The following is a 113468-nucleotide window of genomic DNA, read 5'->3' on the forward strand; positions in this document are numbered from 1 at the left end:
ATCGCGCGAGGTGGTGGCATCGGTATAGCCCCAGCTGCCGATAGAGGAGTTGGAGTTCTTCTGTTTCTGGTAGGTGGCACCCAGCGCAACCGCGAGGTTGTCGTTGATCTGGTGCACCCAGCTGGCACCGAAGCGGCTGCCCCACGGGGAATAGCCGTCCACGTCCTTGGCGTGGTCGTAGAACACCGGGCCGGCGGTGCCGACAAAGCCCGGGCCGGTGTAGTCCAGCGGGCTGATGGTGGAGATGTCCACCGTCGCGGCAAGGCCGCCGGCGACCAGGTCCGCCGACTGGGTCTTGTAGACCTTGACGGTGGAGACGATCTCGGTGGGAAACACTTCCCAGCGCACGGCGCGATTAGGCTCGGAGGAGGCGATTTCGCGCCCGTTGACGGTGCCCATGGTCATGCGCGGGCCAAGGCCACGCACGGTCGCCAGGCTCTCGTTGCCGCGGTCGCGGGTGCCGTTGACGCCGGGCAGGCGCACCAGCGCTTCGGCGACGGTGACATTGGGCATCTGGCCCATGTTGTCGGCGGAGATCACTTCCATGACGTGATCGGACATCTGCTTGGCCTGCACCGCCTGATTCAGGCTGGCGCGCTGGCCGATCACGGTGATGTTGTCGAGCGTGACCGGCGGCGCAGCCGTGGTGGTGGCATCAGTGGCCGGCGGCGCGGCAGGCGCGCTGTCCTGTGCTTGCGCACTGAACGCGGTGGCCAGCACGCAGGCGATGGTGGTGCAGAGGACGTCGCGCACGGGCGTGCGGCGCAGGCGCCGGCTGGCCGGGTGGCCGGTGTGGTGAACGGGCATCGTTTGATCCCTCCCAGGACAAAGTTACCGAATGAAATAGTGGCCGCTGGTGCGGCGCTGTGGCGCGGCTGCGCGTTGGCGTGTCCAACGCGGGCATGGCGGTTGCTGCGGTGTGGAGCTGATTGATCGTTTGCGTGACGCTGCGACGATGGTCGATCGCCTTGACGTCCCCCTGTCCTGCATGTGTCCGCTTCAGGGTAGAAGCGCAAGTCATTCCATTCCAATGAAGCATTTTGCGGGAGCTATCTCGCGTTGGAATGCTGCAGTGCAGCGGTAGCGTCTGCCCGGTCACAGTTGCGGTGTGCGTGGCCTGTACCGCGGACCAAGGTTGCCTGGTCGGCGCGACGGACCAGGGTTCTGCACTAGCGCGGGTGGGCAGATAACCGGGGCAAGGCCGGAAAGGCGCGCTGCACGCAGTCGTTGCGTTCGCAGGTCAGGCAGCCGGGGCCGATCGGCACCGCATCGTCCACCGCGTCCAGGTCCCAGCCGCGCGCATACACCAGTTGATCGGCATGGCGCAGGTCGCAGCCCAGCGCTAACGCGAAGGTCTTGCGCGGGCGGCCGTAGCCGGGCGCGCCGCTGCTGACCTGGCGCGCCAGCCAGAAGTAGCGCCGGCCATCGGGCATGCGCGCGATCTGGGTCAGGATGCGGTCGGGCTGGTTGAAGGCCTCGTAGACGATCCACAGCGGGCAGGCGCCGCCGACATGCGAGAAGTGGAAGTCGGTGGCCGAGTGCCGCTTGGACACATTGCCGGCACGATCGACCCGCATGAAGAAGATCGGCAGCCCGGCCGCACCGCGCCGCTGCAAGGTGCTGAGCCGGTGGCAGACAGCCTCGAAGCCGACGCCGAAGCGATCGGCCAGCCATTCGATGTCGTAGCGCGAGCGCTGGGCGCTGCGCAGGAATTGGCCATACGGCATCACCAGCGCGCCGGCGAAATAGTTCGACAGCCCGATCCGCGACAACGCGATACGCTCGGCATCTTCGAAGCCGGCATCGGCGATGCGTGCGTCGAGCAAGGGCGCGCATTCCAGCAAGGCCAGTTGCGCGGCCATCTGGAAGGCCTGCTGGCCAGGGCGCAGATGCGCGGGCAGCCACAGCACGCGCGCCTGCGTATCCACACTACGCTTGTCGCTGTGCAGATCGGGCGCGTCCTGCACCAGCAGGCCGTGGCGATCGGCCAGGCGTTGGCGCAGCCGCAGCGGCAGGTTGTCCGAGGTCAGGCCGAGTTCGGCATACAGCGCCTCGGCGCGCTCATCCAGTTCCGGCAGATAGTTGTGCGCGCGATTGAAGTAATCGCGCACCTGCTCGCCCGGCGACAGCGAGGGCAGTGCGGCGTGGTCGGCGCCGATCTGTATTTCCAGTGCGGCGGTGCGCTCGAGCAGGTGCTGGTGGGCGCGGTGCAGGTCTAGCAGGGCCTGGGCCACCTGCGGCAGGTTGCCGGTGAGCACGCGCAGTTCGGCGGCCGAGAGGCTGTGGCCCAGGCTGCGCAGCGATTCGTCCAGCGGCTCGACCAGCGCGGCCGGGTCGTCCAGGTCGAGCAGGCCGTCCAGATCGCCCAGGGTGGCCTTGAGCCGCTGCTGGATTGCCAGGGTCAGGGGGCGCTGGTTGCGCTCGATCTGGTTGAGGTAGCTCGGCGACAGCCCGAGCCGGCGTGCCAGCTCCGCCTGGGTCAGGCCGTGGCGCTGGCGCAGCCGCTGCAGGCGCAGGCCGAGCTGGTGGCGGAGCGGGAGGGACGACTGCGGCATTCGCAAGATTCGCAAAATAGTGGCGGCAGCTTAGCGCGATTAAGCAGTCTCGGGCTGGGAATGCCAGGTCCCGGTGCGAACAATGCGAAGCATCCGTAGCGACCTTCTGCGAGCGACCCTGCAATGAGTGATCCCGTCCCGCGCGTTTCCCTGTTGATCGACGGCCAGTTCGTCACCTCCGCCAGCACCCACTGGCAGGACGTGGTCAACCCGGCCGATCAGTCGGTGCTGGCACAGGTGCCGTTCGCCACCAGCGGCGAAGTGGCCGCGGCGGTGGCGGCGGCCAGCCAGGCCTTCGTGAGCTGGCGCAAGACCCCGATCGGCACGCGTGCGCGCATCTTCCTCAAGTACCAGCAGCTGATCCGCGAACACATGCCCGAGCTGGCCGCGCTGCTCAGCGCCGAGCAGGGCAAGACCCTGGCCGATGCCGAAGGCGATGTGTTCCGCGGGCTGGAAGTGGTGGAACACGCCGCGGCAATCGGCAACCTGCAGTTGGGCGAGTTGGCCAACAACGTCGCCAACGGCGTGGATACCTATAGCCTGCTGCAGCCGCTGGGCGTGTGCGCGGGCATCACCCCGTTCAACTTCCCGGCGATGATTCCGTTGTGGATGTTTCCGATGGCCATCGCCACCGGCAACACCTTCGTGCTCAAGCCATCCGAGCAGGACCCGATGGTGACCATGCGGCTGGTGGAGCTGGCGCTGGAGGCGGGCATTCCCAAGGGCGTGCTCAATGTCGTGCACGGCGGCGAAGACGTGGTCAACGCGTTGTGCGACCACCCGGACATCAAGGCGCTGTCGTTTGTCGGGTCGACCAGGGTCGGCACGCACGTCTATCGACGCGCCTCGCTGGCAGGCAAGCGCGTGCAATGCATGATGGGTGCGAAAAACCATGCCGTGGTGCTGCCGGACGCCAATCAGGAGCAGACGCTCAATGCGATGGTCGGCGCCGCCTTCGGTGCGGCCGGCCAGCGCTGCATGGCGGCATCCACGCTGGTGCTGGTGGGCGAGGCGCGGCAATGGATTCCGGCGCTGGTGGCCAAGGCCAGGGGCCTGACCCTGGGCGCGGGCACTGCGCCGGGCACCGAGGTCGGGCCGCTGATCTCCTGCGCGGCGCGCAAGCGTGTGGAAGGCTTGATCGCCTCCGGCGTCGAGCAGGGCGCCACACTGGAACTGGATGGGCGCGCTCCCAGCGTGCCCGGCTTCGAGCAGGGCAACTTCGTCGGCCCGACGATCTTCTCCGGCGTGCGGCCGGGCATGCGCATCTACGACGAGGAAATCTTCGGCCCGGTGCTGGTGATCCTGGAGGCGGCCACGCTGGACGAGGCCATCGCCCTGGTCAATGCCAACCCCAATGGCAATGGCACCGCCTTGTTCACCCAGTCCGGCGCGGCGGCGCGACGTTTTCAGGAAGACATCGACGTGGGCCAGGTCGGCATCAACGTGCCGATCCCGGTGCCGGTGCCGCTGTTTTCGTTCACCGGATCGCGTGCCTCCAAGCTCGGCGACCTGGGCCCGTACGGCAAGCAGGTGGTGATGTTCTACACCCAGACCAAGACCGTGACCGCGCGCTGGTTCGACGACGAAACGCTGGGCCACGGCGTCAACACCACCATCTCCCTCAAGTGACACGATCGCCATGAATGCAGCCATCCAGCTACACGCCAATACAGCCGATTTGAATGACGAGCAGGAAGCCTTCCGCGCTGCCGCGCGCGACTTTGCCGACAAGGAACTCGCACCGCACGCCGCGCACTGGGATGCGGAAAGCCACTTCCCGCGCGAGGCGATCGCCAAGGCGGCCGAGCTGGGGTTCTGCGGGTTGTACACCGATGAGGGCGTGGGCGGCCTGGGCATGCGCCGGCTCGATGCCGCGGTGGTGTTCGAGGAACTGGCCACGGTCGATCCATCCACCTCGGCGTTCATCAGCATCCACAACATGGCCACCTGGTTGATCGCCAGCTACGGCAACGACGCGGTGCGCGCGCAGTGGGGCGAGGCGATGACCAGCGGCGCCAAGCTGGGTTCGTACTGCCTCACCGAGCCGGGTGCCGGCTCAGACGCGGCATCGCTCAAGACGCGTGCACAGCGCGACGGCGACAGCTACGTGCTCAACGGCAGCAAGGCCTTCATTTCCGGCGCGGGCGCCACCGATGTGCTGGTGGTGATGGCCCGCACCGGCGACGACGGCGCGCGCGGCATCAGCGCCTTCGTGGTGCCCGCCGATGCGCCCGGCATCAGCTACGGCCGCAAGGAAGAGAAGATGGGCTGGAACAGCCAGCCCACCCGCGGGGTGAGCTTCGAGAACGTGCGCATTCCGGCCGGCAATCTGCTGGGCAAGGAAGGCGAGGGCTTCAAGATGGCGATGAAGGCACTGGATGGCGGCCGCATCAATATCGCCGCCTGTTCGTTGGGAGCGGCGCAAGGCGCGCTGGACGCCGCCCGCCGCTACATGGGCGAGCGCCGGCAGTTCGGCAAGAAGCTGGCCGATTTCCAGGCACTGCAGTTCAAACTGGCCGACATGGCCACGCAACTGGTGGCCGCGCGGCAGATGGTGCACACCGCTGCGCGCAAGCTCGATGCCGGCAGCCACGATGCCACCGTGTGGTGCGCGATGGCCAAGCGCTTCGCCACCGACGCCGGCTTTGCGATCTGCGACGATGCCTTGCAGATCCACGGCGGCTACGGCTATATCCGCGAATATCCGATCGAGCGCCTGCTGCGCGACAGCCGCGTGCACCGCATCCTGGAAGGCACCAACGAGGTGATGCGCATGATCATTGCGCGCCACCTGCTCAACGGCGAGGAGGAACTGCGATGAGCGATTGGGTAACACGCACGCATACCGGTTTACATGTCGAACGCGACGGCCATGTTGCCATCGTCACCTTGTGCAATCCGCCGGCCAACACCTGGACCGTGCACAGCCTTGCAGCCTTGCGCGATCTGGTCCGCGCGCTGGATGCGGACCGCAGCATCTACGCGCTGGTGATCACTGGCGACGGCGAGAAGTTCTTCAGTGCCGGCGCCGATCTCAAGCAGTTTGCCGATGGCGACAAGGCTGCTGCACGGGAGGCCGCGCGTCGCTTCGGCGAAGCCTTCGAGGCCTTGAGCGCGTTTCGCGGCGTGTCGATCGCCGCCATCAACGGCTATGCGATGGGCGGTGGCCTGGAGTGCGCGCTGGCCTGCGACCTGCGCATTGCCGAGCAGCACGCGCAGCTGGCCTTGCCGGAAGCCAGCGTCGGCTTGTTGCCGTGCGCCGGCGGCACCCAGAACCTGCCGCGCCTGGTCGGCGAGGGCTGGGCCAAGCGCATGATCCTGCTCGGCGAGCGTCTGGATGCCGCCACCGCGCACCGCATCGGCCTGGTGGAAGAGGTGGTCGGCACGGGCGAGTCGCGCGCGCTGGCCATTGCCTGGGCACAGCGCGCCGGCAAGCAGAGTCCGGCCAGCGTTGCGGCGTGCAAGCGCCTGGTGCAGTCCACCCGCCACGGCACGCATGCCGCCGCGCTGGTGGCAGAGCGCGAAGCCTTCGTCGACCTGTTCGAGCAGGCGGATCAGGCCGAGGGAGTGGCGGCCTTTCTCGAGAAGCGCGCACCGCAGTGGAGCAATGGCTGATGCTGGATGTGAGCCTCCCCGAAGAAGCCCCGGTGCTGTTCGAACAACGCGATTGCGCCGACGGGCATCGCATCGGTATCGCCACCTTGAATGCGCCCAGGACGCTCAACGGCCTGTCCCTGCAGATGACGCGCCTGCTGGATGCACAGTTGCGCATCTGGGCCGACGATACCCAGATTGCCTGCGTGGTGCTGCGTGGCGCCGGCGAGAAGGCGTTGTGCGCGGGTGGCGATCTGCATGGTCTGTACCAGAGCATGCGCGCGCATCGCGAAGCGGTGCCGGATGCGCAGCAACGTCGCGCGCAACCGCAGGGCAATGCGCACGCCGCTGCGTTCTTCGAAGAGGAATATCGGCTCGACCATCGCATCCACACCTACCCGAAGCCGCTGCTGTGCTGGGGCCACGGCATCGTCATGGGCGGCGGTATCGGTTTGATGTCCGGCGCCAGCCATCGCGTGGTCACCGAGCGCTCGCGGCTGGCGATGCCGGAGATCAGTGTCGGCCTGTTTCCCGACGTGGGTGGCAGCTGGTTGTTGCGCCGCGTGCCGCACGGCGCCGGATTGTTTCTGGCACTGACCGGCGCGCCGCTGGATGCCAGCGATGCCATCTATGCCGGGCTTGCGGATGTGCGCCTGGAGCATGCGCAATACGCGGCAGTGCTGGACGCCCTGGACGCGCATGCCTGGACAGGCGATGCCAGCGAGGATCGCGCCCAGCTCGGCGCATTCCTGCACGGGATTGCGCAACCGCTGGAGCCGGGCCCGCTGCAGGTGCATGCGGCGCTGATCGCGCAATTGGTGGCAGGCCAGACGCTGCAGGAGGTAGTCGCCGCAATCCTGGCACTGCAAAGCGAAGATGCCTGGCTGCAGGCCGCGCGTGCAACGCTGGCCGCCGGCGCCCCCGGCTCGGCGCGCCTGGCCTGGGAGCTGCAACGTCACCCGGGCACCGGCACGCTGGCCGACACCTTTCGCACCGAGTACGTAGTGGCGCTGCATGCCGCCGCGCATGGAGATTTCGCCGAAGGCATTCGCGCGCTGTTGATCGACAAGGACCGCACGCCGCAGTGGCAGCCTGCCGCGCTCGAACAGGCCGATGCGCAATGGGCGGCGGCATTCCTGCAATCGCCCTGGCCGCCTGCACGGCATCCGCTTGCCGATCTTGGTGCAGGTTGAGTCGCTGACACGGGAGTGCAAACGGTCGGCGGATGCGGGCACTGAGCAGCATCCGCAGTGCAGGACCGAGGGACGCCACTGCATCCGTTTGCCGCACTGCGCTGCGGCCGGGCACACCATTCAACGGCCGCGCCAGTCGGTGATGGCCGCCCAACCCTGGAAAACCACACCATGAGCAAGATCGCTTTTATCGGCCTGGGCAATATGGGCGGGCCGATGGCCGCCAACCTGAGCAAGGCCGGGCACCAGCTGCGGGTGTTCGATCTGGTGCCCGCTGCGCTGGACGCGGCAGTCGCTGCCGGCGCGCATGCCGCCAGCTCCGCACACGACACCCTGGCCGACGCCGAGATCGTGATCTCGATGCTGCCGGCCAGCCGCCATGTGGAAGCGCTGTACCTGGGCGAGGCCGGGATTCTGTCGCAGATTCCCGAAGGTGCCCTGGTGATCGACTGCAGCACCATCGCACCCGTCAGCGCACGCAAGCTCGCCGCCGAGGCGCAGGCGCGTGGCCTGGCGGTACTGGATGCGCCGGTCTCCGGCGGCACGGCGGGTGCGGCGGCAGGCAGCCTGACGTTTATCGTCGGCGGCGCCGCGCAGGTATTGGAGCGCGCGCGGCCGGTGTTGCAGGCAATGGGCAAGAACATCTTCCACGTCGGCGACAACGGCGCCGGCCAGGTCGCCAAACTGTGCAACAACATGGCGCTGGGCGTGATCATGGCCGCCACCGGCGAGGCGCTGGCGCTCGGCGTTGCGCAGGGGCTGGACCCGGCGGTGCTGTCGCAGATGATGGCGGTCAGCACCGGGCGCAGCTGGGCCACCGAAGTGTGCAATCCGTGGCCGGGCGTGTTGCCCAACGCGCCGGCATCGCGCGGTTACAGCGGCGGCTTCGGCAACGATCTGATGCTCAAGGACCTGGGGCTGGTCGCCGAATCCGCAGTGCAGGCGGGCGTGTCGATTCCGCTCGGCGAGCTGGCACGCAATCTGTACGCGATGAACAGCCAGGCCGGTAACGGTGCGCTGGATTTCTCCAGCGTGATCAAGCTGGTGGCCAAGGTTTGAGAGCGGCTGACAGGGAGGGGTAGTCGGAGTGGCACTTCGCATCCGTCTGGAGAGTTGTCGAACTGGGGGCATCGGCGGTAGAGCGAATGATCTGCGGCTTGGCTGCAGGGCCCTTGCCCGCCCACCCTCGCAGGACACGCCGCAAGTACGTCCATGTAGGCTCTTACGCGGCATCCATGCCGCGTAAGGTCCCGCGACGGTGGGAGGGCAAGGGCCAGTCGAGTTGATCGGTGTGCATGGTTTTCAATAAGACAGCCAGCAAACTGTCTGGTGCGGTGAGGGCACCGCGCACTCGACGCTGTGGTTTTGCTGCAGGGCCCTTGCCCGCCCACCATCGCGGGACACGCCGCAAGTACGTCCCTGTAGGCTCTTACGCGGCATCCATGCCGCGTAAGGTCCCGCGACGGTGGGCGGGCAAGGACCAGTCGAGTTGATCGGTGTGCATGTTTTTTTCAATAACACAGCCAGCAAACTGTCTGATGCGGTGAGGGCCCCGCGCACTCGACGCTGTGGTTTTGTTGCAGGGCCCTTGCCCGCCCACCATCGCGGGACACGCCGCAAGTACGTCCGTGTAGGCGCTTACGCGGCATCCATGCCGCGTAAGGTCCCGCGACGGTGGGCGGGCAAGGACCAGTCACGATGGTCGGGATGCATGGTTGCAAGCAGGGGTAGGTGGTGCATGCAGCGCAGCCGTCCGGCGAGGTGCGGTCTGATCGGCTTCTTTCTATCGAGCAACGTCACTGCCAATACGACATCACTCCACCCGCTAACGACAGCGCGGGTGGCCGACGCGTTGTCGCCATCGCTGCGGCGTTTGAGAGGTTCTGTTGGCCGCTCCAAGTCGCTACCCGCCCTGGGCAACAAGGTGCGGCGCCGCGCTCGCGTGATGTGATGTCATCACGCCCGGGTGTAATAGTCTCCGCCATCGCGTGCGCCTAAGGTGCGCGCATTGCACGAGGCCACCGCATCCATGGGACACGACCACAACCACGCACCCAGCGACATCCGCCACGAGACACCGTTGTGGTGGGCGCTGGGGCTCACCGCCACGTTCTTGCTGGCGGAAGTCATCGGTGCGTTCATCACCAACAGCCTGGCGCTACTGTCCGACGCCGCACATATGGCCACCGACACCGTCGGCCTGATGATCGCCCTGCTTGCCGTGCGCCTGAGCCGTCGTCCTGCCGATGCGCGCCGCACCTATGGCTATGTGCGGCTGGAAGCGCTCGGCGCGCTGGCAAACGGCGCGCTGTTGTTCGCAGTCGGCGCCTACATTCTCTGGGAGGCCGCGCAGCGCTTCCGCGCACCGCAGGATATTTCCTCCAGCGGCATGCTGCTGATCGCCGGCTTCGGCCTGGTGATCAATCTGATCGCCATGAAGTTGCTGCACGCCGGCAGCGGCGAGAGCCTCAACGTCAAGGGGGCCTATCTGGAGGTCTGGAGCGACATGCTTGGCTCGGTGGCGGTGATCATCGGCGCGTTGCTGATCCGCTGGACCGGTTGGCAGTGGATCGACCCGGTGCTGGCCGTGCTGATCGGCCTGTGGGTGCTGCCGCGCACCTGGGTGCTGCTGCGCGAGGCGATCAACGTGCTGCTGGAAGGCGTGCCCAAAGGCATCGATCTGCCGCAGGTGCAGCAGGCGCTGACCAGCTACCCCGGCGTCGAAGACGTGCACGACCTGCATGTCTGGGCACTGGCCTCCAGCACGCCCGCACTCACCGCACACGTGGTGGTCAGCGAAACCACCGACCGCGACCGCCTGCGCGACGCCCTCGCCGAGCTGCTGCACGCGCGTTTCGAGATCACCCACGTCACCTTGCAGGTGGAGAGCGGCGACTGCGGCACCGAGCCGTGTGGTGCGGTGCCGGCCGCGCAAGGCGCCGCGCATGACGATCACCGTGGTCACGCGCACTCGCACGGCGGCCACGCGCACTGACGCGGACCACGCCGTCTGATCGGCGGTCGAATGGCGTTGCCTGGAGCAGGACCCAGCCAGGCCAGCCTGTCCGATCGAGCGAAGAGCCGTCCTGCTGCCGAGCTGCCGCCCAGGTCGTATGATCGAGCCGGGGAAGACTGCGAGGCCGGCGGCGCGATGGCGGTACAGATCGAACAACGCAACGAACGCATCGCCGCGCTGATCGCCGAGGCGGGCGCGGCAGCATCGGCCGGGCAATGGCAACAGGCCGAGCAATTGTGGACACAGGTGCGCCAGTTGGCGCCGACGCACCCGCAGGCTTTGTACAGCCTGGGCGTGCACGCCTACCAGCGCGGCGATGCAACGGCGGCGCTGGAATACCTGGCAGGCGCACGCGCAAGCAGCCCGGGCGATCCGATGATCGTGCTGACCATTGCGGTGGTGAAGCAGGCGCAAGGCGATGTGGATGGCGAATGGCAGGCCATCAGCGCGGCGCTGGCGCTGGATGCGTACTTCCTGCCCGGGCTGCTGGCAAAGGCCGCATTCCTGCAGGCACGCGGCCGTCCGCGCGCCGCCGCTAGTGTCTATCGCGATGCGCTGAAGGTCGCGCCGCCGGAGCCGCAATGGCCTGCGGTGTTGCGTCGCAAGCTGGCCCTGGCCACGCAGGCGGTGGAGCAGGACACGCTTGAGCTGGAAGCGCAATTGCGCGCCGTCCTGGACGCTCCTGGCATCGCGGTGGACGCCGCACTCGCAGGACGCTGGGAGGAAGCGGCCGCGATCGCATGCGGGCGCAGTCGCCCGTTCCATTCCCAGTCCAACCGCTTGTACATCCCGCGATTGCCGGCCCTGCCGTTTCACCCGCCGGACGCGTTCCCCTGGATCGCTGCAGTACAGCGTCAGACCGCGGCGATCGCGCAGGAACTACGCGCCGTCATGCACGAGGACAAGGGCGGCTTTGCGCCGTACATCGCCTACGCGCCGGATCAGCCGGTCAATCAGTGGAAGGAGCTCAACCATTCGCCAGCATGGAGTTCCTATCCGCTGTGGGCACATGGACAGCCGGTGGATGAACATCTGCGGCAGTGCCCGGCAACCGCCGCTGCGTTGGCATTGGTCGATGCGGCGCAGATCGACGGCGTGTGCCCCAACGCGATGTTTTCGGTGCTTGCGCCGCAGACGGTCATTCCGCCGCACCACGGCGAGACCAACGCACGTCTGGTGGCGCATCTTCCGTTGATCGTGCCCGAGGGCTGCAGCTTCCGGGTTGGTTACGACTGGCGGCAGTGGGAGGTCGGCAAGGTGCTGGTGTTCGACGACTCGATCGAGCATGAGGCGCGCAACGCGAGCGCGCAGCTGCGTGCGGTGCTGATCTTCGATGTCTGGAACCCGCTGCTGAGCCAGGAGGAGCGGCAGATGGTCAATGCCATGGAGACGGCGATCGCGCACCACCGTGCGGGGTGAGGTGGTGCCGGTAGTCGGCCGGTTCAGTCCGCAGGCATGATGCCAAACCGGGCAAGTGTGTCACGCAGCGGAGCGAGCTGGGTCGCGTAGGGTTTCCAGCGTCCGGACGCATCGCCATGCAGGGGCTGGCGCACCTGCCAGTAGCTGGCTGTCCTGACGGCTCCAGGCGCCTTGTGGAAATCCAGGCAATCCGGTTCCCAGGGCAACTGCAAAAAGTCCAGCAGTGCGCGCAGGCTGGTTTCCGGCGCGGCGACAAAGGCGTCGTAGTCGAACGTGTGGATGCTGTCCGGATACAGCGACAGCCAATGTGCCATCAGTCGCTGGTAGGCGGCATAGAAATGCCCGATGTCCTCCAGCCGGCCCGCATAGTCAAAGCGTTGTGGATTGAGCTGCTGCATGAAGATCGACAGCCCATTGTCCAGCGGGTGACGACGTGTGTGCACGATCCTGGCTGCCGGAAACAGCTGCTTGATCAGCCCGATCAGCAGAAAGTTGTCGGGGCGCTTGTCGGTGATGTAGCGCAGTTGCGCGTGATGGGGGACGGCCGCAGCCACGCGTTGACGATAGGCCGCGGCCAGCTGCGTCAACGTGTGCGAGGACAGATGCTGCGCGGCTTGCGGGAACGGCGACAGCGACTGTGCGACCAGGCGCGGCAGCGCATCCAGTTCGCCCCCGGCGGCAATGCACGAGTGGCGCGACAAGGCCTGTTCGATCAAGGTGGAGCCGGAGCGGAACATGCCGCAGATAAACAGTGCCGGCACCGCGTCGCCGACAGCATCCATGGGCGGTGGCTGGCGCGCGTCGCTTGCATCGGCAAATACGGCAGCAATGCTGTCGAACTGCTGTTGTGTGCGGATCGGGTCGTAGCGCCGCGCATGTGCATGGCCATGCCGGTTGGCGGCACTGGCCGCAGCGAATGCCTGGCTGTGCAGGCCGAGGCGGTCGTAGGCATGGGCCACTGCATGCAGCAGCGTGGCCGTGGACGCAGGATCCTGCCCCGCGACCGAGCCTGCCTGCGCAAGTGCGAGCAGGCGTGTGTCCTGCGCATGCGTGGGAGGATCCAGGTGCAGCAAGCGTGCGGTGGCTTGCAGCTGCAGCGCCCGTGTCTGGGCATCGACAGGAGGATTGGCGAGCAGCCGGCGATAGGCGGCGACCGCCTGGTCGCGTGCGCCCAGCTCTTCCTGCAGGTTGCCCAGATTGAGCAAGGCCGGGGCGTAGTTCGGCCGGCACTGCAGTGCCAGATCGAGTTCCTTCAGCGCTGCCGCCTCCTGATGTAGATGGTCGCTCAGCAACGCGGCGCGATTGAGGTGGATCTGTTCCGGCAGTGCGGCACCGCATTGCAATGCCTGCGCATAAGCGTCCAGTGCGGCGGATGCCTCGCCGGTCTGGCGCAGCAGATATCCCAGGTTGTACCAGGCATCGGCGCAGCGGGGCTGCGCTTGCAGGATGCGGCGATAAGCGGCGATCGCCTGCGCCAGATGGCCTTGTTGCAGTAAGCGTGCGGCGTGCTGCAAGGACGGGTCCAAGGCGTTTTCCAGGCATTCTTGCAGCGGGTGGGAGAGCTGCAGCTTAGGCGGCGCCAGCGGTGCGTTCAATCGCCCTGCGGCCGGACGGTGATGAGCGGTCTTTCCTGCGTTCGCCGCTTGCCTTGTATGCTCTGCTGCAATCGACGAGTGAAGATGCGCGCATGCACAAGCGAGTGGTGTGGGGGCTGACGGTGTTGAGTTGGGCCTGGGCGGCATCGGCGCAGGACGTGCCGACGCATCGCTGCGCCGCAGTACTCGATCCCTTGCCGCGGCTGGCTTGCTATGACGCCAGCTTCCCGCCAACGCAGGCGGTGCGGGCGGCGGAGGCGGACAGGGCAGTCAGGACATTCGGCCGCAGCAGCCAACAGGCCTCGGCAGCGACAGGCGCGCAGCAGTCAGCGCCTGCGCAACTCACCGCGAAGGTGCTTGCAGTGGCGTATCAGCCAGACGGCACGCGTATCGTGTCGCTGGACAGTCGCCAGCGCTGGGCGCTGACAGAAGCGACCAGCCGCGGGCCGCTGGTCGAGGGCGAGGTCGTGGTGATCCGCAAGGCCGCAATGGGAAGCTACATGCTGGTCACCGCTGCCGGTGTGGCGCTACGCGCCCGCCGTATCGACTAGCCAGACCAACGACGGCATCGCAACAAACAGAAGAGAACGAATGACTGAGAGACAGCTGCGCGCACTGTTGCACAACGGGTATCAACTGCTGCGTCAGGGACGTTATGCCGAGGCAGCTGTTTTCGCCGACCGCGCCTGCGCAGAGCAGCCTGGCAATGCGCATCTGCTGGAGCTTGCCAGCGAAGCCCGGTTGGCCAACGGCGATCCGCAGGCCGCAGCCGACCGCATCGCACAGGCAGCCGCGGTTGCAACGTCACCGCTCCCGCTGTTGATCAAGTACGGCAGCTTGCTGCTGCAGCTGCGTCGCCGACGCGAGGCCCGGCTTGTCGCCGGCCAGGCGCAGGCGTTGGCGGCCGCCGACGGCGCTGCATGGTGGCGGATCGGGGCGCTGTACAGCGGCTGCCACGAGGTGGCGGCCGCCCGTGATGCGTACCGGCATGCGATGACATTGCTGGGAGAACAGCCCGGCTTGCTGTACGACCTCGCCACCATGCAGTTCTTTGGCGGTGAATTCGATGCGGCTGAGCGCACCCTGGAGCGGCTATTGCAACTGGCGCCCGGCACGGGCGATGCCTTGTACCTGCGCGCCACGCTCCGGCGTCAGACCGGGCAGCACAACCATCTGGACGATCTGCGTCACCGCTTGACCACGCTGTCGGAACCATCCGCACGAGCGGCCGGTCTGTACGCTTTGAGCAAGGAGCTGGAGGACCTGGGCCAGCATGCGGAGTCGTTCGAGACATTGACCGCAGCAGCGGCCTGCAAGCGCAAGACTTTGCAATACGACGTTGCTGCCGAGTGTGCGCATATCGCCCAGGTGCGCGAGGCGTACGACCCGGCTGCCTTGCGCGCACTGCAGCCCGGTCATGCGGGCGAGGGGGCGATCTTCATCGTCGGTTTGCCACGCTCCGGCACCACTTTGCTGGAGCGCCTGCTGATCCAGCGCGGCGGTGCACGCTCGGCCGGGGAGCTGATGGATTTCGGTGCGCTGCTCGGCAGTGCGACCTCGGGCGTACTGTCGACCAATCCCGAACTGACCGCGGCCCAGGCATCGCTGCAGATCGATTTCGCGGCGCTTGGGCAGGAGTATCTGCGCGGTGCCCGTGAGCTGGTGCACGACCATCCGGTGTTCATCGACAAGATGCCGGTCAATTACCTGTATTGCGGCATGATTGCCGCCGCGCTGCCACGCGCACGCATCATCCATCTGGTGCGCGATCCGCTGGACACCTGTTATGCGATGTACAAGACCTTGTTCTACAACGCCTATCCGTTCTCATACGCGCTCGATGAGCTCGCGGATTACTACCTGGCCTACCAGCAGACCATGCGGCACTGGCATGCGGTGCTGCCCGGCGCCATTCTCAACGTGCACTACGAAGAGTTGGTGCGCGACACCGACCAGCAGATCACGCGGGTGCTGAGCTGGTGCGGGCTGGCGCGCAGCGACACCATCGCCGAACTGGAGCATGTGCCGTTCGTGACCGCGAGCGCGGCGCAGGTGCGCGGCGATGTCCACCAACGCTCGGTGCATAGCTCTCGCCGGCATCTGGACGGACTGCTTCCGTTGTTGAGGCGACTTCAGGCAGCTGGCGTGATCGTGCCCGGCACCGAAGTGGTGTAGCGATTGGCGCTGGCCGATCAACCGGTCCAATCCTTCGAGTGAGCGCGCCGCCGGCTCGCGAGCCACGAGCGAGCACACGTGGCGGCATCGAGCCCTACATCAGACACCGGCGGCAAAGGGCCACTTTTGCCTGACTTCCGCACTGTTTTGGGGATTCGTCGCACCGATTCGGAGCATTTCTGAATGGCGCTTTAATTCTCCTCAACGTGGTCTTAACATCGGGTTGGCAACGTTTTTTCGGGCGCTCTTTCGTCCGGCCGTTCGCCAGTGTGGAAGCGCAGTTTGATGCGCTTGCCAACAACGTCGCAGCACGTGCCGGCATTGCCTCAGATGCCGATGCAGTGCGTCGCGCTCACCCGTTCGAACTTCTCGGAGAGAGAGATGAGATTGAAGACCACCAAGCTGCGCGACGCCATCCGGGTATCGCTCACGGTTGGCGCTGCCGCATTTGCCCTGTCGGGAACCGTGATGGCGCAGGAGCAGCCCTCGACGGAACTCAAGAGCCTGGACGCGATCAGTGTCACCGGTACGCGCATCAAGAGCCAGACGATGACTGCCTCCAGTCCGGTGGCAGAGATCAACAAGGAGGAATTCCAGTACACCGGCTCGACCAAGGTCGAAGATCTGATCAACCAGTACCCGCAGCTCTCGGCGAGCTTCGACAACTTCGCCAACAATGGCTCGCAGGGGTATGCGACCGTCGATCTGCGTGGATTGGGCGCGCAGCGCACCTTGACCCTGGTCAACGGCAGGCGCATTCCCAAAGGCATCGGCGAGAGTCCGGACATCAGCATCATTCCGGCAGCGCTGGTGCGCCGCGTGGACATCCTGACCGGCGGCGCCTCGGCGGTGTACGGCTCCGATGCCGTCGCCGGCGTGGTCAATTTCGTGCTCGACGACGAGTTCGAAGGTGTCAGTGTCGACATGGGCTACAACGCCTACCAGCACGACAACGGCAACACCTTGATGCGCGGTCTGATGGACGACGCCGGTTACGATTATCCGACTGGAAACTCCGGTTTCGACGGCATCTCCCGCAATGTAGACCTGGCCATCGGCGGCAGCTTCGGCGAGGCGGGGCATGCCACCGCATGGGCCACCTGGCGCGAAAACGATCCACTGCTGCAGGGCCAGCGCGATTACTCCGCATGCGCATTGAGCAACCGCGGCACCGCCTGCGGCGGCTCTGCCACCGCAGATCCGGCCAACTTCTATGTCGTCGCTCCGTCGGCTGGCGCGTTCTACGTGCAGCCTTCAGCCGGCGGCACCTGGTCGCAGGTCGCATCCCCGAACCTCTACAACTTCGCGCCGTTGAATTACTACCAGCGTCCGGACACGCGCTACACGGCCGGCACCAACATCAAGTACGAGGTCAACGAGCACTTCAAGCCCTATCTCGAAACCTTGTTCGTCAACCGCAAGAGTTCGACCCAGATCGCGCCGTCGGGTGCGTTTTTCACCGACCTCAACGTCAACTGCGCCACCTCGGTGATCGGCAGCCTGTGCAACGATGTGGGCATCACCGACGACGAGTTCACCGTCTACGTGGCCAAGCGCAACGTCGAAGGCGGCCCGCGCATCACCGACTCGGATACCAACAGTTTCAGCATCACCACCGGCGCCCAGGGCGACATCAACGACAACTGGTCGTACGACGCCTCGTTCACCTACAACCGCAGCACCACCAAGTCGGAAAACAGGAACGACTTCGTGACCACGCGCGTCCGCGATGCACTGCTGGGCTGCCAGCCTGGTTCGTTCGATGGTTGCGTGCCCTACAGCGTGTGGACCGACAGTGTCACCGCAGCAGAGGCAGAGGCATTGCAGGGCGTGGGTATCGTCAACTACGAAACCTCGATGCGCGTGTTCAACGCCTATGTGACCGGCAATTTCGGCTACAGCCTGCCGTGGGCCGGCGATAACCCGATCAGTCTGGTCGGTGGTGTCGAGACCCGTACCGAAACCTTCAAGCGGGTGGCCGACAGCAACATGCAGACCGGCAACTTCACCGGCCTGGGTGGCCCGACCTCCAATGTGTCCGGCGACATCGGCGTCAAGGAACTGTTCCTCGAAGGCGCGGTGCCGCTGGTGGCGCAGGCCGGTAGCCTGGATCACCTCGACATGCAGCTTGGCTATCGCTATTCGGACTACGACACCTCCGGTGGCGTGAGTACCTACAAGGCCGGTCTGGGTGCAACATTCGTCGATGGCAAGTACCACCTGCGCGCCGGCTGGAACCGTGCGATCCGCGCTCCGAACGTGACCGAGCTGTATAACGAAAATACGATCGGGCTATGGAGCGGTAGTGACCCGTGCGCCGGTGCCAATCCGGTCTTCACCCAGGCCCAGTGCGCCAACACCGGCGTGACGGCAGCGCAATACGGCCGCGTTGCGGCCAACCCGGCCGGCCAGTACAACGAAATCGGCGGTGGCAATACAGCGCTGAGGCCGGAAACGGCCAACACCTGGACCGTCGGTTTTGCTGCCAGCCCGATCAAGGGGCTCGATCTGAGCGTGGATTACTACGACATCAAGATCGACGACGCGATCCGCAGCATCGGCTCGTCCAACATCCTCACCGCATGCGGCGTGACCGGTAATGCGGATATCTGCAGCCGCGTGCGCCGCAATGCCACCACGGGCGATCTGTTCCGCGGTAGCGACCCGGACGTGTCCGGTCTGATCCTCAATTCCCAGGATAATTTTGGTTCGCTGCATTTCCAGGGCGTGGATCTGACCGCATCGTATGCCTGGAGCGTTGGCCCCGGGCGCCTGACCGCCTCGATGATGGGCAGCTACGCCATCAAGCAGGAGTACGAGCCGGTTCCGGGTGTGCAGGAAGTGACCTACGACTGCGCGGGCGTGGTCAACGTGGCCTGCAACAGTGCCGAATGGCGGCATGTGCTGAGCACGCGCTACAGCTTCGATCGCTACACCGTCGGGTTGCGCTGGCGTTATATCGGTGAGCTGGATTACCAGAACACCGACGGCACCCGTGGCACAACCGACGTACGCCTGGTGAACCAGGGCAACAAGGTGTCGGCGTACAACTACTTCGACCTGTCCGGTTCGATGCAGTTGGGCGATTACGTCACCTGGACCTTGGGCATCAACAACATCGCCGACAAGGAGCCGCCGCTGGTGGGCGGCAGCCTGACCTTCAACGGCAACTCGCTCGCCGGTTACGACCAGGCGGGTCGTTACTTCTTCACCAGTGTGGGTCTGCGTTTCTGAGGCACGTTGCAAGCTGGTAAAAACAACGGCGAGCCTCGGCTCGCCGTTGTTGTTTGTTGCCTGTGACAGCGTGTGTCGATGGCTCGCCGCGCTGCAACCTGCGGATCACCCCAGTCGCCGATCGCCCCCCGCTTGCGTGTCTGATCGACGTCGAAGACAGCGTCGACGGTTCACTCCACCGGTTCACGCAGCAACGGCGACTCCCAGCCCGGGCGCGGCGCGAAACGCTCGCCATAGCGCGCCTGCAGTGCCTGCAGACGTGCCAGCAAGGCGTCGGCGCCGACACTGCGGATGTGCTGGATCGGGCCGCCGCGGAACGGGGCAAAGCCGGTGCCGAAGATCACGCCGGCATCGAGCAGGTCCGCATCGGCCACCACGCCGTCGTGCAGGCAGGCGACCGCTTCGTTGAGCAGCGGCAGGATCAGGCGATCTTCCAGGTCTGCCGGCGCCTCGTAGCCGCTGGCGACCTCGGGCCTGACCGCGCGCCCGTTCTCCCACTTGTACAGGCCCTGGCCGTCCTTCTTGCCGCGCTTGCCCGGCTCCACGGTGGCCAGCGCCGCAGGAATCGGCAGGTGCAGGAACGGGGCGAGCTCCGCGCCCACGCCGGCGGCAACGTCCAGCCCCACCGTGTCGATCAGTTCGATCGGCCCCATCGGCATGCCGAACTTCACTGCGGTCTTGTCGAGCACCGGGCCCGGTACGCCTTCGGCATAGGCGGTCGCCGCTTCGAGCAGGTATGGGAACAGCACGCGATTGACCAGGAAGCCGGGCGTGCCGGCCACCGGTACCGGGAACTTGTCCAGCGCCTTGCAGAATGCCGCCAGGCGCGCGACGTTGGCCGGATCCAGCCCGTCGTGCTGCACGATCTCCACCAGCGGCATTATCGATACCGGATTGAAGTAGTGCAGGCCGGCAAACTGCGCCGGGCGCTGGATATGCCCCCGGAGCTCGGTCAACGGAATCGACGAGGTGTTGGTGGTCAGCAAGGCATCAGGCTTGAGCTGCGGCTCGATGGACTGATACAGCTCGCGCTTGGCCTGCGGGTTCTCGATGATCGCTTCGATCACCAGGTCCGCCTGCGCCACGCCCGTGCCGGCCAGGTCGCCACGCAGGCGCGCCGCCACCGCCGGCCGCTTGGCCTCGTCCTTGACGCGCTTGGCGAACAACTCGCCGCCGCGGCCCAGCGCCGTATCGATGAAGCGCTGCTCGCGATCCTGCAGCGTCACCTCGAAGCCCTTGTACGCCGCCCAGGCCGCGATATCGCCGCCCATCACACCGGCGCCGACCACATGCACATGGCGGATCGGAGCCAGCGCCGTAGCGCCGGCATCCTTGCCGCCCAGCGCCTTCAGGCGCTCGGTGAGAAAGAAGATGCGGATCAGGTTGCGTGCGGTCGGCGTGCTGGCGAGCTTGACCACCGCCTTGCGCTCTGCCGCCAGGCGCGCCTGGATGCCGCTGCCGCCGGCACGCTCCCACACATTGATCAAGGCGTAGGGCGCTGGGTAATGCTCCTTACGCGCCTTGCGTGCGACCTGCTTGCGCATCTGTGGCGCCAGCAGCTTGCGCGCGAGCAAGGTATTGGTGGCCCACGCGGTGGCGCGCTGCTTGAATGGGCGTTTGCTGCCGGTGAGCACTAGCGCGGCGGCGACATCGACCAGCACCGCGGGTGCGGCGAGCTTGTCGACCAGGCCCATCGCGCGGGCGGCCTTGGCCGCGACGGTGCGGCCGGTCAGCATCAGGTCCATCGCCGCCGGCGCACCGATCAGGCGCGGCAAGCGGGCGCTGCCGCCCCAGCCGGGGAAGATGCCGAGCTTGGTTTCCGGCAGGCCGATGCGGGTGCCGGCATCGTCGGAGGCCACGCGATACCGGCACGCCAGCGCAATCTCGGTGCCGCCGCCCATGCAGAAGCCATGGATCGCCGCGACCGTGGGGCAGGGCAGTTCGGCCAGCTTCTGAAAGACGCTCTGGCCGCGATGGATCGCATCGTTGACGGTGCCCTTGCGGTCGAACTCCTGAAATTCCTTCAGGTCGGCGCCAGCGATGAAGCCGTTGGGCTTGCCAGAGCGCAGCACCACGCCCTTGGGCGGGTCCAGCGCCAGGCGTTCGACCAGCGCGCCCAGTTCCAGCAGCACCTCCTGCGAAAACGCGTTGACCGGTGCGCCCTGACGATCAAGGCTGAGCACGACCACGCCGTCCTCGCGCAGGTCGGCCTGCCAATGGCTGAATCGGAGCCCGTCGAAACCTGGAAGCATGCGTCTGGCCGTCCGGAGATATAAGGAAAGGTCGTTATCATCCAGAGGTTGTTTCCTTCACGTCAAATACCCATACCTGTCGGCAGGGCGGCGCGCGCCTCGTGCGAGGCGTCGCCAGTGGCGCATCGGTGCAGCTAGTCTGATGCGTGACGATCATACGGATCGGTATGAACTTTTCTTTTCAATGGTTGTCTCATTGCCCGACTTCGGTGGGCTGACAGGAGTGCGGCCCGACATGGCCGAAGTCGATACACCTCAGGAGCTGGACCTGGAACTGGTCCGGCGCGTGCAGCGCGGCGAGAGCGCAGCGTTCGATGTGCTGGTGCGCAAATACCAGCACCGCATCGTTGCGTTGATCGGGCGCTACATCGCCGACTGGAGCGAGTGCCAGGACGTGGCCCAGGATACGTTTGTACGCGCCTACCGCGCGATCAACAGTTTCCGCGGCGACTCGCAGTTCTATACCTGGTTGCACCGCATTGCCGTCAACACTGCCAAGAACCATCTGGTTGCGCACAACCGCCGCCCGCCCACCGACGATATCGAGATCAGCGATGCCGAACAGTTCGATGGTGCCACCCGCCTGCGCGATACCGACACCCCGGAGCGCGAATTGATGCGACAGGAGCTGGAACAAACGGTGATGCGTGCGGTCCAAGCCCTGCCGGAAGAACTTCGGTCGGCCATCACCCTGCGCGAGGTGGAAGGGCTGAGCTACGACGAAATCGCGCGAAAGATGGATTGCCCGATCGGAACGGTGCGCTCGCGCATCTTCCGGGCGCGCGAGGCCATCGACATCGAGCTGCGGCCTCTGTTGGAGACCGAAAGCGCTACCCGTGAGCGACACCGTGTATGAGCCATAACCCTGCCATGTCCACCACCGACAAGTTCGAGCGTCACTACCGCCAGCAGCTGTCTGCGCTGGTGGATGGCGAATTGAGCGCCGACGAGTCGCGCTTCCTGCTGCGCCGCCTGGCCCACGACGAAGACCTGGCCGGCTGCCACGAGCGTTGGCAGCTGTGCGGCGATGTGCTGCGCGGTGCGGCCAGCGCGCCGGCACCGCTGGATTTTGCCGCGCGCGTGCGCAGCGCCATCGCCGATGAGCCGGTGCCGCAGGCGCAGCCGGCCACGCGTCCGGCCACGCGCTGGCGCTGGGGTGGTGGCGCAGCGATTGCGGCATCGGTCGCGGCGATTGCCCTGTTCATGGCGCGCGAGCGCCTGCCCGAGAGCGTATCGCCGGCCGAGCAGGTCCCGGTGTTCGCCACCACAGCGCAGCTACCGGCGGCTAAGCAGGCCCTCGCCACGCCCGCAGCGCCGAAGGCTCCGGCCGAGCCCGGCCCGGCCGCTCCCGATGAGGTGGCCGCGCTGGCCGCAGCGGTGCCGGCCGCCGCGCTGGCGTCCACGCGGCGTGGCGCGGCCACACGCAACCAGCAGGTCGCCCGCAGCGTCGCTTCGCGTCAGCAGCAGGCGCCAACCCGCATGCTGGCGTCCGCTGCTCCCGCTGCGACGACGGCCACGGCCGGTGCGGCGGCGCCATCGAATCCGTTCACACATCCAGATACCACTTTGCAGGCACGCCCATGGCCGCGTGCGGCGCTGTCCGGTGCCGGCGAAAGTCCGCTCAATGCCAGCTTCCGCCAAGGCGGACAGGGCACCGCGTTCTATCCGTTCGAGCCTGCGCCGCAGGGTGTTGCCAGCCCTGCGCCCAACCGGCCGCTGCCGGTGCAGCCGCCGCAGGATTGATGCCGCCGCCGATCTTCATCCGTTCGGCGCCCTCCCTCCCGTTATCGTGCCGGACCCCTGCAGTGGCAGGGGCTTTGGCCCCTGTCGCCCTGCCATCGGAGGCAACCTGATGAACCACCGCATTCGCACCCAGATGTTCGGCCTGATCGCCATGACCCTGCCGCTGGCCGCCTGCGCGCAGCAGTCCGCGCCCGCGGCCAAGGATGTTGCCCCGATTGCCGCCAACCGCAGCGCCATCCCGGCTCCGCAGCTGGTGAGCGGCTTGCCGGACTTCACCAATCTGGTCGAGCAGGTCGGCCCGGGTGTGGTCAATATCGAAACCACCATCACCCGCAAGGACGCCATGGCGCGCCAGCGGCGTGGTGGTCCGGGTGGGCAGGACGGCGGCGCGATGCCCGGCGACGAGCAGATGCCGGAATTCTTCCGCCGCTTCTTCGGGCCGGATTTCCAGATGCCGGGCGGGCCGCGCCAGGGGCCGGGCCAGGGCGGCGATGACGATGGCGGCATCGCCGGCAAGTCGATGGGCTCGGGCTTCATCATTTCCGCCGACGGCTATGTGCTGACCAACCACCATGTGGTCGATGGCGCCAGCGAGGTCACCGTCAAGCTGACCGACCGCCGCGAGTTCAAGGCCAAGGTGGTCGGCAGCGACGAGCAGTTCGACGTGGCGCTGCTCAAGATCGAGGCCAAGGGCCTGCCGACGGTGCGCCTGGGCGATTCCAACACGCTCAAGCCGGGCCAGTGGGTGGTGGCGATCGGCTCGCCGTTCGGCCTGGACCACTCGGTCACCGCCGGCATCGTCAGTGCCACCGGGCGCAGCAATCCGTATGCGGATCAGCGCTACGTGCCGTTCATCCAGACCGACGTGGCGATCAACCAGGGCAACTCAGGCGGCCCCTTGCTCAACACGCGCGGCGAGGTGGTCGGCATCAATTCGCAGATCTTCTCCGCCTCGGGCGGCTACATGGGGATCAGTTTTGCGATCCCGATCGACCTGGCCTTCAGCGCTGCCGAGCAGATCAAGGCCACCGGCCATGTGAGCCGCGGCATGCTGGGCGTGGCGGTCGGCCCGATCGACTCGCTCAAGGCACAGGGCCTGGGCCTGCCGGATACGCGCGGCGCGCTGGTCAACGACATTCCGCCCGGCAGCCCTGCCGCCAAGGCCGGGATCGAGGTGGGCGATGTGATCCGCGCCGTCAACGGCAAGCCGATCGATGTCGCCAGCGATTTGCCGCCGATGATCGGGCTGATGGCGCCGGGCACCAAGGTCAACCTGGACGTGTTGCGCGATGGCAAGCCGCGCAAGGTGGCGGTTACCCTGACGACGCTGGACAACCCCGCCGGCAACGCCGCCCCGCGTACCGCGGCCGACGACGCCAAGCCCAGCGCCCCGGCCAGCGTGGAGCTGCTCGGCCTGCAGGTCGCCGATCTCACCGCTGCCGAGCGCAGCCGCCTGGGCCTGGAGGCCGGCGAGGGCGTGCGCATCGCCGCGGTGACCGGCGCGGCCGCACGCAGCACCCAACCGCCGCTGTCGCCGGGCCTGGTCATCGCCCGCGTCGGCCGCACCAAGGTCGGCAGCGTCGCCGACCTCAACCGCGCCCTGTCCAGCTACAAGAAGGGCGACGTGGTCATGCTGCTGGTCACCGACGGCAAGGCGACCAGCTATGTGGCCCTGAAGGCCGGCGGCTAACGGAGGGAATGGAGAATCGGGAATCGGGAATGGCAAGAGCGGCTCCGCGAGGCGATAGCCCGCCTGGCTTTTGCGATTCCCGAATCCCGATTCCCCAATCCCCGGCCCCAAAGGGGCCGACCGTGCGATAATGCTGCGTTACCCTGACGACGGCACCGCCGGCGCCCACCTCAATGTCCTCTGATTCAATGCGGAATATCCGCAACTTCTCCATCATTGCCCACGTCGACCACGGTAAATCCACCCTGGCCGACCGGATCATTCAGCTGTGCGGCGGCCTGCAGGCGCGCGAGATGGAGGCCCAGGTCCTGGACTCCAACCCGATCGAGCGCGAACGCGGCATCACCATCAAGGCGCAGTCGGTGTCCTTGCCGTATACGGCCAAGGACGGGCAGGTCTACCACCTGAACTTCATCGACACCCCCGGGCATGTGGACTTCTCCTACGAAGTCAGCCGCTCGCTGGCCGCGTGCGAAGGTGCGCTGTTGGTGGTGGATGCGGCCCAGGGCGTGGAAGCGCAGTCGGTCGCCAACTGCTACACCGCGGTGGAGCAGGGCCTGGAAGTGGTGCCGGTGCTCAACAAGATCGACCTGCCGACCGCCGACATCGAGCGGGCCAAGGCCGAGATCGAAGCGGTGATCGGCATCGACGCCGAAGACGCGGTGGCGGTCAGCGCCAAGACCGGTCTGAACATCGATCTGGTGCTGGAAGCGATCGTGCAGCGGATTCCGCCGCCCAAGCCGCGCGACACCGACAAGCTGCAGGCGCTGATCATCGACTCCTGGTTCGACAACTACCTGGGCGTGGTGTCGCTGGTGCGCGTGATGCAGGGCGAGATCAAGCCGGGCAGCAAAATCCTGGTGATGTCCACCGGCCGCACCCATCTGGTCGACAAGGTCGGCGTGTTCACGCCCAAGCGCAAGGAGCTCGCCGCGCTGGGCGCCGGCGAAGTGGGCTGGATCAACGCCTCGATCAAGGACGTGCATGGCGCACCGGTCGGCGACACGCTGACCCTGGCGGCCGACCCGGCGCCGCATGCGCTGCCCGGTTTCCAGGAAATGCAGCCGCGCGTGTTCGCCGGCCTGTTTCCGGTTGATGCCGAGGATTACCCGGATCTGCGCGAGGCGCTGGACAAGCTGCGCCTGAACGATGCGGCGCTGCGCTTCGAGCCGGAAAGCTCCGAAGCGATGGGCTTCGGCTTCCGCTGCGGCTTCCTGGGCATGCTGCACATGGAGATCGTGCAGGAGCGGCTGGAGCGCGAGTACAACCTCAACCTGATCTCGACCGCGCCGACCGTGGTCTACGAGGTGCTCAAGACCGACGGCAGCATCATCCCGATGGACAATCCATCCAAGCTGCCGCCGCTCAACAACGTGGAAGAGATCCGCGAGCCGATCATCCGCGCCAACATCCTCACCCCGCCCGATTACGTCGGCAACATCATCACCTTGTGCGAAGAAAAGCGCGGCACCCAGATCGGCATCAACTACCTGGGCAGCCAGGTGCAGATCAGCTACGAGTTGCCGATGGCCGAAGTGGTGCTGGATTTCTTCGACAAGCTCAAGTCGGTCTCGCGCGGTTACGCCTCGCTGGATTACCACTTCCTGCGTTTCGATGCCGGCCCGTTCGTGCGCGTGGATACGCTGATCAATGGCGACAAGGTCGATGCGCTGTCGATCATCGTGCACCGCAGCTACGCCGACCGGCGCGGCCGCGAACTGTGCGAAAAGATGAAGGACCTGATCCCGCGGCAGATGTTCGACGTGGCGATCCAGGCCGCCGTGGGCTCGCAAATCATCTCGCGCTCCACGGTCAAGGCGATGCGCAAGAACGTGTTGGCCAAGTGCTATGGTGGCGACGTTTCGCGCAAGAAGAAGCTGCTCGAAAAGCAAAAAGAAGGCAAGAAGCGCATGAAGCAGGTCGGCCGCGTGGAGATTCCGCAGGAAGCCTTCCTGGCTGTCTTGCAGATGGATAAGTAGCTGGGAATGGTAAATCGGGAATCGGGAATCGTAAGAGCGCAAGCGCTCCTGCTGTTCCGATTCCCCATTCTCGATTCTCGATTCCCTTTCCGAAAGGAACATCAATGAAATGGTTTGAAATCGCCCTGGTTGTGTTGACGCTGGGCACCGGCTTCATCTGGCTGCTGGACAAGCTGTTCCTGGCCAAGCGCCGCGCGGCACGCGCCGGTCTGCTGGACAGCGAGCCGGCCATCATCGACTACTCGCGCGCCTTCTTTCCGGTGCTGGCGGTGGTGTTGATCCTGCGCAGCTTCGTGGCCGAGCCGTACAAGATTCCGTCCAGTTCGATGATGCCCAATCTGCTGATCGGCGATTTCATCCTGGTCAACAAGTTCGCTTACGGGTTCCGTCTGCCGATCACCAATACCAAGTTCATCCCGACCGGCGAGCCCAAGCGTGGCGACGTGGTGGTATTCAAGCCGCCGCATGCGCCGGACCAGAACTGGATCAAGCGCGTGGTGGGTCTGCCGGGCGACAAGATCGGCTTCCACGGCGATACGCTGTACATCAACGACAAGCCGATGCGCTACACGGTCAAGGGCGAATACATCGGCAAGGGCAAGGGCGCCGAGATGACCGGCACCACCTTGCTGGTCGAGGATTTGCCGGGCCGCACCCACACGGTGCTGGAGTGGGTCGATCGCAACATGCCGGCCGGGCAGGGCGACTGGACCGTGCCGGCGGACAGCTATTTCGTGATGGGGGATAATCGCGACAACAGCGAAGACAGCCGGTTCTGGACCCAGACGCACTTCCTGCCGGAAGCCAACCTGCGCGGCAAGGCGTTCCTGATCTGGCTCAATTGCGAAGGGTGGTTCTGCAAGGGGAGTTTCGATCCTTCGCGGATCGGGACCGGAATCCAGTAATGCACGCACGGCGTGCCGGGGGAAGCACAATGAAGCGCAAGCAAGGCGGTATGACGTTGACGTCGTTCGTGGTGGTGCTGGCGGTGGTGGGGTTCGCGCTGTATATCGGAATGAAGCTGTTTCCGATGTACCAGGAATACTACGCAGTGCGTACGTCGATGAAGGGCCTGGCCAACGAAGGCGGCAGTGCCGACATGGATCCATCCAAGCTGCAGGACATGCTGTTCAAGCGTCTTGATATCAATGCATCCGAAAGCGTCAAGCGTGAGAACGTCAAGTTCGAACGCATCGAAGGTGGCTGGCGCATGAAGGTCAACTACGAAGTACGTCGTGAGCTGGTCGGCAATCTCGACGTGGTCGGCAAGTTCGATACCACACAGGATCTGACGAGGCGTGGTGGCGAATAGGACTTTCCAGCGCGGCGATCCGATCGGGCATGCGTTTGCCGATCCGGGATTGCTCGCCCAGGCGCTGCGGCACCGCAGCGCCGGGACACCGCATAACGAACGACTGGAATTTCTCGGCGACGGCATCGTCAACCTGCTGGTCGCCGAGGCGCTGTATCAGCGCTGGCCCAAGGCCGACGAAGGTGCATTGACCCGCGCGCGTGCCGAACTTGTACGCGAAGGGGCACTGGCAGTGATCGGCCGCACCCTCAATCTGGGCGAGCGGCTGACGCTGGGGCCGGGCGAGCTGAAATCCGGCGGTCATCGACGCGATTCGATCCTGGCCGACGCGGTCGAGGCCATCGTCGCGGCGATCTATCTGGACTGCGGTTTCGAACGCTGCCGCGCGGTGGTGCTGCCGTGGTTCGAGCCCTCGCTGGCGGCGCTGCCGGTGGGCAAGGCGGAAAAAGACCCCAAGACCCGGCTGCAGGAATGGCTGCAGGCGCGGCAGCTGCCATTGCCCACTTACGCGCTGATCAGCGAAAGCGGCGACGAACATGCCAAGCAGTTCCATGTCGCCTGCATCCTGGAACAGCCCGTCGCCCGCGCCGAAGGCCAGGGCAGCTCGCGTCGCCTCGCCGAGCAACAGGCGGCCACCCTTGTCATCGCACAACTGGATTCCAACACGTGAGCGAAACCTCTTCCCCCCACCGTAGCGGCAGCGTTGCGGTGATCGGCCGGCCCAATGTCGGCAAGTCCACCCTGACCAATGCCCTGGTCGGCGCCAAGGTCAGCATCGTGTCCAACCGGCCGCAGACCACGCGCCATCGGTTGCTGGGCATTGCCACCTTTCCCGAAGGGCAGCTGGTGCTGGTCGACACGCCCGGACTGCATCGCGAGCAGAAGCGCGCAATGAACCGGGTGATGAACCGCGCCGCGCGCGGCTCGCTGGAAGGCGTGGACGCGGCGGTGCTGGTGATCGAAGCCGGCCGCTGGGACGACGAAGACACCCTGGCCTTCAAGGTCCTGAGCGACGCCGGAGTGCCGGTGGTGCTGGTGGTCAACAAGGTCGATCGGCTCAAGGACAAGACCGCATTGTTTCCGTTCCTGGCCCAGGTCAGCGAGGGGCGCACGTTCGCTGCGGTGCATCCGGTGTCCGCGCTCAAGCGCAAGGGCCTGGAGGCGCTGGTCGGCGACCTGCTCAAGCTAGTGCCGGAGGCCGAAGCGATGTTCGGCGAGGACGAGATCACCGACCGCAGCCAACGTTTTCTGGCCGGGGAACTGGTGCGTGAGCAGTTGATGCGTCAGCTCGGCGAAGAACTGCCGTATGCCACCACGGTGGAGATCGAACGCTTTGCCGAAGATGGCGCGCTGCTGCGCATCGGCGCGGTGATCTGGGTCGAACGCGAAGGTCAGAAGGCGATCGTGATCGGCAAGGGCGGTACCCGCCTGAAGGACATCGGCGGCAAGGCGCGCCTGCAGATGGAGCGCCTGTTCGGTGCCAAGGTATTCCTGGAGACCTGGGTGCGCGTGCGCGAAGGCTGGTCGGACGACGAAGCGGCATTGAAGGCGTTCGGATACGAGTGAGGCCCTGGCTGGCGCCAGTGCCAGTGCCGTGCTGACAGCCTGTCGATGCGGTCGCCGGCACCGGCACGGACATGGGGCTGCGATGCAAGCGATGTCCCGATGCACCGGATCGCGCCTGGCCATTGCGGCGGCTGCCGTCGACGGCTGCGACCAGCTGCGCTGCCGGCAGCGGCTCACGGCGGTCATCGCTGCTGGCCGCTCTTGTGTCCTGCAATCGCGCCCCCTGCCGCATAACAGACCATGCTGATCGAACACGAACGCGGTTTCATCCTGCATGTGCGGGCCTGGCGCGAGACCAGCCTGCTGGTGGAAGTGCTGACCGAGCAGCATGGCCGGGTCGGGCTGTTGGCGCGTGGGGTGCACGGGCCTCGCAAGCAGGCCTTGCGGGCCGCGCTGCAGCCACTGCAGTTGATCCAGTTCACTGCGGTGCAACGCGGCGAACTGGCCCAGCTGCGTCAGGCCGAAGCGTTGGATACCGCCCCCCGCCTGGCGGGCGAATCCATGCTGGCCGGCTTCTACATCAGTGAACTGCTGCTGCGCCTGGCGCCGCGCAACGACCCGGTGCCAGAGTTGTTCGATTGCTATGCGCAGGCGCGTGCGCATCTGGCATCCGGCCTGCCGCTGGCCTGGGGGCTGCGCCAGTTCGAGCGCGATGTGCTCGAAGGCCTGGGCTTTGCGTTCGATCTGCAGCACGACCGCGACGGTCAGCCGATCGACCCGGCGGCGCGTTACCGGCTCGATCCGCAGGAGGGCGCGCTGCGCGTACTGAGCGAGGCGATGGCGCAGGACCGGCGCGACACCGTCACCGGTGCGGCGCTGCTGGCATTGGGCCAGGACGTCATGCCGGCGGCCGACGACATGCCGGGCCTGCGTCGCAGCATGCGGGGCGTGCTGCTGCATCACCTGAGTGGACGCGGGCTGAAATCCTGGGAGATGCTCGAGGATCTGGCGCGGCGGCGTTGAGGGTCGCAAGGCAGGTCTACCAGTCTTGCGAGCAGTCGCCGGATGCGCGTTGAACTCCATGCGGAACCATCGTCATGCATGGTGCTCAATGTCACCAGTTCCGATCGCCAACGCTGCGCCGGGCCCAGGGACAGCGCTGCAGTCCTCCTTCAGTGCAGCAGTGCAGCCACCGCCGCATGGAACTGGGTCTGCGCCGTGCTGGAATGCGGGTCGCCACGCAGCAGGCGCACTGCGCCGGCAAGCCGTGCCGCGCCGACAAAACCGCAGCTGGCCTGCAGCCGATGCAGATGGCTGCGCAGTGCCTGATCGTCGCTGACCTGCAAGGCCGAATCCACCGCGTCGCGGGTGCCCGGCAACTCGGCCAGGAACAATTCGCGCAGCGCGTTGAGATGGTGTTGCTGACCATTGAGCGCGCTGAGCGCGGCCGCCTCGTCCCAATCGCTGGCGGCGATGTCGACCACGCCCACCGGCGCCACGCTGTAGCGGCCGCGCGCCAGCCCACGACGCACCGCCTGCAGCAGGCGCTCGGAGGTCAGCGGCTTCACCAGCAATTCCAGAAAACCATCGGACTGCAGGCTGCGTTGCATGGCCGTGGTGGTGTCTGCGGTATGGGCCAGTGCAGGCACGTCCGGGTGCAGCAGGCGAAGTGCGCGCAGCAGGCCGCTGCCGGTGCCATCGGGAAGATTGACGTCGATCAGCCACAGGTCGTGGCGACGCGCGCGCGCACGGTCCAGTGCCGACGACAGCGAGTCTGCACAATCCACATGGGCGGGAAGACCTTCCAGCACCGCCTGCAGAAAGCCACGGCTGATCGGGTCGTCCTCTACCAGCAAGAGGCGTGGTTGGGGTTCCTGGCGTGTCGCCATGTTCATGCTGCCTCCTTGTCAGCGATGCCGCGTCCTAGCAGCCGCGTGCAGCGGAAGTGTGCCTGTGTTTGCGGGGCACGACAATTGTTCCACCGCGCGAAGCGGCCGGGATCGGTCGCATCTGCGACAATACGCACCCTTTTTGCCCGCAGCTCGTCGCCACGTGGCCAGAACCCGAAACCGCTTCGACCGTACTCCGTTCCAGACCGCGATCACCGACCTCAGCCACGACGGGCGCGGTGTGGCCCGCCGCGATGGCGAGGGCGGCAAGGTCACCTTCATCAGTGGCGCCTTGCCCGGTGAGCTGGTGCGGGCCGAACCCACCGCGCGCAGCCGGCATTTCGACGAGGCCAGGACGGTGGAGGTGCTGGAGGCATCGCCGCAGCGGGTGACCCCGCGCTGCCCGCATTTTGGCGTCTGCGCCGGCTGCGTGCTGCAGCATCTGGAAGAGTCGCAGCAGATCGTGGCCAAGCAGCGCGTGCTGATGGACAACCTGGAGCGCATCGGCCACGTCACACCACAGGCGGTGCTGCCGGCCCTGGTCGGCGATACCTGGGGCTATCGGCGCAAGGGCCGCTTTTCGGTCCGTCGCGTCGAAAAAAAGGACAAGACCCTGGTCGGCTTTCGCGAGCTGGATCCGCGCTTCGTGGCCGATCTGTCGGTCTGCTACACGGTGATCCCGCAGATCGGCGAGAAGATTCCGCAGCTGGCGGCGCTGGTCGAAGGCCTGGACGGCAAGCGCGATATCCCGCAGATCGAATTCATTGCCGGCGACGAGGCGGTGGTGTTGACCATCCGCCATCTGCAGCCGCTCAGCGAGCGCGACCTGCAGGTGCTGACCGCATTCGCGCAGGCGCACGGCTTTGCGATCTTCCTGCAGCCCGGTGGCGTGGAGAGCGTGCATCCGCTATGGCCGCAGGAGGTGCCGCTGTCGTTCCGCCTGCCGCAGTGGGATGTGGAGCTGGCGTTCCGGCCGCTGGATTTCATCCAGGTCAACGCCTCGCTCAACCAGAAGATGATCGCGCATGCGCTGGCGCTGCTCGACGCCGGGCCGGACGACCGCGTGCTGGACCTGTTCTGCGGGCTGGGCAATTTCACCCTGCCGCTGGCGCGCGGTGTGCGCGAAGTGGTCGGCGTGGAGGGCGATGCCGGGCTGGTGGCACGCGCCCGGGACAACGCGCAGCGCAACGGTCTGACCAATGCGCAGTTCCATGCGGCCGACCTGACCCAGGACCAGCGCAACGCGGCGTGGATGCGGCAGGGCTTCGACAAGCTGCTGCTGGACCCACCGCGCTCGGGCGCGCTTGAAGTGTTGCAGCAGCTGCCGCTGAAAAAATTCGAGCGCATCGTCTATGTGAGCTGCCACCCCGGCTCGCTGGCGCGCGACGCCGGCTACCTGGTCAACGAGCAGGGCTTCACGCTCAAGGCCGCTGGCGCGATGGACATGTTTCCGCATACCGCGCATGTGGAGAGCATCGCGGTGTTCGAGAGGCGGTGAATCGGCAATAGTGAATCGGGAATCGTAGAGGCGGTTCGCCGTATGCTGTTGCGATTCCCGATTCCCGATTCCCGATTCCCGATTCCCGATTCCCGATTCCCATGCCCATCGAAATCGAACGCAAATTCCTGGTCACCGGCGAGGGCTGGCGCAGTGCCGCGCATGCGGTGATCCCGATGGCGCAGGGCTATATCAACGACCAGGAGGCGCTGCGCAGCGGTGCGCAGAACGCGTCGGTACGGGTGCGCATCCAGGGCGAGGGCGCGTTTCTCAATCTGAAATCGCGTGAGGTGGGGCATACCCGGCAGGAGTTCGAATATCCGATTCCGGTGGTCGAGGCGCGTGCGCTGCTGGCGCTGTGTGTCGGCGGTCTGATCGACAAGCGCCGGCACCTGGTCCAGTACCAGGGGCATGTGTGGGAAGTGGACGAATTCCTCGGCGACAACGCCGGGCTGGTGGTGGCCGAGATCGAACTCGGCGATGCCGAGGAGGCCTTCGCCAAACCCGACTGGATCGGCGCCGAAGTCACCGACGATGTGCGCTATTACAACCTGGCCCTGGCCTCGCACCCGTTCAAGCACTGGAGCGGGGATTTGTAGGGCGGGATTCGGGATTCGGGATTCGTAAAAGCTAACGCGATGCGTCGGAGTTGGGGCTGATTGCGTTGCGCCCCCCCAGTCCCTGCCTTGGTATTGGGTTTATGCTTTGCGAGTCCCCAATGATGAATTTCCACTCCCCGCCCATGCGCATCGATATCTGGTCTGACGTGGTCTGCCCCTGGTGCTGGATCGGCAAGCGCCGTTTCGAGCAGGCGGTGGCCGCACTCGGTGCGCAGGCACCGGCGCTGGACATCCATTACCACGCCTTCCAGCTGGACCCCGATGCTGGCCTGGAGCCGACCCCGCTGCGTGATGCGCTGGCGCAAAAGTTCGGCGGTGCTGCGCGCGTGGAGCAGATGCTGGCGCAGACCCAGGCCACTGCGCGCGCCGAAGGCCTGCCGTTCGATTTCGGGCGTGGACAGGTGCAGGTCAGCACATTGCGCGCGCATCGGCTGATCTGGCTGGCCAGCCGCGAGGGCGATGTCCAGGCTGTGATCGAAGCCTTGTTCCATGCGCATTTTGCCGAAGGCCAAGACGTCGGCGCGACCGCAACACTGGTGACTGCCGGGGCCGCCGGCGGTCTGGACGAGGCCCGCGTGCGCGCGTTGCTGGACTCCGACGAAGGCGTCGTTGCCGTGCAAGCGCAACTGGCGCAGGCCGCTGCGCTGGGAATCCGTGCGGTGCCCAGTTTCGTCATCGATGGACGCAGCCTGATCCAGGGCGCGCAGCCGCCGGAGAGCTTTGCGCAGGCACTGTTGCAGCTGGCCGCCGAATCGGCGCCGATCGGCGGTCCCGATGCCTGCGGGCCGGACGGCTGCGCGGTGTGAACGGCCGGCGGCGTGTTGCAACGGCCTGCCGCTGACGAGATGACGCGGCCCACTCCATCGAGGACAGTTGCGGTGATCGGCGCCGGGCTGGCCGGGCTTGCCTGCGCGCAACGGCTGCAGGCTTCGGGATTGGCTGTGACGTTGTTCGAGCAGGGCGACCTGCCCGGCGGACGCATGCGCAGCTGTGGCGGCGCTGGCTGGCAGTGCGATCACGGCGCGCAGTATTTCACCGCCCGCGACCCGGCGTTTGCCGCAGTGGTGGATGCATGGATCGCGCGCGGCGTTGCGGCGGTCTGGCCTGCGCGCGTCGCCAGTTGGGATGGCGCCCACCTGCGTGCGTCGCAGGGCGGGTTGACGCGCTTTGTCGGGGTGCCGGACATGGGCGCACCGGCGCGTGCGCTGGCGGCGGCCCTGACTATTCGGTTGGGCGCCTCTGTGCGATCGCTGCAGCGTGATGGCGAGAGCTGGCAGCTGGAGGTGGCAGAAGACGGAACGACACGCAGCTGCTGCTTCGACACCGTATTGCTGGCGGTACCGGCACCGCTTGCAGCTGCATTGCTGGCGGACAGCGCGCCCACGCTGGCGACGACGGCCGCCAACGCACGGATGCAGCCGGCCTGGGCGGTGGTGCTGCGTTTCGACATGCCGGTCGACCCCGGGTACGACGCATTGTTCGTCAACGCCGGCCCGTTGCGCTGGGTGGCACGCAACGCCAGCAAGCCGGGCAGGGATGGTATGGAAACCTGGCTGCTGCATGCCACTGCCGACTGGAGTCGGGCGCATCTGGACGCAACGCCTGAAACGGTGATTGCCAGCGTGTTGCCCGCGTTGGCCGCGCTTGGCCTGCCCCTGCCGCAGTCCTGCGATGCGTATCGCTGGACGGTGGCCAGCACTGAGCCTGCCTTGCAGATCGGCTGTGCCTGGGATGCGCCGCTGAGCATCGGCATCTGCGGCGACTGGTTGGCCGGTGGCAAGGTCGAAGGGGCCTGGCAAAGCGGTGTGGCCTTGGCTGCGCGTGTGTGTGCCAGCGATGCCGCCTGCAGTGGGCAGGAGTGATGCAGTGGCATGCGCGGCGGGAGATATGCGCTGGCGTGTCGATGCAGAGCGCGTCTGCACGCCAGGCCGTTCGCCAACGCAAACGGGCCGCGCAGGCATGACAGACCATGTGCCGCTATGCAGTGCGCGCGCGCGTGCGACATCGATCGTTGCGACGCTTTGTGCGCGTGCACGCGCCCGGCATAGATGAGCAATCCTGACGCGACCGCAGGCGAGCGTCATCCGCAGCCAGCTGCACACACGCTGCGCCTAGTCCTGGGCGATCAGCTCAACCCGCAACACAGCTGGTTCGATGTCACCGATGCGGGCGTGGTCTACGTGCTGATGGAAGTGCGCGAGGAAACCGACTACGTGCTGCACCACGCGCAGAAGATCCTGGCGATCTTCGCGGCGATGCGCGCGTTTGCCGCGCGCCTGCGGCAGGCCGGTCATCGGGTGCGTTACGTGGCCATCGACAACCCCAGCAATCGGCAATCGATTCCCGCCAATCTGGACGCGCTGATCGCGCATTACCGCGCCAGCCAACTGGAGTATCAGGCGCCGGACGAATGGCGGCTGGACGAAGCATTGCAGCAGTGGTGCGCGCGGCAGCCGTTCGCCACGCGCATGGTCGACAGCGAACACTTCCTGACCGAGCGCGATGAGGTGGCCGGGTGTTTTCGTGCTGGCGGCCAATGGCGCATGGAAGTGTTCTATCGAAAGATGCGCCGCCGGCACCGGATCCTGCTCGATGCCGCAGGCGAGCCGGAAGGCGGGCGCTGGAATTTCGATCACGACAACCGTGCGCCATGGCCAGGCGATCCGCCCGCACCGCAGGAGTGGCGCGCCGCTCACGATCACCGCGCGCTGTGGAGTGTCATCGAGGCGGCCGGGGTGCGCAGCTTCGGTGCGCCGAATGCCGATGCGCTGCCGTGGCCGCTGGACCGCGACGAAGCCTTGCAGCACCTGAACGCCTTCATGACGCATGCGTTGCCGCACTTCGGTCGGTACGAAGATGCGATGAGCACGCGCAGCCCGCGGCTGTTCCATTCGCTGCTGTCGTTCGCGCTCAACGTCAAGCTGCTGCATCCGCGCGAGGTGATCGCGCGCGCGGAGGCGGCCCTGCATGACGGGCATGCGCCGCTGGCATCGGTGGAAGGCTTCATCCGCCAGATCCTGGGCTGGCGCGAGTACGTGCGCGGCGTGTATTGGTCGCAGATGCCCGGTTACGCGCTGTCCAATCGGCTCGACCAGCATGCGCCGCTGCCGCACTGGTTCTGGGACGGGCAGATCGGCATGCGTTGCCTGGCCGATGCGATCGGCAATTCGCTGGCCAACGCGCATGCGCACCACATCCAGCGGCTGATGGTGATCGGCAATTTCGCGCTGCTGGCAGGGCTGGACCCGCAGGCCCTGCATCGCTGGTATCTGGGCATCTACATCGATGCGTTCGAGTGGGTGGAGCTGCCCAATACGGTCGGCATGAGCCAGTTCGCCGACGGCGGTCTGCTCGGCAGCAAGCCGTACATCAGCGGCGCGGCCTATATCGACCGCATGAGCGATTACTGCGGTGGCTGCCGCTATCAGCGCAAGGTGCGGGTGGGCCCGCAGGCCTGTCCGTACAACGCGCTGTACTGGGATTTCCTGGCGCGGCAGCGCACGCTGCTGGGCGCCAACGAGCGCCTGGCGCTGCCGTACCGGCAGCTCGACGCCATGGCACCGGAGGTGCTGGAGCAGGTGCAGGCGCAGGCCGCGCATTGGCGGGCAAATCTGGAGGTGCTTTGAGCTGCAGCCGAAGGGCAGCGACCGGGCGGAGACGGCCCGAGACACGGGCCTGCCTGAATGCGCGATCTGACGCTGCAACGCGCATCTGCGACAATGCCGCGCTGCGCCAACGTGGCGCCTGGCCCGGGAGTCCCCCAACATGCTTCTGATCGGCGTTGCCGGTACCGAACTCAGCGCACAGGAACGCGACTGGCTGCAGCACGACGCGGTCGCCGGTGTGGTGCTGTTCAAGCGCAACTTCGCCTCGCGCACGCAGGTGGCCGAGCTGTCCGCGTCCATCCGCGCGGCCGCACCGCGCCCGGTGCTGATCTGCGTGGACCAGGAAGGCGGGCGCGTACAGCGCTTTCGCGACGGCTACAGCGCCCTGGCGCCGCTGCAGAGCTTCGGCGCGCAGTACGTGCAGGACCCCGAGGCCGCGCTCGCCGCCGCGCGCGCGCATGCGCAGCTGATGGCCAGCGAAGTGCGTGCCAGCGGCGTGGACCTGAGCTTCGCGCCGGTGGTGGACCTGGGCCGCGGCAACCGCGCCATCGGCGATCGTGCCTTCAGCGACGATCCGCAGATCGTGGCCAGCTTCACCCGCGCCTATGTGCAGGCGCTGCACGGCGCCGGCATGGCCGCCACGCTCAAGCATTTCCCCGGCCACGGCACCGTGCTGGAAGACACCCACGTCGACCATGCCAGCGACCCGCGCCCGCTGGAGGTCCTGCTGGCCGAAGATCTGCTGCCGTTTATGGCCGGCATCGAGGCCGGTGCCGACGCGGTGATGATGGCGCACGTGGTCTACCCGCAGGTCGCCCCGGAACCGGCCGGCTATTCGCCGCGCTGGATCGAGCAAATCCTGCGCGGGCAACTGGGCTTTCGCGGCGTGGTGTTCTCCGACGACATCGGCATGGCTGCCTCGTTCAGCGCCGGCGGCGTGGCCGGCCGGGTGCATGCGCATCTGGATGCCGGTTGCGACGTGGTGCTGGTCTGCCACCCGGAACTGGTCGACGAATCGCTGCAGGCCGTGCAAGGCCGCAGCCTCAACACCGCAGCATTGATCGGCCTGATCGGCCGCGGCGCGCTGGGCTGGGATGGCCTGCTCGCCGGCTCCGACGCCTCATTCACCACTCCCCTTTCCGCCTCTTTCGGAACAACTGCCTGATGTCCACGCTCACCATTTCCCAGGCCCTGGCCCAAGCCGATCTGCTGGTCGACCGCCCTGCCATCGATGCGGCTGTCGCCAGCATTGCCGACGCGATCGCGCGCGACTATGCCGGCGAGGTGCCGGTGTATCTCACCATCATGCACGGCGCGTTGCCGTTCTCCGGCCAGCTGGCGCTGGAGCTGGGCGCACGCGGCCAGGACCTGCAGTTCGATTACCTGCATGCCACCCGTTACCGCGGCGAAACCACCGGCGGCGAGCTGGTGTGGAAGCACCGTCCGGCCACTGCGCTGTTCGGTCGCCGGGTGATCCTGGTCGACGACATCCTCGACGAGGGCTACACGCTGCAGGGCGTGCGCCAGTGGTGCCTGGAGCAGGGCGCCACCGACGTGCGCGTGGCGGTGTTGACCGTCAAGCGTCACGACCGTTGCGTGCCTGGTGTGGCCGCCGACTACGTCGGCGTGGAAGTGGCAGACCGTTACGTGTTCGGCTTCGGCATGGACGTCAACGAGCAGCTGCGCGGCATTCCCGCCATCTACGCGATGAAGCAGTAACTGCCCCAGTTTGCCCGCGTCGCTGCGGGCAGCCCGGCGCGCAGGGCTGCGCGTCACCATTCTGTCCTTCGTTGCAGAGGTTGCTTGTGTCCTCCACTTCTATCGCATTGGCCGTCATCGGCGGCACCGGCGTCTACAAGCTCGCACAGCTGGATCAGGTGCAGACGCACGACATCGAAACACCGTATGGCGCGCCCTCCGGCCCGATCCGCGTGGGCATGTTGCTGGGCCACCGCGTGGCATTCCTGGCGCGTCATGGCGAAGGCCATTCGCTGCCGCCGCACAAGGTGAATTACCGCGCAAACATCGCTGCGCTGCAGCAAATCGGTGCTGCGCGGGTGCTGGCGCTCAATACCGTCGGCGGCATCACCGAGCAGTTCGGCCCACGCGTGCTGGCGTGCCCGGATCAGCTGATCGATTACACCTGGGGCCGCGTGTCCACCTTCTGCGAGGAGCCGGGCAGCGAGGTGCAGCACGTGGATTTCGGCCATCCGTATTCGCCGATGTTCCGCAGCAAGGTCATCGCCGCCGCCAAGGTGACCGGCGTCACGATGGTCGCCGGCGGATGTTACGGCGCAACCCAGGGACCGCGACTGGAAACGATTGCAGAGATCGCCCGCATGCGTCGCGACGGCTGCGATCTGGTCGGCATGACCGGCATGCCCGAAGCGGCTCTGGCACGCGAAAAAGGCCTGGAATATGCATGTTTGGCGATCGTGGCCAACTGGGCGGCCGGCTGTGGCGACGCGCAGGAAATCACCATGGCGGAGGTGTTGGCCAACGTCGATGCCGCCTCGTCCGGATTGCCGGAGCTGATCGGCGAACTTGCACGCGGGTGATTGTCATCGGGGCATAAGCTTTGCATACTCGGCGCGTACGCATCGCCGTACACCACCCATTAATTATTGCAAAGGTCTCGCATCACCATGCCGAACGGTACCGTCAAGTGGTTCAACGACGCCAAGGGATTTGGCTTCATCTCACCGGAGGACGGCAGCGCCGATGTCTTCGCGCACTTCTCCGCGATCAACTCCAAGGGCTTCCGCAGCCTGCAGGAAGGCCAGCGCGTCAGTTATGACGTGACCCAGGGCCCCAAGGGTGCCCAGGCTTCGAACATCACGCCGGTCGAGTGATGTGACTCGATTGTGCGGTTGAAGAACCCCGCCACGGCGGGGTTTTTTTTGCATCGGCCCATGCGGGGTCGGTGCCGTCCAGGGAGCAAAGGACATGCAGCGAGCATTGCGCATTGCGGTAGTGGGTTATGGAACGGCGGGGCAGGCACTGGCGGTGCTGCTGGGCGCCGACGGCCACCGGCTGGACGTGTTCGAACGTGCCGCCACGCCAGGGCCGGTGGGAGCGGGCTTCCTGCTGCAGCCCAGCGGGTTGCAGGTGCTGTGGAAGATGGGCTTGCTGCCACAGGCGCTCGCGCATGGCGCACCGGTGCGCCGGCTGTATGGCGAAACGCCGTGCGGACGCGCGGTGATGGACATGCAGTACCGCGATCTGGATGCGCGGCTGATGGGCCTGGGGATGCAGCGCGGCGCCTTGTTTACGCTGTTGCGCGAGGCCTGGCCGGAGCACGCGCAGCTGCATGTGGATACCCGGATCACCGCGATCGATCACGACGGCGCGCGCGTGCAGGACCAGCGCGGGCACTGGCATGGCCCCTACGATCTGATCATCGCCGCCGATGGTTCTGCGTCGAGCTTGCGCGCGCAGGCGCAGGGCACGCGGCTGGATCGGGTGTATCCGTGGGGTGCGTTGTGGTGCTTGCTGCCACGCGAGGACTGGCCGTTCGTCGATGAGTTGCGCCAGCGCTATGTCGGCGCGCGCAAGATGATCGGCCTGCTGCCGGTGGGCACGCGCCCGGGCGACGCCACCCCGCGGCTGAGTTTTTTCTGGAGCCTGCCGTGCAGCGATTTTGCCGCGTGGGAACAGCGCGGCATTGCCGCATGGCGGCAGGAGATTGCGCAGATGTGGCCGGATGCACATGCGCGTCTGGAAACCGTGCAAGTGCATGGCGCATTGGCGCGTGCAAGTTATCGCGATGCGGTGGTCACGCGCTGGCATCGCGGTCGCTTCGTGCTGGCCGGCGATGCCGCGCATGCGATGAGTCCGCAGCTGGGGCAGGGCGTCAACATGGCGCTGCTGGATGCGTTGGCGCTGCGCGATGCCTTGCGGGTCGGCGCCGATCTGGATGCGGCCTTGCAGCACTATCAGCGCGAGCGCCAGGCGCATGTGGCGATCTATCACCGCTGGAGCCGTTGGCTGACACCGCTGTTCCAGTCCGAGCGCGATCTCTGGGCGCACGGGCGCGATCTGCTGCTGCGCCCGATGGGACGCGTGCCCGGCGGACGCGGGCATATGTTGCGGGTGCTCAGCGGCACCCAGCACGGCTGGTTCGGCAAGCTGGCACTGGCGCCGGACTTTGTGGACGCGTTGGCGCAACCGGTGCCGCGTGTTGCCGTCGACAAGGCCGAAGCGGCCGCTTAGAAGAAGCGCCGGCCCAGGTAGTGTTGCGCCCGCTAACGCACCGGCAATGCCAGCGCATCGTCTTCCACGCAGGCGACCAGGCGCTCACCTTCGACCAGCGTTGGCACGATGCCCGCGGTGAAATGCGAGAACGCCGGCAGGATGGTGACGCGCTCGCGCAACCAGAACGCCGGCCAGCGGCGCGACATGCCGGGCAGCGCGGCCAGCGGATGCAGGTGCCCGCACAGCACATGCCCGGTTGGATGCGGCAGCGGATCGTGGCGCAGCACGAAGGGGCCATCTTCGACCTGTTCGCCGGCCGCTTCGATATGCAGGTCGGCGCCCGCCAATGCGCGGTCGTGATTGCCGCGGATGGCGATCACGCGCAACGCGCAATGGCGCTCGCGCCATGCGCTCCAGCGGCGATGCCAGGCCGCGCGCGGTACGGGGCCGTGCAGCAGGTCGCCGAGGATCCATAACGCGTCCACCGTGCGCTGTTGCAGCAGCGCATCCAGCCGCTCCAGATCGTGCGCGGTGCCGCCGGCCGGCATGCCGATGCCGGCGCGACGGAACACATCGGCCTTGCCCAGATGCAGGTCGGCGATCAGCAAGGCGCGTTGCGCCGGTCGATACAGCGCGCGTTCGCCCAGCAGTTCCACTGTTTCGCCAGCAAGCTGCAACTGCACGCTATCGCCCATGTTTACGCTCCAGTTGTTCGGCAGCGCGCAACACACGGGCCTTCCAGTCTTCGGTACTCAGTTGGCCGCGCACGCGTTCGGCCCATAGCGGAAACGACAATGGGGTGAGGCTGCGCGGTTTGCACAGGCGCAGTTCGCGCCGCGCGCAATCTTCCAGTGCATGCGCAAGCCGCGCCAGTTCGAGCTGGCCTTCGAACACTTCGCGCTCGGCCTGGGCAAGCAGCAGGTGATCGGGGTCGAAACGTTGCAACACGTCGTAGAGCAATCCGCTGGAGGCCTGCAGCTGACGCAGGCTGCGTGGTGCACGGCCAGGCAGCGATGGCGACAGTAAGCCGGCCACGCGCGCGATCTCGCGGAACTGGCGGCGTGCCAGTTCGCCCAGGTTGAGGCTGTCGCGCAGATCGGCAAACAAACCCTCCGGCGACAGCAGCGCCTGCAGGACGCTCGCATCGAGTTCCACATCCTGCGCCGGTGACAGTACGAATCCGTAATCGTTGGCAGCAAAACTGAAGGTATTGCGCTGACGCCTGCCCCAGCGCGCCGCCAGCAACGCGGCCAGCCCTTCGTTGACCTGGCGACCGGCGAACGGATACACGAACACGTGCCGGCCATCGCGCGCCTTGATGCTTTCCACCACCAAATGGTCCGGGCCGGGCAGCGAGGACAGCGAGGCCTGCAGGCGCAGCAACGGCGCCAGCGCCTGCATTTCCGGCGCGTCGCCGGGATCGGCAAACACCGCTTCGACCTCGCGGCCCAGGGCCGACGACAACGGCATGCGTCCACCCATCCATTTGGGCACCACGCCGCTGCCACCCTTGGCCACGCGCACGTAGGCGGTCATGTCTTCCAGCCGCACCAGCTCCAGCAAACGGCCGGCAAATTGAAAACGATCGCCACGGCGCAGGCGGCCGACGAACTGCTCCTCCACCGCGCCCAGGCGGCCGCCGCGCAGGAACTGCACGCGCACGCTGCCGTCGCTGGTGATCGTGCCGATGGACAGGCGGTGCCGCAGCGCGACGCGCCGGTCGATGACCCGGTACACGCCTTCTTCGTCGCGCACGACCTTGTGGAAATCGGGGTAATGCGCCAGCGCGCTGCCGCCCTGCACGATGAAATCCAGCACCGCCTGCCAGGTGGCGTGATCCAGTGCCGCAAACGCATCGGTGCCGCGCACCTGCTCGAACAAGGCATCGGCCTGAAAACCGCCGCCCAATGCCAGGGTCACACAGTGCTGCGCCAACACGTCCAGCGACAGGCGCGGTGGCGGCCGTGCCTCGATCTGGCCATGCATGATGGCGCGCCGCGCAGCGGCGTATTCCACCAGTTCCAGTGCATGCGAGGGCACGCACACCACATGCCCGGATTCGCCCGGACGGTGGCGCGCGCGGCCGGCACGTTGCAGCAGGCGCGCAATGCCCTTGGGGCTGCCGACCTGCAGCACCTGATCGACAGCCGGGAAGTCCACGCCCAAATCCAGGCTGGACGTGGCGACCACACAACGCAGGCTGCCGTCGCGCAGGCCTTGCTCGGCCGCCGCGCGCAAGGACGGGTCCAGCGAGCCGTGATGCAACGCGAGCGTGGCCAGATCGTCCGGCCACACCGCACTCAAGGCCTGATGCCACAACTCGGCCTGGGCGCGCGTATTGGTGAACACCAGGCTGGTGCGCTGCTGCATGATCTTCTGCAGCACACGCGCCAGCTGCGCCAGACCCAGATGCCCGGCCCACGGAAAGCGCTCGCCGCTGTCGGGCAGCAGCGTCTCCAGGGTCATCGCGCGGGGTTTGACGCCCGACACCAGCGCGGCATCGGGGCGATGCGGCAACAGCACGTCGCGTGCCTGCGCCAGGTTTCCCAACGTTGCCGACAGGCCCCAGATGCGCAGCTGCGGCGCCCAGCCGCGCAGCCGCGCAAGGCACAGCTGCAGCAGCACGCCACGCTTGTTGCCGAGCAGCTCATGCCATTCGTCGACGATCACGCAGCGCAGCGCCGACAGCTGCGGTGCGGTGTCGGGATACGACAACAGCAAGGCCAGCGATTCGGGCGTGGTGACCAGCACATCGAGCTTGCCGCTACGCGCCAGCCGCTTGTCGCGCGCGCTGGCGTCGCCGGTACGCAGGCCCACCTGCCAATCCAGCCCCAGGGCCTCCACCGGCTCGCGCAGCGCGCGTGCGGTATCGGCGGCGAGTGCGCGCAGGGGCGTGATCCACAGCACCTGCAGCGTGCGTTGCTGCTGGCGTCGCGCGGCCGTGGCGGGCTTGCTCGCCGGCTTGCGTCCACGCGTGGACAAGGCCTCCAGCAACGGCCCACCGAAGGCTGCCAGCGTCTTGCCGCTGCCGGTGGGCGTATGCAGCAAGCCGGACTCGCCCGCGAGATAGCGCTTCCACACATCGCGTTGAAACGGCAACGGCGCCCAACCGCGCTGCGCGAACCAGGCACGCCATTGCTGCAAGGGCGTGCCGCGCGTCTGCGCCGCAACACTCACCGTGCCAGCGCCTGCAGGCTGCTCAGGTGATCGGCCTCGTTCATCGGCTTGTCCTGTCGCCAGCGCAGGATGCGCGGGAAGCGCACCGCAATGCCGGACTTGTGCCGCGCGCTGCGGTTGACCGCTTCGAACCCCAGTTCGAAGACATGGTGCGCGGTGACCGCACGCACCGGGCCGAAGCGTTCGGTGGTGTTGGCGCGGATCCAGCGATCCAGCTGCAGGATCTCCTTGTCGTCCAGCCCCGAGTAGGCCTTGGCGATCGGCACCAGTTGGCCCTCGTGCCACAGCCCGAAGGTGTAGTCGGTATACAGCGTGCTGCGGCGGCCATGGCCGGCCTGCGCGTACAGCAGCACCGCATCGATGGTGAGCGGGTCGATCTTCCATTTCCACCAGTCGCCGCGCCGGCGGCCGGACTGGTAGCTGGAGCTGGCGCGCTTGAGCATCAGCCCTTCCACGCCGCGCTCGCGCGCATCCCGCCGCAACTGCGCGGCTGCCTGCCAGTCGCCGGCCTGCACCAGCGGCGAGGCGACGATGCGCGGGTCGGCGAGCGTGCTCAGCACGCCTTCCAGCAATGCGCGACGCTCCTGCAAGGGGCGCTCGCGCAAATCCTCGCCATCGAGTTCGAGCAAGTCGTAAGCGACCACGCGCGCCGGCGCCGCCGCCAATGTCTTCGGCCCGGGCTTGAGCCGCTGGATGCGCGTCTGCAAGGCGGTGAACGGCATCGGCAAGGACTGCTCCGGTTGCCAGGCCAGCAGCTCGCCATCGATGACTGTGCCGTCGGGCAACTGCAGCGCGGCCTGTTCGATCTCCGGGAAACGGCCATCCAGGCGTTCCTCGCCACGCGACCACAACGCCGCTTCGCCAGCGCGCCGGATCAGCTGCAGGCGAATGCCGTCCCATTTCCATTCCAGCAACCAGTCATCGACCGCGCCCAGCGTTTCGACCTCGGCTTCGAGTGGCGAGGCGAGAAAGAACGGGTAGGGCTGCTGGCGATCGCCGGGCAGTTCCTCGGCGGTCAGCAGGTTGGCCAGATAGCCCGGATGCGGCCGCCAGCTGCCGAGCATGCGCTGTGCAATGCGCGCGATCTCTATCCCGGACATCTCCGCCAGCGCCTGCTGCACCAGTCGCTGCGACACCCCCACGCGCAGGGCGCCGGTGAGCAGCTTGTTGAACACCAGGCGCTCATCGAAAGCCAGGCTGCGCCACGCCTGCACGATGCAGGCCTTGCGCACCTCCACATCCTGGTTGGCGATCGGCAGCAACCGCTGTTCGATCCACTCGGCCAACGGCAGATCGGCCGCCTCGGTGATCGGGTCGTCCAGCAACAAGGCCAGGGTCTCGGCCAGATCGCCGACATGGTCGTAGCTGTCGGCCACCAGCCAGTCGGCGATGCCGGCGGTGTCGGTGATCCATTCGCGCAGTTCGCCGCTGCTGGCGATGCGCATGCGCGTGCTGGCCACCTTGCCACCGGCCAGCAGATACAGCGCCCACGCCGCATCGAACGGTGGCGCACTGCGGAAATACGCGACCAAGGCTGCACGCTTGTCGAGCGTGCCGGTGCTGCGATCCAGGGTGCGGTACAACGCGGCAAATCGCTTCACGCCGGGCCCTGCAGCTTGGTGCGGTTGTCGGCAGCACGCAGTTCCAGCGCGCGCCGCGTAAATGCGCCCAGGCAGCGCGGGCGCCGGTAAGGTCGTGGCGGCCCGATCACTGCCGCCGGCAGTGTGCGGTGCACGCGAAACGCCAATGCGTGGCGACGGAATGCGAGTGCGCCGGTCAAGCGGATCCGTGGGCGCGCGCGCGCATAACGACGTGCAGGCAAAGGGTTCATTCCTCGGCTCCGAAATCGGTACGGAAGGCTTCGGCAGCGACGCCGCGTTCTAGCAGGTGCTGGATCAAAGCATCGGTGTTGCCGTGGGTGGCGATCACCCGCCGTGCGCCGGTGTCTTCGATGGTGCGCAGCAGGTCCGGCCAGTCGGCATGATCGGACACCACAAAACCGCGGTCGTAATTGCGTCGACGGCGATTGCCGCGAATGCGCATCCAGCCCGATGCGAAACCCTGTTGCGCATGCCGGAAGCGACGGATCCAGGCGCTGCCGGCCGCCGATGGCGGCGCCAGAACCAGTTGCCCGGCGTAGTCGGCGCCACGCGCATGTTCGCTGACCGGTTGGGTGTCCAGCATCGGGATGCCGGCCTGGCGATACACCTCCACGCCCACCGCGATCGCGCCATGCAGCAAGGCCGGTTGCGTATCCCAGGCGCGCAATTCCGCCAATACGCGTTGCGCCTTGCCCAAGGCATAGCAATACAGAATGGCGGCCTCGCCGCGCTCTGCACATTCGTGGCGCCAGGCGACGATGTCGGCCGCGACATCGGCGGTATCCGGCCAGCGATACACCGGCAGCCCGAAGGTCGCCTCGGTGATGAAGGTGTCGCAGGGCACCACTTCGAACGGTTTGCAGGTGGGATCGTGCTGGCGCTTGTAATCGCCCGATGCAACCCAGACCTCGCCATCCACCTCGATGCGCACCTGCGCCGAGCCGAGCACATGCCCGGCCGGATGCAACGACACCCGCGCGCGTCCCAGCTCGAAGGCTTCACCGTCGGCATGCGTGTGATAGACCTGCTCGCCCAGGCGCCACTGCAGGATCGGCAAGCTTTCGTGCGTGCAGTGGTATTCGCCCATGCCGCTGCGTGCGTGGTCGCCATGCCCATGCGTGATCACCGCACGTGGCACCGGCCGCCAGGGATCGATATGGAAGTCGCCCTGCGGGCAATACAGGCCTTCGGGGCCAAGCACCACCAGATCGCCAAGTTGTCCGTTGCCGTTGCGCATGCGGCAACTCTGGCCAAGCCGGTGTGCAGATCCTGAGAATGGGAATGGCACGCATCGACGCACCACTGCGCCAAGGCCTGCAGATCGCAATCGCTAGTCGAGCCAGTGCGCGATCAAGGCAAGGCCATCGAATCGATCAAGCGCCTGGCGTGGCATGAGCTGTCCGTCAATGCAGCACGCCCGCCGCCAGTTCGCACCATTGCGCATCGAATAATCAGTCAGCACTCTGAAATCGAACACCCACGCAGGCGCTGGCCCGCATCATCCGCCGCGATTCCCGATTCCCGATTCCCGATTCCCGACTCCCGACTCCCGACTCCCGATTCCCGAATCCCGAATCCCGAATCCCGAATCCCGATTCCCCGCCCCAAACCCTAATGCCGCGACCGCCGCCCAGGCGAACGCACCGCAGTCGCCTCCACCGCCAGCGTAAAGCCGCGCTCCTCGCCGCCCTGCATTGCGCCGACATCCACGACCTGGCGCCGAATCTCCTCGCCCTTGCCGTTACGCACCACTACCACCACGGTGTATTCCCATGGGTCGCCATCGGCGGGATGGCGAATGGTGCCGTCGACCTTGAGCGGCACGATCGGTGCCGGCTGTGCGTGCTGCGCCGCCGCCGAGTCGAAGCGCAGGTGGTGCTTGCATGCAGGGCAGACGCTGGCGCTTTCCAGGATCGTCGCCTTGCAATGCGGGCAGCTGCGCGTGGCACCGGGCGTGCCCGGGCGGGGCGCACTCATGTGCCGTCGCTGTCTCCGCTGACGACCGGCTTGGCCGCAACGACCGGTTTGCCGGTGTCCTCGCCCCAGCCAAAATCGGCCTGGCCGCGCATGCGCGCACCCGAGGCCACGGTCAGGCTGCCGGCCTTGACGTCGCCGACCAGCACGCCGGAGGTCTGCAGCTCCACCTGCGCGGCCGATTCGATATTGCCCTCCAGCTCTCCGGCGATGATCACCTTGTTGGCGCGCACGCCGCCGTTGAGCTTGGCGCCGCGCTCGATGGTGAGATCGCCCTTGACGTTGACATCACCCTTGAAGCGGCCGGCCAGACGTACGTGACCGGCGCCCTCGATCTTGCCTTCGATGCTGATGTCGGCGGCAATCAGCGATTCCTTGGCCTCGCTCTGGCGCTGCGGTGTGGCCGCTGCGGGCGCGGCGCTCGGTGGCGCGGCGGCTGGCACCGGGGGTGTCGGGCTGGCCTCGGCAGTGAACAGCCGCCCATCGGTAGCCGGGACCTCAGGGGCTGTGGAAACGCCGTCTTTCTTGTTGGGACCTTGATCGCGCCACATCGACATCGGACTGCCTCGCTCGGGGGTCAAAACCGACTATCGCCGCGCGGACCGATCTTTTGTGTGACGGGTTACGCAAACCAGCACCGATGGCGCGCGTGCTCAGTCCACTGCGGGCGTGGCGGCGCCATGCCGCTCGACCCGGTTACGACCGCCGTGCTTGGCAACATACAAGGCCGCATCGGCCTTCTGGATCAGGCTGGCTCCCAGCTCGCCATCGACCGGGAAGCTGGCCACACCGATCGAGGCCGTCACCCGCGGCAACGAACGCGGGCCGTCGCTGACTGCCAGGGCCGCGATGTGGCCGCGAATGTCCTCGGCCACGCGCAGCGCCTCGACGCCATCGGCCTCGGGAAGAATGACCGTGAACTCTTCGCCGCCGTAGCGGCAGGCGACGTCTTCGGCACGCAGCCGGGTCAGCAGCAACTCGCCCAGCGCCGCCAGCAGCAGATCGCCGCCGGCGTGGCCCTGGCTGTCGTTGAATTGCTTGAAGTGGTCCACGTCCAGCATCAGCACCGACAACGGCAGGCCGCGGCGTGCGCAGCGCGCCAGTTCGTGGCTGAGCGATTCTTCCAGATAGCGGCGGTTGTACAGCCCGGTCAGCGGGTCGCGAATCGACTGCCGGCGCAGCGATTCGCGCAGGCGCAGATTGCTCAGCGCCAGCGACAGCTGTTCGGCAGCCGCCTCGGCGATTTCCAGGCGGGGCATCGGCCCCGGACCCGGCGAAGACAGGAACAGGAAGCCGAGCTGGGTACCTTGCGCGGACATCGGCAGGCATGCGGTGGTGACGGCGCTGCCGGGCTCGGGCGTACCGATATGCGCGCACAGCGCATCCCGGCCCAGGTCGTCGACGATGTGCGGTTGTCCACGGCGCAGCGCCCAGCACTCTTCAGACAGCAGATGTGGCGCGCTGTGCACCAGCGGCTCGCCCCAATGGCTGATCGCCTCGGCGCGATCCTGCGAGGCACGCAGCAGATACACGCTTCCGGCAACGCCCGGCAGCAGGCTGGCGAGGGTGCGGCTGCTCACCATCAGCGCCTCTTCTGCGCTGATGCAGCTTTGCAACAGGCCGGTATAGCGGCTGAGCAGATTGAGATCGGCGGTACTGCGTTGCAGCGCAACGACGCTGTCGCCCAACTCGCGATTGGCCTGCGCTGCCAGTTTCTCGGCCTGCGAGCGATGCCGCAGTTCGCGCATCAGCAAGGCATAGACGGTACCGACCACCGCCAGCCCGAACGGGATGCCGGCCAGTGCCAGCACCAGCAGCAAGGCCGCACTTTGTCGGCTGCTTTCGGCGCGCTGGGTCAGCAGCTCCTGCTCGCGTTGCACCATGGTCAGCGCCTGCTCGCGGATCGCGCTGGTGGTGCGGAAGGCGGTCTGCCGGATGCCCGCGCGGGCCGGCTCCAGGCCCTGCTGCGCGTACACGTCGAGCACGTGCTGGATCTGCTGCAGGCGCGTTTCCACCAGTCGCTGCAAGGTGTCCAGGTGCTGCACCTGGTCGGGATTGTCGACAATCAGGCGACGCAGGTTATCGAGCAGGATCGGCAGGCGCTCGACGCTGGTCTGATAGTCGAGCAGATAGGCATCGTTGCCGGTGAGCAGAAAGCCGCGCTGCGCCGATTCGGCATCCAGTACGCGCGCCTGGATCTCGTCGACCCGGCCGATCACTTCATGCGTATGCGAGACGAGCGCGGCATCGGCCAACGAGCGACGGGCACCGACAAAGATGCCGATACCGATGGCGATGAAGATCAGGGCAGAGAATGCCAGCGCCAGCTGGTTGCGGCCGCGCGCAGTAAAAGAGGAGGGCATGGACGAATGCTAGCCTGCCAGCCTCGACAACACGAGGTCGCCGTTGGCGGGAAACAAGCGCGCCGGCCCAATTTGGCCGGCGCGTTCGCAAACTGCTGATACGGTCACACGGTCAGTCAATGCTGCGGATGTTCGGCGTCGTGCTTGTCGGCGTTCTGCTCGGCCTTGTTGGCCATCTCGCGGGTCTTGTCGGCAGTCGCGTCTGCGGCATTGGCGGTTGCGCGGCTCGCATCGGCGGCCAGTTCGCGTGCTGCCACGCGTGCATCGGCGGTGGCGGCCTTGGCCTGCACGGCGGCGCGATCGGCAGCTTGTTCGGTCGCAGCCGCGGCATGCTTGGCAGCGGAGGCAGCATCGCGTTGCGCCTGCTCGGCGTCAGGGCCCTGGCAAGCGGCGAGGGTGAGAGCGGCGATGGCGCTCAGCGACAGCATGCGGATCGTCTTCATGGGTGGTCCTGTTCCTGTTCCGGTGTTGGAAGAGCGAGCTTATGCACGGGCCGATGCAGCCGGCGTCAATGCGCGGCCGGCCATTCAGCCAATGGGCGGTATGCGCTGCACACGTCGCGGCAGGGGCAGGTTCGATGCAGGAACGGCAACGCTGGTCAGGCGCTTATAAATCGCGGGCAAAGAAAAAGCCGCTGGAAACCAGCGGCTTTCTCCGAACTCGCTTGGAGCTAAGAAGTGATTACTTCTTGGCTTCTTCGGCGGTGTCCTTAGCAGCTTCGGCGGTGTTTTCAGCCGTCTTGGCAGCGTCGGCAGCCTGCTCAGCAGCAGCGTCGGTGGCGGCGCCGGAAGCAGCCTGGGCAGCGTCAGCAGCGGTGTCAGCCGAAGCAGCGGCGGTGTTGGCAGCAGCCTGAGCGGCGTCAGCCGACTGCGAGCCCGAGGCAGCAGCCTGGTCAGCAGCGGTCTGAGCGTCGGCAGCAGCTTCGTTAGCCGAAGCAGCAGCGTCCTGAGCCTGTTCCGGCTTCGAGCAAGCGGTCAGGGCCAGGCCCAGAGCCATTGCGATCAGCAGCTTGTTAATGGTCATTGTTTCAATCCTCGTCGTTAGATTAGGCAACGCGCTATTGCGCGCCCCCGACATGATGACGGTCCAAAGACCAGTGTCAAGCGTGCGCGCATTCAGTTTTGCAAAATCGCCGTTAAAAACAATTAAATCAATTCGATAGCGATGGCAGTCGCCTCGCCGCCGCCGATGCACAGGGTCGCGATTCCGCGCTTGCCACCGCGCGTGCGCAACGCATTCACCAATGTCACCACCAGGCGGGCACCGGATGCGCCGATCGGATGGCCCAAAGCGCAGGCACCGCCGTTGACGTTGACCTTGTCGTGCGAAATGCCCAGCTCGGCGATCGGCGTCATCGCCACCACGGCGAATGCTTCGTTGATTTCGAACAGATCCACCTCATCCAGTTGCCAGCCGATCTTGCCGATCAACTTCTGGATGGCAGCGACTGGCGCAGTGGTGAACCACTCAGGTTCCTGCGAGTGGGTGACATGCCCCACGATGCGCGCCAACGGTGCGATGCCACGCCGCTGCGCCTCGTCTGCGCCCATCAGCACGGTGATCGCCGCGCCATCGGAGATGCTGGACGAGCTGGCGGCGGTGACGCTGCCGTCCTTCTTGAAGGCCGGCTTCAGGGTCGGGATCTTGGCGATGTCGGATTTGGCCGGTTGCTCGTCGCTGTCGACGACCACCTCGCCCTTGCGTGTGGCCACGGTGACCGGAACGATTTCATCGGCGAACGCGCCGCTGCGCTGGGCAGCCTGCGCGCGTTCGACCGAGGCGATCGCAAACGCATCCTGATCGGCGCGGCTGAAACCGAACTTCTCGGCGGTGGCCTCGCCGAACACGCCCATCGCCTGGCCGTCGTAAGGGTTGGTCAGCCCATCCCAGGCCATGTGGTCGACCGCCTGGAAGTTGCCGTAGCGGTTGCCGGTGCGCGAATTGGGCAGCAGATGCGGCGCGTTGCTCATCGACTCCATGCCGCCGGCGACCACGATGCTGGCCGAGCCTGCCTTGATCAGATCGTGTCCGAACATGATCGCCTTCATGCCCGAGCCGCACACCTTGTTGATGGTGGTGGCGCCGGTGGAGGTGGGGATGCCTGCGGCAATGGCCGCCTGACGTGCGGGCGCCTGGCCCAGGTTGGCCGGCAGGACGCAGCCAACGATGACTTCTGAAATGTCGGCCGGCGCGACGCCGGACTGCGCCAGTGCGCCGCGGATCGCAGTGGCGGCGAGCGTCGGCGCCGGCACACCGTTGAATTGACCAAGGAACGAGCCGATGGCAGTGCGTTTGGCAGCAACGATGACGATGTCGGACATGAAGGAGATACCGTTTAAAGTGAAACGATTATCTGCCTCATGCTCGGTTCGCGCCAGCACGCTCCCGGCGCTGCGACATTCGCTACGCAATCAGCTGCGACAGCCGTGTGAGGATGCAGTATAAAGACGGCGTTCGGGCCCGGGATTGGGCCCTATCCATGGAATGGGTTCGGGGAGAGCATCAAATGAACAAGACAGACGTCGCCAGGACTGTCCTGGCCTCGGCGTTGGCCGTGGCGTTGACCGCGTGTGGCGGCGGTGGTGGGGGCGGTGGTATCCGTCCGAGTACACCGACGGCACCGCCACCGACGTCGCCACCGCCGCCACCGCCGCCGACTTCACCGCCACCGCCTCCGCCGCCGGTGGTGGCACCGCCGACGACCCCGGAACCCGCATTCGACGCGCATCTGGCGCTGACCAACGCACGCGCTGCGCAGGCGTTGGGGTTCACCGGTGCGGGCTATCGCATCGGCGTGATCGATACCGGCATCAATTCCAATCATCCGGCCTTGCAGGGGCGGGTCAGCAACAGCTTCATCTATGTGGATCCGCGTACCAACAATGTCGCTGCGGGCGATGTGGTGGGCCACGGCACGGTGGTCGCGCAGCTGGCAGCCGGGCGCGCAGTGGGCCAGTGGCCGGGCGGCATCGCCAGCGGCGCCGGCCTGGTGTCGGCACGCATCATCAGCGACGAAGCGCCGGACGATGACGGCAGCGGTCAGGGCAACGAGGTCGATGGCCCGCTTGGCCTGGGGCCGGTGCATGCCGATCTGATCAGTGCCGGCGTGCGCATCATGAACAATTCCTGGGGCGGGCTGTATTGGAACGACCCGGCGGTGACCAACCAGATTGCGCAGGAATACCGGCCGTTCGTCATCGGCAACGATGGGTTGGTGGTGTTCGCGTCGGGTAACGAGTCGCGAGCGCAACCCTCCGATACCGCCGCGCTGCCCAGCCAGCTGGGCCCGAACGGCACGCTGCCGGCCGCCGATCTGGAGCGCGGCTGGCTGGTCGTCGCTGCGCTGGATACCGCCAATCCCACGCAGCTGGCCTCGTACTCCAATGCCTGTGGCGTGGCGATGCGCTATTGCCTGGTGGCACCGGGCACCTCGATGTTCCTCGACCCCGATGCGACCGCCAGCAACATCCGCTACTTCTACGGCAGCGGCACCTCGTTTGCGGCGCCATTGGTCTCCGGTGCGGCTGCGCTGGTGTGGCAGGCGTTTCCGTACTTCAGCAACGATCTGGTGCGGCAGACGCTATTGGGAACGGCCACCGATCTGGGTGCGGCCGGCGTCGACCCGACCTTCGGCTACGGCCTGCTCAATGTCGGCAAGGCAGTGTTGGGGCCGGCGCGCTTTGATTGGGGCACGGTGGATGTCACCGTCAACACCTTGCGTTCCACCTGGGCCAACGACATCAGTGGCACGGGTGGCCTGACCAAACGCGGCACCGGTACGCTGGTGTTGAGCAGTGGCGCCAATACGTTCAACGGCGACACCCAGGTGCTGGGCGGCACCTTGCAGACGGCCAGTCTGCAGAGTGCGCGCGTTGGTATCGCCAATGGTGCGACGTTGATCGGTGCGGGCAGGATCGGCGGACGGGTCGATAACGCCGGCACCCTGCAGGTCAACAGTGCGACGCTGTCGATCGCGGGCAATTACACGCAGGCCAGCAACGGTCGCCTTGCCTTGAACGTGGGCGACCGGGTGAACGTGACCGGGACCGCGACGATTGCAGGTGATCTGCAAGTGCTCGGCCGCCGCGATTACGTGGTCGACAACGCGACCTACACGCTGTTGCAAGCCAGCAGCGGGTTGCAGGGCACGTTCGACACGCTCAGCCGCGGCGCGGCCGTGACCTTCCTGGATGCCTCGCTGACGTACGACAGCAATACGGCTTACCTTGCCTTGCGCAGCTTGAATGCCACCGCCGTTGCCGCCACGCTGGGCATGACCGGCACGGCAGCGATGGATTCGGCAATCCGCGTCGAGCAGGCGTTCCAGCAAGTGGATGCGCAGCAACTGCAGGGCACTGGCGGCATCAGCAGCGGGTTTATCCGCGCCGCAGCGGCGTTGCAGCAGTCGCCGGATGCCAAGGCTGCCGCCGATTCGCTGCGCAGTCTGTCCGGGCGTGCGCATGCCGAGTCGGCAGCGATGACCTTCGACACCATCGATCTGGGGCGGCGTGCGTTGGCCTCGCATTTTGATGGATTGTCGCAGCAGCCGCGCATGCTGGGCGTCTGGCAACGCGCGCTCGGTGGGCCGGGCGAGGGTGGTGTGACCACCGCAGGATTCGCCACCTCCGGCTGGATGATGGGCAACGACCTGCGCCTGGCGTCGGGCGCAGTCACTGGCTTTGCCTTCGGCGAAACGCGCTCCAACAGCCTGGGCGATCTGGACGGTGCACGCGGGCGCGATCGGCAGGTGCAGGGGCAGTTGTACTGGGGTACCACGCTGGGGTCGGCGTACACGCTGAGCCAGTTGGGTTTCGGCAACGTCAACCGGCAGATCGAGCGCAGCCTGCAGTTGGGCGAAGACCGCAGCAGTGCCTTCAGCGACTACAGCGGCAGTTACCTCAGCGGCAACCTGGAAACCGGGTATCGCCTGGGTGGCGCGCGCGCCAGCCTGACACCCTACATGGGGCTGGATTACGTGCGTCTGCGCAGCGAGGGATTCCGCGAAAGCGGTGGCGACGGCTTCGGCTTGCGCGCCGATGCCAGCACCTCCGCGCGCACCCAGGTGCTGGCAGGTATTCGTTCGTCCTATCGCTGGCGCGGCGTGCAGCTCGGCGGTTATGCCGAATGGCAGCAGGCGTTGAGCAGCGAAGGCCTGACGCTGGATGCCAGCTTCATCGGCGTGGACGCATGGGCGCCGTTGCGCGGCATGCAGCCGGCGCGCTCGGGTGGTCTGTTCGGCATCACCGCGGCCGCGCCGTTGGGGCCGCAGAGCCAGTTGCGCTTCGGCTACGACCAGCGGGTGGGCGAGCGCGGTGACGATCGTGCGCTGAGCCTGCGTTACAGCGCCGATTTCTGATCGGCGCGTCTGATCGGTGGTTCATCTGTCCAGGCAAGATGCCTGGACAGGTGGGTCACTCACCGCGCAGCTTGTGCAGGAAGCGCGGTGCGGTGCGGCCCAGCGGCAGTTTGAGCTTGCTGATGGCCTCGATACGCGCCTCGGCAATCTGGTCGGCCGCCTGCTGCGGCGCGACGCCCAAGCGGGAGGACAGGTCGAAGACCTTTTCCAGGTTGTGATAGATGCTGCGGATCAGGCGCATCGCACGTTCGCGGTTGTAGCCGTCGATCTCCAGCGACACGTTCATTACGCCACCGGCATTGACCACGTAATCGGGCGCATACAGGATGCCGCGCTTGTGCAGCTCTTCGCCGATGGCGGCGCTGGCGAGCTGGTTGTTGGCGGTGCCGCAGATGATCTTGGCCTTCAACCGCGGCAACGTGTCTTCGTTGATCGCGCCTTCCAGTGCGCAGGGTGCGAACACATCGGCCGGCACCTGGTAGATCTCCTCGATGCTGACCGCTTCGGCACCGTATTCGGCCACCGCGCGATCCACCAGCGCCGGGTTCAGATCGGCCACATAGAGTTTGGCGCCGCGTTCCTTGAGCAGCTTCACCAGCTCCATGCCGATATGGCCCAGGCCCTGGATCGCGATGCTGGTCTTGCCGACTTCCTCGTGGCCGAGCCTGCGATTGAGCGAGGCCATTAACGCCTGCAACGCACCGTAGGCGGTGAACGGGGCCGGGTCGCCAGAGCCGCGATGCACCTGGTGCACGCCGGTGACGTACTCGCTCTCCAGATAGATCTGTTCCATGTCGTTGACGTCGGTGCCGACGTCTTCGGAGGTGATGTAGCGCCCGCCCAGGGTGTCGACAAAACGGCCGAATGCGCGGAACAGCGCCTCGCTCTTGTCGCTTTTGGGGTCGCCGATGATCACCGCCTTGCCGCCGCCGACATTCAATCCCGCCAGCGCGTTCTTGTAGGTCATGGTGCGGCTGAGCCGCAGCGCATCGTCCAGCGCCGCCTCGCTGTTGGGGTAGGGGCGCATGCGCACGCCACCCAGCGCGGGCCCGAGACGGGTGCTGTGCAACGCGATGATCGCTTTCAGGCCGGCGTCGCGGTTGTGACAGAAAATCACCTGCTCGTGGCCGGTGGTGTCGAGGGTTTCGAAAAGCATCGAAGGCTCCGCGGGGCTGCGTGATGTGCCTTCCCTGAGGCCGGGCCGGAACCCGTGCAATGGGAAACAAAAACGCGACGTCTGCAGACCCTGTCCGATCACGTCGCGCTGCAACATTTTAAACCACGTCGGCGGGGGCTAGTGTATGAATCTGTTCACCAATGCCGATAGCGCTGCTGCCGGAACCACAGCGTTCCCAGCCATTTGCTCCCTGCGCTGACCGGCAGGCCGGCGTGCAGCGAGTCGGGGTCGGGGCGGCCATCGGCATGCAGATTGTCGAAGCACACCACCGACCCGGCACGTGGACGCACGCGCACGCCCGCGACCGGGAAGTCGGTATCGCCCCCCGCGTCGACGTCGTTGAGGTAGACGCAGGCGGTGCGCAGGCGATTGCCGGCAGTGGGGCGGTCGGCGGCGATCGTGCCGGGCGGCAGGTAGTCGCGATGCGCGTGGTACTGCTCACCCGGCGCGTAGCACAGCACCGACAGCGCTTCGGCATGGGTCAGCGGCAGCTGCGCGCAGGCCGCCACGCGCGCCTGCGCCGCACGCGCGGCAAAGTCTTCGAGGATGGGGTCCAGGGTGGCGCCGCGGCTGGTGCGGATCGGCGCGCGGCGCGTGCGCGCATCGTCGGGGTCGACCACCTCGGAGGCGCGCAGATGCGGCCGCGCCAGCAACATCAACAGGCGGCACTCGTCGGTAGATAGCACGCCGCAGACTTCTTCGATCATGGGCGCGTCGTGGCGGCGCGTTGCGACATGTCGGGCAGCGAAACGGATGCGGGGATCGTCGATGAGCGGATCCGGCGGCGTGATCTGCACGGCAGGCGCCGCGGCGATACCCAGCGGCTGCAATTGCCGCAGCAGCTGCGCCGCGGCGTCGGGTTGTGGCCGGACGCCTTCGCCACGCAGCAGGCGCTCGGCCAATAGCGCGGCAGCCAGTACGTCACCGGCTGCCGCAGCGCGCTCCAGCAAGGCAACGCAGTTGCGTTGCTGCGCGGGGTGATCGATCCGGCCGTGCTGGATGGCCAGCGCGCGCAGCGCAGGCGGGTAGCTGGCTGCGGCCGCTGCATGCAAGCGGGATTGCGCCTGCGTGTCGAGCACCAACAGGGCGTCGGTGACGGCCACGGTCGCCAACAGATAGCGCGCTGCCGCAACATCCTGGCGCTCGGCGTGTTGCCAGTGCTCCTGCGCACGGGCCAGGTCCACCTCGCAACCCACACCGTAGGCCAGCATGCGGCCGGCTTCGATCTGCGCGCCGGCATCGCCTGCGGCCGCACTGCGCGTGTACCAGGCCAGCGCCTGCTCGGGCTGCCCGGTGCGCACCAATGCATGTGCCAGCGCCGTCATTGCTGCGGGGTGGGCGGTCTGTGCGGCCTGGGTGAGCTGCTGGAGGGACGGTGCCTGCATGGAGGCATTCTAGGAGAGGCCGGCAACCCTGTCGTGCCTGATCCCAGGCGGGCGCCGCTGCGGCCCGCATAGGTCGATGGCGGCCTCGCCGAGATCAGTGCAGGTCGCGCGTCCCCGGCGGAAGACCGGTCGCCATGGACGGGTGGTCGCGGCGATGGGCTGCCTCGTCCAGCCGGTGCACGATCACGCGTCCGTGGCCAGCGCCAGGTGGGTCAGATACAGGCGCAGGTCGAACTCCAGTTGGTGGTAGTCCGGGCTCATGTGGTTGCACAGCTGGTAGAAGGCCTTATTGTGATCGGCCTCCTTCAGATGCGCCAGTTCGTGGGCGACGATCATCTGCAGGAACGGTTCGGGCGCATCGCGAAAGATCGAGGCGATGCGGATCTCGCGGCTGGCCTTGAGCCGGCTGCCGTGGACGCGCGAGATCGCCGTATGCGTACCCAGCGCATGCTTCACCACCTGCAGATGGTTGTCGTAGAGCGCCTTGTGCAGCGTGGGCGAGGAGCGCATGTAGCGCTCCTTCATGGCCTTGACGTAGTCGTACAACTGCCGGTCGGTGCGGATGCTGTGGCGATCCGGGTAGCGGCGTGCCAGCACCAGGGCGAGTTTGTCCTGCGCGATCAGCTCGCGCACCTGATCCAGGACGGCGGGTGGGTAGCCGGCGAGATAGCGAAGAGTGTCCATGCCAATCGATTGCTGCGAGCTGCACATGATCGCCGATGCAGGCGCTGCTGGCGAATCTGCACGCGCGAATGTGGCGGCATGTGTCAGGCGTATTCACGAATGCGGCACATCCGGATGCGTAGCGTGCAGCGCATGTTTTGCGGCACAACTGCGCAAGCACACGACTGAACACGGCACCGTGCCGGATGAGGAGACAACAAACATGATCAAGTGGGCCATTATTTTCGCCATCATCGGACTGATTGCCGGTGCACTCGGGTTTGGCGGCATGGCGGGCGCTGCAATGGGGATTGCCAAGTTCCTGTTCTGGGCCGGCATCATCATCGCCATCGTGCTGTTCGTGCTCGGCATGACGATCGCCAAAAAGGTGACCTGACGCCCGAGGCGTGCATCGGCATGCGGTTCGCATGCCGGCTACATCGCCCGGAGTGCAAAGGAGCGGCCAGTGGCCGCTCCTTTTTTTTATTCCTGCAAGCTAATCAACCAACAAAACGACAAGCCGGCCGCGAGCGAGGTCTAGCGCAGGACACTCGCTGCGTTCTTGCGCGGATCAGACGCCAGTGTCTTCGGCAGTGGTGTGCAAGGCGATATTGAGTTGATCGATGGTCACGATCCAGTCGGCATCGTCGAGGCGCTCTTCACGCAGCAGCTGCGCCTGCGCCGGTGTCCAGAAGGGCGCTTCCTCCAGGCGCATGTCGCCCGGCAGCGGAGAGTGTTCGTCGATGAAGCTGCGGATGCTGACCTCATCCGACGGCAGGCCCAACTGGGCGAATAATTCGGAGAACGGGTGGACGTGTTGTTCCATTGCGACTTCCTCGAAGAGTGCGAATGGGCGGATGCTAAAGCACCTGATTTGAGCGCGCTGTGCACGTCCGGCTTGGATTTGCCTGGGCGCATGCCCATATTTGAGTTCTGAGCAGACAAGCCGAGGCGAACATGGCGACCGGATGGGCAGGTGATGGGGCGGTGCAGGACCAGATCGATGCGACCGTCGAGGACGCGATCAAGCGCGCGCGGAGCCAGCTGCATCGGGGCCCGAGCCTGACTCACTGCGAGGAGTGCGATGCGCCCATCCCCGAGGCGCGCCGCAAGGCAGTACCGGGCGTGCACCTGTGCGTGAACTGTCAGCAGGCGCACGACCAGGAGCAGGCGGCGCAAGGCGGCTACAACCGTCGTGGCAGCAAGGACAGCCAGCTGCGTTGATTGCCATGCGGCTTCAGCGCAACCGGCAAACGACTGCGCTTGCCGACAGGCGGCTGCGGCCTTCGCTTTGCACCTACATGCGACATTCGCACGTCGTGTCCTTGCGACGCGCCGACCGAGTCACCCGATAACGGCTCACTACGTCTTTTCAGACGCCCTGCCCTCAGTTGGCGTTGAAGTGGCTGGTCTCGCGCCAACGGCGCGTGGTGCGCTGGAAGAACAGGCTGTTGGGAACCTGCAGTACGCTGCCGGCGTGGTCGCCGGTTTCTTCCAGGGTCGTGTAAATGACGTTGATGTCGATCACCCGGCCCTTCAGGCCGGGCTTGTCGCCGCCTTCCAGCAGCTCGATGTGGTCGTGTAGGCGGAACGGGCGCGTGGTGATGATCAGGAAGGTGCAAAAGATATTGGACAGCACGCTCCATGCCGCGAAGAACGCCACGGCACCGACCGCCGCGAATCCGGTGAACGCGGTCCACAAGGTGCCGCTGGAGACGCCCAGCACGTTCAGTACCGTCAGCACCGCGGTGACGGAGATGACGAAGCTGCCCACGCGACGGATGCCGATCATCATTTCCGCCGGCAGGCTGTAGCGCGTACACAGGCGGCGTAGCACTTGCCGCAGCAGTAACCGAACCAGCGCGGCAACGGCGAGGATCAGCACGATCTGGACCGTCAGCACTGCCACGGTCAGCCACTGCGGATTCCAGTGCGGCAGCAGGCTACGGATCATGGTGGGCAAAGCGTCGGACGCGGACATCGGATCGTGCAGGTTCACAGAGAACGCCCATTGTAACGGGGGCGTCATTGCGCAGCCGGTGCGCGGGGTGAACGCGCGCCCAGCGGTGGCGGCAGAGAGATTGAGTCAAGGGCGCTGCGATGGATTGCGGCACCATAGCTGTACGTGCCCGGGACGCTCGTTGCCATGCGCATCGATGGAGGCCAACACGGCGATACAGCAGCGACCGAATCCATGATGACGCTGCAACCGGTCAACGCATAGAACTGCGGCCATGCGCGGACAATGCGACAACACGCCGCCACAGCTGCTCGGCGCGGCGTACCGGCAACCAGTGCGCCGGTGAGTTCAGCTCGACGCATGACAGCCGCATCGACGGCAGGTGCAGCAGGCAGGCCTGCAGGCGCGCAGGCGTCAGCGTGAGCTGCACTGCATCCATCGGCAGCGGGGCCGGGCACTGGGTGGAGCACAGGCTCAGCAGTATTCCGAGAACATGTGGCATGGCAACGTCCGATCAGGGGGCCTGCGCCTGGAGCGGCCAACGGCCATGCTCCCGGCAAACGATGCGGCGCAGGATTGCGCCATCGCAGGCTTGGATGCGGCGAACGGCGAAAGGGTTTAGAACGGCAAAAAAGGAAGCGAGCAGTCGTCAGGTGGGTAAGGACGGCACGCTCTGAACCGAAGTGGCACCACGGGGCCATGCCGATTCCGACCACCGGCCGCGCCCGCCGGGCGGCGGCGCAGTAGGCTGGTCGGTCGCGACCGGAACCGTGCTCGAAAAAACCTGGGCGCGGTTTAAACCTTTGTGCTGCCCGGCGCATCGAAGTGGATATGCTCGACACCTCCATGCCCATCGATGCCTCAGCTTGTGACGGTCCGGCCGGACGCGATGACGCGGCGCTGGCGCGTGCCGCTGCAGGCGGCGATCGCACCGCCTACGAGGCCATCTACCGCCGTCATGCGCCGCGCCTGTATGCGGTGGTGTGGCGGCTATGCGGGGGTAATGCGGCACGTGCCGACGATGTGCTGCAGGAGACCTTCATTGCCGCGTGGAAGGCCTTGCCGCAATTCCGCTTCCAGAGCGCGCTGGGCACCTGGCTGCACCGGCTGGCCGTCAATACGGCCCTGATGGAGCTGCGTGCGCGTTCGGCTGCGGGCGATCAGATGGTGGACGATGCCGATGGCGAGATCCTCGCCGCCATTCCAGGTGTCGCAGCCTGCCAGGCCACCCAGATGGATCTGGAGCGCGCGCTGGAGACGCTGCCGCCGCGCGCACGCGCGGTACTGGTGTTGCACGACATCGAAGGCTGGAAACATCAGGAAATTGCCGACGAACTGCAGATGGCGGTCGGCAGTTCCAAGGCGCAACTGCATCGCGCGCGCGGCCTGCTGCGCGTGCGGCTGGGAGACATTGCATGAATCACGATCCGCTTGATCCGCACGCAACCGATGACGCCGCGTTGTCCGCGCGTCTGCGTGCGTTGCCGCAACAACGTCAGCCACCGGCACAGCTCTGGGAGCGCATCGCGCCCGCACTGACGCCGCACACCAACGTGGTTGCCCTGCAGCCGCGCCGCCAGCGTGCCTGGGCCTGGCCCGCGTTCGGTGTGGCGCTTGCTGCTGCGCTGGCCGTGGTGGCGATCGTGCCAGGGCTCGATCGCTCGACCCAGGCGCCAGCGCCAGCGTCGGCGCGCCCTGGCCTGGTGGCGCAGGCGCAGGCAATGGCCGGGCAGTACCAGCAGGCCATCGATGCAGTGCCGGTGCAGCAGGTGCCGGCCGATCTGCGCCCGGCGCTGGCCGAGCTGGACCAGAGTGCGCAGGCCATCCACCACGCCATCGCGCAGAGTCCGCGCTCTGCATTCCTGTTGTCGCAGCTGCAACGCACCTATGCCAAGCGCCTGCAACTGACCCGTCTTGCCGCGCAGGGCGAGACGTCCTTTCCAAGCTGAGGAGCATGCCCATGCGTTACGCCCATCTATCCGTGTTGTTGCTGCTTGCGTTTTGCGCACTGCCGGCGGCAGCGCAGACCACCGTGAAGCAGAGCCATCCGCTGACGCGCGGCGGGCGCGTGGAGCTGGACAACATCGCCGGGCAGATCCGCGTGCGCGGCTGGGACCGTGACGACGTGGCGCTGACCGGCACCCTGGGCGAAGGGCAACGCCTGGAGGTGGATGAAAGTCCGGACCGGCTGCAGTTCGAGGTGATCTACCCGCGTAACAACCGCAACAGCAGGGGGGCCCAACTGGAGCTGCGGGTTCCGCGCGCGGCGCTGCTGGAGGTGGAGGCGGTGAGTGCCTCGGTGGATGTCGATCAGGTCGATCTGGCGCGGTTGCAGCTCAAGTCGGTCAGCGGCAACGTGGTCGCAGCCGGACGCGCCAGGGAAGCGCAACTGGAAACCGTCAGCGGCGCTCTGCGCAGCACGGTGGCCAGCGCACGGCTGAGCCTTGGCACGGTCAGCGGGCAGATCGATGCGCCGGCCGGCGCCAGCGGCGTAGTGTCGGTCGAGTCCGTTTCCGGCCAGATCCGGGTCGGCGCGGGGCAGGTGTCGCAGCTGCGCGCCGAGAGCGTGTCCGGCGCAACGGCGCTGACGGTGGCCGGTCTGGCGCCGGGCGGCAGCATCGCTGCGGAGAGCGTCAGTGGCACCATCAGCCTGGGTGTGCCGCGCAACGTGTCGGCAGCGCTGCAGGTGGAGGTGTTCAGCGGCGACATCCGTTCGGTGGCCGGGCAGGTGGAGCGGCCGGAGTACGGCCCGGGCAAGAGCCTGAGAACCCGGCTGGGGGCCGGCAATGGCGACATCAAACTCGAGTCGCATTCCGGCTCGGTGCGCATCGATTACGGCAACTGAGCGGCTGCGCCAACTGTGGCCGGAAACGAACGTGCCACCTTGCAGTGGCACGTCGGTACAACGCTTCGGCTTGCGGGGGGTGACGCTTAGGCGATCTTGTCGCCATCGTTACGCGCAGGGCCGAAGTTGGTGGTGAGCACTTCGATCCGGCCGCCGGTCTTGCGGAACGCGGCGATGTCGGCAGCGATGCGCTCACGACTGAGCGGCTGCGACTTGCCTTCGCTGCGAGCGATGCTGGGCTGGGATTTCTGCTTGGTCGCGGGACGTGCCATGTGGCCTCCTGTAGCGGGGAAGTGCGATGACACCGCGTGCGGCTAGGGTGGCGCGCGCGGAAGCGGTGTCGAGAGGTGCGGTCGCGTTCGGTGCGCAATCGCGGCGGCACGGCAAGCGTGCCTTGCTGACAAGCCGGCTAAGCGGTATGCAGCAACCGTGCATTGTAACGGATGGGCGCCCGCGTTGCCTTAACCGTCCGACGGACGGGCCTGGCGGGCCGCCGCCCAGGCCAGGCCCTGCACCACGCCGAAGGACGGATCGCCCTGCACCAGTCGCGATTCCGGGAACGCGGCAGCCACCGTGTCGCGGATATAGCCGGCACGCGACATGCCGCCGGTGAGGAACAGCGTGGCCGGCGGCGCGTCCAGGTCGGCACGGACCTGTGCAAGCAGGCCTTCCAGTTCGCCCAGGTAGCTGGAAGCGGACGCAACCAGCGCGCTTGCCTGCACCTCTACTTCCAGCCCGCGTTCGATGAAGTCCAGCCCGGCCTGGTGCCGGTCGCGCTCGCTGAGCGCGATCTTGCAGGCTTCCACGCCGCGGTACAGGCGCGCGGTGTTGCCGGTGTCCTGCAGCGCCTGCAGGCGCTTGTCGAACGGGGCGGGGACGTCCTGGTACTTGTGCAGGCGGAATTCGCGCTGGCGGGTCATGTCCTGCACCATCGCCGCTTCCACGTAATGGTGGGTGGGCACGCGGGTGATGCCGCGGCCGAACAGCGGCATGTAGGCGGCCAGACTCAGCGCCAGATCGATATCGGTACCGCCGCGCGCGATGCCCCAGGCGCGGTGCACCTGCGGCGCGGCGCTGCCGCCGACGCTGGCATGGGCGATGTCGGTGGTGCCGCCGCCGATGTCCACCACCACGGTGTCGTGACGGCTGTCGTGGCTGACGTGGTAATGCATCGCGGCCGCTGCAGGTTCTTCGAGGAAATCCACGCTGTCGAAGCCGGCCGCGATGGCGGCGGTCTGCAGAATGTCCAGCGCCTGCGCGTTGCCGGCCTCGCCGATGGAACTGCGGAACTGCACTGGGCGGCCCAGCGTGGCGCTGCGGATATTGATGTCGAACTGGCGCGAGGCGGTGAGCCGGATGTGTTCCAGCACGTGCGTGGCGATGCCGGTGATGGTCTGGCGCGCACGCGGATGCAGGTTGTAGCCCAGCATCGATTTGGGGCTCTGCACCAGGCTGCCTTCGCCTTCCAGAAAATACGCATCCAGTGCTTCGTCGCCGTAGACCGCGTTTTGCAGCAGGGCGGCGGAGCTGCGCGGCTCGCGCACCTGCTCCTCCATCCACTGGCGGCGCACGATGCGGATCGCATCGCGGCGCAGGCTGTCGGTGCTGGACGTGCGGCCGGCCGCGGCGGCGTCGCGACGGCCGGAGTCGATCAGCCGCTCGACCTCGTATTCCAGCGCCGGAGTCAGGCTGAAATCGTCCGGGTCGCGCATGGTCTCGGGGAAATACACCGTGGTGCGGAACTGCAGGGCCTCGCCGAAGCGCACCGGTACCACCTGGCCATCGACGATCGCCGCAGCGGCGGAGTTGCTGGTACCGAAGTCGATGCCGAGTTTCATGCAAGCGGGCCTGTGAGCGGGCCGCGCACTTTACTACTTCTGCTGCCGGCGACGCCCATCGCGCTGCGTTCGGACGTCGCAGCAGCCGAACTGCCGCATGCCCGCAGGCACGCGGCGCACCCGATCAGGCCGCGACGCTGGCGACCTGGCCTTCGTTCAGTTCTTCGGTGGTGGCTTCGCGCACCTCGATGACTTCGACCGCGAAATGCAGGGTCTGCCCGGCCAGCGGATGGTTGCCGTCGACGGTGACCTGCTCCGGGCCCACCTCGGTGACGGTGACCAGCACCGGGCCCTGCTGGGTGCGCGCCTCGAACTGCACACCCGGCACGACCTCGACATCGGTCGGGAATGCCTCACGTGGCACCTGCTGGATCAACTGCTCGTGGCGCGGGCCATAGCCCTGTTCGGGCACGACATCGGCAGTGAGTGTCTCGCCGACGCGCTTGCCGTCCAGTGCGTGTTCCAGGCCGGGCACGATGTTGCCGGCGCCGTGCAGGTAGCTCAATGGCGCGTCCGGCGTCGAACGGTCCAGGACCTGGCCGCTGTCGTCGGAAAGGGTGTAATGAATGGTCGCAACGCGACCCTGGCTGATTTCCATTGGAAACCTCCATGACTTGTGATCGAGTGGGATGCGTCGGCTGACTCACGACGCCAAGAGGTGGTGCCCGCCTACCGTAGGCAATCGACCCGGATGATGCAACCGCAGCCGGGGCTGCGGTTAGGGCGAGGATCAGCTTGGTGGTGACGATGTCACCGCTGAGATGCAACTGCTTCCTGCGCGATGCGTCGGTGCGAAGATGCGCCGATCGATGCGCGTCACGTGCGGCGTTTGGCCGCGTGGCGATGCACGCATTCCACGGCCTGCCGTGCGCTAATCCTTCTCGGCCCCACGTTCGATCTGGGCGCGGCGCGCGTGCCAGGTTTCCGGCGTCTGCGGCTTGATGAACAGCGCGGTGAGCTCGGGGTGCTGCCGCTTGGCGGCCGCTTCGATGCGCCCGACGCAGGCTTCGATCTGTGGCGTGGTGCGGCTGTCTTCGAACTCGGCGCTCAACGCGGCGACCACCTGGTTCGGGCCCATCTGCATGGTCAATACGCCGTTGGCGGCGCGCACATCCGCATCGCTGGCGGCAATGCGCAGCAGCGATTCGGTGACGTGCGCATGCGCGGGTTCGCCGATCAGCAGGCCCTTGGTTTCGCGCGCCAACAGGAATGCGGTAAAAGCCAGCACGCAAGCGATGCCGATCGAGGCGATGCCATCGAGTTCGGGTATGTCCAGCAGCTGCGCGCCGGCCAGGCCCAGCACCGCCATGAACAAACCGATCAAGGCGGCGCTGTCTTCGAGCAGCACGGTGAACGTGCTGGGATCCTTGCTCTGCCGGAATGCCTGGAAATAGCCCATGCGGCCCTTCTTGGCGCGGAATTCGCGCAGCGCCACCACCCAGGAAATGCCTTCGAACACGATCGACACACCGAGCACGATGTAAGCGAGCAGATGGCTCTTGGCCGGCTCGGGATTGCGCAGATGCACGATGCCCTCGTACAGCGACACGCCTGCGCCCATCGCGAAGACCAGCAGCGCGACGATGAAACTCCAGAAGTACAGCTCACGCCCGTAGCCGAACGGATGGGTCGGCGAGGGGGCCTGCGCGGCGCGGCGCAGGCCGTACAGCAGCAACACTTCGTTGACGGTGTCCACCAGCGAGTGCACGCCTTCGCTGAGCATCGCCGAGCTGCCCGAAATCCCTGCGGCGATGAATTTTGCGATCGCGATGGCAAGGTTGCCGGCCAGCGCGACATAGACGACCAGATGCGAGCCGGTTTTCTTAGCCGCGCCCGGTTCGCCAGCCGTAGGCGCGGTGGATCCTGGCGCAGCGCCGGGGGCTTGGGGAAGCGATGGGTTGGACACGTGCGACCTGCAGGGCATTCGACAAGCGCCGCACTATCGCGCCGGCGCCGTGCCGGAGACGTGATCGCGCGGCCGGGGCGCTACAATCCACGCCCGTTTTGAACCTAGGAATCGCATGTCTTCCGTTCCCGCCTGCCCGCAATGTGGCCTGGACAATACCTATGCCGATGGCGCGTTGCTGATTTGCGCAGACTGCGGCTTCGAATGGAGCGCGGGCGAGTCCGCCGCGACTGCGACGGTGGTGCGCGACAGCAACGGCAACCTGCTGCAGGCCGGCGACACGGTGACGGTGATCAAGGACCTGAAGGTCAAGGGCTCGTCGATTCCGCTCAAGCAGGGCACGCTGATCCGCAACATCCGCCTGGTCGAGGACGATGCCGAGCACATCGAAGGCAATTCGGAAAAGATCAAGGGCCTGGTGCTGAAGACCTGTTTCCTGCGCAAGGCCTGAGGCTGTTGCGGAGCCAGCAGCACAGCCTGCAGCGTGTGTAGGAGCGCGCTTGCGCGCGATGAAGCGGTATCGATACCGCCTCATCGCACGCAAGCGCGCTCCTGCGTTGCGGCGTGCTCAATCGCGCGGATACACCGCCGCCACCGTGCAACTCTGGCGCATCCGCGCGGCCAGGCCGCCACGCGTGGTGCTGAGGTCGCCCTGCTGGCCGGATCCGGCAGCCACGCCGGCAAGCGCCATTTCGTCGAGCACATCGACCTTGTCGCCGGGATTGCCGCAGATCGCATTCAGGCCCATGCCGGAGACGAAGCGGATCGGCGGCGCGCCGCTGAGTTCTCGGCAGCTGTCCATCAGTTCGACACGGTAGTGGCGATGCGTGCCGGGGTGACGTGGCGAGACTTCCACCACCAGGCCCTGGCCGTCTTCCGACCACGAACGCAGCATGCTGGGATTGAAGCAGTAGCTGGACGAACCGGCGAAATTGCGCTGGCGCGCTTCGCGCACGCTGACCCCATCCAGGGTCGGGATGCCGCTGTCGCGTTGCCGTGCCGCACTGGCGTATTCGCGCGCATTCAACGTGGCGATCTGGCTGACCGCGCAGTGCTGCTGGCCCGAGCGCACGTATGCCGGCGCACCGTTGCAGACCCAGCCGTGCGCCGCCAGCAGGCTCGCATCGGCTTGTGCGGCCAGTTGCGGGCAGTCCTGCGCCAGGCTGATGCGGAACAGCCGCCCGCCCTGTTCGGCCACTGCCAGCGTGCGCGGATCGGCTTGATGCAGCTCCGTTACCTTGCGCGCATCCAGGCACTCGGCGTTCGGTGCGGCAGGGCGCAGCGGCTCGGCCGCTGCGGTGGAGGACGCGTAACCGAATAGCGTGCTGCCGAGCAGAACCGCAGTGAGTAAACGCATCACGCACATCCTTGGCAATGAGGGATGTCCGCATCATCTGCCAAGCAGGTCGCGCTGACAATCGCAGCAACGCGCGTCGGGTCGCGGCGCTCAACAACACCGGGCGGGCCGCCAGCGCTCGGCACCGCCAGCGCATACGAGTGCATGCCGATGCCGGGCTGCACGCATGTGCGCGCGCAACCTCACGCGCGTCTTTCACTTTGCTGCCGCAATAACGCAGCGCAGCCTGCGCTCAGGGCGCCTCGGGCGGATCCGAATCCAGCACCTGCAACTTGCCGCCGGTGGTTTCGGGAAGGATGCGTTGGTCGGTGGCCACCAGCACCACACCAGGCGTCAGCAGCGGCAGCAGGCCGGCCAGGAATGCCGGCGGCACCTGCAGCCGCGCGATGGTGTCGGCATCCAGGGCCTGTCCTGCCGCGGCGCTGCTGCCGGGGATGCCGATGCGCATCCAGTTGGGCATGCGTTGACCGGGCAAGCCGGGCACTTCGCCAGGCAGGAAGCCCTGGCCGACGATGAACGCCTGAGTGCCCAGCGGCGCGGCGCCGGTCTGCGCGCGCAATGCCACTTGCGCGCGTCCGATTTCCACGCCGTTGCGATACACCACCAGTTGCTGATCGCTGCTGCTGACCAGCATCGAGATCGGGCCGGTGGGTGCCAGCGCCGGCTGCCATGCAAAGCTCTGGCCGTTGGGCAGCGGCAGCAATGCCCGCTGCGCACCGGTGGTCGGGTCGATCGGGCTGAGCGCGCGGGGATGCACCACCGCGTCCGCATCCACACCGGCTTGCGCGACCACCACCACCATGCCCATGTTGGAATTGTCGAACAGCAGCCGCGCGAATTCCGACGGCAGATGCACGCAGCCATGCGATTCCGGATAACCGGGCAGGCCGCCTGCGTGCAGGGCCACGCCGTCCCAGGTCAGGCGTTGCTGATAGGGCATGGGCGCGGCGTTGTAGAGGTTGGAGCGGTGGTCCTTGTCCTTCTGCAGGATGGTGAACACACCGGTCGGTGTCTCGTGCCCGGGCTTGCCGGAGCTGATGGTGGAAACGCCGATCAGGATGCCGTTGCGGTACGCATACGCGCGTTGCTCGGTGAGGCTGACAATCACCGCCATCGGCCCCCAGCCCTTGCTGACGCCGCCCCAGATCCATTCGCCCGGCTTGAGGTCGGCCGGCGCCGTTTCGGCAGGGCTGGACTGGCGCGCGCCCCAGAACGGCACCGCAAGCGCTGGCCCGCAGACCAGCAGCGTGCAAAAAACAATGGCAGTGAGCAGGGGCCGCATCGGCATTCCAGAGAGCAGTGTCGGCACGATCCTAGCGGGGCCGGGTGTACGCGTCATGTGGTTGCTACCGGGATGGCTACGTTGCGAAGCTCCCGGCATTGCGAGGGGGGTGCTGTGTATGCATTTGCGTATTTGCCGAGCCCAAGGCGCAACACACGCACAAGCGCCTGGGCTTGCGCGCCGGTTCAACGATTGTCTTGGTAGATGCACGAGGGCCGCCGCATTGCGACGGCGATCGGGCAAGGGATGCGTATCGCGCTTGCACGCCACATCTGGCCGGCGACGTGCTTAGGTCCAACGTGCGCGTGCGGGCCGGCCGATCCGATACGGCAGCTGCGCTCGCTTGATGCCGAGCGCTGCCGCTGTGTCGGCCCGACCTGGTGCGGCTGACAAAACGGAGCTGGCAGGCGTCAGGTGGGTGCGGACGGCGCGCAGGAACCGGAATGTACGCGTGGTACATCCCGATTCCGGGCGCCAGCCGCGCCTGCCTGGCGGTGAGCGCAGGCGTCTTGCAGCCGCGCTCAGTTCGGCAGGGCGGGGTAGTCGGTGTAGCCCTTGGCACCACCGCCGTACAGGGTGGCCTGGTCGAGCTCGGCCAGCGGGGCGTTCTCGCGCAGGCGACGCACCAGATCCGGGTTGGCGATGAACGGCCGGCCGAAGGCGATCGCATCGGCGTAACCGCTGTGGATGGCGTGGTCGGACAGCGCCTTGTCGTAGCTGTTGTTGGCGATCCATGCGCCGTCGAACTTTGCGCGCAGCGCGGCATAGTCGAAGGCGACGTTGTCGCGCGCACCGCCGGTTGCGCCTTCGATCACGTGCACGAAAGCCAGCCCGCCGATCAGGTTGAGACGCTCCACCGCACGTTCGAACAGCGGCTGCGGATCGGAGTCGTGCATGCCGTACACCGGTGTGACCGGCGACAGCCGCACACCGGTGCGCTCGGCGCCGATCTCGTCGGCGATCGCCTGCACCACCTCGGTCAGCAGGCGGGTGCGGTTTTCGATGTCGCCGCCGTACGCGTCGGTGCGCTGGTTGGAGCCGTCACGCAGGAACTGGTCGAGCAGGTAGCCGTTGGCCGCATGCACTTCCACGCCGTCGAAGCCGGCATCGATGGCGTTGCGCGCGGCGATGCGGTAGTCCTCGATCAGGGCGGGGATTTCGTCCAGCGCCAGCGCGCGCGGCTCGGAGACATCTTGGAAGCCGTCCTTGGTGTAGGTCTTGCCTTCGGCGCGGATGGCGCTGGGCGCCACCGGCGATTCGCCCGGCGGCAGCACGCTGGTGTGCGAGACGCGGCCCACATGCCACAGCTGCAGCACGATCTTGCCGCCACGGCGATGCACTTCATCGGTGACCGCACGCCAGCCCTGGACCTGCTCGGCGGTATGGATGCCGGGCGTATCCAGGTAGCCCTGACCCAGCGGGCTGATCTGCGTGCCTTCGGCAACGATCAGGCCGGCACTGGCGCGTTGGCCGTAGTACTCGGCGGCGAGCGGCGAGGGCACCTGCCCGGCGACGGCGCGATTGCGCGTCAGCGGCGCCATGATCACGCGGTTGGCAAGATCCAGTGCGCCCAGGCGCACGGCGGAAAACAACGGGGACTCGGTGGATTTGGACATCAGCAACCAATTGGGTGTGGATCACGCGCCAGGCGCGACACCGCGCCGATCGCGAGTGCCCCCTAGCGATGGTGGCGGAGCAGCGCCGATTCGAGCGATAGCGATAGGACACAGCGTCTCCTGGCGCATCGAGAGCGGCCAGACCGTGATGTGCCGGGGCTTGGCGCTGAATCGCAGCAGGCGCCGCGCTTCCGTTGATTGCTGCGTTGCACAATAATACGCTGCCCCGTCATCCTGGAGTCGGGCATGTCCGATACCGATCTTTCGACGCCGCGCGTATCACGGCGCGACTACGTGCTGATTCTGTTTGCGTTGGCGATGGGCGGCTTTGCGATCGGCATCAGTGAATTCTCCACCATGGGCCTGATGACCCAGATCGCGCAGGGCCTGCAGATCAGCGAGCCGCAGGTCGGCCACGTGATCAGCGCCTATGCGCTGGGCGTGGTGGTCGGTGCACCGTTGCTGGCGATCATTGGCGCGCGCTGGCCGCGGCGCACCTTGTTGCTGCTGTTGATGGTGTTCTACGCGCTGGGCAATCTGGCGAGCGCGTTGGCGCCGAGCTATCACACGATGTTGCTGTGCCGTTTCATCGCTGGTTTGCCGCATGGCGCGTACTTCGGCGTCGCTTCACTGGTGGCCGCGTCGATCAGCCCGCCCAACCAACGTGCCACTGCGGTGGGGCGGGTGTTGCTGGGCCTGAGCATTGCCTTGCTGGTCGGCAATCCGTTGGCGACCTGGCTGGGTCAGATCGTGAGTTGGCGGTGGGCCTACGCGGCGGTGTCGGTGCTTGCGCTGTGCACGGTTGCGGCAGTGGCGGCGCGCCTGCCGCCCGCGCCGGACGAGCCGCGGCAACAGCCGCTGCGTGAGCTGCGCGCGTTCAATCAGCCGCAGGTATGGCTGGCCCTGGCGATCGGCGCGGTGGGCTTTTCCGGCATGTTCTGCGTCTTCAGTTATCTGGCGCCCACCCTGACCGCGGTGACCGGCGTGGAGCCGGCGCGGATCCCGCTGGCGATGGTGGCGTTCGGGGTCGGCGGCGTGCTCGGCAGCATCCTGGGCGGCTGGCTGTTCGACCGCATGCAGTTCCGCGCGGTGCCGGTATTGCTGGTGTGGTCGGTGGTGGTGATGCTGACCTTTCCGTTGGCTGCGCAGTCGGGCCTGTGGGTGTTTGTGTCCATCGTGGCGGTCGGCACCATGGGCGCACTGGCACCTGCGCTGCAGACGCGCCTGATGGATGTGGCCGCGGAGGCGCAGACCCTGGCAGCGGCGTCCAACCATGCCGCATTCAATACGGCAAATGCGCTGGGCCCGTGGCTGGGCGGTATGGCGATCACCGCCGGGTGGGGCTGGACCTCGACCGGCTACGTGGGCGCGGCCACTGCGCTGGGCGGCTTGCTGGTGTATGCGCTGGCGGTCTGGCAGGAGCGCCGCCAGCGCGCGTCGCTGGCGAGCTGCTGAGGCGCTGCCGGCCTGCACTGCCTGCTGCAGTTGGAGTGATGAGTGGCAGAGCTGGCAGATGGCGTGCTGGCCGCGACGTTGGTCACTGCAGGACGCAAGGCCATATCCACGGCCAACTCACGAGCGCACGTCGAGACTGCATGCTCCACTGCAAGCGGACCGTACAGCGCCATGACCGAACACACGCCACCGCCCTGGAAGCGCGGCAAGCCCAAGGGTAAATCCGCCTCCACGCCGCTGACCGCAAGCCAAAAAGCCGCTGCCAAGCAGCGCGCCGAGGAGGCCGGTCGCCCCTATCCCAACCTGGTCGACAATATGTGGGCGAGCCGGCAGCCAAGGTAGGTTTGACCTGCTCTTGGCATCGATGAATCGCCATTCATTGCCTGCATGATCGCGTGAGGACAATCACCACATCACTCACATGTCGATTATGTGTGTCCCGCCAAGCTAAGACCGTACACAACGCCAAGGCATGCAATCAGCACATCGATTGCCTCATCCCCGAAAGCCAGCGCAGACGCATCCACCAACCGCGCAGCGCTGGCCTATCGCAACCAGGAGCGACACATGAGCATTCAGAGCAAGACCGAGCATAGCCTCAACGACCTCATCGCCATTTCCCGCGACGGCAAGGACTTCTACGAAGAAGCGGCTGCCAAGGTGGGCGATGCGGAACTTGCAACGCTGTTCCGCCGCATCGCCGGCGTGAAGTCCGACATCGTCAGCAATCTGAGCAGTGTGGTTGCATCGGTCGGTGGCAAGCCGGAAACCAGCGGCACCATGGTCGGCAGCATGCAGCAGTTCTACGGCAAGGTGCGCGCTACGCTGGGCGATACCAAGTACGGCTACGTCGCCGAGCTGGAAGAGTCCGAAGACCGTCTGCTGAAGGCGTTCGACGAAACCATCGCCGACCAGGACACCCCGGCCGCCGCACGCGACGCCGCACTGCGTCTGTTGCCGGAAGTGCGCGCATGTCACGACGTGATGCGTAACCGCAAGCATGCGATGAAGAACGCCGCGTAAGCTGCGTGCGTGACCCAGGCGCATCCAGGTGATGCAGCTTGCGGAGTGAACCGATAAAGGCGGAAACGGGCAGCGCAAGCTGCCCGTTTCTTTTTGTGTCGCGAGTGGTCAATGCTGCGCGGTTGTTGTTCCACGCATTGCACGCGTTCCACGTTTTTGCATTGGCATTGAATGCGTGTCACGCATGCATCTGGTCTGCTAGTATCCGCCGCCCTTCTTCCCGGCAGGTCCGCGTACGCGGTCGTGGAATCAGCCCATGCAACAGCAGTTCCTGTACCTGTCCTCGGCCGAGGCGCAGTTGTCGCTCGGCCTCGGTGAGGAGAAGACCACCGAGCGCCTGTTCTTTGCGGTGATGGCCGATGCGGCCACCGGTCAACGCGCTGCGGCGATCGCCGATGGGCTGCTGCACAATGGTCATGTCGATGGCAAGCCGCTGGCGCGCGAGCGCTTGCATGTGACCCTGCATCATCTGGGCGATTACGCTGGCGGCTTGCCGCCTTCGCTGGTGAGCCGCGCCAGTCAGGCAGCCGAGCGCGTGGTGTTGGACGCGTTCGAGGTGGAGTTCGATCGGGTCGGCACCTTCGGCGGCCGGCGCTCGCAGCTGCCATGCGTGTTGCGTGGCGAAGACAAGGTGCGCGGGCTGTACGAGCTGCAGGGCGCGCTGGGCCGGCAGCTGGCGCATGCGGGCATTGCCGGCGACGCGCAGTACACGCCGCATATGACGCTGCTGTATTGCAACCAGTCATTGCCGCAACGGCGCTGCGATGCGCTGGCGTGGACGGTGCGCGAGTTCGCGCTGGTGCGCAGCTTCCTGGGCCAGTCGCGTTACCAGATCGAAGGGCAGTGGGCGCTGCGCTGATGTGCAGGCAGATGCGTACAGCGGTAGCCTGCGTGCATGGATGCCACCACCACACCACTGCCACTGCAGCCCGAGCACCTGGCCGCGCTCGAACAGGCCTATGCCACGCCACCGCGCGCCTATCACCACTTCGGCCATGTGCGTGCGCTGCTGCAGCACTACGCCGAGGTCGCCGCCGGGCCGGGTTGGCAGCAGCCGGTCGAGGTCTGGCTGGCGGTACTGTTTCACGATGCGGTGTATCAGCCCGGGCGCAGCGACAACGAGGCGGAATCCGCCAACTGGGCGGTGGACTGCATCCCGCGCTGGTGGCCGCAGGCATCGGTGGATCTGCAGCGCGTGCAGCGCCTGATTCTGCTCACCGCACGCCACGGACAACTGCAGCCAGCGGATGTGGACGCCGAGGCGGCGTTGTTCCTGGACTGCGACATGGCGATCCTGGCCGCACCGGCAGCGGTGTTCGATGCGTATGACGAGGGCATTGCCGCCGAGTACCGCGGGCATGTCCCCAGCCTGCTGTTCCGGCTCAACCGCAGGCGCTTTCTGGCCGGCCTGCTCGAGCGTCCGCGCATCTTCCTGAGCGACTACTTCCATGCGCGCTGCGACGCCGCGGCGCGGGCCAATCTGCGCCGGCGACTGGGGCGCTGACCTGGCACGCTGCGCGCCGTGGTTCATCCAGGCGCAGCCACGGCGCACGCTACAATGCGCGCATGCACGACCGCGCAGCTTCCGATCACGATCCACGCCCGCAGCCACCCGAGCCGCCTGCGCCCAACGAGTGCTGCGAAAGCGGTTGCCCGTTGTGCGTGCACGATCTGTACGCGGACGACCTGGCGCGCTACCGGCAGGCCTTGGCCGCCTGGGAAGATCGCCAGCGAGCACATGCGCGATAAGCGAAGCGCCGCGCTTCGCGTGGCCGCCTGGAGCGATTATCTTTGAACCACTTTTCCCGATGGTGCGACATGCGACGACTTGAGATGTGGAGCGCGCTCTGCGGCGCGGCGGTGTTGACGCTATCGGGCATGGCGGCTGCGCAGACCACGCAGCCAGTGAGCCACGGCCGCTTCGAGCAGGTACCGGTGCTGATGCCCAAGGGCGAGCCGCAGCGCGTGGTGATCTGGCTGACCGGCACCGGCAACAACGTCAAGCGCCAGACCCAGGCGGAAAGCCTGCGCGCCGATGGCGCGATGGTGGCGATGGTCGATACCGCGCATCTGTACGCGGTGCTGCGCAAGGCCGGCGGTACCTGCGCGTTCTCGGTCGGCGATGTGGAAAATTTCTCGCGCTACGTGCAGGCCTTCTACCACATCCCCACCTACCGCCTGCCGCTGCTGGTCGGCGACGGCGAGGGGGCTGCGCTGGCCTATGCGATCGCGGCGCAAGCCAAGCCGCATGTGCTGGCCGGCGTGCTGACCGACGGGCTCTGCCCGGCGACGGTGTCCGACCAGGCGATCTGCCAGCCGGGCGTGCGCCCGGGCAGCAACACGCTGCTGCCGGTGCCGTTGCAGATTCCCTGGGTGCTTGCCGGCAGCCAGGACAAGCGTTGCCCGGCCGCGGCCGAAGACGGCTTCCTCAAGCAGGTGCCGCAGGCGCGCACGTTCACGCGTTCGGCGCGGGGCGACATTCTGCCGGGCCTGCGCGCAGCGGCACGTTCGCTGGGCGAGCAGAAGGGCGTGGCGCTGCCGCCGCCGCCGGGCGGGCTGGAAGATCTGCCGGTGGTGGAGCTGCCGGCCAAGCCCGATGGCGACAGCGACGACGACACCTTCGTGATCTTCGTCTCCGGCGACGGTGGCTGGGCGGGTCTGGACGAAGAGGTGGCCGATGCCCTGGCCGCGCAAGGCATTCCGGTGGTCGGCCTGGATTCGCTGCGTTACTTCTGGACCGAGCGCACACCGCAGGGCTTTGCCACCGATCTGGATCGCATCGCGCGTTTCTATGCGCAGCGCTGGCAACGTCGGCGGGTGGTGCTGATCGGCTTCTCGCAGGGCGCGGACGTGTTGCCGGCCGCGATCAACAAGCTGCCGGCGCAGACCAAGCAGAACCTGCGCATGACCGCGCTGTTGTCGGTGGGCAAGCTGGCCGATTACGAATTCCACGTCAGCAACTGGCTGGGCTCGGACGACGAAGGCCTGCCGATCGCGCCGGAAGTGCAGCGGCTGCCCGCCGGCACCACCGTGTGTATCTATGGCCAGGACGACCAGGACGCGCTCTGCCCGAGCCTGCCGGCACAGGCCGCCAAGCGGGTCGCGCTGCCGGGTGATCACCACTTCAAGGGCGATTACGCGACCCTGGCCAAGGTGATCATGGAGCAGCTGCACGCGCTGTCGAAGCCGTAAGCGAGCGCGGCATGTCTGACCTGGTTCGGTCCAACTCCAGGCCGAACCAGGTCAACAACCCGGTCGTCACCGTTCGGTTTGGCCCCCCTGCGGCCCTGCAGGCCCCTGCATTTCTTTCCGTAACCGACAGCAACCGGTGGTGCTTGCGCGGGTGCCGGTGTGGGACCTTGAGCGGCATGGATGCCGCGCCAGAGCCTACATGGACGTACTTGCGGCGTGTCCCATGCCGGTGCGCGTGCAAGCGCCCTCGGCTGACCGAAGTATTCGCGCGTAAAAGATAGATGTTCTGCACAGATTGATAGGTGTGCGGAGCTGGTCGGCGGCGCGGCGCCGCATCCGGTGTCGGGACACGCCGTGAATCCATCCCTGGAGGCTCGGTGGCGACATCCATGTCGCCACACGGTCCCGCCCCCGGACGCGGCACCACGCTCCCAGCGTTGCCACTGCTGATCGGCAAGCAATGCTTCAAGCACGTGTTGATGCCTGCGGACTTCGTGGCCGATGTAATCGGTAAGCCATTTACCTGCTGTCATGTCGCCAAAAAGTGGTGACGTTCCGAAGGATCTGCAGCGCCAACACGCCCTCCGCATTTCTTTCCGCAACCGACACCAACTGGTGGTGCTTGCGCGCGTGCCGGTGTGGGACCTTGAGCGGCATGGATGCCGCGCCAGAGCCTACATGGACGTACTTGGGGTGTGTCCTACGCCGGTACGCGTGCAAGCGCCCTCGGCAGACCGACGCATTCGCGTGGAGACGCCAGCTGTCGTGCGCAAGATCGATCGGTGTGCGGAGTCGGTCGGCGGCGCGGCGCCGCATCCAGTGTCGGGACACGCCGTGAATCCATCCATGCAGGCTCGGTGGCGACATCCATGTCGCCACACGGTCCCGCCCCCGGACGCGGCACCACGCGCCCAGCATTGCCACTGCTGATCGGCAAGCAATGCCTTCAGGCACACGTGCAAGCGCCCGCAGCAGAGCGGGGCATTCGCGTAAAACCGCAGGTATCGAGCGGCCTTACTCCTGCCGGCCCGGATCCGCCGAGATCAATCGGGTGACATCCAGTAGTGCCGCCGGCAGATGCATGCCGCCGGGTGCGACCAGATAGCGCGGGCGCCAGGTCGGGGCGAACTTCGACTTGAAGCGGCGCAGGCCGCTGAAGCCATAGAAGCGCTCGCCGTGACGTGCGACCAGGCTGGCGAAGCGATTCCAGCGGCCGGCCAGGCGATGCTCGGCCAGGCCCGACAACGGCGCCATGCCCAGCGAGAAGCGCGTATAGCCGTTGGCTTGCCCCCACAGGAACAGCTCGATGAACAGGAAATCCATCGTGCCCTTGGGTGCCTGTGCGCTGTGCCGCATCAGGTCCACCGACAGCTCGCCGCCGGCCGGCGCCCACCACACATTGGCGAAAGCTACGATTTCGCCTTCCGCCTCGGCCACGGCCACCGGGAAGCGGCGCAGATAGTCCGCATCGAAGCTGCCCAGCGAGAAGCCTTTTTCTTCGCCGGACTTTTCTTCCAGCCATTGCTCGGACACTTCGGACAGACGCGGCAATACCGCATCCACCTGTTCGGGCTGCAGCATGCGGAAGGTCAGGCCGCCGCGCTTGCCGCGGTTCCACGCCTGGCGCAGATCGGCGCGGTCGCGGCCCTCGAGGGTGAAGCCTTCCAGCGGCACGATCGCCTCTTCGCCCAGTTTGACCAGGGTCAGGCCCATGTCGAGGTAGGTCTGCCAGTATTTTTCGCCGACCTGGTAGAACACCGGGCGCAGGCCCATATGGTCGGCCTCCTCGCGGAAGCGCCAGATCAGGGCGCGCGCGACCTCCGGTGGGCCGACCGGGTCGCCCATCGAGATCAGCGAGCCACCGTAACGCTGCATCATCACAAACCCGCGGCGCTGCTCGTCGAGCAGGAAGGCCTTGTCGCCGGTCAGCGCCAGGCAGGCCTGGGTGTCGGTGCTGATGGCCAGGATCGGCGCCAGCGTCTGCAGGGTCTGCGCATCGGCGGACGGCATCGGGCGGCGGCCGCCACGCAGCAGGCGCGCCATGCCGAACACGATCACGCCCACGCACAGGATCAGCGCCGCGCGCAACGCACGTGGCGCGTTGGCCGAAGTGGCGAATTCCCACCACAGGTCGTTGCTGTATTCGACGTGGCTGTAGACGAAGAACAGCAGCCAGAACGTGGCCACCAGCACCAGGCCGAGGTTGCTCAGCCAGCGCCACGACCAGGCTTCGTCCAGCAGCGCGCCCTGGCGGTAGAACTCGCGGCGTGCCGCCCACAGCGCCACTGCGGCCAGTGCCGCCGACAACGACACCGAGATATGGCTGCCGCGCAACAGCGACAGCGGCGGCAGCAGGATGCACACGCCCAGCGCCAGCACCCAGGCCGCATGGCTGCGGCGTTGCAGGCCCTGGCCGATCAGCAGCAGCACCATGCCGCCCAGGCTGACCAGCAGGTGCGAGGTCTCGATCAGCGGCAGCGGCGCCACTTCCTGGCGCGCGCGGGGTGTGGGCAAGGTGCCGTCGATGACCAGCGCCGCACCCACCGCAAACACCGCCAACGCGAGGATCTGCGGCAACCACGGGCGCAAGGCCTTCCATACCGTGCGTGCGGTGCTGGCGCTGGCACGCACCGGTGCGCCCAGGCCGGAGGCTGCCGCCATCGCCACCGAGATCAGCAGCGGCACGATGTAGTAGGTGACCCGGTAGGCCAGCGCGGCGGCCAGCACCGCGGCGGGGGTGACATGCGGCAGCAGCTTGAGCAGGCTCCACTCGAACACGCCCAGGCCGGCCGGCACCGTGGAGATCAGCCCGGCGACCACCGCCACCAGCCAGATGCCGATAAACCCGAAGTAGCCTGTACCCGGGTCCGGCGGCAGCAGCACGTAGAACGCGGCGGCGGCCAGGCCCAGCTCGACCACGCTCAGCGCGGTCACGCCCAGGACCGTGGTGCGGTCGGGCAGCCAGAAGCGATGACTGCGGATCCCGAATTCGCGGCCCTGTCTGCCGACCAGCCCCAGCATCGCGACGTAGCCGACCAGCAAAGCGATGCCGGCGATGCGGATGCCTTCTGCGGTGATCGGCAAGGCACGCGCAGCCGCTTCCGGTTCCAGCAGCAGCGCCAGGCCAAGCAACACCCAGGCGCCGAAGACGAAGCCCAGCGTGCTCATCAGCACCACCTGGCCGATCTCGGCCAGGGTCAGCCCGACGCTGCCATAGCCGCGCAGGCGGACCGCGCCGCCGGTCAGGGCGGCAAAGCCCAGCGTCTGCCCCACCGCATGCGCCATGAAGGCGGTGATGCCCACGCGCGCCGGATGCAGCCGCTTGCCGGTGCGCTTGAGCCCGACCCAGTCAAAGCCCACCAGGCAGGCGTAGCTGCTCAAGCCCAGCAACAGGGTGAGCGCGATCTGGCCGGCACCCAGGGCGCGGAAGGCCTGGCGGATCTGCCGATAGCCATGGTCGGTGAATTGCCCCGACAGCGCGTGCAGCGCCATTGCCAGGATTGCCAGGCTGATGATCACCGGCAAGGCGCGGCGCCACCCGCTGGCCGGCGCTTGGGAAGACACGGAGGTATCCGTCATGAGGGAAACGGGATCTGCTGAAGGGGAAGAAGGGCACATGCACGGTGCGTGCCGCGCGGGCGGTTGCTCTGCATGGGACGGTCGGTGTCAAGGTACATGCAGGGTGATCGCACGGATGCCGAATGAGGTGAACGCAGGGTTCGGTCGCGCCGACAGGTGTCGGCTCAGGACGGCCGCGCGCATCATAGGGCATCGCCGCGCCCACGTGCCGCAGGAGACCGACATGGACACGATGACTGTTGCAACACAGACAGGCTGCTGATGGAAGATCAACACAACAGCGGCACTGCGATGCCACCCGGGTCGGCCCGCCCGCCACGCTGGGCCGGGCAGGCCGGCGCAGTCGCTGCCTGCACGGGCCTGGCCTTCATCGCCTTGATCCTGGTGCTGCAATGGCTGCGCGGCGATCTGGACTGGATCGACGCACAGCTGAGCGCGTATCTGCACGGTGCCTACGGCCTGCTGCTGCGCACGGCCTATTGCATGCTGGCTGCGGCGATGGCGTGGATGGCGCTGGGCCTGCATGCGGCACTTGCACCGCCCGCGCGCAGCCGCGCCGTGGTGGGGCTGTTCTGGGCGGCGGCGGTGGGCCTGTGCATGGTGTCGATCGGCGATAGCTGGATGCCGGAGCTGGCGCCCGACGCGGCCGTGCCGGTGCACCTGCTCTCGGCCGACATGACGTTTCTGTGCGTGATCGCGGCGGTATTGCTGCAGTCCTGGTACTTCCGCCGCGACCGGATGTGGCAACGCCACTTCGCCGCCGCGTTCGGCCTGGGGCTGTGCGCATTTGCGGTGTTACTGTTCCACGTCACGGTCACAGGCGCGCCGCTGGGCATCAGCCAGAAGAGCGCCATCGTGTTGATCGTGGCCTGGATGGTGCGGGTGGGGGCGTGGTTGGCGCAGCACGTGCGCGCCGGGGCTGCACGTTTGCCGCATTCGCGGGACAATGCCCGGGTCAATCAACCGTAGGAAGTCTGAAAATGCTGCAGCGATTCGATGCGGGTCCGCGGATGTCGGAAATGACCGTCCATGGCGGCGTGTGCTACCTGGCAGGCCAGATTGCCGAAGACACCAGCCAAGACATCACCGGGCAGACCCGTCAGGTGCTGGGCGAAATCGACCGGCTGCTCGCGCAGGCGGCCAGCGACAAGACCAAGATCCTGCGTGCGGAAATCTTCCTGGCCGACATCGCCGATTTCGACGGCATGAACAAGGCCTGGGACGAATGGGTGCCACACGGCTTCACCCCGGCGCGCGCCACGGTCGAAGCCAGACTGGCGCGGCCGGAATGGAAGGTGGAAATCGTGATCACCGCTGCGGCGAGCTGATCGCAGCGCGGCGCGCGGCTTGATCGCGCGCCGACGTCGCGTCATCTGCGCGTATGTGCTCGGACATGCAGCGCAGCGTTGGTGGACGACAGCGCCGAAGAACCGCTCACACGTTTGCTTGGCAGGACCGCCAGCGCGCTTGTCGGCGCACCCCATGAGTGGAACGCCGACATGTCGCGCTTCACTCATGCGGGCCGCCTCGTCGTTTCGATGCGCGCGCGTGCGTAATCAGCGTTTGACGAAGCGGTAATGCGCCACGCCCCATTCGCGGCCCTGGTCGTAACCGAACAGCTCGGCGCAGGCCAGCCAGAACATCCGCCAGCGCTGCCACCAGCGCTGCGCATCGTCGCCATAAGTCTGCCGCAGTAGCGGCATGATCTGCTCGCGGTGGCGGTCCTGGTTGTCCAGCCAGGCGTTGGCGGTTTTTTCGTAATGCTCGCCCGATAGCACCCAGCGCTGTTCGATGACCACGTCCTGCTGGAAATGCAGCAGGGTATCGGCCGCCGGCATCAGCCCGCCGGTGAAGAAATGCCGTCCCATCCAGTTGTCTTCGCCGGCCACTTCGAACGGGTAGGCCAGGTCGCGGTGGCAGAAGATATGCACAAATAGTTTGCCACCTGGCGCCAGCCAGCTGCCGACGCGCGCCAGCAGCTCGCGGTAATTGCGCATGTGTTCGAACATCTCCACCGACACCACGCGGTCGAAGTTGCCCGGCGGCAGCGCCAGCGCGTTGACGTCGGCGGTGATGACCTGCACGTTGCTCAATCCGCGCACCCGGCACTGCTCCAGGATGTGCGCGCGCTGCGGACGCGAGTTGGACACCGCGGTGATGGTGGCGCCGGGATAGCGCTCGGCCATCCACAAGGTCAGCGAGCCCCAACCGCAGCCCAGCTCCAGAATGCGTTGGCCATCGGCCAGTTCGGCTCGCTCACCGTACAGCGCCAGCATGCGTTCTTCGGCCGCATCCAGATCCGGCGTGGTGGCGTCCCAGTAGCAGCTGCTGTACTTGAGCCGGCGGCCCAGGCACAGGGTGAAGAACTGCGGCGGCAATTCGTAGTGCTGGCGATTGGCGGCATCGGTTTCGATCGCGATGGCGCTGGCACGCAGGCTGTCGATAAAGGCGCGTTGGCGTTCGCCGCTGGCGTCGGCACCGCCGGTACGCTCATCGCGCAGACGTTGCGCACACAGCCGGCGGATGCCGTAACGCAATGCGGCGTCGGGGAGTACGCCGGATTCGGCCAGCCGGGTGGCGAAGGATTCTTCGGGCAGCGAGGAGGGCGGGATGGTGACAGTGGACATACGACTCTCCAGGCGACTCAGGACGAAGGGGGAAGTGGGAAAAATGCGCTGGTGCTGCGCTGGTAGTGCGCGTAGTCCTCACCACGCGAGCGCAGCGCCTGCTGCTCGGTGTAGGGAATGCCGGTAAAGCGATACAGGAATACGAACATCACCACCGGCCCCAGCGCAGCCAGGGCAAGCGGCCACGGCCCGGCACCGACGGCCAGCGCCAGATAGGCGAACCAGTGCACGAACTCGAAGAAGTAGTTGGGATGGCGCGAATACCGCCACAATCCGCTACGGCAGGTGACGCCGCGATTGGCCGGGTTGGCCTTGTGCGCAGACAGCTGGCGGTCGGCCAGGGCTTCGCCACCGACCGCGATCAACCACACCGCAATCGCCAGCGTGCTCCATACACTCCAGGCCGGAGTCGGGTTGCTGGCAGCGGCCAGAAACGGCACACAGAACAGCACCACGACCACCGCCTGCGCCAGGAAGAAGCCCAGGAATTTGCGTTGGTCGCCGTTCCAGTGCTCGCGCAGGGCGCGATAACGGCCATCTTCGTGCGGGTCGCCGAACACGCGCACGCCCAGATGCAACGCCAGGCGCGCGCCCCAGACACCGCCGAGCACGCCGACCAGCACGCGCGGCAGCAGCGCGCCATCGGACATCCACGCGCAATACGGCGCCGCCACCGCCAGGCACGCGGCCCACAGCACGTCGACCGGGCCGGCATTGCCGCTGCGGCGTTGCCACAGCCAGCCGATCACCATCACCACGCTCGCAAACACGCCCACATGCAGCAGCGGCCAGGCATTCATTGCAGTTCTCCCCTCAGGTGTTCAGGCGATGGTCGCGCGAGGCGGCGTGCATACAGCGACAACAGACCGCAGGCCACGCCCCAGCCGATGCCGACCGCGACCGCCGCATGCAGCTGCGGCGGCTGGAATTGCACTGCCTGCCAGCTGCGTTGCGCCAACCAGTACGAAAACGGCCCGAAGATCGCGCCCAGCAGCACCGCCAGCCACGGCCGCTGCATCACCGACGCCAGCGAATGATTGAGCGTGAGTGCAAAGCCCAGCCACAACGCCAGGATCCAGGCCGGCGCCAGCAGGGTGCCCGGCCACGGCGCGGCATAACGCACCCAGCCTGCGGCGGCCAGCGTGGTGTCCAGCAGCAAGCCCAGCGACAGCGCGGCGACCAGCAATTGCAGATCGCCCGGCGCACGCCGCGATGGCCACAGCTGATACAGCGCGAACAGCGCCAGCACCAGCAGGGTAGGCCAGATACGCGCGTGCGCAGCGGCGCTGACGGCCACCAGCCACAGCACCTGCAGGCCCACATAGTTGCCGAGCTGCTTCATGCGTCAACGGGAAGGCCAGGCACGAACTGCGGCGGGCGTGCGCCCGGCTTGCTCAGCCATAGATGCACATCGCCGATCGAGCGTTCCAGGAAACCCGCTTCGCAATAGGCCAGATAGAACTCCCACATGCGGATGAAACGCTCGTCATAGCCGAGCGCGCGCACCTGCGGCAGCTGCGCCATGAAGCGCTGCCGCCAGGCGCGCAGCGTCAACGCATAGCTCGGCCCGATGTCTTCCAGGTTGAACAGGCGCAGGTCGCTGGCGCGTGCGATCGCACCGGTCATCGCCGCCACCGACGGAATGAAGCTGCCGGGGAAGATGTGCCGCTTGATGAAGTCCACCGAGCGCAACGCCTGCGCATAGCGATGGTCTTCGATGGTGATGGCCTGGATCAGCGCCTCGCCATCGTCGGCCAGCAGGCTGCCGACCTTGGCGAAGTAGGTGTCCAGATACTGATGGCCGATCGCCTCGATCATCTCGATCGACACCACCCGGTCGTAGCGCCCGTCCAGATCGCGGTAGTCGCGCAGCAACACGCTGACCCGGTCGCTCAGGCCGGCCGCGGCGATGCGCTGGGTCGCCAGTTCGAACTGCTCGCGCGAGATGGTGGTGGTGGTGACGCGGCAGCCATGCTCGCGTGCGGCGTGCAGCGCAAAGCCGCCCCAGCCGGTGCCGATTTCCACCACATGGTGTTGCGGGCCGAGCCGCAGCTTCTGGCAGATGCGTTCGAGCTTGCGTGTGGCTGCGCGCTCCAGGGCGGCCTCGCCCTGGGCTTCTTCGCCCTCGACGAAGATCGCCGAGGAATACATCAGGTTCTCGTCCAGGAACAGGCGGAACAACGGGTTGCCCAGATCGTAATGCGCGGCGATGTTGCGCCGGCTGCCGCTGCGGGTATTGCGTGCGAACGCATGCAGGCTGCGCATTGCCCAGCCGCCCAGCCGCGCGGTACCGGTCTCCATCGCATCCAGGCGCTCGCGATTGCGCAGCAGCAGGCGCATCAATGCGACCAGATCGTCGCACTGCCATTGCCCGTCCATGTACGACTCGCCGGCACCGACGCTGCCATTGAGCGCGGCCTGGCGATAGAAGCCGGGGTCGATGACGCGCAACTGCATCTGCAGCGCATCCGCACCACTGGCGTTGCCGAGGGTGGTGACGCCGTCGGCTTCGTGCAGCTGCAACTGTCCATCGCGCAGCTCGCCGAGCGTGGCCAGCAGGCGCTTGCGTAACAGGCGGTCCGTCCAGGAAGCCGCGCGCGGCGCAGCGGTGTCGGGCAGGGACGTGGCGTTCATCGGGGTTCTCGCACAGGCGGATGAGGGTGATCGTGGACGGGGTTGCCGCGCAGCCACAGGCGCAGGGCCTGCCAGTGGATGGCCAGCACCACCTGCACGGTCATCAAGGGGTAGGCCAGCAGCGTGCGCGCCAGGGTGCGTGCGTTGAGCGGCTGGCGTTGCAGGACCAGGGTGGCATCGAAGCGGCGCGTGCCGCACTCGCTGCCTGCGCCACCGGCGTAAGGATGAGCGGCCGGCGTATCGCCGCCGGGTGCATCCAGCACCTGCATATGCACGCGCAATTGTGCATCCGGCACGCTGAAACGCCAGTCGTACTGATGCTGCATGCCCATGAACGGCGAGACGTGAAAGCGCTTGTCGAAGCGCCAGGCATGCACGTCGCGATGCGTGCGCGCCTGCGCGACTGGCAGCACGTAGGTGTGGCGCTGCTGCCAGGGCGTATTGGTGATTTCTGCAACGATCCAGCGCAGGCCACCGTGGCGATCGAAGCAGTAGTAGAAGCTGACCGGATTGAACACATGGCCGAAGTAGCGCATATGCGTGAGCAGACGGATCGCGCCATCGGGGCGCTCGCCGGTCTGGGTCTGCACGCAATCGCGCACGGCCTGGTCCAGCGGAACCTGTGGGTCGCCGAGATAATCGCTGCGCCGGAACTGCGCCAGGTTGGCGCGCCCCACCGACCACAGCCAACGGCGGGCAAACACCGCATCGAGCTCGGACAGATCCAGGTACATCAGGAACAGCCGGTAGCGGAACGCCAGCGCTCTGGGCGCAAACCGACGGTGCCGCACCCAGCCGGTGTAGATCGCGCTGCGCAGTGTGCCCGCCACGCTGCCGGCACCGCTGTCTTCGCCCGGAGGCAGCGGTACCGCATCGGGGCTGGCTTCGCGCAGCAGCTGCATCACCAGTCCACTCCCAGGCCACGGGCCACGTCCACGCCGCTGCGCAGGCCGTCTTCGTGAAAGCCGAAGCCCCATGCCGCGCCGGCAAACCAGGTGTGCTGCAGGCCCTGGATCTCGGCCTTGCGCGTCTGCGCGGCGAGCGCGGCGGCGTTCTGCACCGGGTGGCGGTAGCGCATGCGCCGCAGCACCTTGTCCGGGGCGATGTCGTGGTCGCGATTGAGGCTGACGATGAACGGCTGCGGCGCTTTGATCGACTGCAGGGCGTTCATCCAGTAACTGACCGTGCACGGCGCCTGCGGGTCGGCCGGCACATGCGCATTCCACGCCGCCCAGGCGCGGCGGTCGCGCGGCAGCACGCTGGCGTCGGTGTGCAGGACGGTGTCGTTGTCCTGGTAGGTGATGCCGCCCAGGATCTGCTGCTCGGCCGCTGTGGCATCGCTGAGCAAGGCGAGGGCATCGTCGGCATGGCAGGCCAGCACCACGCTGTCGAAGTGCTCCTCGCCACGCAGGGAGCTGAGCACCACGCCGTTGGGCGCGCGCCGGATTGCATGCACCGGTGTGGACAGGCGCTCGAGCACCTGCCAGCGCCGACGCAGCGCGCGCACGTAGCTGTTGGAGCCGCCGCGCACCACCTGCCATTGCGGACGCCCGCTGAGCTGCAGCATGTGGTGATTGGCCATGAAGCCGATCAGCTGGCCCATCGGGAATTCTAGGATGCGTTGCGAGGGCGATGACCACAACGCCGAGGCCATCGGCACCAGATGCTGGTCGCGAAACGCGTCCGAGTACCCATGCCGCTGCAGATACGCGCCCAGCGTGCTGAAGCGCTCCTCGCTGTGCAGCACCGCCGGTGCCTGCCGGTAGAAGCGCCGCAGGTCGGCCAGCATGCCCCAGAAGCGCGGGCTGAGCAGGTTGCTGCGCTGGCAGAACAGCCCGCCCAGGCTGCCGGCGTTGTATTCGAGCCCGCTGCGCTCATCGTGCACCGAGAAGCTCATCGTGGTCGGCTGCGCGGCCACGTCCAGCTCGGCGAACATGCGCGTGAGCAGCGGATAGTGCTGCGGGTTGAACACGATGAAGCCGCTGTCCACCGCATAGCGCTGGCCGTCCAGCTGGATGTCGTGTGTATGCGTATGCCCGCCCAGATAATCGGCGGCCTCGAACAAGGTGACCTCGTAGCGGCGCGACAACAGCCACGCTGCGCCCAGGCCGGCGATTCCGCTGCCGACCACGGCAATCCTGCCCTCGCTCATCGGCTCACCCGCTCGGCACGTTGGGTGAGCGATTTCGGCATCGGCTTGAGGTCCCACACCAGGCCCACCCACGACATCGCGGTGAGCCCGTACCAGGTGACGTCGTACTCCCACCAGCGCAGACCCTGGCGCGCGGAGCCGGGAAAGAAATGGTGGTTGTTGTGCCAGCCTTCGCCGAAGGTGAGCAATGCCAGCAGCCAGTTGTTGCGGCTGTCGTCGCGGGTGTCGAAGCGCCGGCTGCCGAAGCGGTGCGCCAGCGAATTGATGGTGAAGGTGGCATGGAACAAGGCCACGGTGGAGATCACAAAGCCCCACACCAGCAGCTGCGTACCGTTGGTCTTCAACGCGGGCGCGGCAACCGCCAGCCAGTCGCCGAGCAGGTACAGCCCGGTCGCCAGCAGCACCGGCATCACGATGTCGAAGCGGTCCAAAAAGCGCAGCTCGGCAAAGCGACGCAGGTCGGGGATGACCTCCCAATCGGTGCGGAAGTTGCGCGGGGTCAGGAACCAGCCGGTGTGGCTCCACCAGAACCCGTGCTGCGCCGGCGAATGCGGGTCGCGGCCGGTGTCGGTATGGCGGTGATGGTTGCGATGATGCGCGGCCCACCACAGCGGCCCGCGTTGCACGCAGGTGGCGCCGATGGCCGCGAACAGGAACTGCAGCACGCGCGAGGTCTTGAACGCGCGGTGCGAGAAATAGCGGTGATAGAACCCGGTCAGCGCGAACATGCGTAGCGCGTACAAAGCCACCGCCATGCCGACCGCGAACCAGGACGCACCGACCCAGAACACCGCCAGGCAGGCCAGGTGCAGCGCGATGAAGGGCAGGGCACGCAGCCAGTCGATGCGGTCTGCGCGTGCCTCGTCCAGCGGCTCGTCGGTTTGCGAATCCACCCAACGACGCAGGCTGCCGGTGCGTGCTGCGAGCCACCCGAGACGGCGGGCGTCGGCAGGCTGCGGCGGCGCGGCATGTGGGTCAAAGCCAGTACTCGGCACGCGTGGTTCTCCGTGTGTAGTCGTGACCCTTTACGGACGCCGCCGGCAAACAGATGCACCAGCCCGTTTGATCGTCGCATGCGTGCGCGCGCTTGGCGTGCCGGTGCGAACGAATCGCGCAATTGCGCACACATTCAACGGCGCACGCCAGGGTCGAGGCGGATGAGGCTGTTGCTCGGAAGCCGCCGCCTGCGACGTGGTCGCAGGCGGCGTCAGGCGCGCCGGATCAGGGTGCCATTGCCAGTGTGCTGATGCCGCCCTTGGCCACCACGGTCCCGGTGGCAATGCCGCCCGGTGCGCCGCCTGGCGGCTCCAGCGTGACGGCCAGGATGGCCTCGTTGCTGAGCATGGGCATCAGCTGATCGGGAATCTGCGCGCGGCGTGCCCGCTGGTCGTCGAAGGTACCCATCGAATGGGCCTTGCCGTCCGGCGTGATCAGCCACAGCTCGGGCACCTTGTCGGCGGTGGCGGTGCGATCCAGCGGCGTCACCGTGATGGTGTGCTTGTCGGCATCCATCAAGGCGACATAGCCCGGGCGGCCGTCTTCGGTGGCCAGCGTGGAGGTCATCGCGATGCCGGTCGCCGGTGCGGTGGTGGTTGCAGGCGGCGTCACCGGTGTCTGTACCACCGGGCCGGTGCCCGGCGGCGGCTGCACCGCTGCCGGCGGCGTGCGCAGGTTCAGCAGCGCCAGCACGCAGACCGCGGCAGTGGCCAGGCCAGCGGCGCTTGCCCAACGCCAGAACCGTACGTTGTTCCACACCGCTGGCTTTGGCGTGCCTGACGGCGGCGTTGCCGATGGCGCGGAGGCCACCGCATGCAACGGCGTATCGAAGCCCAGCGTCTGGCGGATGCGTGCCCAGACCTGGCCGGGCGGCGTCACTGCGGCGATCTCGTCCAGCAACGGCGCCAGATGTTCCTGCCACTGCGTCACCGCCTGGGCGAACTGGCCGTCGGTGGCGACGCGTTGTTCGGCAGCCAGGCGCTGGTCGGCACTGAGCAGGCCCAGCACGTATTCGCCGGCCAGCACGTCGCGCGGCGGTTCCTGGTCAATGGGAAAGGGCGTGCTCATCGTTCCAGACATGCCTTGAGTTTGGCCAGGCCGCGGCGGATCCAGCTCTTGACCGTGCCGATCGGTGTGTCGGTGCGCGCGGCGAGCTCTTCATAGGTAATGCCATCGAAGAACGCGGTGCGGATCAATTCGCTGCGCGGCGGCTCCAGCTCGGCCAGGCAATGGTCGATGCGGCGACGCGTGCTGGCGCGCTCGGTGCGCTCCAGCGGCGAGGCATCGCCGGCGCGCAGTTCGCCGGCATCGTCCAGCGCCACGTTGCGGCGTTGCGGTGCATTGGCGCGCAGATGATCGATGGCCTTGTTGCGCGCGATCATCGCCAGCCAAGTGAGCCCGCGTGCACGGGCGGGATCGAACTGCCCGGCCTTGTGCCAGATCAGCGTGAACACGTCCTGCAGCACCTCTTCGGCTTCGGCACGTTGCGGGATCATGCGCAGGCAGACCCCGAACAGTTTCGGCGAGGTCTGACGGTACAGCGCTTCGAAGGCATGCCGGTCGCCGCCCGCGGTTGCGGTCAGCAGTCGTCCGGTTTCATCGTCGTCGTGGCCAGGGATGGCACTCATGCGGTCGGGCGTTGTCTGAGGTGGGAGCGATGCTACCGGACTGTGCTGACGCTGTCCTTCACTTGCGCTGAAACCACAGCAGCACTGCCGCGAGCAGCAGCAGGATCTCGACGCCTGCCAATGCCACCGTGGGTGCGGAGACCGGCCACAGGCGCGCCAGCGAGACGCTGCGGAACAGCACGATCGGCACGTAGAACGCGAGTGCGACCAGCAGGCCGGTGCGCGGTTGATCGATCCAGGCGAAGTAGCCGAACAGGAACGCCATGCCCAGCTGCAAGCCGCCATAGATGACCAGGTATTCCGATTGCCCGGCCGGCGAGAGCTGGGTGTAACCCACGGCATTGGCGGTCTTGGCCGGCGAGAGCGTGCACCAGATTGCCAGGACGACGTAGAGCACTGCGTTGATCCAGAGGTAGGCCTTGGCCATGGCGATGATCCTGTATGGGGAAGAAGTGACCGGGCCGTTGTACGCAACCGCGTGTGGTCGAACGTGAAGATGGCAGGTGTCTGGTTCACGGGGCGCTGCAGCTCTTGGCCAGCGGCTGCTCGCGCGCCTGGCGCAGTTCATCGGCGCCGACGGCACGCGCAGCGGTGTCCGGAAAAACGATGCGTACGTGCGGATAGCGGCCACGCGCGTCGCGCAGGTTGCCCACGCCACGGAACTGCAGCAGGCGCTTGTCGGCGATGGCATAACGCACTTCGAGCGAGGGCACCGCCGCGCCGTACCAGGCATCCAGGCTCAAGCGAAACCGCCGCTCGCCGCCGGTATCGCCGATACGCTCGACACGAAACGCCAACTGGCGTTGCAGGCTGGGCAGCACGAAGTCCACGCGTTGCGGCGCGCTGGCGAGCGCCTCCCAGTTGTTGCGCAGGTAGGCATCGAAGCCGGCATCGATCACGCGCGGGCCGTCGTCGGCCGGCAATGGCGTGCGCTGCTCGGCCTTGCCGGGCTCCTGCTGGAACATCTCGCGCACGCCGTTGCGTTGCCGCACGCCCTGGCGATAGCCGTCGCGGCCGTCGATCAGGCTGAAGTCGGGCGAGCTGCCGCCGCCATCGACCTGCTTGCGCGCGAACGGGCGCCCATCCGGGCAGCGATACAGCACCACGCGTCCGCCATCTTCGAGCAGCCAGTGCGACTCGCGATAGCGCAACGCGCCGCTGTCGCCATCGAAGGCATCGCCATCTACGCGGGTGACCGCAGCCGCACTCAGCGGCAGGCCGCCCAGCACCAGCAGCAACAACGGCGGAATCGGCCGGCAGACGGTGGCGAGCGCGGCAACGGCGGCGGCGAGTGGGCGCATCGGCGGATTCCTCGATGGGAGTGCCTACCAATACGAGCGCATCCGCAGCACGGATGCGCCGGACGCGTCAGGACGTTCCTGACAAACAGGGCGTCGTTGGCGGCGGGTGCCGTTGGTCAGGGATCGCGTCGCGGTGCGATGCGCGCAACGCTGGCAGGCGTTGCGTTTGACGCGGCATGCCGCCTCGCCAGCCGCTCAGCTGCCTGGGTGCAGCGCGATGCAGTCCACCGGGCAGGCCGGCAGGCACAGCTCGCAACCGGTGCACAGCGCGGCGATCACCGTATGCATGTGCTTGGCGCCGCCGACGATGGCGTCCACCGGGCAGGCCTGGATGCATTTGGTGCAGCCGATGCAGTCGGCCTCCACGATCCAGGCCACCTGCGGCGGCGTGTGGCTGCCACGGCTGCGGTCGTACGGGCGTGCAGGACGCTGCAGCACGTGCGCCAACGCGCGTGCCCCGGCGTCGCCGCCGGGCGGGCAGTGATCGACATCGGCCTGGCCGTTGGCCATGGCGTGCGCATACGGGCGACAGCCGTCGTAGCCGCACTGGCCGCATTGGGTCTGCGGCAGCAGGCGGTCGAGGCGTTCGACCAGATCGGGCGATGAGGCGGGCGTTGCGATGTGCATGTCAGTGCAGCAGGTTGCCGCGATACCAGCGCTGCTGCGCCAGCGCCAGCATCGGCTTGTCCTCGCGGCTGTCGCCGTAGGCATGCACGCATGCGTAGTGCGACAGATCGTAGCGCAGGCGGATCTGCGCAGCCTTGTGCGGGCCGCAATCGCCGTCTGCATAGCGCCCGCTCAGCACGCCGGCGTGGTGTTCCAGCTTGTTGCAGATCAACGACAGGCCATGCTGGGCGCACCACGGCTGCAGATACAGGTCCAGCGATGCCGACACCAGCACGACTTCATGCCCCTGTGCCTGGTGCCAGTCGATGCGTCGCATCATCTCGGCGCGCAACATCCCGGGCAATGCGTTGCGTGCATGGTCAGCCCCATGGGCGGCCATCTCGTCCAGCGAGCGACCACTGAAGACCAGGCGCGTGACGCGCGCACGCAAGGCGTGTGCGGAGACCAGCCCGATCCGATAGCCGAACACCCAGGGACCGGCCTGCCATTTCGCCGTCGCCAGCTGTGCAGGCGTTGCCACCTTGCGCAGGAAGCGCGCATAGCTGTCGCAGGTGGTGATGGTGTGGTCGAAGTCGAACAGGGCCAGGTGCATGGGGGGCGGGGATTTGGGAGTGGGGATTGGGGATTGGTTGGAAGCGTGGTGTCTGTTCCTTCTCCCCTCGGGAGAAGGTGCCCCGAAGGGGCGGATGAGGGGTCGGGCCAGGCACGCGTGTCAGGTCTTCCTCAACAATCAGCTGTAGCTTCTACGATTCCCGATTCCCGCCCCCAATCCCGCCTCACCGCACCGGCATCCCCGGCTGCGCACCACCATCGGCGTCCAGCAGTGCCAGCGCGCCGCCGTCGAAGCCGGCCGACAGGATCATGCCTTCGCTGATGCCGAAGCGCATCTTGCGCGGGGCCAGGTTGGCGATGAACACCACGCTGCGGCCGACCAGCGCTTCCGGTTCGCCATAGCTGGCGCGGATGCCCGAGAAGATCTGGCGCTTGCCCAATTCGCCGGCATCCAGTTCGAAGCGCAGCAGCTTGTCCGAGCCTTCCACAAATTCGCACACCAGCACCTTGCCGATGCGCAGGTCGAGCTTGGCGAAATCGTCGATGCCGATGAGGCTGGAAGTGGCGGTCGGGGATTGGGGATTGGCAACGGCCGCCGGCGTCGTCTCGGCCTTGGACGGGGCGGGCTTGGCGGTAGTGACAGCGGGTGCCGCAGGTGCGGCCATGGTGTCTTTTGAAGCGTCGGTCATGGCGTCGATCAGTTTGGGGTCGATACGGGTGAACAGGGCGGTGTAGGGCTGGATCACGTGGGTGGTCAGCGGGCGGGCGACGTCTTCCCAGCTGGTCATCGGTGCCGACAGGAAGGCTTCGGCCTCGGCACAGGTGCGCGGCAGGATCGGCTTGAGCGCGGCCACCAGGATCCGGAACAGGTTCAGGCCCTGCGTGCATACCGATTGCAGTTGCGCATCAGCGCCGTCCTGCTTGGCGATCACCCACGGCTTGGTGTCGTCGATGTACTTGTTGGCCTCGTCGGCCAGCGCCATGGTCTGGCGGATCGCGCTGGCCGCGTCGTTGCGCTCGTAGGCCTCGCGGATCGGCGCCAGCGCGGCGACGAAGCGGTCGTATTGCGCCGGGTCGGGCAGGGCGTCGGACAGCTTGCCGTCGAAGCGCTTGCCGATGAAGCCGGCGCAGCGGCTGGCCAGGTTGACGAACTTGCCGACCAGATCCGCATTGACCCGCGCGATGAAATCGCCCAGGTTGAGGTCCAGGTCGTCCACGCCGCCGGACGACTTGGCCGCGAAGTAGTAGCGCAGCGCCTCCGGTTCCAGGCCCACGTCCAGGAAGGTCCGCGCCATCACAAAGGTGCCGCGCGACTTGGACATCTTGGCGCCGTCCACGGTGAGGTAGCCGTTGACATGCAGCCGGGTCGGCGCGCGATGGCCGGTGCCGTGCAGCACCGCCGGCCAGAACAGGCCGTGGAAATTGACGATGTCCTTGCCGATGAAGTGATGCAGCTCGGTCTGCGTGCCGGCCACCAGATGCGCATCGAAGTCTTCGCCCATCTGCGCGCACAGGGTCTTGAAGCTGCACAGGTAGCCGATCGGCGCGTCCAGCCACACGTAGAAATACTTGCCCGGCTGGCCGGGAATCTGGAAGCCGAAATACGGCGCATCGCGCGAGATGTCCCAGGCGCGCAGGCCGCCTTCGGTGTCCAGCCATTCTTTGAGCTTGGCCTTGACCCCGGGCAGCGCCACATCGCCGGCCAGCCACTCGCGCAAAAATCCGTCGAAATGGCCCACTTCGAAGAAGAAATGCTCCGAGTCGCGCAGCTCCGGCGTGGCGCCGGAGATCACCGATTTGGGCTCCTTCAGCTCGGTCGGCGCGTAGGTGGCGCCGCAGACCTCGCAGTTGTCGCCGTACTGGTCGGCGCTGCCGCAGTTGGGGCAGATGCCCTTGATGTAGCGATCCGGCAGGAACATGCCCTTGGCCGGGTCGTAGAACTGCGCCACCGAGCGCCGGCTGATGTGACCGGCGGCCTCGAGCTTTGTGTAGAAGGCTTCGGTGAGCGCGCGATTGACCGGCGAATTGGTCGAATCGTAATGATCGAAGGTCACCCCGAATGCGGCGAAATCGCGCTCATGGCTGGCCTGGATGTTGGCGATGAAGGCTTCCGGGGTGACCCCGGCCTTTTCGGCGGCGAGCATGATCGGCGTGCCGTGGGTGTCGTCGGCGCAGACGAACCAGGTCTTGTCGCCGCGCAGCCGGCGCGCGCGCACCCAGATGTCGGCCTGGATATAGCCGACCAGATGGCCAAGATGCAGCGGCCCGTTGGCGTAGGGCAGGGCGGTGGTGACGAGTGCGGTGCGGGTCATGGCAGGCGTAATGCGGGGGACGGCCGATTATCGCATTAGTCGGGAGCAGGGATTGGAGCTGGGAATCGGGAATCGGGATTGGGGAATCGGTCAAAGCAGGGTCATGCGGCCGTGTTGTCAAGGCGCGCCGGTGTTTGGCCACGCATGTAGCGTCAGGATGGAGGCGCACAAAAAAGGCGCCCTCACGGGCGCCTGCTCTTACCGATTCCCCAATCCCGATTCCCGATTCCCGGCTATTCGCGAATCCAGGTCTGGGTCCGGCCCAACGCCTCGATGCCGACATAGCCGCGCATCTGCAGCTTCTTGCCGCCATCGGTCAGGGTGACCTTGGCCTTGTAGGTCTTGCCCTTGGCCGGGTCGAGCACCGAGCCGCCGCTCCACACCGCGGTGCCGTCCGGCTTGAGGCCCCACAGGATGGTCATGCCCTTGATCGGCTTGCCCTTGAGCGCGCCATCGCACTTGTCGCAGGTCGGGTTGGGCCCGTGGTTGGACTGCAGGATGTCGACCACCTTGCCGCTCAGCGTGCCGTTGCCGAGCTGTTCGATCTGCACCACCGACTTGGGCTTGCCGGTCTCGTCGTCGATGGTCTTCCAGCGGCCCACCGGCGAATCGGCGGCCTGGGCCAGCAGCGAGGCGGCGGCCAGCGGCAGGGCCAGCATCAGGGTCTTGAAGGTCTTGCGCATGTGTCCCCTCCCAGGGATTGCTATGGCCGCCGTCGACGGCCTGACCGGAATGTATACCGTGGAGTATGGTGGCGGAAAGGCGCGCTGCGGAATGCGTTCATTCGGCTACTGCAGCGTCACCTGCCTGCGGTTGTCCGCCGGCACGCGGTCGATCAGCTTGTTGTCCGGATCGAAGCCGGCTTCGACCGGCAGGCGGTCCACGGTCATGCTGAAACTGGGCGCGGCGCTGGTGACGTGCTGCCGTTGCAAGGCCAGCACCGGCGCTTGCGCATCCTTGCCGGCCGGAGCGCCGTAGATCGCCACTTCGATCCAGTCGTCCAGCGGCACTGCATGCTCCTTGCCCTTGCCATCGGCCTGCAGCTTGGCCGCCTGCGCTTGCACGGTCACCTCGAAGCGGCCATCGGGGCGCTTGCGTGCCTGCGCGCTGACCACGCGGTTGTCGTAGAAGGTGATCTTCTCGAACAGGTCGGTGATCAGCCCTTGCTGGTCCGGGCGTGCCTCGGCCCGAATGGCCTGCAGCAACTCGGCCGAGGTGGTGTAAGGCGGTTGTTGAAACGCCTTGGCCGCCAGAAAGCGCTGCAATGCGCGATTGAGCGCCTGCTCACCGATGTCCTCGCGCAGCCGATAGAACGCCAGCGAGCCCTTGCGGTAGTGGATGTATTGCTGATCCTCCACCCGATACAGCGGCAACTCCTCGATGGTTTCGCCACCACGGCCTTCCAGGTAGCGATCCAGCTCGTAGCGGAGGAAACGGCGCATATGCGCGCGTCCGTACTCGCGCTCCATCACCATCAACGCCGAATACTGCGCCAGCGATTCGGACAGCAGGGTGGCGCCCTGCACGTTCGCACCGATCACCTGGTGCGCCCACCACTGGTGCGCCACTTCGTGCGCGGTGACATAGAACACGTAGTTGATGTCGTTCTTGTCGCGCAGGTCGGCGATGAAGCCGATCGACTCGGAGTAGGGAATGGTATTGGCGAACGACTGCGCAAACCGCGCGTAGCCGGGGAACTCGATGATGCGCACCTGATGATGCTGATACGGGCTGAAGTTGGCTTCGTAATAGGCCAGCGATTTCTGCACGCTCTCGATCATGCGCTGCACGTTGTACGGATGATTGGGGTCGTAATAGATCTCGATCGGGATGTTCTTGTAACGCGCCTTGCGCACTTCCCAGCGTGCCGACAGGTAGGCATAGAAATTGAGCATGGGGCGATCCATCACATAGCGAAAGCAGCGCCTGCCATTGCGTTGGAATTCCTGTTGCAGATAGCCCGGCGCCAGCGCGATCTGGTCCGGCGCAGTGCAGACGGTGCTGGCAAAAGCGAGCCAGTCGGCATCGTTGCTGACGTAGGTGTTGGCGCGCGCGGCCTGGTCTTCGAGCTTGGGCATGCGGGTGGGTTCGCCCAGGCCGCGCTTGCGGCGCTCGTTGCGGTCGCTGATCTCGGCCTGCGTGTTGTAGCCGAACCAGGGCAGAAGGGTGGTGTTGAAGAAGCTGCCGTTGGCGACCAGTTCGGTTTGCGCCTGCTCGGCGGTGAGGCCGTGCGGGTGCTGGTCCACGCGGAAGCGGAACACGCGCTCCTGCCCGGGTTGCAGCGGTGTCTGCAGGCGGTAGATGCGATAGCCGGCCGGGATATCGTGCGTGGTCAGCGTCTGCCCACCCAGATCCACCTTGACCAGGCTGCGGTCGCCAGTGCGGCCCTGCATGCCGATGTGCACTTCGCTGATCGGTGTGGGGTGGGTGTTGCGCACCGTCCAGGTGGCATCGACCACGACCGACTGGGTTTCCGGATGCAGGTCGACGTGGTTGTTGACGGCGACGATGCGCGGCTGCGGCAGATCCTTGTACTTGCGGTAATCGCGCTCGTAGCGTGCCTGCAGGTCCAGCTGTTGTTCCGGCGACAGGAAGCTGTTGTAGACGTTGGTGTTCCAGTACAGCCAGCCGCCGATCGCCGCGAAGCCGAGCAGGGTGATCGCCAGGGCCGCACCGGTCGGGCTGTGCAGGCGCCGTAACGCCAGCCGCACGCGCTGGTGCAGGCCATGGCCCACGCCGCGCGGCCAGAACGCCGAGGACAGCAGGAGCAGTGCCAGCAGGAACACGCCCCAATAGCCCTGGAACCACAACTGGCCGGGCAGGAAGTGCCCGTAGCCGTTCATGTCCGAATACGGCGCGTTGGGCCAGCCGCCAAAGGTGTAGAGGTTCTGGGTGTAGTCGAGCATCGACAGCACCGATTGCCCGATCAACACCAGCATCAGCAGCGCATAGCCGACGAACTTGTTGTTGCTCAGCACCTGCAGCGCCAGCGCCATGCCGCCCATCAGCACGTACAGCACCGAGCCCAGCGCCAGCGTCTTGAGATACAGCAGCGGCTCGATGCTGGTATAGCCACGGCCCAGCTGCAGCGCGATCGAGGTCAACGCACCGGCGGCCTGGAAGCTGGCGATCACCGCCAGCAAGGCGACGAACTTGCCGAGCAGTGGCACCCAATCGGGGACCGGCATCGCGTCGGTGATGCCGTCGATGCGGTTGCTGCGCTCCTTCCACACCAGCTCGCCGGCATAGAACAGCACCACGATGATCAGCAGAAAGCTGTAGCTGTTCTGCAGCGCCTCCAGCATCAACGAGGTCACCGGCAGCACGGCAGTGCCGTAATAGCGCGCTTTGAACAGCGCGGTCGGAATGAAGTTGGCCAGGCCCAGCATCAGCAGCACCACGAACGGCGCGCTGCGCAGCACGCCCAGCGTGTCGAAGCGGATCTGGCGCAGCAGTTGCCGCCATGCAGTGGCCGCGCCGAAGCGCGGGGTGACCGTCAGGCGTGTCGTGCTGACGCGCGCGCTGGCGGGAGGTGCATCAGCGGGCGTAACCGACGCCACACCACGGCGCCGCCGCGTCCCGCTGCGCTCGGTACGGAACAGCGCGAAGGTGGCGGCAAACAACACACCGCTCATGCCCAGCCACACCGCGCGATTGGCGAGCAGGTAGCCGGTCAGCGGCGGTAGCTGGTGGTTGCGCTGTTCCACCGACCAGTAGCGCAGCGTCTGCGATAGCGCGCGAATGCCGAGCGGGTCGGCCAGCGTGGCAATCCACACATTGTCCAGGTCGGCCATCAGCGCACGGCTCACGCCGTACAGCACGAAGAACACGATCACGCCGATGTAGACCCACAGGATGTTGCGCGTGGTCACCGCCAGCACCGACAGTAGCGCGGTGGTAAACAGCAGGTTGGGCAGCACCAGCACCAGCAGCGACCACAGATAGGGCAGCACCGCGACCGGCCCGAGCCGCGCCTGATCGATCCACGGCATGAACTGCGCGGCGAACATGCCCAGCGCGATCACCACATACATCAGCATGCCGGCGATCAGTGCAGCACCGATGCGGCCGAGCAGGTAGTCGCGCCGCCGTATCGGTGTGGAAAACACCAGCTCGGCAGTGCCCAGGTCAAAGTCGCGCAGCAGGGCATTGCTGACGAACAGGGTGATCACCAGCAGGCCAAGCAGGCTGAAAAGCCCCAGTAGCGTGGCGATCACCGTAGGCGCATTGCGCAGCACGTTGCCGATGCCGCCGCCGATCTGCACCGCATCGCTGGACAGCGCGGCAAACGCCAGCAACGCGTACAGCGCGGCCAGCAGCCACAGCAAGGGCGAGCGCAGTTGTTCGCGCAGCTCGAAGCGCAGGAACGCCATGATCATCGCCGCGCTCCGTCAGGCGGCCAGCGCTTGCTTGCGCAGGCGCTGGAAATAGACATCCTCAAGATCGGGAGCGACCTGTTCGAACCCCGGCTCCGGGCGGTCGGCACTGAACACGTGGATCACCGGGTGGCCGGCAATCAGGCGCGTGGACAGCACGGTGAAGCGCGCCTCGTAATCGGGCAATGCCTGCTTGCTGACCTGTTTGCGCCAGACCTGCTGATGCAGCATGTCGATCGCATCGGCGGGCCGCCCACTCAGCAGCACCTGGCCCTTGTTCATGATGGCCATCGTCGGACACAGGTCGGTGACGTCTTCGACGATATGGGTGGACAGGATCACCACCACGTTTTCGCCGATTTCGGCCAGCAGATTGAGAAAACGATTGCGCTCCTCCGGATCCAGCCCGGCGGTGGGCTCGTCGACGATGACCAGTTGCGGATTGCCCAGCAGCGCCTGCGCAATGCCGAAGCGTTGCCGCATGCCACCGGAATAGGTCCCTAGCTTGCGCTTGCGCGCGTCCCACAGGTTGACCTGCTGCAATAGTCGCTCGACCACCTCCTTGCGTTGGCCGCGATCGGTGAGCCCCTTGAGCACGGCGAAGTGATCGAGCATGTCCAGCGCGCTCACCTTCGGGTGCACCCCGAAATCCTGCGGTAGATAGCCCAGCCGGCGCCGCAATGCGTCCTTGTCGGCGAGTACGTCGATGCTGCTGCCATCGGCGTCGGTCAGGCTGACGCTACCCGAGTCGGGTTCCTGCAGCGTGGCCAGCGTGCGCATCAGCGACGACTTGCCGGCGCCGTTTGGCCCCAGCAAGCCGAACATGCCGCGCGGGATGTCGAGCGTGATGCCTTGCAGCGCATGCACGCCATTTGCGTAGGTCTTGGACAGCGCACGGATCTGCAGCATGGACGGTTCCTGTGTCCTGGGTGGCCTGATCTTCACGGCGTGACCGCAGTGCCGCATGCGCCGAAAGTCACAGAGACGATCGACTACGCCTGCTCGACATGACCGTGCGGCGGATGTGACCGAACCCGCAGGGGATGCTGCGCTCAACCCACTTCGTACAACTCCAGCGGCAGGTCATCCGGGTCGGCGAAGAAGGTGAAGCGGCGGCCGGTGTACTCGTCGATGCGGATGTCTTCGGTGACCACGCCATGCGCAGTGAGATGCGCCACGGCCGCGTCCAGATCCTCGACACGGAAGGCGAGATGGCGCAGGCCGCGTGCTTCCGGGCGGCTGGGACGCAGCGGTGCGGCGGGAAACGAGAACAGCTCGATCTGGCCGCCATCGGGCAGTGCCAGGTCCAGCTTCCAGGAATCGCGCGCCTGCCGGTAATGCTCATCGAGCACGCGCAGGCCCAGGATGTCGCAGTAGAACCGTTTGGACACCGCGTAGTCGCCAGCGATGATCGCCACATGGTGGATGCCGGCAAGCTTCATGCGGCACCTCGCAAGCCCTGCGCGATCGGCTGCGACGCGCCCAGACTGTCGGCGAACGCTGGTGCGTTGCGCGCAGCGGCGGTGTCACGTGGTGCGCGTGCGGGCACCACCGCGCTGGTCGAGCGAGACGTCTTCGCATGCATGGGTGGTTGCAGGGCGTGCGGCATGGCGACCTTCCAGGTGAACAGTACGCAAGCATACCCGCGGGCCGTTGCACGCTGGTGCACCGTCACAGCTTGCCATCGCATGGCTGTGCTCGCCTGGCCGCGCATGGCAGGATGCGTTGCCACCGATCAGACACGCCGATGCCCGAGCCGCCGTCCACCGCCGCACCGCAATTCCAGCGCAGCATGCAGGTGCGCCACCTGGTGATGTTGTCGCTGGGGGGCGTGATCGGCACCGGCCTGTTCTTCAATACCGGCTACATCATCGCCAGCACCGGCGCGCTCGGCACGGTGATCGCCTATCTGATCGGCGCGCTGGTGGTGTATCTGGTGATGCAATGCCTGGGCGAGCTGGCGGTGGCGATGCCGCAGACCGGCGCCTTTCATGTGTATGCCGCGCGTTATCTCGGCCCGGCCACCGGGTACGTGGTGGCGTGGTTGTACTGGCTGACCTGGACGGTGGCGCTGGGCTCGAGCCTGACTGCGGCGGCGTTCTGCATGCAGTACTGGTTCCCGCACACACCGGCATGGCCGTGGTGCCTGCTGTTCTGCGCGCTGATCTTCGGCCTGAACACGGTGTCGGCGCGCTGGTTTGCCGAAGGCGAATTCTGGTTCTCGCTGATCAAGGTGATCACGATCGCGCTGTTCATCGTGCTTGGCGGCGCGGCGGTGATCGGCGTGCTGCCGTTGGCCGATGGGTCGCCGGCCCCCGGATTGCGCCACCTGCGCGCCGACGGCTGGTTTGCACAAGGCACGCTGCCGATCCTGATGACGATGGTGGCGGTGAACTTCGCCTTTTCCGGCACCGAGTTGATCGGCGTGGCCGCTGGCGAAACCGCGCAGCCGGCGCGTGCGATTCCGCTGGCGATCCGCACCACGCTGGTGCGGCTGGTGGTGTTGTTCGTCGGCACCGTGCTGGTGCTGGCCGCGTTGCTGCCGGCCGGGCAGGCGGCCGTGGACACCAGCCCGTTCGTGCGCGCATTCGAGTTGCTGGGCATCCCCTATGCGGCCGATGCGTTGAATGCGGTGATCCTGACGGCGATCCTGTCGGCGGCCAATTCCGGCCTGTATGCGGCCGCGCGCATGCTGTGGTCGCTGGCCAACGAGGGCACGCTGCCGGCGCGGCTCGCTGGCCTGACCCGGCGCGGCATCCCGTTGCCGGCCCTGATACTGAGCATGCTGGGCGGCCTGTTGGCGCTGCTCACCGGTGTCTATGCGGCCGATACCGTGTTCGTGGCGATTTCGGCAGTGTCCGGCTTTGCGGTGGTGGTGGTGTGGCTGAGCATCTGCGCCTCGCACTACCGGTTCCGGCGCCAGTTGCTGCGCGGTGGCATCGCGCCGGAGAGCCTGGCCTATCGCGCACCGTGGTATCCGTGGACGCCGCTGCTGGGCTTTGCACTCTGTCTGCTGGCCTGCATCGGCCTGGCATTCGATCCGCAGCAGCGCATTGCGCTGTGGTGCGGCATCCCGTTCGTGGCGCTGTGCTATGGCGCCTATGCACTCACCCAATGGCTTGCGAGCAGGAGGCAACCCGCATGACGATTCTTCCGCGCCAGCCGCGTGCCGGTGCGCCTTTCAGCCAGGCGCTGCAGCAGCACGGCTACGTGCTGCTGGATGGCGCGCTCGCCACCGAACTGGAGCAGCGCGGCTGCGATCTCAACGATGCGCTGTGGTCGGCGCCCGTGCTGATGGAGCAGCCGGAGCTGATCTATCAGGTGCATCGCGACTATTTCGCTGCCGGCGCGCAGTGCGCCATCACCGCCAGCTACCAGGCCACGCCGCTGGGCTTTGCCGCGCGCGGGCTGGACCTGGCGCAATCGCAGGCGCTGATCGCACGCAGCGTGGCCCTGGCCGCACAGGCGCGTGCCGATCATCTGCAGGCGCAACCGCAGGACGCGCCGTTATGGGTGGCCGGGTCGGTCGGGCCGTATGGCGCCTACCTGGCCGATGGCTCGGAATACCGCGGCGATTACGCCCTGCCGCTGGCGCAACTGATGGACTTCCATCGCCCGCGCATCGCCGCGTTGGCCGAGGCGGGGGTGGATGTGCTGGCTTGCGAGACGCTGCCGTCGGCCAACGAGATCGTCGCGCTGCGCCTGCTGCTGGAGGAGTTCCCGCAGCTGCACGCGTGGTTCTCGTTCACCCTGCGCGATGCGGCACATTTGAGCGATGGCACCGCGCTGGCGCAGGTCGTACCCGCGCTGGATGCGTGTGCGCAGGTGATCGCGGTGGGCATCAACTGCATTGCGCTGGAGCAGGTCACCGCCGCGTTGCAGACATTGTCCGCGCTGACGGCGCTGCCGCTGGTGGTGTACCCCAATTCCGGCGAGCACTACGATGCCGGCGCAAAACAGTGGCATGCCGGCAGCGCGACCGCCTGCACCCTGGCCGACCAGCATACGCAGTGGCTGGCGGCCGGTGCGCGGCTGATCGGCGGTTGCTGCCGCACCACACCGCGCGACATCGCCGCGCTGGCGCGTGCGCGGGTGGCGGGCTGAGCTGCCTCAGCCCTTCTGCGTGGCGATCCAGCGCTGGATCTTGTCCTGCAGGATATCCAGCGGCACCGAGCCGTCCTTGAGCACTTCGGTGTGGAAGGCGCGCACATCGAAGCGCGGGCCCAGTTCGCGTTGCGCCTGCTCGCGCAACTGCGCGATCTTCATCTCGCCGACCTTGTAGGACAGCGCCTGGCCGGGGATGGCCATGTAGCGGTCCACCTCGGCCTCGGCATCGGTCCGGGTCATGGCCGAGTTGTTGAGCATGTAGTCGATCGCCTGGGTGCGGGTCCAGCCCTTGCTGTGCAGGCCGGTGTCGGTGACCAGGCGAATCGCACGCCACAACGCATTCTGCAGGTAGCCGTAGTAGTTGTACGGGTCCTGATACAGGCCCAGTTCGCGGCCCAGCGATTCGGCATACAGCCCCCAGCCCTCGATATAGGCGGTCTCGCCGCCCAGGCGGCGGAACTTGGGCAGGTCGGTCAGCTGCTGCTGCAGCCCGAGCTGGAAATGATGGCCGGGGATGGCCTCGTGCAGATACAGGCTCTCGGTCTCCCAGGTCCGGCGCGTGTCCAGGTCGGAGGTGTTGACGTAGAACACGCCCGGTGTGCTGCCGTCGCCGCTGGGACGCATGTACGAGCCGCTGGCGGCCGACTGCGCACGCTGCGGTTCCACCACGCGCACTTCCAGCGCCGGCATGCCCTGCACATTGAACAGGCGCGGCACCGCAGCCTGTACGCGTCCCTGCAGGCCGCGGTAATAGCCCAGCAGTTCGGTCTCGCTGCGGAAGGCAAAGCGCCTGTCGGTCTGCATGAACTTGTAGAACTTGGGCAGGTTGCCGCGGAACCTGACCTGCTTGGCCAGCGTGGCGATCTCTGCCTGCAGGCGCGCGACCTCGTCCAGCCCGATCTGATGGATCTGCTCCGGGGTCAGCTCGGAGGTGGTGCTCTGGCGCACATCGTAGGCGTACCAGGCCGCGCCATTGGGCAGCGCGGTCAGGCCGTCGGTGTCGCGGCAGGCCGGCAGGTACTCGGTGGCGATGAAGCCGCGCAGTGCCCGGTACGCCGGCATGATCCGCACTTCGATCAGCCGCTTGTACTCGGCGGTGATGCGCTGCTTGTCGGCCTCGGGCATGTCTGCCGGCAGGTTGCGCACCGGACCCCAGAACAGGCTGTCTTCGGCATTGCGCGCGATGATCGCGTCCAGCTGCGGCAGCACCTTCTGCATCAATACCTTCGGCTGCACCACGCCGGCCTGCATGCCCGCCCGCATGTTGGTGATGGCCTGGTCGAACAGCTCCGGGATGCCCACCGCGCGCCGCGACCAGTTGTCATAGTCCTTGACCGTCTTGAACGGCTGCGCGCCGGTGCCCGAGCCCAGCACCACCGCGATGCTGGCGATGTTGTAGAACTGATTGATCGGCAGCATCCAGCTGGGGAACTGCTCGGCCGCCAGTGCGCTGCGCGCATCGCGCACGAAGATCTGGTAGCTCAGCAGGTCCTGCCCGCTCAGCCCGTCCGGCCCCAGCGCCTCGGCCTTGCCCAGCCACAGCACGGTGAAGTCGTGCGACTGCTGCCGGAACGCCGGCGACAGGAAGTTGGGCAACTGGTCGTTGTAGCGGGTCTCGCCCTGGAAGGTGGCCTGCAGCGGGTTGAGCTTGAGCGAGGCATCCCAGTACTGGTCGTAGAGCAAATTGAGCTGCTGCGCCTTGGTCAGCACCACCGGTGCGGCCACGGCACGCGGCCTGGGCTTGGCGGCCTTGCCACCCTTGGCGGCCTTGGTGGTCTTGGCCGCCGGCTTGGCGGTCTTCTTGCCCTTGCTCGCCTTGGCGCGGGTTTGCGTGGTCTGTGCCTTGCCGGTTTTCTTCTTGGCCGCGTCGGCGGGCGCTGCCACTGACAGGCTCAGCACGGCGGCCAGGGCCAGGGACAGCAGGCGGGAAAAGCTGAGGGGCATTACCGGCTCCGGGAACAAGCGAGCGGGGAGCTTGCCCGATCCGCACCGTTCCGGCCACCCATCCTGCACACGGGGGGCGCCTGGAATTCATGAAGCCCGCTGCGCACGCCTGCAGCACGCAGGCATGTTGCAGTGCGATAGGCTTGCGCACATGCCAAGGGATGAATCGACATGCGGGACGCAGCTGCCCGTGCAGGGCGGGCAGGGCTTCTGGCGCGATCCGGCGTTGCCCTTCGTCGAACTGCGCCAGGTGATCAACAGCCGCAGCCTGTGTTATGCCGCGCATACGCATGAGCAATGGTCGGTGGGCGCGATTGATCGCGGGCTGGCGCGCTATCGCAATGGACGCATGCAAGCGCAGGTGGGCGCGCGCGCGCTGACCCTGATCAACCCTGGCGATGTGCATGCCTGCAATCCGGATCAGCAGCAGGACTGGTCGTTCCGCATGCTGTATCTGGACGTGGCGTGGCTGCGCGAACAACAACGCGCACTCGGCCTGGCCGCCAATGCGGATGTGCACATGCTGGCAGCGCCGCTGTGCCAGACCCCGGCTGCCTATGCCGCGTTCGAGCGCATGCATGCCGTGTTGACCGATGGCAACGCCGATGCGCTGGCACGCGAGAGTGCGTTGATCGCGTTCGTGGCGCGGCTGTATCTGCATGTGGAGCCGATCAGTCGTGCGCTTGCGGTCGATACCGGGCCGATGCAGCGGGTGGCCGAGTATCTGCAGACCCATCATGCGCGTGCGGTCTCGCTACGCGAGCTGTGCACGCTGGCCGGGATGCCAGCGCCGCGCTTGATTCGCGGCTTTCGTCAGGCGCACGGGCTGACCCCGCATGCGTATCTGCTGGATTGCCGTTTCCAGCGTGCGCGCGAGGCCTTGCGGCGCGGCGGTGACATTGCCGAGGTCGCCTACGCGCATGGCTACGCCGACCAGGCGCATCTGCAGCGCAGCTTCAAACGTGCCTGGGCGGTGACGCCAGGGCGTTACCGCAATGCCGTGCCCCATTCCAGCAACAGATAGACCGCGCTCAGCACCAGCAGCGCCGCCAGCACCCGGTTCAACCGCCGCAGCTGCCTTGGTACCTGCACATGCCGCCGCAGCACGGCGCCGGCCAGCAACCAGCACCCCAGCGAGGGATAGCAGATCAGCGCATACAACGCCGCAAAACCCGCCAGCTGCGTGGTGCCTGCCGTCGCATACAGGGCAACGCCGGAGGTCGCCGCCAGCCAGGCCTTGGGGTTGAGCCATTGCATCGCCGCACCGGTCCAGAACGAGGCTGCCTGGCGCGTCCCGTCGGTCTGGATGACGCCATCGTCGCGCAGCAGGCGCCAGGCCATGTAGAGCAGAAACGCCACCCCGGCCAGATGCAATGCACGGCCGAGCAGCGGCCAGCGCAGCAGCACCTGCTGCAGTCCCATGCCCACCAGCAACAGCAGCGCGACGAAGCCGACGGTGGCGCCGATCACATGGCCGTGCCCGGCACGCGCGCCGGCGCTGGCGCCGGTGCTCAGCGCGACCAGGTTGACCGGCCCGGGCGAAATCGAGCACACCAGCGCGAAGCTGGCCATTGCGACAAGATGGTCCATGGCGCGGAATCCATAGCGGGGCGCAACAGCATGGCCAGCGAGCGCGGCGACGGATTGAACAAAATTTCGATGGGCTGTCGCTGCGGGCGTTGCATGATCGGCAAACGCAGCCAGCGGTCGTCAGGCAGCGACACGTATGACCGATGAGGCCGGGTGCAAGCCACGGGCGCTGGCCGTCGCCTGGCAGTGCTGCGGTCGGCAGGTCAGCCGGCGGCGGCTTCTTCGCGCAGTTGCTCGGCGCGCTCGGCGCCCAGGTATGCGCCGATGGCGCGGCGCGCCAGATACAGCAGCGGGATCAGCGCGATCGCAAAGCCCATCTTGTACACGTAGTTGAGCGTGCTCACCGCCAGAAACTGGTCGGTGGACCAATGCTGCGGGCCGAGCACGAAGGCGATGTAGATCACCACGAAGCTGTCCACCAACTGCGACACCGCCGTGGAGCCGGTGGCGCGCAGCCACACGTGCTTTTCGCCGGTGGCGCGGCGGATGCGATGGAACACCGACACATCGATCAACTGGCCGAACAGGAAGGCCACCAGCGAGCCGCCGATCGTCCACAGCCCCTGGCCGAACACCGCTGCAAAGGCGGCCTGGTAGTCGGGCACGCCCTGGCTCTGCGCCGCCGTGACCCACCAAGCCGCCGGCGCCAGTGCGATGGCGGCGAACGCGAACACGAAGCCGTAGCCGATCAGCGCCACCGCCACCCACGAGATGAAACGCACCCCGCGGCTGCCGAAGAACTCGTTGATGGTGTCGGTCATGATGAACACCACCGGCCACAGCAAGGTGCCGGCGGTGAAGCTGAGCGAGCCGGTCTGGCCGAACAGGTTCCAGTTCAACGGCGCGATGCCGAGGGTGTCTTCCAGCGCGAAGATCTTGACCCCGATGAACTCGGCCAATGCCGCGTTGACGCAGAAGAACGCGGCCAGCGCAATGAACAGGCGAACCGCACGATCGTCGAGGGTGCGCACCTGTGTCATGGCTTTAGCGATCCGCGGTACGGGTAAAGGGAACCGATTCGGGCGCCACTGCGCCGCCGGAGATGATGAAGCTCATCGCCTGGTCCACGCTCCAGTCGGTGGGCGTGAGCAGCTCCACCGGCACGATCTCCAGATAGCCGGAGGTCGGGTTGGGCGTGGTCGGCACGTACACCGCCGCCAGCTCGCGGCCGGTGCCCTGTTCCTTGATCACCCGCGTGACCAGACCGACCGACTTCATGTCCCGGTGCGGGAAGTCGATCAGCACGACGCGCTGGGTGCTGCCGGGCTGGGTCTGCAGGATGTCAAGCAATTTGCGCGCGCTGTCGTACACCACGCTGGCCAGCGGGATGCGCCGCATGATCGCCTCGAACCAGCGCAGCAGGCGCTGGCCGATCACCCGCCGGCTCAGGATGCCGACAAACAGGATCGCGCCCACGGTGGCGATCAGCGCGATGGTGTTCTGCACCCACAGTGCCTTGATCCAGCCCAGATAGTCGGGGAACGAGGCAGCGATGCGTTCGGACAACGGCACCACCCATGGGCTGCTGATGCCCGACAACAGCGAGAACACGAACTTCACCACCACCCAGGTCAGCCAGACCGGTAGCAGGGTGAGCAAACCGGTCAGAAAGACGCGTTGCAGGGAAGGGCGGGTCGGCGGAGTGGGGGATTCGGACATACGCGCATTGTAGGCATTCGGCCGCGTCCGGTGCAGGCGCGCGGCGCGCCTTGTTCGCCGGGGAGACGGCAAGTGCGCATCGGCGTATGCCACTCGCGGCTCTGTCCGGACCGCTCTAAGATGGCACAGCTCATCCACGGACGGTTGCCCCCGCATGCTCGCCAAATTCCTCAAGTCGGCCCTACTGGGGCTATGCATCCTGATTGCCCTGCTGGTGGCCCTGTACGCGATCTCCGCGCGCTGGCCGATTCCTGACGCGCAGCGCCAGGCGTTGGCGCAACTGCGTCAACCGCAGCCGCCGCTGCGTGGGCCCAATATGTTCGCCGCGCTATGGTCGTTGGGGTACGCGGTACCCGATGCGCAGCGGAATGCGCTGGTTGCGCAGGATGTGCAGCGGTTCGCGCGCTTGCCGGCAGGCATGCAGCTGCAGAGTGCGGCCACGCGCTATCCGCGCCACCCGGATTGGCCGGCCACAGCCCCGGCGCCATGCGCGCGCCATGCCGGCTGCCTGGACCGCGTGCGTCAGCAGCCGCAAGCCTATGCCGATGCGCTGGCTACCCAGATACCGTTGTTGTTCAAGCTGCGCGATCTGGCCGGTTACGCCGATTACCGAAGCCCGTTCCCGCCTTCTGCCACTGCGCCGTTGCCGCCACTGCCTCGGTTCAATGTGTCGATGACCAGCAACGCGCTGGACTTTGTGCAAGGGCGCACCACACAGGCGTTGGCGGGTGTCTGCACCGATGCGCAGGTTGCACGCGTACTGCTGCGCAGCGGCGACAATCTGCTCATGCCGATGCTTGGCGCGGCGATGCTGCGCACCAATGCGCACCTGCTTGCCGACATGCTGTCCGAGCTGCCGGCGCAGCATCCGTTGCCTGCGCACTGCCTGGCCGCATTTGCGCCGCTTGCGGTCGATGAGATCTCGCTGTGCGACGCATTGCACGGCGAATCAAGGATGGCGCTTTCGATATTTCAGGAAGCCAGCCACAACGGCCAGGCAACCGATCTGTCCTGGGACGATCGATTGTCGCTGCATCTACTCGACCAGGAACGCACTCATGCGCTGATGGCTCCGACCTATACCTGGGCATGCAGCGCGCCGGTACGGGCCGTGCTGGCGCAGGATCAAGCGGTGCCGCAGGCACTGATTCCAGTGCCTGACACCATCTCGATGGGTTGCTTTGCCAATGCAGTGGGGTGTCTGTTGGCGGGTCTGGCACGCCCTGACTATGCAAATTACCAGCACAAGCGGCAAGACACTGCCGCTGCACTGCGCGCGTTATCGGCCGTGCTGTGGTTACGCGATCACCCTGGTGATGCGCAGACACTCGAGCAGCGCCTTGCCGGCTTGCCGCCAGCGCTGCGCGGGCAAGCGCGACCACTGCAGCCCGCTGCGGACGGCCTGAGCATGCAGCTGCGTCAATACGCCAGGCCTGAAGACGGTGTCGTGGAAGATCTGTGGCCGCTCGCAGGCAGCCGGATGGCGCATCAGCCCGGGGCGGCAGTGGCCCCGAAGAACCAGGCGCCCTAAGCATTGAAGGCCAGCGGACGGGTGGGGCGGATGCATGCGATCCATCTCAGCCCCGCTTTGGGTTGCCGCTACATCTGCTGGCGGAGCATCGTCTTGCGTGCTGCGTAGGAAGGCCTATACACCAAGTTGGCAGTGCCGCCATCTGTGATAGCGAAAGCGTGCAGCGTTGCGATCAACATCAGCTTTCTTCCGCCTGCTCGCATGGACGCGCAAGAGCGCGCTGCGCAACGCAACGCGCCGCTCGTAGCGCGGGCTTAGAACCGGAAATTCAACCAGCCCATCACGAAGGTCGAATCGCCGTAACCGGCCTTTTCGAGCGCGGGCCCGGCCATCAGGTGTTCGGCGCGGAAGGTCACCGACCAGTTCGGGTCGATGTTCCAGGTGGCGTTGATGCGCGGCATGGTGCCGATGCGGCGCTCGCCGGTGCTCTGCGTGCGGGCGTAGGCGCGTGCCTGGTTGTTGTAGATCGCATCGCTGGTGGTCTGCCGCCACAGGGTTTCCCATTCCAGGTTCACGGTGATCTTGGAAGTGGGCGAGAAGGTGAACGTGGGCGCGGCGGTGACCAGGTTGACCGGGCCGAAGAACGTGGCCCAGCTGAAGTAGATCGTATTGCCGTACAGGAAGTTGTTGTTGCGCAGCGTGCCGGTGCCGGAGGTGCCACCGCCGCCGGAAGCGATTTCGCTATGGAAGCCCAGCCGCGGTTTCCAGCCCGATTCGCTCAGCGTCCAGGCATTGGAGGTGCTGGCCATGTAGGCACGCAGATCGCGCCCGCCGTAGCTGCCGCGCTGCACGGTCACGAACGAGTCGGTGCGCAGCTTGCCCACATTGCCCAACAGGCGCAGGCCGTAATAGTTGCGGTTTTCTTCGGCGGTCTGCCGGCCCCAGACCTGATTGTCGTTGCGGAACTGGTAGAAGAACGGCTCCAGGTACATCGGCTTGGCGGTCGGCATGCGATAGCCGCCGACCACGCCGCGGAAGTGCCGCGAGCGGTCGATGCGATCGTCGCCCAGGCCTTCGGTGCCATCGAGGTTGAAGTTGAAATCGAACAGGTCCACGCGGGTCTTTTCGCCGATCGCCCAGGCGCGCACACCGTTGAAGGTCACGAAAATATCGGTGTTGTCGCGCAATGCCATCAGCGTGGTGGGGCCATCGACAAACACCTGACGACCGACTCGCAGGCCGAGGTCGGCATCTTTGACGCGTCCTTTCACATCGAAGAACACCTGCTGCAGGATCGCGTTGTTTTCCTGCGTGCCGGTCTTGGTACCTTCGTTGCGTCCATCCAGGCTGCCGTGCGCCAGTTCCGTATACAGACGGAAATGCTCGCCGACATGGAAGTCGGCGCCGAAGAACGCGCGCAACAGATACTGCTGCTGCGAATGGCTGCCGGGAATCAAACCGGGATTGGTGATGGTGTTGCTGCGCACGCGCAATTCATTGCTGAGCGAGACATACACATCGCCCGAGTCATTGAACGGAATGTACTTGAGCGGATCGAACGGACTCTTGCGCTTGGACGGATCCTTCAGATACGACCAGTCTTCGGCCCAACGCACCTGCCACATGTTGCCGCCCTGCTTGGCGCCCCAACCCTGCGCTTCCAGCGGATAACCCTTCGCGGCAGCGGGCGCTGCCGGAGCGGCGGGCGCAGCCTTTGCAGGCTCCGGCTGGGTCTGCTCGGCGTTGACCGGCGCGGTCTGCGCCTGCGCAAACCCCAGTCCCGGCAGTGACAACCCGATCGCCAAGCACAGGCGCCGGGTGGCACCAAAGGAAGTTTCAGCCATGGCCGGCTGTGCCAAGCGTGCTAGTCGCATCGTGTCGCCCTATCGAAAAAGTGAGTCGTCTGAGCGAGTGGTATCGGCTCAGTGGGCACTGACTGTAGTGGAGCGCTGCCGCAAAGGGAGTAACCCAATGGTTCTAAGCACATGAGCGCGTTGATGAAGCCGGGAATGGGGAATCGGGAATGGGGAATCGGTAGAGCACGCTTCGTCGGCAGCGCACGACTCTCAAAAAATAATTCGGTACACCGGCAATAAAGCCATCGGGAACACATAAGCGACTCGGGCGAAGGGACGTGCTTTTCCGATTCCCCACTCCCGATTCTCAATTCTCATGACTACCGGCACATCCACTATACCCAACTTCGCAATAGCATTGCCTTCGACCTAGCGGAGATGGCCGATGAGCGAACCCGATGCCTACCTGCGGAAATTTCAGAAAGAGCTGAGTGCCGGCACGGTGTCGCTGGCCTTGCTGGCGGTGCTGGCGCAGGCCGAGGAGCCGCTGTACGGCTATCTGATCGCCAAGCGCATGGAGCGGCTGGACGGCGTGCTGAGCGGCAAGCAGAGCGCGTTGTATCCAGTGCTGCGCAATCTGGAGGGGGCAGGGTTGCTGCAAAGCCATGTCGAGCCGTCGGCGTCCGGCCCACCGCGGCGCTATTACCGCATCACCCAAACCGGGCGTGATTGCCTGCGCGACTGGACCGCCGCCTGGCGCGCCACCCGCGATTCCGTTGACTCAGTGCTGGAGGGGACCCACTCATGACGACCGTCGCGCAGGCACGCCCGTTGCCGACCACCATTCCCGATTACCTGGCGCAATTGCGCCAGGCCCT

At 66.6% G+C, this 113468-nt stretch carries 104 protein-coding genes and 2 other RNA genes (2 of these 106 only partly in view); 51 read left to right on the forward strand and 55 right to left on the reverse strand.

Annotation, left to right across the window (positions count from 1 at the left end; all coding sequences use genetic code 11):
• Positions 1–807, reverse strand: the 5' end (the start) of a protein-coding gene (locus AC06DU_RS06405) for a TonB-dependent receptor (RefSeq protein WP_478203830.1). It extends 1878 nt beyond the left edge of the window; only the first 807 of its 2685 coding nucleotides appear in the window; the start codon lies at positions 805–807; the stop codon falls past the left edge of the window.
• Between the two features lie 362 nt (positions 808–1169).
• Positions 1170–2555 carry a short-chain fatty acyl-CoA regulator family protein gene (locus AC06DU_RS06410; protein ID WP_478203831.1) on the reverse strand — a complete coding sequence of 462 codons (1386 nt, stop codon included), beginning with the start codon at positions 2553–2555 and terminating at the stop codon, positions 1170–1172.
• 123 nt (positions 2556–2678) lie between these two features.
• Between AC06DU_RS06410 and AC06DU_RS06415 the strand changes: the two genes are divergently transcribed.
• The 7 genes from AC06DU_RS06415 to AC06DU_RS06445 all read left to right on the forward strand — a co-directional run bounded on the left by AC06DU_RS06415 (position 2679) and on the right by AC06DU_RS06445 (position 11777).
• The gene (locus AC06DU_RS06415; protein WP_478203833.1) at positions 2679–4184 is read left to right on the forward strand and encodes a CoA-acylating methylmalonate-semialdehyde dehydrogenase; all 1506 of its coding nucleotides are present in this window, start codon (positions 2679–2681) and stop codon (positions 4182–4184) included.
• 10 nt (positions 4185–4194) lie between these two features.
• Positions 4195–5376, forward strand: coding sequence for an acyl-CoA dehydrogenase family protein (locus AC06DU_RS06420; RefSeq protein ID WP_024938048.1), 1182 nt, complete (start codon positions 4195–4197; stop codon positions 5374–5376).
• Positions 5373–6170 (forward strand): enoyl-CoA hydratase, encoded by a 798-nt coding sequence (locus tag AC06DU_RS06425; RefSeq protein WP_184455357.1) that lies wholly within the window; start codon positions 5373–5375, stop codon positions 6168–6170. Before AC06DU_RS06420 ends, AC06DU_RS06425 begins: the two co-directional genes overlap by 4 nt.
• Positions 6170–7342, forward strand: coding sequence for an enoyl-CoA hydratase/isomerase family protein (locus AC06DU_RS06430; protein WP_184516595.1), 1173 nt, complete (start codon positions 6170–6172; stop codon positions 7340–7342). Before AC06DU_RS06425 ends, AC06DU_RS06430 begins: the two co-directional genes overlap by 1 nt.
• Before the next feature lie 156 nt (positions 7343–7498).
• Entirely contained in the window at positions 7499–8401 is a 903-nt protein-coding gene (mmsB, locus tag AC06DU_RS06435) for a 3-hydroxyisobutyrate dehydrogenase (RefSeq protein ID WP_478204373.1), read from the forward strand.
• A gap of 970 nt (positions 8402–9371) precedes the next feature.
• The gene (locus AC06DU_RS06440) at positions 9372–10337 is read left to right on the forward strand and encodes a cation diffusion facilitator family transporter (protein WP_102252403.1); all 966 of its coding nucleotides are present in this window, start codon (positions 9372–9374) and stop codon (positions 10335–10337) included.
• A 156-nt stretch (positions 10338–10493) separates the two neighbouring features.
• Positions 10494–11777 (forward strand): aspartyl/asparaginyl beta-hydroxylase domain-containing protein, encoded by a 1284-nt coding sequence (locus tag AC06DU_RS06445; protein WP_478203835.1) that lies wholly within the window; start codon positions 10494–10496, stop codon positions 11775–11777.
• A gap of 23 nt (positions 11778–11800) precedes the next feature.
• Here AC06DU_RS06445 and AC06DU_RS06450 read toward each other — a convergent pair whose 3' ends face one another.
• Positions 11801–13303, reverse strand: coding sequence for a sulfotransferase family protein (locus tag AC06DU_RS06450; RefSeq protein WP_478203837.1), 1503 nt, complete (start codon positions 13301–13303; stop codon positions 11801–11803).
• Positions 13304–13464: 161 nt separating this feature from the next.
• Here AC06DU_RS06450 and AC06DU_RS06455 point away from each other — a divergent pair, with 161 nt between their 5' ends.
• The 3 genes from AC06DU_RS06455 (at position 13465) to AC06DU_RS06465 (ending at position 18781) form a co-directional block, all read left to right on the forward strand.
• A complete protein-coding gene (locus AC06DU_RS06455; RefSeq protein WP_478204375.1) occupies positions 13465–13923 on the forward strand; it encodes a hypothetical protein in 459 nt (152 codons plus the stop codon).
• A gap of 40 nt (positions 13924–13963) precedes the next feature.
• A complete protein-coding gene (locus AC06DU_RS06460) occupies positions 13964–15547 on the forward strand; it encodes a tetratricopeptide repeat-containing sulfotransferase family protein (RefSeq protein WP_478203838.1) in 1584 nt (527 codons plus the stop codon).
• A gap of 381 nt (positions 15548–15928) precedes the next feature.
• The gene (locus AC06DU_RS06465; protein ID WP_478203840.1) at positions 15929–18781 is read left to right on the forward strand and encodes a TonB-dependent receptor; all 2853 of its coding nucleotides are present in this window, start codon (positions 15929–15931) and stop codon (positions 18779–18781) included.
• A gap of 170 nt (positions 18782–18951) precedes the next feature.
• On the opposite strand, the gene AC06DU_RS06470 is transcribed toward AC06DU_RS06465, so the two are convergent.
• Complete coding sequence (locus AC06DU_RS06470; protein ID WP_478203841.1) at positions 18952–21033, reverse strand: 3-hydroxyacyl-CoA dehydrogenase NAD-binding domain-containing protein; 2082 nt, start codon at positions 21031–21033, stop codon at positions 18952–18954.
• Positions 21034–21268: 235 nt separating this feature from the next.
• On the opposite strand from AC06DU_RS06470, the gene rpoE reads away from it, so the two are divergent.
• The 9 genes from rpoE to recO all read left to right on the forward strand — a co-directional run bounded on the left by rpoE (position 21269) and on the right by recO (position 30286).
• Positions 21269–21889: an RNA polymerase sigma factor RpoE gene (rpoE, locus tag AC06DU_RS06475; RefSeq protein ID WP_016903799.1), complete on the forward strand. Its 621-nt coding sequence runs from the start codon at positions 21269–21271 to the stop codon at positions 21887–21889.
• A complete protein-coding gene (locus AC06DU_RS06480) occupies positions 21886–22776 on the forward strand; it encodes a sigma-E factor negative regulatory protein (protein WP_478203842.1) in 891 nt (296 codons plus the stop codon). Before rpoE ends, AC06DU_RS06480 begins: the two co-directional genes overlap by 4 nt.
• 109 nt (positions 22777–22885) lie before the next feature.
• The gene (locus AC06DU_RS06485; protein WP_478203844.1) at positions 22886–24466 is read left to right on the forward strand and encodes a DegQ family serine endoprotease; all 1581 of its coding nucleotides are present in this window, start codon (positions 22886–22888) and stop codon (positions 24464–24466) included.
• 188 nt (positions 24467–24654) lie between these two features.
• The gene (gene lepA, locus AC06DU_RS06490; RefSeq protein ID WP_024938035.1) at positions 24655–26445 is read left to right on the forward strand and encodes a translation elongation factor 4; all 1791 of its coding nucleotides are present in this window, start codon (positions 24655–24657) and stop codon (positions 26443–26445) included.
• Between the two features lie 104 nt (positions 26446–26549).
• Positions 26550–27350 carry a signal peptidase I gene (gene lepB / locus AC06DU_RS06495; protein ID WP_011036465.1) on the forward strand — a complete coding sequence of 267 codons (801 nt, stop codon included), beginning with the start codon at positions 26550–26552 and terminating at the stop codon, positions 27348–27350.
• The gene (locus AC06DU_RS06500) at positions 27350–27757 is read left to right on the forward strand and encodes a DUF4845 domain-containing protein (RefSeq protein WP_411862790.1); all 408 of its coding nucleotides are present in this window, start codon (positions 27350–27352) and stop codon (positions 27755–27757) included. Before lepB ends, AC06DU_RS06500 begins: the two co-directional genes overlap by 1 nt.
• On the forward strand, positions 27747–28427 hold the full coding sequence (gene rnc, locus AC06DU_RS06505) for a ribonuclease III (protein ID WP_039511552.1): 681 nt from the start codon (positions 27747–27749) through the stop codon (positions 28425–28427). Before AC06DU_RS06500 ends, rnc begins: the two co-directional genes overlap by 11 nt.
• Positions 28424–29323 (forward strand): GTPase Era, encoded by a 900-nt coding sequence (era, locus tag AC06DU_RS06510; RefSeq protein WP_024938032.1) that lies wholly within the window; start codon positions 28424–28426, stop codon positions 29321–29323. Before rnc ends, era begins: the two co-directional genes overlap by 4 nt.
• 240 nt (positions 29324–29563) lie before the next feature.
• Positions 29564–30286, forward strand: a complete 723-nt coding sequence (recO, locus tag AC06DU_RS06515; RefSeq protein ID WP_065046536.1) for a DNA repair protein RecO — start codon at positions 29564–29566, stop codon at positions 30284–30286.
• 149 nt (positions 30287–30435) lie between these two features.
• On the opposite strand, the gene AC06DU_RS06520 is transcribed toward recO, so the two are convergent.
• Positions 30436–31158 (reverse strand): response regulator, encoded by a 723-nt coding sequence (locus AC06DU_RS06520; protein WP_046342105.1) that lies wholly within the window; start codon positions 31156–31158, stop codon positions 30436–30438.
• A gap of 157 nt (positions 31159–31315) precedes the next feature.
• Here AC06DU_RS06520 and rlmD point away from each other — a divergent pair, with 157 nt between their 5' ends.
• From rlmD to AC06DU_RS06570, 10 genes are all read left to right on the forward strand, one after another.
• Positions 31316–32650 carry a 23S rRNA (uracil(1939)-C(5))-methyltransferase RlmD gene (gene rlmD / locus AC06DU_RS06525; RefSeq protein ID WP_478203845.1) on the forward strand — a complete coding sequence of 445 codons (1335 nt, stop codon included), beginning with the start codon at positions 31316–31318 and terminating at the stop codon, positions 32648–32650.
• A gap of 101 nt (positions 32651–32751) precedes the next feature.
• On the forward strand, positions 32752–33249 hold the full coding sequence (locus AC06DU_RS06530) for a CYTH domain-containing protein (protein WP_478203847.1): 498 nt from the start codon (positions 32752–32754) through the stop codon (positions 33247–33249).
• A gap of 143 nt (positions 33250–33392) precedes the next feature.
• On the forward strand, positions 33393–34076 hold the full coding sequence (locus AC06DU_RS06535) for a DsbA family oxidoreductase (protein ID WP_065031836.1): 684 nt from the start codon (positions 33393–33395) through the stop codon (positions 34074–34076).
• A gap of 15 nt (positions 34077–34091) precedes the next feature.
• Positions 34092–35132, forward strand: coding sequence for an NAD(P)/FAD-dependent oxidoreductase (locus AC06DU_RS06540; RefSeq protein WP_478204376.1), 1041 nt, complete (start codon positions 34092–34094; stop codon positions 35130–35132).
• A gap of 186 nt (positions 35133–35318) precedes the next feature.
• Positions 35319–36896, forward strand: a complete 1578-nt coding sequence (locus tag AC06DU_RS06545) for a cryptochrome/photolyase family protein (protein WP_478203848.1) — start codon at positions 35319–35321, stop codon at positions 36894–36896.
• Between the two features lie 139 nt (positions 36897–37035).
• Positions 37036–38040, forward strand: coding sequence for a beta-N-acetylhexosaminidase (nagZ, locus tag AC06DU_RS06550; protein ID WP_046342111.1), 1005 nt, complete (start codon positions 37036–37038; stop codon positions 38038–38040).
• A complete protein-coding gene (locus AC06DU_RS06555) occupies positions 38040–38594 on the forward strand; it encodes a hypoxanthine-guanine phosphoribosyltransferase (protein ID WP_016903731.1) in 555 nt (184 codons plus the stop codon). The genes nagZ and AC06DU_RS06555 overlap by 1 nt, the downstream gene beginning before the upstream one ends.
• Positions 38595–38680: 86 nt before the next feature.
• Positions 38681–39433, forward strand: a complete 753-nt coding sequence (locus AC06DU_RS06560) for an S-methyl-5'-thioinosine phosphorylase (protein ID WP_039809937.1) — start codon at positions 38681–38683, stop codon at positions 39431–39433.
• An 87-nt stretch (positions 39434–39520) separates the two neighbouring features.
• Positions 39521–39727 (forward strand): transcription antiterminator/RNA stability regulator CspE, encoded by a 207-nt coding sequence (gene cspE, locus AC06DU_RS06565; protein ID WP_003488188.1) that lies wholly within the window; start codon positions 39521–39523, stop codon positions 39725–39727.
• 94 nt (positions 39728–39821) lie between these two features.
• The gene (locus AC06DU_RS06570; RefSeq protein WP_478203849.1) at positions 39822–41087 is read left to right on the forward strand and encodes an FAD-dependent oxidoreductase; all 1266 of its coding nucleotides are present in this window, start codon (positions 39822–39824) and stop codon (positions 41085–41087) included.
• Positions 41088–41119: 32 nt separating this feature from the next.
• Here the strand turns inward: AC06DU_RS06570 and pdeM are convergent, their stop codons facing one another.
• The 11 genes from pdeM to AC06DU_RS06625 form a co-directional block, all read right to left on the reverse strand.
• Positions 41120–41764 carry a ligase-associated DNA damage response endonuclease PdeM gene (gene pdeM, locus AC06DU_RS06575; protein ID WP_039528406.1) on the reverse strand — a complete coding sequence of 215 codons (645 nt, stop codon included), beginning with the start codon at positions 41762–41764 and terminating at the stop codon, positions 41120–41122.
• Complete coding sequence (locus tag AC06DU_RS06580; protein ID WP_478203851.1) at positions 41754–44246, reverse strand: ligase-associated DNA damage response DEXH box helicase; 2493 nt, start codon at positions 44244–44246, stop codon at positions 41754–41756. The genes pdeM and AC06DU_RS06580 overlap by 11 nt, the downstream gene beginning before the upstream one ends.
• Positions 44243–45847: an ATP-dependent DNA ligase gene (locus tag AC06DU_RS06585; protein WP_478203853.1), complete on the reverse strand. Its 1605-nt coding sequence runs from the start codon at positions 45845–45847 to the stop codon at positions 44243–44245. The genes AC06DU_RS06580 and AC06DU_RS06585 overlap by 4 nt, the downstream gene beginning before the upstream one ends.
• Positions 45844–46077, reverse strand: a complete 234-nt coding sequence (locus AC06DU_RS06590; protein ID WP_024938018.1) for a hypothetical protein — start codon at positions 46075–46077, stop codon at positions 45844–45846. The genes AC06DU_RS06585 and AC06DU_RS06590 overlap by 4 nt, the downstream gene beginning before the upstream one ends.
• Positions 46074–47084 carry a ligase-associated DNA damage response exonuclease gene (locus AC06DU_RS06595; protein ID WP_065031828.1) on the reverse strand — a complete coding sequence of 337 codons (1011 nt, stop codon included), beginning with the start codon at positions 47082–47084 and terminating at the stop codon, positions 46074–46076. Before AC06DU_RS06595 ends, AC06DU_RS06590 begins: the two co-directional genes overlap by 4 nt.
• Positions 47085–47458: 374 nt before the next feature.
• On the reverse strand, positions 47459–47824 hold the full coding sequence (locus tag AC06DU_RS06600) for a hypothetical protein (RefSeq protein ID WP_016903723.1): 366 nt from the start codon (positions 47822–47824) through the stop codon (positions 47459–47461).
• A complete protein-coding gene (locus AC06DU_RS06605) occupies positions 47821–48378 on the reverse strand; it encodes a bactofilin family protein (RefSeq protein ID WP_478203854.1) in 558 nt (185 codons plus the stop codon). Before AC06DU_RS06605 ends, AC06DU_RS06600 begins: the two co-directional genes overlap by 4 nt.
• Positions 48379–48474: 96 nt before the next feature.
• Positions 48475–50184 carry a diguanylate cyclase gene (locus AC06DU_RS06610; protein ID WP_478203856.1) on the reverse strand — a complete coding sequence of 570 codons (1710 nt, stop codon included), beginning with the start codon at positions 50182–50184 and terminating at the stop codon, positions 48475–48477.
• 116 nt (positions 50185–50300) lie between these two features.
• The gene (locus tag AC06DU_RS06615) at positions 50301–50627 is read right to left on the reverse strand and encodes an XAC1346 family secretion chaperone (RefSeq protein ID WP_016904095.1); all 327 of its coding nucleotides are present in this window, start codon (positions 50625–50627) and stop codon (positions 50301–50303) included.
• A 238-nt stretch (positions 50628–50865) separates the two neighbouring features.
• Complete coding sequence (locus AC06DU_RS06620; RefSeq protein WP_016904096.1) at positions 50866–51207, reverse strand: hypothetical protein; 342 nt, start codon at positions 51205–51207, stop codon at positions 50866–50868.
• 122 nt (positions 51208–51329) lie between these two features.
• Positions 51330–52505, reverse strand: coding sequence for a thiolase family protein (locus AC06DU_RS06625; RefSeq protein WP_024938012.1), 1176 nt, complete (start codon positions 52503–52505; stop codon positions 51330–51332).
• Between the two features lie 185 nt (positions 52506–52690).
• On the opposite strand from AC06DU_RS06625, the gene AC06DU_RS06630 reads away from it, so the two are divergent.
• Entirely contained in the window at positions 52691–55540 is a 2850-nt protein-coding gene (locus AC06DU_RS06630) for a S8 family serine peptidase (RefSeq protein ID WP_478203857.1), read from the forward strand.
• Positions 55541–55595: 55 nt separating this feature from the next.
• Here AC06DU_RS06630 and AC06DU_RS06635 read toward each other — a convergent pair whose 3' ends face one another.
• The 3 genes from AC06DU_RS06635 to AC06DU_RS06645 form a co-directional block, all read right to left on the reverse strand.
• Complete coding sequence (locus tag AC06DU_RS06635; protein WP_024938010.1) at positions 55596–56696, reverse strand: Glu/Leu/Phe/Val dehydrogenase dimerization domain-containing protein; 1101 nt, start codon at positions 56694–56696, stop codon at positions 55596–55598.
• A gap of 155 nt (positions 56697–56851) precedes the next feature.
• On the reverse strand, positions 56852–58102 hold the full coding sequence (locus tag AC06DU_RS06640) for a 2OG-Fe(II) oxygenase (RefSeq protein WP_478203859.1): 1251 nt from the start codon (positions 58100–58102) through the stop codon (positions 56852–56854).
• A 183-nt stretch (positions 58103–58285) separates the two neighbouring features.
• A complete protein-coding gene (locus tag AC06DU_RS06645) occupies positions 58286–58813 on the reverse strand; it encodes a M48 family metallopeptidase (protein ID WP_064485032.1) in 528 nt (175 codons plus the stop codon).
• A gap of 175 nt (positions 58814–58988) precedes the next feature.
• Between AC06DU_RS06645 and AC06DU_RS06650 the strand changes: the two genes are divergently transcribed.
• Positions 58989–59162, forward strand: coding sequence for a DUF1328 domain-containing protein (locus AC06DU_RS06650; RefSeq protein WP_003489471.1), 174 nt, complete (start codon positions 58989–58991; stop codon positions 59160–59162).
• Positions 59163–59336: 174 nt separating this feature from the next.
• Here the strand turns inward: AC06DU_RS06650 and AC06DU_RS06655 are convergent, their stop codons facing one another.
• On the reverse strand, positions 59337–59591 hold the full coding sequence (locus AC06DU_RS06655) for a DUF2789 domain-containing protein (protein ID WP_024938008.1): 255 nt from the start codon (positions 59589–59591) through the stop codon (positions 59337–59339).
• 131 nt (positions 59592–59722) lie between these two features.
• Here AC06DU_RS06655 and AC06DU_RS06660 point away from each other — a divergent pair, with 131 nt between their 5' ends.
• Positions 59723–59989: a DksA/TraR family C4-type zinc finger protein gene (locus tag AC06DU_RS06660; RefSeq protein ID WP_054591652.1), complete on the forward strand. Its 267-nt coding sequence runs from the start codon at positions 59723–59725 to the stop codon at positions 59987–59989.
• A gap of 163 nt (positions 59990–60152) precedes the next feature.
• On the opposite strand, the gene AC06DU_RS06665 is transcribed toward AC06DU_RS06660, so the two are convergent.
• From AC06DU_RS06665 to AC06DU_RS06675, 3 genes are all read right to left on the reverse strand, one after another.
• Positions 60153–60746: a mechanosensitive ion channel family protein gene (locus tag AC06DU_RS06665; RefSeq protein ID WP_054591675.1), complete on the reverse strand. Its 594-nt coding sequence runs from the start codon at positions 60744–60746 to the stop codon at positions 60153–60155.
• 232 nt (positions 60747–60978) lie between these two features.
• Positions 60979–61227 (reverse strand): hypothetical protein, encoded by a 249-nt coding sequence (locus AC06DU_RS06670; RefSeq protein ID WP_054591651.1) that lies wholly within the window; start codon positions 61225–61227, stop codon positions 60979–60981.
• 123 nt (positions 61228–61350) lie between these two features.
• Positions 61351–61426: non-coding RNA, sX9 sRNA (locus tag AC06DU_RS06675), on the reverse strand.
• Between the two features lie 130 nt (positions 61427–61556).
• Between AC06DU_RS06675 and AC06DU_RS06680 the strand changes: the two genes are divergently transcribed.
• Genes AC06DU_RS06680 through AC06DU_RS06690 form a run of 3 tightly spaced genes read left to right on the forward strand, consistent with a single transcriptional unit; the run spans position 61557 to position 63570 of the window.
• On the forward strand, positions 61557–62144 hold the full coding sequence (locus AC06DU_RS06680) for an RNA polymerase sigma factor (RefSeq protein WP_024938004.1): 588 nt from the start codon (positions 61557–61559) through the stop codon (positions 62142–62144).
• Complete coding sequence (locus tag AC06DU_RS06685) at positions 62141–62674, forward strand: hypothetical protein (protein WP_065032050.1); 534 nt, start codon at positions 62141–62143, stop codon at positions 62672–62674. Before AC06DU_RS06680 ends, AC06DU_RS06685 begins: the two co-directional genes overlap by 4 nt.
• An 11-nt stretch (positions 62675–62685) precedes the next feature.
• Positions 62686–63570, forward strand: coding sequence for a DUF4097 family beta strand repeat-containing protein (locus AC06DU_RS06690; RefSeq protein WP_104555769.1), 885 nt, complete (start codon positions 62686–62688; stop codon positions 63568–63570).
• 86 nt (positions 63571–63656) lie between these two features.
• On the opposite strand, the gene AC06DU_RS06695 is transcribed toward AC06DU_RS06690, so the two are convergent.
• From AC06DU_RS06695 to AC06DU_RS06710, 4 genes are all read right to left on the reverse strand, one after another.
• Positions 63657–63842 (reverse strand): hypothetical protein, encoded by a 186-nt coding sequence (locus tag AC06DU_RS06695; RefSeq protein ID WP_010366034.1) that lies wholly within the window; start codon positions 63840–63842, stop codon positions 63657–63659.
• A gap of 189 nt (positions 63843–64031) precedes the next feature.
• The gene (locus AC06DU_RS06700; protein ID WP_102252357.1) at positions 64032–65408 is read right to left on the reverse strand and encodes an Hsp70 family protein; all 1377 of its coding nucleotides are present in this window, start codon (positions 65406–65408) and stop codon (positions 64032–64034) included.
• A gap of 124 nt (positions 65409–65532) precedes the next feature.
• Positions 65533–66006 (reverse strand): FKBP-type peptidyl-prolyl cis-trans isomerase, encoded by a 474-nt coding sequence (locus AC06DU_RS06705; protein WP_024938000.1) that lies wholly within the window; start codon positions 66004–66006, stop codon positions 65533–65535.
• A 273-nt stretch (positions 66007–66279) separates the two neighbouring features.
• Complete coding sequence (locus tag AC06DU_RS06710; RefSeq protein WP_478203860.1) at positions 66280–67314, reverse strand: cation diffusion facilitator family transporter; 1035 nt, start codon at positions 67312–67314, stop codon at positions 66280–66282.
• A 115-nt stretch (positions 67315–67429) separates the two neighbouring features.
• Here AC06DU_RS06710 and AC06DU_RS06715 point away from each other — a divergent pair, with 115 nt between their 5' ends.
• Entirely contained in the window at positions 67430–67765 is a 336-nt protein-coding gene (locus tag AC06DU_RS06715) for a zinc ribbon domain-containing protein YjdM (RefSeq protein ID WP_039520205.1), read from the forward strand.
• A gap of 117 nt (positions 67766–67882) precedes the next feature.
• On the opposite strand, the gene AC06DU_RS06720 is transcribed toward AC06DU_RS06715, so the two are convergent.
• From AC06DU_RS06720 to AC06DU_RS06735, 4 genes are all read right to left on the reverse strand, one after another.
• Positions 67883–68671 (reverse strand): hypothetical protein, encoded by a 789-nt coding sequence (locus AC06DU_RS06720; protein ID WP_478203861.1) that lies wholly within the window; start codon positions 68669–68671, stop codon positions 67883–67885.
• A gap of 232 nt (positions 68672–68903) precedes the next feature.
• On the reverse strand, positions 68904–69959 hold the full coding sequence (locus AC06DU_RS06725) for a L,D-transpeptidase (RefSeq protein WP_440584373.1): 1056 nt from the start codon (positions 69957–69959) through the stop codon (positions 68904–68906).
• Positions 69960–70337: 378 nt separating this feature from the next.
• Positions 70338–70413: non-coding RNA, sX9 sRNA (locus tag AC06DU_RS06730), on the reverse strand.
• Positions 70414–70474: 61 nt separating this feature from the next.
• Positions 70475–71569, reverse strand: coding sequence for an alkene reductase (locus tag AC06DU_RS06735; protein ID WP_054591645.1), 1095 nt, complete (start codon positions 71567–71569; stop codon positions 70475–70477).
• 246 nt (positions 71570–71815) lie between these two features.
• On the opposite strand from AC06DU_RS06735, the gene AC06DU_RS06740 reads away from it, so the two are divergent.
• The 7 genes from AC06DU_RS06740 to AC06DU_RS06770 all read left to right on the forward strand — a co-directional run bounded on the left by AC06DU_RS06740 (position 71816) and on the right by AC06DU_RS06770 (position 77239).
• A complete protein-coding gene (locus AC06DU_RS06740) occupies positions 71816–73024 on the forward strand; it encodes an MFS transporter (RefSeq protein WP_039528349.1) in 1209 nt (402 codons plus the stop codon).
• A 42-nt stretch (positions 73025–73066) separates the two neighbouring features.
• On the forward strand, positions 73067–73366 hold the full coding sequence (locus tag AC06DU_RS06745) for a hypothetical protein (protein WP_179464150.1): 300 nt from the start codon (positions 73067–73069) through the stop codon (positions 73364–73366).
• Positions 73367–73591: 225 nt separating this feature from the next.
• The gene (locus AC06DU_RS06750; RefSeq protein ID WP_024937995.1) at positions 73592–74047 is read left to right on the forward strand and encodes a PA2169 family four-helix-bundle protein; all 456 of its coding nucleotides are present in this window, start codon (positions 73592–73594) and stop codon (positions 74045–74047) included.
• A 256-nt stretch (positions 74048–74303) separates the two neighbouring features.
• The gene (locus AC06DU_RS06755) at positions 74304–74906 is read left to right on the forward strand and encodes a 2'-5' RNA ligase family protein (RefSeq protein WP_104552946.1); all 603 of its coding nucleotides are present in this window, start codon (positions 74304–74306) and stop codon (positions 74904–74906) included.
• A 36-nt stretch (positions 74907–74942) separates the two neighbouring features.
• Complete coding sequence (locus AC06DU_RS06760; RefSeq protein WP_024937993.1) at positions 74943–75551, forward strand: HD domain-containing protein; 609 nt, start codon at positions 74943–74945, stop codon at positions 75549–75551.
• A 62-nt stretch (positions 75552–75613) separates the two neighbouring features.
• Positions 75614–75796 carry an oxidoreductase-like domain-containing protein gene (locus AC06DU_RS06765; RefSeq protein ID WP_024937992.1) on the forward strand — a complete coding sequence of 61 codons (183 nt, stop codon included), beginning with the start codon at positions 75614–75616 and terminating at the stop codon, positions 75794–75796.
• A 69-nt stretch (positions 75797–75865) separates the two neighbouring features.
• A complete protein-coding gene (locus AC06DU_RS06770) occupies positions 75866–77239 on the forward strand; it encodes a virulence factor (RefSeq protein WP_054591641.1) in 1374 nt (457 codons plus the stop codon).
• Positions 77240–78253: 1014 nt separating this feature from the next.
• Here AC06DU_RS06770 and mprF read toward each other — a convergent pair.
• Positions 78254–80818, reverse strand: a complete 2565-nt coding sequence (gene mprF / locus AC06DU_RS06775) for a bifunctional lysylphosphatidylglycerol flippase/synthetase MprF (RefSeq protein ID WP_102583649.1) — start codon at positions 80816–80818, stop codon at positions 78254–78256.
• Positions 80819–81079: 261 nt separating this feature from the next.
• Here mprF and AC06DU_RS06780 point away from each other — a divergent pair, with 261 nt between their 5' ends.
• Both AC06DU_RS06780 and AC06DU_RS06785 read left to right on the forward strand, forming a co-directional pair.
• On the forward strand, positions 81080–81787 hold the full coding sequence (locus AC06DU_RS06780) for a DUF998 domain-containing protein (RefSeq protein ID WP_478203863.1): 708 nt from the start codon (positions 81080–81082) through the stop codon (positions 81785–81787).
• A gap of 11 nt (positions 81788–81798) precedes the next feature.
• Positions 81799–82146 (forward strand): RidA family protein, encoded by a 348-nt coding sequence (locus AC06DU_RS06785; RefSeq protein ID WP_024940520.1) that lies wholly within the window; start codon positions 81799–81801, stop codon positions 82144–82146.
• A gap of 228 nt (positions 82147–82374) precedes the next feature.
• On the opposite strand, the gene AC06DU_RS06790 is transcribed toward AC06DU_RS06785, so the two are convergent.
• The 18 genes from AC06DU_RS06790 to gloA2 form a co-directional block, all read right to left on the reverse strand.
• Positions 82375–83445, reverse strand: coding sequence for an SAM-dependent methyltransferase (locus AC06DU_RS06790; protein ID WP_166771091.1), 1071 nt, complete (start codon positions 83443–83445; stop codon positions 82375–82377).
• Between the two features lie 17 nt (positions 83446–83462).
• Positions 83463–84245 carry a DUF1295 domain-containing protein gene (locus tag AC06DU_RS06795; protein WP_126965737.1) on the reverse strand — a complete coding sequence of 261 codons (783 nt, stop codon included), beginning with the start codon at positions 84243–84245 and terminating at the stop codon, positions 83463–83465.
• On the reverse strand, positions 84242–84787 hold the full coding sequence (locus AC06DU_RS06800) for a DUF2878 domain-containing protein (RefSeq protein ID WP_167762854.1): 546 nt from the start codon (positions 84785–84787) through the stop codon (positions 84242–84244). The genes AC06DU_RS06795 and AC06DU_RS06800 overlap by 4 nt, the downstream gene beginning before the upstream one ends.
• Positions 84784–86079: an SAM-dependent methyltransferase gene (locus AC06DU_RS06805; protein WP_039514269.1), complete on the reverse strand. Its 1296-nt coding sequence runs from the start codon at positions 86077–86079 to the stop codon at positions 84784–84786. The genes AC06DU_RS06800 and AC06DU_RS06805 overlap by 4 nt, the downstream gene beginning before the upstream one ends.
• Entirely contained in the window at positions 86076–86981 is a 906-nt protein-coding gene (locus AC06DU_RS06810; protein ID WP_478204377.1) for a DUF1365 domain-containing protein, read from the reverse strand. The genes AC06DU_RS06805 and AC06DU_RS06810 overlap by 4 nt, the downstream gene beginning before the upstream one ends.
• Entirely contained in the window at positions 86981–88231 is a 1251-nt protein-coding gene (locus AC06DU_RS06815; RefSeq protein WP_478203864.1) for an NAD(P)/FAD-dependent oxidoreductase, read from the reverse strand. Before AC06DU_RS06815 ends, AC06DU_RS06810 begins: the two co-directional genes overlap by 1 nt.
• Positions 88228–89226, reverse strand: coding sequence for an acyl-CoA desaturase (locus AC06DU_RS06820; RefSeq protein ID WP_104608659.1), 999 nt, complete (start codon positions 89224–89226; stop codon positions 88228–88230). Before AC06DU_RS06820 ends, AC06DU_RS06815 begins: the two co-directional genes overlap by 4 nt.
• Before the next feature lie 226 nt (positions 89227–89452).
• Positions 89453–90295: an anti-sigma factor gene (locus AC06DU_RS06825; protein WP_184379930.1), complete on the reverse strand. Its 843-nt coding sequence runs from the start codon at positions 90293–90295 to the stop codon at positions 89453–89455.
• Complete coding sequence (locus AC06DU_RS06830) at positions 90292–90855, reverse strand: sigma-70 family RNA polymerase sigma factor (RefSeq protein WP_024940529.1); 564 nt, start codon at positions 90853–90855, stop codon at positions 90292–90294. The genes AC06DU_RS06825 and AC06DU_RS06830 overlap by 4 nt, the downstream gene beginning before the upstream one ends.
• A 58-nt stretch (positions 90856–90913) precedes the next feature.
• Entirely contained in the window at positions 90914–91282 is a 369-nt protein-coding gene (locus tag AC06DU_RS06835; RefSeq protein ID WP_024940530.1) for a DUF4345 family protein, read from the reverse strand.
• 85 nt (positions 91283–91367) lie between these two features.
• Positions 91368–92156 carry a hypothetical protein gene (locus tag AC06DU_RS06840; RefSeq protein ID WP_478203866.1) on the reverse strand — a complete coding sequence of 263 codons (789 nt, stop codon included), beginning with the start codon at positions 92154–92156 and terminating at the stop codon, positions 91368–91370.
• A gap of 195 nt (positions 92157–92351) precedes the next feature.
• A complete protein-coding gene (gene rnfB, locus AC06DU_RS06845) occupies positions 92352–92783 on the reverse strand; it encodes an Rnf electron transport complex subunit RnfB (protein ID WP_049818222.1) in 432 nt (143 codons plus the stop codon).
• A gap of 1 nt (position 92784) precedes the next feature.
• A complete protein-coding gene (locus tag AC06DU_RS06850) occupies positions 92785–93375 on the reverse strand; it encodes an HAD family hydrolase (protein WP_104552952.1) in 591 nt (196 codons plus the stop codon).
• A gap of 184 nt (positions 93376–93559) precedes the next feature.
• Positions 93560–95647 carry a methionine--tRNA ligase gene (gene metG, locus AC06DU_RS06855; protein ID WP_478203868.1) on the reverse strand — a complete coding sequence of 696 codons (2088 nt, stop codon included), beginning with the start codon at positions 95645–95647 and terminating at the stop codon, positions 93560–93562.
• 233 nt (positions 95648–95880) lie between these two features.
• Positions 95881–96330: a DUF2147 domain-containing protein gene (locus AC06DU_RS06860; RefSeq protein WP_016904108.1), complete on the reverse strand. Its 450-nt coding sequence runs from the start codon at positions 96328–96330 to the stop codon at positions 95881–95883.
• 105 nt (positions 96331–96435) lie between these two features.
• Positions 96436–100026: an ABC transporter permease/M1 family aminopeptidase gene (locus AC06DU_RS06865; RefSeq protein WP_478203869.1), complete on the reverse strand. Its 3591-nt coding sequence runs from the start codon at positions 100024–100026 to the stop codon at positions 96436–96438.
• 12 nt (positions 100027–100038) lie between these two features.
• Entirely contained in the window at positions 100039–100932 is an 894-nt protein-coding gene (locus tag AC06DU_RS06870; protein ID WP_478203870.1) for an ABC transporter ATP-binding protein, read from the reverse strand.
• A gap of 143 nt (positions 100933–101075) precedes the next feature.
• Complete coding sequence (gloA2, locus tag AC06DU_RS06875) at positions 101076–101465, reverse strand: SMU1112c/YaeR family gloxylase I-like metalloprotein (RefSeq protein ID WP_024940636.1); 390 nt, start codon at positions 101463–101465, stop codon at positions 101076–101078.
• Positions 101466–101770: 305 nt separating this feature from the next.
• Here gloA2 and mmuP point away from each other — a divergent pair, with 305 nt between their 5' ends.
• Both mmuP and mmuM read left to right on the forward strand, forming a co-directional pair.
• Positions 101771–103168, forward strand: coding sequence for an S-methylmethionine permease (gene mmuP / locus AC06DU_RS06880; protein WP_478203871.1), 1398 nt, complete (start codon positions 101771–101773; stop codon positions 103166–103168).
• On the forward strand, positions 103165–104127 hold the full coding sequence (mmuM, locus tag AC06DU_RS06885) for a homocysteine S-methyltransferase (RefSeq protein WP_478203873.1): 963 nt from the start codon (positions 103165–103167) through the stop codon (positions 104125–104127). The genes mmuP and mmuM overlap by 4 nt, the downstream gene beginning before the upstream one ends.
• A gap of 6 nt (positions 104128–104133) precedes the next feature.
• Here the strand turns inward: mmuM and AC06DU_RS06890 are convergent, their stop codons facing one another.
• Positions 104134–106074: a DUF885 domain-containing protein gene (locus AC06DU_RS06890; protein WP_228911053.1), complete on the reverse strand. Its 1941-nt coding sequence runs from the start codon at positions 106072–106074 to the stop codon at positions 104134–104136.
• Positions 106075–106225: 151 nt separating this feature from the next.
• Here AC06DU_RS06890 and AC06DU_RS06895 point away from each other — a divergent pair, with 151 nt between their 5' ends.
• Positions 106226–107098 (forward strand): AraC family transcriptional regulator, encoded by an 873-nt coding sequence (locus tag AC06DU_RS06895; protein ID WP_228911052.1) that lies wholly within the window; start codon positions 106226–106228, stop codon positions 107096–107098.
• On the opposite strand, the gene AC06DU_RS06900 is transcribed toward AC06DU_RS06895, so the two are convergent.
• The 3 genes from AC06DU_RS06900 to AC06DU_RS06910 all read right to left on the reverse strand — a co-directional run bounded on the left by AC06DU_RS06900 (position 107062) and on the right by AC06DU_RS06910 (position 109323).
• The gene (locus AC06DU_RS06900; protein WP_228911051.1) at positions 107062–107664 is read right to left on the reverse strand and encodes a LysE family translocator; all 603 of its coding nucleotides are present in this window, start codon (positions 107662–107664) and stop codon (positions 107062–107064) included. The two genes, AC06DU_RS06895 and AC06DU_RS06900, sit on opposite strands and share 37 nt — an antisense overlap.
• Before the next feature lie 203 nt (positions 107665–107867).
• Positions 107868–108644 carry a queuosine precursor transporter gene (locus AC06DU_RS06905; protein WP_024940642.1) on the reverse strand — a complete coding sequence of 259 codons (777 nt, stop codon included), beginning with the start codon at positions 108642–108644 and terminating at the stop codon, positions 107868–107870.
• 4 nt (positions 108645–108648) lie between these two features.
• Positions 108649–109323 (reverse strand): DUF502 domain-containing protein, encoded by a 675-nt coding sequence (locus tag AC06DU_RS06910; protein WP_024940643.1) that lies wholly within the window; start codon positions 109321–109323, stop codon positions 108649–108651.
• A 154-nt stretch (positions 109324–109477) separates the two neighbouring features.
• Here AC06DU_RS06910 and AC06DU_RS06915 point away from each other — a divergent pair, with 154 nt between their 5' ends.
• A complete protein-coding gene (locus AC06DU_RS06915) occupies positions 109478–110854 on the forward strand; it encodes a hypothetical protein (protein ID WP_054591623.1) in 1377 nt (458 codons plus the stop codon).
• A gap of 254 nt (positions 110855–111108) precedes the next feature.
• Here AC06DU_RS06915 and AC06DU_RS06920 read toward each other — a convergent pair whose 3' ends face one another.
• Positions 111109–112668, reverse strand: coding sequence for an alginate export family protein (locus tag AC06DU_RS06920; RefSeq protein ID WP_478203874.1), 1560 nt, complete (start codon positions 112666–112668; stop codon positions 111109–111111).
• Between the two features lie 367 nt (positions 112669–113035).
• On the opposite strand from AC06DU_RS06920, the gene AC06DU_RS06925 reads away from it, so the two are divergent.
• Positions 113036–113398 carry a PadR family transcriptional regulator gene (locus AC06DU_RS06925; protein WP_016904272.1) on the forward strand — a complete coding sequence of 121 codons (363 nt, stop codon included), beginning with the start codon at positions 113036–113038 and terminating at the stop codon, positions 113396–113398.
• Positions 113395–113468, forward strand: partial view of a sensor domain-containing protein gene (locus tag AC06DU_RS06930; RefSeq protein ID WP_478203876.1) — the 5' portion only. 838 nt of this gene lie beyond the right edge of the window; the window shows 74 of its 912 coding nt (coding positions 1–74); it begins with the start codon at positions 113395–113397; the stop codon falls past the right edge of the window. The genes AC06DU_RS06925 and AC06DU_RS06930 overlap by 4 nt, the downstream gene beginning before the upstream one ends.

The sequence above is a fragment of the Xanthomonas sp. NCPPB 3200 genome (assembly GCF_056393585.1).

Bases quoted from the DNA above. Each gene is read 5' to 3' on its own strand.
- AC06DU_RS06410 (WP_478203831.1), bottom strand. From the start codon at position 2,555: ATGCCGCAGTCGTCCCTCCCGCTCCGCCACCAGCTCGGCCTGCGCCTG.
- AC06DU_RS06415 (WP_478203833.1), top strand. From the start codon at position 2,679: ATGAGTGATCCCGTCCCGCGCGTTTCCCTGTTGATCGACGGCCAGTTC.
- AC06DU_RS06420 (WP_024938048.1), top strand. From the start codon at position 4,195: ATGAATGCAGCCATCCAGCTACACGCCAATACAGCCGATTTGAATGAC.
- AC06DU_RS06425 (WP_184455357.1), top strand. From the start codon at position 5,373: ATGAGCGATTGGGTAACACGCACGCATACCGGTTTACATGTCGAACGC.
- AC06DU_RS06430 (WP_184516595.1), top strand. From the start codon at position 6,170: ATGCTGGATGTGAGCCTCCCCGAAGAAGCCCCGGTGCTGTTCGAACAA.
- AC06DU_RS06440 (WP_102252403.1), top strand. From the start codon at position 9,372: ATGGGACACGACCACAACCACGCACCCAGCGACATCCGCCACGAGACA.
- AC06DU_RS06445 (WP_478203835.1), top strand. From the start codon at position 10,494: ATGGCGGTACAGATCGAACAACGCAACGAACGCATCGCCGCGCTGATC.
- AC06DU_RS06455 (WP_478204375.1), top strand. From the start codon at position 13,465: ATGCACAAGCGAGTGGTGTGGGGGCTGACGGTGTTGAGTTGGGCCTGG.
- AC06DU_RS06460 (WP_478203838.1), top strand. From the start codon at position 13,964: ATGACTGAGAGACAGCTGCGCGCACTGTTGCACAACGGGTATCAACTG.
- AC06DU_RS06465 (WP_478203840.1), top strand. From the start codon at position 15,929: ATGAGATTGAAGACCACCAAGCTGCGCGACGCCATCCGGGTATCGCTC.
- AC06DU_RS06470 (WP_478203841.1), bottom strand. From the start codon at position 21,033: ATGCTTCCAGGTTTCGACGGGCTCCGATTCAGCCATTGGCAGGCCGAC.
- rpoE (WP_016903799.1), top strand. From the start codon at position 21,269: ATGGCCGAAGTCGATACACCTCAGGAGCTGGACCTGGAACTGGTCCGG.
- AC06DU_RS06480 (WP_478203842.1), top strand. From the start codon at position 21,886: ATGAGCCATAACCCTGCCATGTCCACCACCGACAAGTTCGAGCGTCAC.
- AC06DU_RS06485 (WP_478203844.1), top strand. From the start codon at position 22,886: ATGAACCACCGCATTCGCACCCAGATGTTCGGCCTGATCGCCATGACC.
- lepA (WP_024938035.1), top strand. From the start codon at position 24,655: ATGCGGAATATCCGCAACTTCTCCATCATTGCCCACGTCGACCACGGT.
- lepB (WP_011036465.1), top strand. From the start codon at position 26,550: ATGAAATGGTTTGAAATCGCCCTGGTTGTGTTGACGCTGGGCACCGGC.
- AC06DU_RS06500 (WP_411862790.1), top strand. From the start codon at position 27,350: ATGCACGCACGGCGTGCCGGGGGAAGCACAATGAAGCGCAAGCAAGGC.
- recO (WP_065046536.1), top strand. From the start codon at position 29,564: ATGCTGATCGAACACGAACGCGGTTTCATCCTGCATGTGCGGGCCTGG.
- AC06DU_RS06520 (WP_046342105.1), bottom strand. From the start codon at position 31,158: ATGAACATGGCGACACGCCAGGAACCCCAACCACGCCTCTTGCTGGTA.
- AC06DU_RS06530 (WP_478203847.1), top strand. From the start codon at position 32,752: ATGCCCATCGAAATCGAACGCAAATTCCTGGTCACCGGCGAGGGCTGG.
- AC06DU_RS06535 (WP_065031836.1), top strand. From the start codon at position 33,393: ATGCGCATCGATATCTGGTCTGACGTGGTCTGCCCCTGGTGCTGGATC.
- AC06DU_RS06545 (WP_478203848.1), top strand. From the start codon at position 35,319: ATGAGCAATCCTGACGCGACCGCAGGCGAGCGTCATCCGCAGCCAGCT.
- nagZ (WP_046342111.1), top strand. From the start codon at position 37,036: ATGCTTCTGATCGGCGTTGCCGGTACCGAACTCAGCGCACAGGAACGC.
- AC06DU_RS06555 (WP_016903731.1), top strand. From the start codon at position 38,040: ATGTCCACGCTCACCATTTCCCAGGCCCTGGCCCAAGCCGATCTGCTG.
- cspE (WP_003488188.1), top strand. From the start codon at position 39,521: ATGCCGAACGGTACCGTCAAGTGGTTCAACGACGCCAAGGGATTTGGC.
- AC06DU_RS06570 (WP_478203849.1), top strand. From the start codon at position 39,822: ATGCAGCGAGCATTGCGCATTGCGGTAGTGGGTTATGGAACGGCGGGG.
- pdeM (WP_039528406.1), bottom strand. From the start codon at position 41,764: ATGGGCGATAGCGTGCAGTTGCAGCTTGCTGGCGAAACAGTGGAACTG.
- AC06DU_RS06590 (WP_024938018.1), bottom strand. From the start codon at position 46,077: ATGAACCCTTTGCCTGCACGTCGTTATGCGCGCGCGCGCCCACGGATC.
- AC06DU_RS06595 (WP_065031828.1), bottom strand. From the start codon at position 47,084: ATGCGCAACGGCAACGGACAACTTGGCGATCTGGTGGTGCTTGGCCCC.
- AC06DU_RS06600 (WP_016903723.1), bottom strand. From the start codon at position 47,824: ATGAGTGCGCCCCGCCCGGGCACGCCCGGTGCCACGCGCAGCTGCCCG.
- AC06DU_RS06605 (WP_478203854.1), bottom strand. From the start codon at position 48,378: ATGTCGATGTGGCGCGATCAAGGTCCCAACAAGAAAGACGGCGTTTCC.
- AC06DU_RS06610 (WP_478203856.1), bottom strand. From the start codon at position 50,184: ATGCCCTCCTCTTTTACTGCGCGCGGCCGCAACCAGCTGGCGCTGGCA.
- AC06DU_RS06615 (WP_016904095.1), bottom strand. From the start codon at position 50,627: ATGAAGACGATCCGCATGCTGTCGCTGAGCGCCATCGCCGCTCTCACC.
- AC06DU_RS06620 (WP_016904096.1), bottom strand. From the start codon at position 51,207: ATGACCATTAACAAGCTGCTGATCGCAATGGCTCTGGGCCTGGCCCTG.
- AC06DU_RS06625 (WP_024938012.1), bottom strand. From the start codon at position 52,505: ATGTCCGACATCGTCATCGTTGCTGCCAAACGCACTGCCATCGGCTCG.
- AC06DU_RS06630 (WP_478203857.1), top strand. From the start codon at position 52,691: ATGAACAAGACAGACGTCGCCAGGACTGTCCTGGCCTCGGCGTTGGCC.
- AC06DU_RS06635 (WP_024938010.1), bottom strand. From the start codon at position 56,696: ATGCTTTTCGAAACCCTCGACACCACCGGCCACGAGCAGGTGATTTTC.
- AC06DU_RS06640 (WP_478203859.1), bottom strand. From the start codon at position 58,102: ATGCAGGCACCGTCCCTCCAGCAGCTCACCCAGGCCGCACAGACCGCC.
- AC06DU_RS06645 (WP_064485032.1), bottom strand. From the start codon at position 58,813: ATGTGCAGCTCGCAGCAATCGATTGGCATGGACACTCTTCGCTATCTC.
- AC06DU_RS06650 (WP_003489471.1), top strand. From the start codon at position 58,989: ATGATCAAGTGGGCCATTATTTTCGCCATCATCGGACTGATTGCCGGT.
- AC06DU_RS06655 (WP_024938008.1), bottom strand. From the start codon at position 59,591: ATGGAACAACACGTCCACCCGTTCTCCGAATTATTCGCCCAGTTGGGC.
- AC06DU_RS06660 (WP_054591652.1), top strand. From the start codon at position 59,723: ATGGCGACCGGATGGGCAGGTGATGGGGCGGTGCAGGACCAGATCGAT.
- AC06DU_RS06665 (WP_054591675.1), bottom strand. From the start codon at position 60,746: ATGTCCGCGTCCGACGCTTTGCCCACCATGATCCGTAGCCTGCTGCCG.
- AC06DU_RS06670 (WP_054591651.1), bottom strand. From the start codon at position 61,227: ATGCCACATGTTCTCGGAATACTGCTGAGCCTGTGCTCCACCCAGTGC.
- AC06DU_RS06680 (WP_024938004.1), top strand. From the start codon at position 61,557: ATGCTCGACACCTCCATGCCCATCGATGCCTCAGCTTGTGACGGTCCG.
- AC06DU_RS06685 (WP_065032050.1), top strand. From the start codon at position 62,141: ATGAATCACGATCCGCTTGATCCGCACGCAACCGATGACGCCGCGTTG.
- AC06DU_RS06690 (WP_104555769.1), top strand. From the start codon at position 62,686: ATGCGTTACGCCCATCTATCCGTGTTGTTGCTGCTTGCGTTTTGCGCA.
- AC06DU_RS06695 (WP_010366034.1), bottom strand. From the start codon at position 63,842: ATGGCACGTCCCGCGACCAAGCAGAAATCCCAGCCCAGCATCGCTCGC.
- AC06DU_RS06700 (WP_102252357.1), bottom strand. From the start codon at position 65,408: ATGAAACTCGGCATCGACTTCGGTACCAGCAACTCCGCCGCTGCGGCG.
- AC06DU_RS06705 (WP_024938000.1), bottom strand. From the start codon at position 66,006: ATGGAAATCAGCCAGGGTCGCGTTGCGACCATTCATTACACCCTTTCC.
- AC06DU_RS06715 (WP_039520205.1), top strand. From the start codon at position 67,430: ATGTCTTCCGTTCCCGCCTGCCCGCAATGTGGCCTGGACAATACCTAT.
- AC06DU_RS06720 (WP_478203861.1), bottom strand. From the start codon at position 68,671: ATGCGTTTACTCACTGCGGTTCTGCTCGGCAGCACGCTATTCGGTTAC.
- AC06DU_RS06725 (WP_440584373.1), bottom strand. From the start codon at position 69,959: ATGCCGATGCGGCCCCTGCTCACTGCCATTGTTTTTTGCACGCTGCTG.
- AC06DU_RS06735 (WP_054591645.1), bottom strand. From the start codon at position 71,569: ATGTCCAAATCCACCGAGTCCCCGTTGTTTTCCGCCGTGCGCCTGGGC.
- AC06DU_RS06740 (WP_039528349.1), top strand. From the start codon at position 71,816: ATGTCCGATACCGATCTTTCGACGCCGCGCGTATCACGGCGCGACTAC.
- AC06DU_RS06750 (WP_024937995.1), top strand. From the start codon at position 73,592: ATGAGCATTCAGAGCAAGACCGAGCATAGCCTCAACGACCTCATCGCC.
- AC06DU_RS06755 (WP_104552946.1), top strand. From the start codon at position 74,304: ATGCAACAGCAGTTCCTGTACCTGTCCTCGGCCGAGGCGCAGTTGTCG.
- AC06DU_RS06760 (WP_024937993.1), top strand. From the start codon at position 74,943: ATGGATGCCACCACCACACCACTGCCACTGCAGCCCGAGCACCTGGCC.
- AC06DU_RS06765 (WP_024937992.1), top strand. From the start codon at position 75,614: ATGCACGACCGCGCAGCTTCCGATCACGATCCACGCCCGCAGCCACCC.
- AC06DU_RS06770 (WP_054591641.1), top strand. From the start codon at position 75,866: ATGCGACGACTTGAGATGTGGAGCGCGCTCTGCGGCGCGGCGGTGTTG.
- mprF (WP_102583649.1), bottom strand. From the start codon at position 80,818: ATGACGGATACCTCCGTGTCTTCCCAAGCGCCGGCCAGCGGGTGGCGC.
- AC06DU_RS06780 (WP_478203863.1), top strand. From the start codon at position 81,080: ATGGAAGATCAACACAACAGCGGCACTGCGATGCCACCCGGGTCGGCC.
- AC06DU_RS06785 (WP_024940520.1), top strand. From the start codon at position 81,799: ATGCTGCAGCGATTCGATGCGGGTCCGCGGATGTCGGAAATGACCGTC.
- AC06DU_RS06790 (WP_166771091.1), bottom strand. From the start codon at position 83,445: ATGTCCACTGTCACCATCCCGCCCTCCTCGCTGCCCGAAGAATCCTTC.
- AC06DU_RS06795 (WP_126965737.1), bottom strand. From the start codon at position 84,245: ATGAATGCCTGGCCGCTGCTGCATGTGGGCGTGTTTGCGAGCGTGGTG.
- AC06DU_RS06800 (WP_167762854.1), bottom strand. From the start codon at position 84,787: ATGAAGCAGCTCGGCAACTATGTGGGCCTGCAGGTGCTGTGGCTGGTG.
- AC06DU_RS06805 (WP_039514269.1), bottom strand. From the start codon at position 86,079: ATGAACGCCACGTCCCTGCCCGACACCGCTGCGCCGCGCGCGGCTTCC.
- AC06DU_RS06810 (WP_478204377.1), bottom strand. From the start codon at position 86,981: ATGCAGCTGCTGCGCGAAGCCAGCCCCGATGCGGTACCGCTGCCTCCG.
- AC06DU_RS06815 (WP_478203864.1), bottom strand. From the start codon at position 88,231: ATGAGCGAGGGCAGGATTGCCGTGGTCGGCAGCGGAATCGCCGGCCTG.
- AC06DU_RS06825 (WP_184379930.1), bottom strand. From the start codon at position 90,295: ATGAGCACGCCCTTTCCCATTGACCAGGAACCGCCGCGCGACGTGCTG.
- AC06DU_RS06830 (WP_024940529.1), bottom strand. From the start codon at position 90,855: ATGAGTGCCATCCCTGGCCACGACGACGATGAAACCGGACGACTGCTG.
- AC06DU_RS06835 (WP_024940530.1), bottom strand. From the start codon at position 91,282: ATGGCCAAGGCCTACCTCTGGATCAACGCAGTGCTCTACGTCGTCCTG.
- AC06DU_RS06840 (WP_478203866.1), bottom strand. From the start codon at position 92,156: ATGCGCCCACTCGCCGCCGCCGTTGCCGCGCTCGCCACCGTCTGCCGG.
- rnfB (WP_049818222.1), bottom strand. From the start codon at position 92,783: ATGCACATCGCAACGCCCGCCTCATCGCCCGATCTGGTCGAACGCCTC.
- AC06DU_RS06850 (WP_104552952.1), bottom strand. From the start codon at position 93,375: ATGCACCTGGCCCTGTTCGACTTCGACCACACCATCACCACCTGCGAC.
- metG (WP_478203868.1), bottom strand. From the start codon at position 95,647: ATGACCCGCACCGCACTCGTCACCACCGCCCTGCCCTACGCCAACGGG.
- AC06DU_RS06860 (WP_016904108.1), bottom strand. From the start codon at position 96,330: ATGCGCAAGACCTTCAAGACCCTGATGCTGGCCCTGCCGCTGGCCGCC.
- AC06DU_RS06865 (WP_478203869.1), bottom strand. From the start codon at position 100,026: ATGATCATGGCGTTCCTGCGCTTCGAGCTGCGCGAACAACTGCGCTCG.
- AC06DU_RS06870 (WP_478203870.1), bottom strand. From the start codon at position 100,932: ATGCTGCAGATCCGTGCGCTGTCCAAGACCTACGCAAATGGCGTGCAT.
- gloA2 (WP_024940636.1), bottom strand. From the start codon at position 101,465: ATGAAGCTTGCCGGCATCCACCATGTGGCGATCATCGCTGGCGACTAC.
- mmuP (WP_478203871.1), top strand. From the start codon at position 101,771: ATGCCCGAGCCGCCGTCCACCGCCGCACCGCAATTCCAGCGCAGCATG.
- mmuM (WP_478203873.1), top strand. From the start codon at position 103,165: ATGACGATTCTTCCGCGCCAGCCGCGTGCCGGTGCGCCTTTCAGCCAG.
- AC06DU_RS06890 (WP_228911053.1), bottom strand. From the start codon at position 106,074: ATGCCCCTCAGCTTTTCCCGCCTGCTGTCCCTGGCCCTGGCCGCCGTG.
- AC06DU_RS06895 (WP_228911052.1), top strand. From the start codon at position 106,226: ATGCCAAGGGATGAATCGACATGCGGGACGCAGCTGCCCGTGCAGGGC.
- AC06DU_RS06900 (WP_228911051.1), bottom strand. From the start codon at position 107,664: ATGGACCATCTTGTCGCAATGGCCAGCTTCGCGCTGGTGTGCTCGATT.
- AC06DU_RS06905 (WP_024940642.1), bottom strand. From the start codon at position 108,644: ATGACACAGGTGCGCACCCTCGACGATCGTGCGGTTCGCCTGTTCATT.
- AC06DU_RS06910 (WP_024940643.1), bottom strand. From the start codon at position 109,323: ATGTCCGAATCCCCCACTCCGCCGACCCGCCCTTCCCTGCAACGCGTC.
- AC06DU_RS06915 (WP_054591623.1), top strand. From the start codon at position 109,478: ATGCTCGCCAAATTCCTCAAGTCGGCCCTACTGGGGCTATGCATCCTG.
- AC06DU_RS06920 (WP_478203874.1), bottom strand. From the start codon at position 112,668: ATGCGACTAGCACGCTTGGCACAGCCGGCCATGGCTGAAACTTCCTTT.
- AC06DU_RS06925 (WP_016904272.1), top strand. From the start codon at position 113,036: ATGAGCGAACCCGATGCCTACCTGCGGAAATTTCAGAAAGAGCTGAGT.